This is a genomic window from Pseudomonas bananamidigenes (assembly GCF_001679645.1).
GTDB classification, from domain to species: domain Bacteria; phylum Pseudomonadota; class Gammaproteobacteria; order Pseudomonadales; family Pseudomonadaceae; genus Aquipseudomonas; species Aquipseudomonas bananamidigenes.
The window spans coordinates 113,297-228,639 of the sequence record NZ_LRUN01000001.1; the positions used below are offsets into that span (position 1 = coordinate 113,297).

Consider the following 115,343-nt stretch of genomic DNA (forward strand, 5'->3'; position numbering starts at 1 on the left):
TCCTCAGCGGACGAATACGCTTGCACCGGGTTCAGCGTCAATGCGCCATGCACCGCGCTGTTCACCTGCAAGCCCCGCTCGGCGACCGCAGAAAATTCGCTGCGCAGCAAAAAGTGCACATCAAACCCGGCCCGCGCCAGCATCAAGCCGTAAAACCCTCCGATTGCACCGGTGCCGATAATCCCCACCACCGGTTTATTCGCTGCTCCCATCACGGCAACTCCTCTGCAATTCGACCCAGCGCTTGAGCCACCGCTGCATTCAGATCAGTGGCATTCAGGCGCGTGTGTACTGCCCCAAAGAACTCGCCGTCGCGCACCACGAACAGCGCCGGCAAATGAAAGACCTGATAACGCTCCACCAGACCGCCGTTGTTGCCTGCGTCGATCCAGCACACACGATCGATTGCCAGATCCAGTCCGGGCAAGACTTCGCGGGCATAACGGCAACTGGCGCAACCGACACTGGTGAAGATCACCAGCGAAACGCCGCTCATCGCCAGCAGCCGTTGGTCGGCGTCGAAATCGGTCAGATCCGATTCGAGCACTATACTGGGGGAAACAATGTCAGATGGCCGACACAGGGAGTCTGTGCTCATGGGACGGTTTATTCCTCATCCGGATGATGTGCCCGTCGAATTGACGTTGCTCAAACCTGAGTGCATTTCGCGGCAACAGCTGCACACTATCAGCCTCGGCGGCATCGCTTGCAATTATCACCGTGCCTGGCGCCACGGCACTGCGCTGCAGGTACGCATGCCGACCCTCAATGCCGATATCTGTTACCCGGGGTATGTGGCCTGGTGCCTGCGGCGCAAGAAAGGGTATCTGGTGGGCATCGCCTTCACCGACGAACAGTCCCTGTTCAGTGCAAGAATGGGTGAGCAGGTATGCCAGATCGAGCGCTACTGCCGCCTCAACGACGCCCATGACGATCTTCAGGACATTCAGGCGCTGGCGCTGCAATGGGTCGAACAGCACGCCGACGAGTTCTCCCACGACACCGTCCGCAAGGCTTTTGCACAACCCGTGCTGGACTGAACAGTTACTTGCCCATTGTCGACAGGCGCCCGACGCGCTAAGGTTCGGCTCCCCGACGCGCTCAAATCTGCTGTGCTCCGCCGCGCGGGGATCGCTGGCGGCCGGCATCCGTGACCTGACGAGTAAACGATGGCTGATTTACCGATCAACGACCTAAACGTCGCCTCCAACGAGACCCTGATCACTCCCGATCAGCTCAAGCGTGATATCCCTCTGAGCGACGCTGCCCTGCGCACCGTCACCAAGGGTCGCGAAGTCATCCGCAACATTCTCGATGGCACCGACCACCGCCTGTTCGTGGTCATCGGGCCCTGCTCGATTCACGACATCAAGGCCGCTCACGAGTACGCCGACCGCCTGAAAGCACTGGCGGCGGAAGTCTCGGACACCCTGTACCTGGTCATGCGCGTGTATTTCGAAAAACCGCGCACCACGGTCGGCTGGAAAGGCCTGATCAACGACCCGTACCTGGACGACTCGTTCAAGATCCAGGACGGTCTGCACATCGGTCGCCAGTTGTTGCTGGACCTGGCCGAGAAAGGCCTGCCCACCGCCACCGAAGCCCTCGATCCGATCTCCCCGCAATATCTGCAGGACCTGATCAGCTGGTCGGCCATCGGCGCCCGCACCACCGAATCCCAGACCCACCGCGAAATGGCTTCCGGCCTGTCCTCGGCGGTCGGTTTCAAGAACGGCACCGACGGCGGCCTGACCGTAGCGATCAACGCCTTGCAGTCGGTTTCCAGCCCACACCGTTTCCTGGGTATCAACCAGGAAGGTGGCGTGTCTATCGTCACCACCAAAGGCAACGCCTACGGCCACGTGGTATTGCGCGGCGGCAACGGCAAGCCGAACTATGACTCGGTCAGCGTCGCCCTGTGCGAGCAGGCGCTGAACAAGGCGAAGATCAAGCCGAACATCATGGTCGATTGCAGCCACGCCAACTCCAACAAGGATCCTGCGTTGCAACCGCTGGTGATGGAAAACGTCGCCAACCAGATCCTCGAAGGCAATCAGTCGATCATCGGTTTGATGGTCGAGAGCCACCTGAACTGGGGCTGCCAGGCGATCCCGAAAGACCTCGCCGATCTGCAATACGGCGTTTCGATCACCGATGCCTGCATCGACTGGTCGGCCACCGAAAACACCTTGCGCAGCATGCACGCCAAGCTCAAGGATGTTCTGCCGAAACGTCAGCGCAGCTGATCACGGTTTCGCGGGCGTAAAAAAAACGCCGGGCATTGCCCGGCGTTTTTTGTGTGTTGCGAAATCAATCAGATCTTGGCGGTGCGCCGCTGATGACGCTCCATGTAGCGCTCCACATAGGAGCAGGAGGGGATGACCGTGTAGCCCATTTCATCGGCGTATTGAAGTGCCCGCTCGGTCAGGGCTGCCGCGATGCCTCGGCCACGCAGCGCATTGGGCACGAAGGTGCGGTAGATATCCAGAGTCTGTTTCCCCAGATCCATATAGGTCAGGTAGGCACGATGACCGTCCACATTGGTCTCGAACTGATGACCAGCCTGGTCATGGTGGATGGACAACGCCTCGCTCATCACTACTCCTCGCGGGTCTCGAATCTGACCCCTACCTTACCGATGTTTTCCCGGCGAAGGAACATCTACGCCACCCCGTGCCTGATGGACACCGAGAAGAACCGCACCGATCTCGCGCAACCCGAGCACGTATCAAATAGTAGGCACCAATGGCGAAAATGCTCAAGGCACACTCGTCATCAGGCTGATTGACGGGGCAGTTCCGGTGGATTCACGAGCGGTTCGGGAGAAGCTCCTCCCGCGTCGAAAGGTTGAACATCGCCGGATGTTGAGACTTAAGACGTACCGCCAGTTTTAAAGTCACCTGAACATGGACAAAGATAGGTGAACTGTCACACAAAACCGGAACGAAAGTGTAGACGAATCCATATAGACGGGCACTCGCCAAGATGGGCGAAAGAGCACCAGGCAACGGGAACTTTTTCTCAATAACTCGCTCACGTCGGACCTTACAGTTGAATATTTTTTATACAGCTGCGCCAAAAGTTGCTCGAAAAAGAATCAACGCCTACAATTTTTTTTGCTTCTTGCCTTACGTCAGTTTACTTACTACAAGTAATGGGTAGTATGTACGCCGGCTATTTCCTCAATCGGAGGAGACAGCCACTTAATTGAAAGTCCTTGAAGGGGAACACGATGAACAACGTTCTGAAATTCTCTGCTCTGGCTCTGGCCGCAGTTCTGGCTACCGGTTGCAGCAGCGCATCGAAAGAAACCGAAGCACGTCTGACCGCTACTGAAGACGCAGCTGCTCGCGCTCAAGCTCGTGCAGACGAAGCATACCGTAAAGCTGATGAAGCTCTGGCTGCTGCTCAAAAAGCACAGCAGACTGCTGACGAAGCAAACGAGCGTGCTCTGCGTATGCTGGACAAAGCCAGCCGCAAGTAATAATCCTTCGGGATTGTTATCAAGCCGACCCGTTTTTCGGGTCGGCTTTTTTTTTGCCTGAAATTTTCTTCATGCAATAAAAAACCCGCCGACGCGCAAGCATCGGCGGGTTCTGTTCCCGGGCTTACTGTTGCAGGTCGAACGGTGCGCTCGACGCGACAGGTGCGGAGGTATTCGGGCTGCCGATCTCGGTAGGCAAGCCGTCTTCCGCCGCCACCACATCACGCACCACATCCCAGTTCATGCGCAGGTTGTTGGTGATGTCATCACGCTTGAGCATCGCGTTGATCACTGCGGTGTGCTTGTCGACCACCGACGGGTTGCCCTTGTCGTCGATCGGCGTGTGCGCCTCCAGATAGACCTTGCCGCCGCTGCGACCGAACTTGTACGCATCGTTGATGATCCGCACCGAAGTCCCCACCGGCACCATGCTGGCCATCTCCAGCACGTTGTTGTTGAACATGCGGAAGCAGCCGTGGCTTGTTCGCATGCCGATGCCGAACTTCTTGTTCGAGCCGTGGATCAGGTAGCCCGGCGTGCCCAGTGTGAACTTGAACGGCCCCAGCGGATTGTCCGGACCGGCAGGCACAACGTTGGGCAACGGATCGCCATCGGCGGCGTGCTCGGCCTTGATCGAGGCTGGCGGCGTCCAGGTCGGATTCGGCGTCTTGGCGGTGATCGTGGTGTGGGCGATCGGTGAACCCCAGCCTTCACGACCGATACCCAGCGGGAAGGTGTACACCACGTTCTTGCCTTTCGGGAAGTAGTAGAGACGGTATTCGGCCAGGTTGATCACGATGCCTTCGCGCGGGCCCGGCGGCAGGATGAAACGGGTCGGCAGGATCACCTCGGTACCGGCGCCCGGCAACCACGCATCGACACCCGGGTTGGCCGCGACCATTTCCGAATAACCCAGATCATAAGTGGTGCCCAGATCGGCAAAGGTGTCTTCGTACCTGGCCTTGATCACTTGCACCTGGCCGATGATGTCCTCACCAGGCGGTGGCAGGGGAAACTCCAATGCGGCAACGGGACCGGCCACACACAGGGCGGCAAGAGACAGGCAGCGGGTGACGGCAGGAAAGCGCGGCAACATCCGGAAAATCCTTCGCAGATCGACAAGGGTATAGGAGCGCGATTGTACACCGCGCCCCGGGAATTCGGGGAGATGCGCCGATGGACAGACGGCACTCTTCATGTTCGAGTCGCTACTGACTGCGAACCTGTGAACCTAGAGCTCGAAACGCAGCTCAGGCCAGATCGGTGAGGTCCCGCGCTTCTGCGATTCGAGAATCGCCCGGCACAGCGAACACAGGCGCTGATCCTGGAACACCCGGCGGTCCACGCTCGACCAGCGCGGTTGCGCCGGCAACAGACTGCCGCACAGGGTCCGGTCAACCGAACCACCGAGTTCCAGTTGACGGGTCACCAGATGCACCCGCACTTCCTGGCAGGCGAACAGATCCAACTGCTCATCAGGCTCGATCAGTTGGTAGGCAAACAGGGACCAGGCAGGGCGCGGCATCGGGTGCTCCATTTAGGGGGGCGCAACATTAGCCGAAAGCCTGCCGCTAGAAAAGCCTCACAGCAGCGGTTTCAGTGTCGGCCAGACATTTTCCAGCAACTTGCCCTGGGCCCCGGCTGCCGGGTGCAGACCGTCGGCCTGCATCATCTCCGGGTGTCCGCCCACGCCCTCGAGGAAAAACGGCACCAGCGGGATCTTTTTTTCCTCGGCGAGTTTGCCGTAGACCTGAGCGAAGGCATCGGTGTAACGCTTGCCGTAATTGGGCGGTAACTGCATGCCGAGCAGCAACACCTTGGCACCGGTCTGGCGGGAGCTGTCGATCATCGAAGCAAGATTTTGTTGCAATTGCGCAGGAGGCATTCCGCGCAGGCCATCGTTGCCTCCCAGTTCGAGTATCACCAGCTCGGGCTTGTGCTCTGCAAGCAGCGCCGGCAGCCGCGCCTGGCCTCCGGCACTGGTGTCGCCACTGATGGAGGCGTTGATCACTTTATCGTCAAAACCTTCGGACTTGAGCCGCTGCTCGAGCAATGACACCCACCCCGAGCGGGTATCCAGTCCGAAACCGGCGCTGATACTATCGCCAACGATCAGGACTGTACCCGCCGCTGCGTTCTGGGCCATGCACATCAAGGCCAGGCCAGCACTCAAAAACCACACACGCATCGGATTCTCCATGGGCGCAAGCATTCTCACCGCGAAGAACCTTAGCAAAGTGGTTCCCAGCGCGGAAGGTGAACTGACCATCCTGCACGAACTCGGTCTGGAACTGAACAAGGGCGACAGCCTGGCCATCGTCGGCGCATCCGGCTCCGGCAAATCCACCCTGCTCGGCCTGCTTGCCGGCCTCGATCTGCCAAGCAGCGGCGAAGTCATCCTCGCCGGCCAGTCCCTGGGCAATCTCGACGAAGACCAGCGTGCGCGCATTCGCGCCGAACATGTGGGGTTCGTCTTTCAGTCATTCCAGTTGCTCGACAGTCTCAACGCCCTGGAAAACGTCATGCTGCCGCTGGAACTCGAAGGCCGCAAAGACGCCCGCAGTCGCGCCACCGAACTGTTGCAGCGCGTCGGCCTCGGCCAGCGTCTGACCCACTCGCCGCGTCAGCTCTCCGGCGGCGAACAGCAGCGGGTGGCGATTGCCCGTGCGTTTGCCGCCGAGCCGGATGTACTGTTCGCCGACGAGCCCACCGGCAACCTCGACAGCCACACTGGCGAGCGCATCAGCGACTTGCTGTTCGAGATGAACAAGGAGCGCGGCACGACACTGGTGCTGGTGACCCACGACGAACGCCTGGCCCATCGCTGCCGGCGCCTGATCCGACTTGAAGCCGGCCTGCTGGTCGCCCCTCTGGAGCCTTGATGGCACGCCTGCCGATGTTGCGCCTGCTCAGTCTTGCCCTGCGCCAACTCATGCGCGACGCCCGCGCCGGAGAGTTGCGAGTGCTGTTTTTTGCGTTGCTGGTGGCTGTGGCGGCGAGCACCGCCATCGGCTATTTCGGTGCCCGCCTCAATGGCGCGATGACGTTGCGCGCTACCGAGTTTCTCGGCGCGGATCTGGTGCTCGAAGGCAGCTCCCCCGCACGGCCGGAACAAATCAGGAGCGGCACCGAGCTACACCTCGATCATGCGCAGATTGTCGAGTTCTCCAGTGTCATCGCCACCGACAACGGCATTCAGTTGTCGAGCATCAAGGCCGTCGACCGTGCCTATCCACTGCGTGGCGAACTGAAAAGTGCCCCGGCACAGTTTGCTGCCGAAGCGGCGGGGGGCGAACCGCAACCGGGAGAAGCCTGGGTCGAATCGCGCCTGCTCACGGCGCTGGACCTGAAGATCGGCGACAGCATCGACGTCGGTATGAAAACGCTGAAGCTGACCAGGGTGCTGACGTACGAGCCGGATCGCGCCGGCAACTTTTACAGCCTGACGCCACGGGTGCTGATCAACCTCGATGACCTCGCGGCAACCGGCGTGGTCCAGCCCGGCAGCCGGGTGAGCTATCGCGATTTATGGCGTGGCGAACCCGGTGCGTTGGAAACCTATCGCCAACTGATCAAGCCGGGGCTCGCAGCCAACCAGCGGATTCAGGATGCCCGCGATGGCAACCGACAGATTGGCGGCGCCCTGGGCAAGGCCGAACGCTATCTGAACATGGCGAGTCTGGTCGCCGTGCTGTTGGCTGGCGTGGCGGTGGCGCTCTCGGCGAATCGCTTCGCCAGCCGTCGTTTCGATGCCAGCGCCCTGCTTCGCTGCCTGGGACTGTCCCGTCGGGAAACCATGGTTCTGTTCAGCCTGCAACTGGCGGTGCTTGGCCTCTTCGCCAGCCTCGGCGGCGCCTTGCTTGGCTGGCTGGCTCAATTGGGTCTGTTCGCGCTGCTGCATGACTTGCTGCCGACCGACGTACCACCGGGCGGCTTGCTCCCGGCGCTGGCGGGGATCGGCACCGGGCTGGTGGCGCTGGCCGGTTTCGCCCTACCGCCACTGGCCGCGTTGGGGCGCGTGCCGCCGCTACGGGTCTTGCGCCGGGACATGCTGCCGATCCCGTCCAGCACCTGGATGGTCTACGGCGCAGCGCTCGGAGCGCTCGGACTGATCATGTGGCGCCTGAGCCTGGATCTGTTGCTGACGTTTGCCTTGCTCGGTGGTGGCGTGGTCGCCGCCCTGATACTGGGCAGTCTGCTGCTGTTGCTGCTCAACAGCCTGCGTCGACTGCTGGCGCGTGCCTCGCTGCCATGGCGACTTGGCTTGGGTCAGTTGCTGCGCCACCCGCTGGCGGCTGCCGGACAGTCACTGGCGTTCGGCCTGATCCTGCTGTCCATGGCGCTGATCGCCTTGTTGCGCGGCGAACTGCTCGACACCTGGCAGAACCAGTTGCCGAAAAACGCCCCGAACTATTTCGCCCTGAACATCCTGCCGGCAGACAAACAGGCCTTCACCGATCACCTGATCGACGTCTCGGCCCAGGCCGCGCCGCTGTACCCGGTGGTGCCGGGGCGGCTGATCAGTATCAACGGCGAAGCGGTGCAGCAGATCGTCAGCAAGGACTCGGCCGGCGACCGGGCGATACAGCGCGATTTGAGCCTGACCTGGGCCGCTGACTTGCCAGCGGGCAACAGGATCACAGCGGGTTCGTGGTGGAGCGGACAACCCTCGGACAAGATTCCAGGGGTCTCGGTGGAAAGCAAGGTCGCCGAAAGCCTCAAGCTCAAACTGGGCGATCACCTGGTGTTTAGCGTTGGCGGAGTCAACCGCGAAGCGAAAGTCACCAGCCTGCGCGAGATCAACTGGGACAACTTTCAGCCGAACTTTTTCATGATCTTCCAGCCCGGCACCCTGAAGGATTTGCCGGCGACCTACCTCACCAGCTTCTATCTGGCCCCCGGTCACGACCAGCAGATTGTCGAGTTGTCGCGAGCGTTTCCGGCCGTGACCATCCTGCAGGTCGAAGCCCTGCTCGAACAACTGCGCAGCATCCTCGCCCAGGTCACCCTGGCCGTGGAGTACGTGTTGTTGTTTGTGTTGGCGGCCGGGATGGCCGTGCTGTTTTCCGGGTTGCAGGCGACGCTTGATGAACGTATCCGCCAAGGCGCGCTATTGCGTGCACTGGGGGCGGAACGGCAGTTGCTGGTCAAGGCCCGGCGGATCGAGTTCGGTCTGTTGGGCGCGGTCAGCGGGTTGCTGGCGGCCATCGGTTCGGAGGTGGTGAGTCTGGTGTTGTATCGCTTCGCGTTCGACCTGCCCTGGCACCCGCATCCATGGTTGCTGGTGCTGCCGCTGATCGGTGCGGCCCTGATCGGTGGTGCCGGCGTGTTCGGCACCCGTCGGGCACTGAATGCGAGCCCGCTGACAGTGCTGCGCGAGGGTTGATAGACTCCAGCCCTCACTACCACATGAAGTCGTCATGAGCCGTTATCGTCCTCCCCGCACCGCTGGCACCGCGCTGATCACCCCTGAAGGTGAAGCGCGGATGCGCGCCGAATTCCATGAGTTGTGGCATGTACGCCGCCCCCAGGTGACCCAGGCCGTCAGTGAAGCGGCAGCACAGGGTGACCGCTCGGAAAATGCCGAGTACACCTACGGCAAGAAAATGTTGCGCGAAATCGACAGTCGCGTGCGTTTTCTCACCAAGCGTCTTGAAGCACTGAAGGTCGTCAGTGAAAAACCGAGCGATCCGAACAAGGTCTACTTCGGCGCCTGGGTGACCATCGAGGACGAGGACGGCAAACAGTCACGCTATCGAATTGTCGGACCGGATGAACTTGATCTGAAACTGGGTCTGATCAGTATCGACTCGCCGCTGGCCCGCGCCCTGATCGGCAAGGCGCTGGACGCTGAAGTTCGGGTCCAGACACCAACCGGCGAGCAATTCGTTTACATCGTGGCGATCGACTATCCCTGAGGCTCAGCGTCGGGCAATCAGGCCCTGACGCGCAACGCGGGTCAGTTGACGGATCATTTGCGGGGCTTCTTCAGCGCTGGGCGATTGAATCACCGCCAGATCGAAGCTGTCATCGGCAAACCGCACCAGCGACTCACCGTCTTCTACAAACTGGATCAGGAACGCGGCAGGACCGCCGCTGCGGCGCGGCCAGCCATCGAGATAGCGCAACAGCGTCGGCTGGTGTTTGCCGCCAAGCAGGATCTTTGGGTTGCGCTGGGTGATATGTGCCGTGATCGGCGCGGGACGTGCTGGAGGGCGTAGTGCATTCATCGTGTCGTGTCTCTGCCTCAAAAGTCTGCATGGCAGGTGAGAGGCAACACCGAACCAGCGCTTTAGCGGTATTTCGAAGCCCTGTCCCGGCTTCTGGCGGCAACTGAAGAATAGTCACCTGGCGCCCCGCAAGTAGCTGTTTAAATCGGCGCATGAGCGGCATCCTAGAGAACGTGACCGGCCAGTGTCAAGAATCGGCCGCAACAAAAAAGGCCCGCACGATGCAGGCCTTTTGCTTGAGCCAGAGCGGTCAGCCGGCGATGGCGCGATCCACCGAAAGCTTGCCGGCACCTTCGATCAGCACCGCGATGCTGCCGCCGAGCAGCGCCAGGGCGAACTCGTATCCGTTATTGGCCATGAACAGGCCGTTGCTGATATGCACGGTGAAGATCGCCACCAGCGACAGGAAGGTCAGACCCAGAGCCGCCGGGCGAACCAGCAGACCGATGATCAATGCCAGACCGGCGAAAAACTCGGTACCGCCCGCCAGCGTCGCCATCAGGTAACCGGGAGTCAGGCCGACGCTTTCCATGTATTGGGCAGTGCCCGCCAGACCGTAGCCACCGAACAGACCGAAAAGTTTCTGCGAGCCGTGGGCCGCGAAGATCACACCGACGGCAATGCGCAGAAGGGTCATGCCATAGCCGGCACGGGTAAACAGAACCTTGTTGATCAGAGTGCTCATGTTTGCGTTTCCTTGTTGTCAGAAGTGCTTGTTGGTTGGCCGCCATATTAATCAGTTAAATTTATGTTAAAAGCGCAAATATTCCGCCATAACAATCAATTTATTTGATCATTTGCGTGAGACAACTTTCTGTCCCCGGGGCTCCAACGACTCCCGCTCCCGGTCGAACGCCAAGTAATACTTGTTCACACTATTAACATAGCTGACGGCGCCCATCCCCACCTGCTCCATGGCAATGCGCTCGACCTGGAAAAACCACTGATTAGGGTTCAAACCACGGCGCCGGGCCTCGGCGCGCATCCCTTGCACACGCTCCGGGCCGATGTTGTAGGCAGCCAGCGTGAACGCCATGCGCTCACGCTCATTGAGCTTGGGACTGTTGAAGAACTTGCGGCGGATCATCGCCAGGTATTTGGCCCCGGCCTGCACATTCGCATCGAGATTCTGGATGTTGTTGACACCGACCCGTTGCGCGGCGGACGGCGTGATCTGCATCAGCCCGGTCGGCCCGGCACCGCTGCGGGCTGCGGGTTGCAAAGCCGATTCCTTGAACGCCAGCGCGGCCAGGTTGAGCCAGTCCATGTTCTGCGCCTCGGCATGTTTTTGCAGGGTCGGACGCAGTTTTTCCAGACGCTGTCGGTCAGCCTTGGCCAGCGGGTAGTGGACCTGATAGAGGCGACGATAGATTCGCAGAAACGCCGCATCTTCGTTTGACGGCGTTTTGTAGCCGGTGAGAAAGCGGTCGATGCTGGCCCGCAGCATCGAAGCATCGCGACGGACGAACCAGTACTCCTCGCCCGGTTCACTGATCGCCAACTGCCGGTCAAAACGCAGCTTGGGCAGGATCTTGCCCCAGCGCTCGGCAATCGGTTGCTCGACAATGGTCAGGTGGAAAATCCCGCCCTGGACCATTTCCAGCACGTCCTCGACCGCGAGCGTAGGGTCGACCCATTCGATCTTGATCGGCGCCAGTTTGTGCAGCGCCAGTTTCTGGTTGAGCTGGCTGACCGCCTCCCCCGCTGCACTGCCGGTGGGCAGGGCCAGAGTCTTGCCGGCCAGTTGCTCGGCTTTGGTGTAGCGCTTCTCGCCCTTGATGCCCACCAGTACCAGCGGCACATTGCTGGCGATCGGTTCACTGCTGGCAACCGCGTGCCCCGGTTGCAGATCGAGCAGCTCGCCTGGCGCCACCAGATCACCTTCGCCCCGCTGTAATGCGCCGAGCAGTTGATCCTTGGCTTTGGGAATGATCTTGAGCGTGATTTCCTGGCCGTCGCGGGCGTGGCCGTTGAGGTATTGCTCGAACGCGCGCAAGCGGTGGTACTCGACGCCGATGGTCTGCCCCTGGACTTCACCGGAACTGTTGCGGCTCTGGTTGACCAATACCCGCAGCACACGGCTGCTGCGGATCTCGCTCAGGTCGCGAACCTTGGCGGACGGTACGGCTTGCAGCGGCCCGGGCAGCCGCGCGACCGCCGATACCGGCAGCAGCAGCGACCCACACAGCAAGAGCAAAACCGAGGGACGAACCATCCACTCTCCGGAAAGAATACGGGGCGTTTTTACCGCTGAACGGTCGAAAAACACCGACGAAAACAGAGCGCCAGGAGCGCTGATAAAGTGCGAGAGACTGGCACAATGATGGCGATTGCGCCAATCCGTGCTGTCTCGCGGCCTCAACAGACAGTCATAAGCCGTTGTAGTTCTTGGCTTTTCTGATAAATCTACAGCTCTGATATGCTTTCCGGCCTTCGGCCCGAGGTAGCACCATGCAACTCATCGATATCGGCGTCAACCTGACCAACTCCAGTTTCGACGACAAACATCAAGCTGTGCTTGACCGCGCCTACGCCGCCGGAGTCTGCCAATTGGTGCTGACCGGCACCGCCGTCGACAGCAGTGAGCAGGCGCTGGAGTTATGCCGGCAGCTGGATCCGGACGGTCAGCGACTGTTCGCCACCGCCGGCATCCATCCGCATTCGGCCAGTGACTGGAACGCTGACAGCGCACGGCGTCTGCGCAGTCTGCTGCAGGAGTCGAATGTGGTGGCCGTGGGTGAATGCGGGCTGGACTTCAACAGAGATTTCTCGCCGCGCCCACAGCAGGAAAGAGTCCTCGAAGAGCATCTGGCCCTGGCCGCCGAGCTGCAATTACCGGTGTTCCTGCACGAACGTGACGCCAGCCAGCGTCTGCTGGAAATCCTCCGTGACTTTCGCGATCAATTGCCTGCCGCCGTGGTGCATTGCTTCACCGGCGAGCAGAAAGCGTTGTTCAGCTACCTCGATCTGGACCTTCACATCGGCATCACCGGCTGGATCTGCGACGAGCGTCGCGGCACCCATTTGCATCCGCTGGTGAAGGAGATCAAACGCGGTCGCCTGATGCTGGAAAGCGATGCGCCCTATCTGCTGCCACGGACACTGCGGCCAAAACCGAAGAATGGACGAAACGAGCCGGCGTACCTGACCGAAGTATTGCGCGAAGTGGCGTTGCATCGGAGGGAGACAGAAGAAGATCTGGCGGCCCATACCACCGCCTGCGCCCGGGCATTCTATGGTTTGCCTGTCCTGCCCTGAATCGCTGATGCAAGAGCAGGAATGCTTCACTTGTTGATGCATATCAAAACCCGGACACCCGAGTAGCGGCACAATGCTGGCACCTTGCCAAAACTGTTTCCGCTATCAGAGAAGACCTCCATGGGTGCCTGGCTTAGCAATATCTCGCTGAAATACAAATTCTGGGCGGTCAACGCGGTCGCCTTCGTCACCACCCTGTTGTTGGTCATGTATGCCGTGCAGCTCGAACAACAGGCCCGCAGCCACGTCGCGCAAACCTCGGCCCAGGCCCAGGCGCAGTTGCTCAAGGCCTGGCCGGCCGGACAGGCGCTGCCCAAATCCGATCAGGTGCTGACGTTCAAACGCGGTGAAGCGCCGCGCCTCAATGATCAACCGCTGCTGGAAATCAGCGAAGGCAACGGCTGGATCGAGATCAATCACCTGCCGTTGTTCGGCGAAAACCCGCTGCTCGGCGCCGAGGTATTCAGCCGTGCCGATGGCCAGCAAGTTGCGGTGATTGCTTACGCACCGAGCCTGAGCCAGGTGTTCAGCGAGCGCTTTGCCAACTATGCGGTCGCCGTGTTCATCCTGATGCTGGCAATGCTCGGCGCTTCGCAGTTGCTGATCCGCTTCCTGCTCAGCCAGCTCAATACGCTCAAGGACGTGATGCTGCACGTCGAGAAAACCGGAGACCTTTCGGCCCGGGTACCACTGGCCTGCAAGGATGAAGTCGGTCAGATGGCCAACGCCTTCAACGCGATGCAGGCCGGCTACCAGCGTGTGGTCACCACCGTGGCCAACACCGCACGGCAGCTGGACATCGGCGCGGCGCGACTGGCATCGAGCATGAACGAGGTGCGCCACGGCATGCTCGGTCAGCAAAGCGAAACCGATCAGGCTGCCACGGCCATCAATGAAATGACCGCCACCGTCTACCACATCGCCCAGCACGCCGGCGCCACCCGTGACCTGTCACAGACCGCCGACGGGCTGGCCGGCAGCGGTCAGCAAGTGGTCACCCGCGTGCAGCATTCGATCGCCGGTCTGTCCAGCGGCGTGCAGCAGACTGCCGAAATGATCCAGCGCCTGGCCGAAGACAGTCAGAAGATCAATGGCGTGGTCAGCGTGATCCACAGCATCGCCGAACAAACCAATCTGCTGGCGCTCAATGCCGCCATCGAAGCCGCCCGCGCCGGGGAGATGGGTCGAGGATTCGCGGTGGTCGCCGACGAGGTGCGCAACCTTGCCAAGCGCGTGCAGACGTCTACCGATGAAATCACCACCATGGTGTCAGCGTTGCAGGCCGGTACCCGCGATGCAGTGGATTTCATGCAGGAGAGTTCGTACAAGGCCGACGACTGTGTACAGCAGGCTCAAGAGGCCGGCGAAGCACTGGCTGAAATCACCGGGGCGGTGGCGCAGATGCGCGAGAGCAATACACAGATTGCCGTGGCCGCAGAACAGCAAAGTCAGGTGGCGGAGGAAATGAACCGCGCGGTGGTGAGCATCCGCGATGTTACCGAGAACACCGTGCAGCAGACAGTGGACTCAGCGACCACCAGTAATGAACTGGCGACCCTGGCCGGTGAACTCAACAAGGCGATAGGTCAGTTGAAACTCTAGGGACACCATCAGGAATGGCCATTGTCCCTATCAGCGCAATAGCCAACCTTGATTCGCCGCCCTGTCCGCCCGAGCCTATTCTTCAACCATGAATCGAACATGGATCGAGGAGCAACAACATGGGCAAACGTCACCCCAACCTTCCCGCGTGGCAATGGCGCGCGTACCCGGACAATCACCGGCACCCGACCAATCTGGTGCTGCACCTGATCGCCGTGCCGCTGTTCATTGTCGCGTTTCTGCTGATCGTCTCGGGCGTGTTCAGCCTCAGCCTGGCGAGCGTGGCGATTGGCGTGATCGGGATCGTCGCGGCGCTGGGTCTGCAGCGTCACGGCCACAGCCTGGAGGCGCAAGCCTCCGAGCCGTTCAGTGATCGCAAGGACGCCGTGTCGCGCCTGCTGGTCGAGCAGTTTCTGACCTTCCCGCGCTTTCTGCTCAGCGGCGGCTGGTACCGCGCCTGGCGCGAGCGCCACCGCCGTCATTGAGTCAGGCGAAAATCGTCACTGTCTGCCGACTCATCGCAATCAGCTCACCTTGAGCGCTCCACAGTTTCGCGGCGACATGACCATAACCGTCGGCGGCATATTCGATGTCCGCCAGATACTGGCACCATTCCAGCGTACTCAACGCCCGTAACGGCTGAACGAATTCGATGGTCCAGGTCAGCGTGCTGCCCGGCGCCGGCTTCTTCAGATACGGCAACAACGCAGGCGGCCAGGCATCGACCAGCGCCAGCAGGTGCGCCTCGTTGACCGGCTCTTCCTTCACATCCCCACGCAGCCGAACCCAACCGCCCATCAGCCGCGATCGGTTGCCGGTGAACGGCATGCCGCCGACACTCCAGCGCATGGCCAGATGACGCATGAATTCCGGGGTGACGCCTTTGAGGTAAGGCAGCTCCGGGCACTCGTCCCAGTGTTTCATCTCGGGTGCCGGATAGGCTTCGACCGCCACTTCCGAGGGGCGCGAAGCACCGAAGCTGCCTTGCACCATGGTCACCACCTGACCGTTCTGCACGGCCCGCCCCAGCACCTGAATGACCGCTTTGCCTTCACGCAGGATTTCCACTTCAAAGCTCACCGGTACTCCGGGCTCGACGGGACCGACAAAGGTGATTGCCAGCGAGCGCACCGGTCGCTCCGTCGGCACCCGCGCGCGCATCACCTCGTATTGCAGCGCCGCCACCAGCCCGCCGAAGCTGGCACGCCCCTGCCCCCACTCAGCCGGAATGACGACCTCCGGTTGGCGATGGACAGCATCGATCAGATCGCAAAAACGCATGGAAACCTCGGACACGAAAAAGGGAATGACCGGATCTTAACCAGCGCGGCAGAGCGGCGCAGCGTCCATTCCGGTCAAAGAGACTGACAGATAAGACACCTCACCGGGGCGTGAGATGGATTCAGGACTTGAAGCAGGTTGCGCTGAGTTTTTCCAGCACCCGATCAGCCTTGATCTCGGCCTTGATCATGGTCGCCTGCCAGGTGGCGACGCAGGGCTGCAGATCGGCCTCCTGCCCGGCTTTCGCCAGCCATTGCCAGCAATCATGCCAATCGCCCAATGCGCCCTGCGCGGACTTCAAACGCGCCAGCGCCGGCTTCGGCAGACGATCGAGTTCGGGATAGGCTTCGATGCCATAACGCACACGCTTGATCAACAGACGCAGACGGTGGCGGTCGTGGGCCGGATCGTGCAATGCCACATCGAGATTTTTCCACTGTTTGCCCAGGCGCTTTTCGATGCGTTTGCCCAGTTTATCGAGCAAACCCTGACGCTGGGAGGCCCGCAGGAAACGTGGAAAGGCATCGAGGATCATCAACAGCGAGGCCACTTCGGCGCTGGCCGCCAAGCTGGGGTAAGCCTCGGCCATCTGCGCCATCCGCCGCTGTGCAGCCACTGGCTGACCATGCTCGGTCAGCCAGGCCGCCAGCACTTCACGGTCACGCCACGGCGTGGTCAGTTGCCCCACCGCAGCCGCCGCATCTTCCAGCTGTTCGACACCGGGCAAACCACGCAACGGCCGCAACAGGCTGCGCAAACGGCGCACGGTGGTGCGCAAATCATGCAGCGCTTCCGGGTCGGTGCGTGCGGCCAGACGCGCCTGACAGGCCAGCAGCCTGACTTCCAGGCTCAGGACGTGAGCCACCAACCGGTCGACCAACGCAGACATGACTTGCTCCTGACTTCAATCCGTTACATGAGTGTGCGCCGGCATGGCTGGCCTGCCATTGCGCCACGTCAGCAGCTTAGCGCCCGGCACGGGATTCGCGAATGTAGAAACGCGCTTTCTCGGCTTTTTTGCTGCAACCCTCAAAGCCCTCGAATTGTTGCTGGGTCTTGGCCGCAGTCAGCAACGACAGGGCCTTGGAGTAACTCACGGTACCGGCAAATCCCTCGGCCTTGGCCAGATCCAGTTCATGCCACGCCGCATCGAGCTGACTGCCACAGCTGTCGCGGTAGGCGGTCTTGCCGGCGCAACCGGCCAATGCCAGGGCAATCAGGGGCACACAGATCCAGGCTTTCATCATTTACACCTCAAGATAGGTCAACAGTCGTGCAGTTAAGACGTTCGGGCGCAGGAAAAGTGCCTTGTGCCCCGTGAATCCACCGCATGGCAAAAGATAACGCCAGCGGGTCACGAAGTATCGAAAAAACGACGCCAGCGCCGTCCCGGACGACTGCGGCGATTGTCGCCCGACCCTCGATGGGTGCATTGTGGAAACCTGTCGGGGGAGGAAGTCTGATGAAAAAGCGTGTCGCACTCGTACTGGGTTCCGGTGGCGCCCGGGGCTATGCCCATATCGGGGTCATCGAAGAGCTCGAACGACGGGGTTACGACATTGCCTGCATCGCCGGTTGTTCGATGGGCGCGGTGGTCGGCGGAATCTACGCCGCCGGAAAGCTCGACGAGTACCGCAGCTGGATCGAAGGCCTGGATTACCTCGACGTGTTGCGGCTGGTGGACGTGAGTTTCCGCCTCGGGGCGATCCGTGGCGAAAAGGTCTTCGGCCAGATCCGCAAGATCGTCGGAGAAATCAATATAGAAGAACTGCGCATCCCCTACACGGCGGTCGCCGCCGACCTCACCAACCAGCAGGAAATCTGGTTTCAGGAAGGCTGCCTGCATCAGGCCATGCGCGCCTCGGCGGCGATTCCCAGCCTGTTCACCCCGGTGATGCAGGGTAACCGGATGCTGGTGGACGGCGGCATTCTCAACCCGTTGCCGATCGTGCCGGTAGTGTCGAGCCACTGCGATCTGATCATCGCGGTCAACCTCAACTCGACCAACCAGCGTCATTACAAGCTGCCAGTGATCCAGCGCCCCGCCGCATTCCGTACGCGCTTCGACAGCCTGATCAACTCATTGGGATCGAAGATGCCGTTCCGTCGCAAACAGGCCGAGCAACTGTTGCTGCTGGAACAGGAAGCCTTGCGAGCAGAAGCGGCGGATATCAATCCGTGGGTGGAAGGTGCGGAACCGGAAACCCAGCAACCCGCTGCCGCCCCCGAGCGTGACGGCGCACCGAAATCCGCCACCGGATCGTTCATCGTCGACAACGTCGGGCCTGCGTCATTGCTGGATCTGATCAACCAGAGTTTCGAGGTGATGCAGACGTCCCTGGCGCAGTACAAGATCGCCGGGTATCCGCCGGACATTCTGATCAACGTGCCGAAGCGGGTGTGCCGGTTCTTCGAGTTCTACAAGGCTCCCGAACTCATCGCACTGGGTCGCGAAATTGCCCGGGACACCCTCGACCGTTACGAGAGCGAGCAGAGCTAAATGCTGCTCTCGCTCAACAACCGATAACCGACACCCGCCTCGGTCACAATGAACCGTGGCCGGGTCGGGTCATCCGCCAGTTTCTGCCGCAGATGGCCGACGACGATCCGCAGGTAGTGACTGTCCTCGGTATGGGTCGGCCCCCAGATGTCCTTGAGCAATTGCTGCTGGGTAATCACCCGGCCCGGATGCCGCGCCAGTTGCGCCAGCACCGCGTATTCCTTGCGGGTCAAGGCGACTTCGACGCCGTCAAGCAGCACCCGGCGATAGGCCAGGTCCACGGTCAGCGGGCCGAAATTCAACGCGGCCTGCTGCGCTTCGCCGGCCGGCGCCTGACGCAACAACGCTCGCACCCGGGCGAGAAACTCCTGAATGCCGAACGGCTTGGTGACGTAGTCATTGGCACCGCCATCCAGCGCCTGGACCTTCTGCCCTTCGCCGGCACGCACCGACAGCACCAGTACCGGCGCCGTGGCCCACTCGCGAAACTCGCGCAGCACTTGCTGGCCATCCATATCCGGCAGGCCGAGGTCAAGCACCAGCAAGTCAGGCTTGTTCAGCGCCGCCTGGGCCAGGCCCTCGGCACCGGTGCCGGCTTCCAGCACCTTGTAGCCTTGTGAAGCGAGGCTGATGCGCAGGAATTTGCGAATCTGCGGTTCATCGTCGATGACCAAAATGGTCGCAGTCTGGCTCATGGGTTCACATCAATACAAAAGAGTGGCAAGAGAGTAGCGCAGGCAGGATCAGGCTTCACCGTCCATCCCCGGTTGCGTCTGCAAAGGCAGGTGCAGAGTGATGCAGGTGCCGCGACCGTCGATGCCCTCGCCGACACTGATCCGCCCGCCATGGGCACCGACCATGCCCTGACAGATCGCCAGCCCCAGGCCGGTGCCCTGTCCGCCACGATCACCCCGGGCGGCGGTGTAGAACATGTCGAAAATCTTCGCCCGCTCATCGATGGGAATCCCCGGCCCTTCATCGCTGACCGAGAAAAACACCTCGCTGTCATCCGCTCCGGCACGCAATTGCAGACGGCCATGGGACGGCGAGAAGCGTGCGGCATTTTCCAGCACATTGACCAGCGCCTGCTCGATCAGTGCGGCATGGACAAACAACAAGGGCAATTCGGCCGGTACATCGGTGCTCACCTGCAGCGACGACAACACGGCGCGCAGACGATTGAGGGCACTGCCGACGATGTCCGCCGGCGACACCCAGTCCCGCGCCAGTTTCAGCGCACCATGCCCAAGACGGGTCATGTCCAGCAGGTTCTGGATGTAACGGTCGAGACGTTCGGCTTCATCGCGGGTGCCTTCCAGCAATTCACGGCGATCCTCCAGCGCGATCGCTTCGCCGAGCGCCAGCAGGCTGTCGATGCTGCCGCGCATTGACGTCAGTGGCGTGCGCAGGTCGTGGGACACCGAGGCCAGCAAGGCACTGCGCAGTTGTTCGGTTTCGCCGTGCAGACGCGCAGCTTCGAGATCGTCAGCCAGTTGCGCCCGGGCCAGGGCCTGCGCCAGCGGCTGGCTCAATGCAGTCAGCAAGCGGCGGCGTTGCCCGCTCAATGTCTGGCCCTCTTTGGCGCACACACCGAGCAGCGCCAGCGGTCCATCCTCCACCGACAGCGGCCACCACCACCAGCGCCCGAACGGCAACGTGCCGGTGCCCATGCCGGCCGGTTGATCGTGTTGCCAGGCCCAGTCAGCAGCGGCGCGTTCGGATTCGGTGAATTGCAGCGGCCCGCCGGTCTCGACTTTCCAGCTGCCCTGCCCGTCGCGATCGAGCAGGCACACTTGCAGGTCGCTCCAGCCATTGAGGTGCTGTGCGGCAGCGCTGACCACGGCCTGACGGTCGGTGGCGGCGGTGAGCTTGCGCGACAGGTCGAGCAGCTCGGTGGTCTCTTCCTGGGTATCGCGCAACGCCTGCAATTGCCGACGCTGACGCGCCGCCAGATTACCGGTGAGTGCCGCCATCAGCAGGAAGAACAGCAAGGTCAGCACGTCTTCTTCGCGCTGAATGGCAAAGGAAAAATTCGGCGGGATGAACAGAAAGTCGTAGGTCAGGAACGACAACGCTGCACAGGCCAGCGAAGGCCCCAGGCTGCTGCGCACCGCGACCAGCAGCACGGCGGCAAGGAACACCAGCGAGATGTTCGGCAGCGGCAATACGCTCGACACCGCCCACGCCAGCGCACTGGCCAGAATGGTCGCCACCAGCGCCAGCGCATAATCGAACCACACCAGCGTCGGCGCCGTCCGCAGGCGTGGCGCGTGTTGCTCGTGATCGCTGTCCAGTACGTTGATTTCCAGGCCGTGGGACTGGCGCAGCAACCGTGCCGCCAGACCACCGCCGAACAGCCGTCGACGCAGACTCGGACGCGACTGACCGACCAGTACCAGACTGGCGCGGCGCTCGGTGGCGTGCTGGATCAGGGTCTTGGCCACTTCGCCGGCCCGTAGCAGCACCACTTCGCCGCCGAGGCGTTCAGCCAGTTGCTGGGCGCCTTGCAGGCGCAGACGCGATTGCTCATCGCGCACGCTGCCGTTGTCGACGTGCACCAGGCTCCACGGCAAATGCCGGCGCTGGGCGACACGGCTGGCGTGGCGCACCAATCGTTCGGCATCGGCATTACCGTCGACCCCGACCAGCAGGCGCCCGCGCACCGCCGGGGCGGCCTGACCGAGCTTGCGGTAGCCCTGAGCCAGATCGTTGTCGACCTGCGCCGCAGCGGTCTGCATCGCCAGTTCCCGCAACGCGGTGAGATTGGTTTGAGTGAAAAACGCATCGATCGCGGCCCGGGCCTGCTCCGGTACATAGACCTTGCCTTCGCGCAGGCGCTCGAGCAGTTCCCGGGGCGGCAGGTCGATCAGCAGCAGTTCGTAGGCTTCCTGCAAGACCCAGTCCGGCAGGGTTTCACGTACCTGCACACCCGTGATGCCGCGCACCTGATCGTTGAGGCTTTCCAGGTGCTGGACGTTGACGGTGGTGTAGACGTCGATGCCGGCGGCGAGCAGTTCCTGAATATCCTGCCAGCGTTTGGCGTGACGGCTGCCGGGGGCGTTGCTGTGGGCGAGCTCGTCCACCAGCACCAGTTTGGGTTTGGCGGCGAGCAGGCCGTCAAGGTCCATTTCCTCCAGCGTCACGCCACGGTATTGCGAACGCACCAACGGCAGTTGCGGCAGGCCGCCGAGCAGCGCTTCGGTTTCGGCGCGGCCGTGGGTTTCGACCACGCCCGCAATGACTTTCACGCCCTGGCGCAGCTGGCTGTGAGCGGCCTGCAGCATGGCGTAGGTCTTGCCAACGCCCGGCGCAGCGCCGAGGAAAACCTTGAGCCGGCCGCGTCCGTCGCGGGGCAGTTCTGCTAACAGCGCGTCGGCGCGGCCGGAGTCACTCATGCTTGAAGCTCTCTTCCTGAAGGATGATCGTTCCCACGCTCTGCGTGGGAATGCAGCCCGGGACGCTCTGCGTCCCATCCACTAAAGTTTTTCCAGCGCCATGTTCAACGCCAGCACATTCACCACCGGTGGCCCCACCAGCGGCTGTTCGATGTGCGCGTCGAGCAACTGCTGCAAGGTCGCCACCGGTACGTTGCGCGCGGCGGCAACACGCGCCAGTTGATAGGCAATCGCCGCCGGTGGCAAGTGCGGATCGAGACCGCTGCCGGAGGTAGTCAGCAACGCCAGCGGCACCGGGCCCTGACCGGGTACCTGCAGCTTGTTGGCGTCATCGATCACCCGAGTGGCCAGCGCCGGATTGCTCGGCGACAGGTTGCTCGCGCTGCTGGAAACGGTGGCAAAGGCACCGGCCGAAGGACGTGGATGAAACCACGCATCGCCGACAAAATCCTGAGCGATCAGCGACGAGCCGCGCACCTTGCCTTCGGCGTCGCGCACCAGACTGCCGTTGGCCTGCTCGGGAAAGGCGACCTGGGCAACGCCAGTCACCACCAGCGGATACGCAACGCCGGTGACCAGGGTCATCAGCACCAGCAGGCTCAGGGCCGGACGTAACATTGTGGACATTTCAAAATCCTCGAATTCGTGCTTGAAGCGGTGTGCCCGGCACACCGCTGTTCAGGTTCAAACCAGATGCAACGCCGTCAACAACATGTCGATCGCCTTGATCCCCACGAACGGCACCAGAATCCCGCCCAGGCCATAGATCAGCAGATTGCGTCGCAGCAGCGCCGCCGCACTCGCAGCCTGCACCCGCACGCCACGCAAGGCCAGCGGAATCAGCACGACGATAATCAGGGCGTTGAAGACGATGGCCGACAGAATCGCGCTCTGCGGGCTGTTCAAGTGCATGATGTTCAGCACGCCCAGTTGCGGGTAGATCGCCGCGAACAGTGCCGGCAGGATCGCAAAGTACTTGGCCACGTCGTTGGCAATGGAAAAGGTCGTCAGCGCGCCACGGGTCACCAGCAGTTCCTTGCCGATCTGCACCACGTCCAGCAGCTTGGTCGGATCGCTGTCGAGGTCGACCATGTTGGCCGCTTCGCGTGCTGCCTGAGTGCCGTCGTTCATCGCCATGCCGACGTCGGCCTGAGCCAGCGCCGGAGCATCGTTGGCACCGTCGCCGCACATCGCGACCAGGCGACCGTCGTTCTGCTCGTGACGGATGCGTGCCAGTTTTTTCTCCGGAGTCGCTTCGGCCAGTACGTCGTCGACGCCTGCTTCAGCGGCAATCGCGGCAGCGGTCAGCGGGTTGTCGCCAGTGACCATCACCGTGCGAATCCCCAGCTTGCGCAACTCGGCGAAACGCTCACGGATGCCCGGCTTGACCACGTCTTTCAAATGGATGACTCCGAGCAGTCTGCCGTCGGCGCAGACCAGCAACGGCGTGCCACCGCTCTGGGCGATCTTGTCGATTTCACGGGACAGCGCCGGCGCCAGATCCTTGCGTTGTTGACCGAGGAACGCTAGCAGCGAATCCACCGCGCCCTTGCGGAACACACGGCCCTGATAGTCGACACCGGACAAGCGGGTTTCCGCGCTGAACGGAACGGCAGTCAACGCTTCAGGTGCGGGCTCCGGCTGCGGATTGGAACCGCGCAAATATTCGACGATGGACTTGCCCTCGGCGGTTTCATCGGCAAGCGAAGCGAACAGCGCACCTTCGGCCAACTCTCGGGCATTCACGCCCGGCGCGGCATACACCGCACTGCAACGACGGTTGCCGAAGGTGATGGTGCCGGTCTTGTCCAGCAGCAGTACATGCACATCACCCGCCGCTTCCACGGCACGACCGGACTTGGCAATCACGTTCAGACGCACCAGACGATCCATCCCGGCGATACCGATGGCCGACAGCAGACCGCCGATGGTGGTCGGAATCAGCGTGACCAACAGCGCCACCAGGAACACCAGCGGCAGGCTGCCATTGGCGAAGTGGGCGAAAGGTTGCAGGGTCACGACCACCAGAAGAAAGATCAGGGTCAGGCCGATCAGCAGGATGTCCAGCGCCACTTCGTTAGGGGTCTTCTGACGTTTGGCGCCTTCGACCAGTGCGATCATGCGGTCGAGGGTCGATTCCCCCGGGTTGGCGGTGATCTTCACCAGCAACCAGTCGGACACCAGCCGGGTGTTGCCGGTGACAGCGGAACGGTCGCCGCCGGATTCGCGGATCACCGGCGCCGACTCACCGGTAATCGCCGCTTCGTTGACTGCCGCGATCCCTTCAATGACTTCGCCGTCACCGGGAATCATCTCCCCGGCTTCGACGCGCACCACATCACCCTTGCGCAGACTGGCAGCCGGTACTACCTGAAAGCTGCCGTTGGCCAGTTTGCGCCGGGCGCTCAGCCCTTCGCTGCCGGCCTTGAGACTGTCGGCGCGGGCCTTGCCGCGACCTTCGGCCAGTGCTTCGGCGAAGTTGGCGAAGATCACGGTGAACCAAAGCCACAGCGCGATCTGCGCCGCAACAAAGGTCGGCACGATGGTGTCCGGAATAAAGCACAGCACGGTGGTGAAAATCGCGGTCAGTTCAACCACCAGCATCACCGGGGAGCGCACCAGTTGACGCGGGTCGAGCTTGACGAATGCTTGCACCAGCGCCGGACGCCACAAGGCGCTGATCGCGGTTTTGGGGGCTTCTGCCGACTTGGCGGCTACCGCCGGTTTTGAAGCGGGAACATGCATATTCATGATGGATTCCTTAGAAGCCCATGCTCAGGTGTTCAGCGATCGGGCCCAAAGCCAGGGTCGGCAGGAAAGTCAGGCCGCCGACCAGCAAAATGGTCACGGTCAGCAGGGTCACGAACAGCGGGCCGTGGGTCGGAAAGCTGTTCTGGCCGATCGGTGCGGTTTTCTTCATTGCCAGGCTGCCGGCCAGAGCCAGTACCGGAAGGATGTAGCCGAAGCGACCGATCAACATGCCCAGACCGAGCATCAGGTTGTGGAACGGGGTGTTCGCACTCAGACCACCGAACGCCGAACCGTTGTTGGCACTGGCCGAGGTGTAGGCGTACAGCAACTGGCTGAAACCATGGGGGCCGGGGTTGCTGATGGTGGCCGCCGGGCCAGGCAGGGCAGCGGCAATCGCGCCCAGCACCAGCACGCCGACCGGCATCACCAGCAAGGTCACGACCAGCAGTTGCACCTCACGGGCCTGGAGTTTCTTGCCGAGGTATTCCGGCGTACGGCCGATCATCAGACCTGCGAGAAACACCGCGATCAGCACGTTGAGCAACATGCCGTAGAGACCGGCACCCACGCCGCCGAAGATCACTTCGCCGACCATCATGTTGACCAGCGCCACCATGCCGCTGAGCGGGTTAAGGCTGTCATGCATGCCATTGACCGACCCGTTCGATGCAGCGGTGGTGGTCACCGACCAGAGCACGGTGGCGGTAGTGCCGAAGCGCGATTCCTTGCCTTCCAGCGGGGCGGTCTGTTCGACGGCCACGTTGTTCAGGGCCGGGTTCGGCTGATACTCGGCCCACAGCGAAGTGGCGCCGCCGATCAGGAACAGCGCGAGCATGCAGCCGATGATGGCGCGGCTCTGACGCAGATCCTTGACGTAGTGGCCGAAGGTGAACACCAGCGCCACCGGGATCAGGATGATCGAAGACACTTCGAACAGATTGCTCCACGCGGTCGGGTTTTCGAACGGATGCGCCGAGTTGACGCCAAAGAAGCCGCCGCCGTTGGTGCCCAGTTGCTTGATCGCAATCTGGCTGGCCGCAGGGCCCAGTGGAATGACCTGATCGACGCCTTGCAGCGTCACCGCGTTCACGTATTGCGCGAAGGTCTGCGGCACGCCCTGCCACACCAGATACAGCGCCAGCACCAGGCACAGCGGCAGCAGACCGTAGAGGGTGGCACGGGTCATGTCGGCCCAGAAGTTGCCCAGGGTCCTGGCGGATTTGCGACCGATGCCGCGGCACAACGCGACCAGCACGGCGAGGCCGGTGGCGGCGCTGACGAAGTTCTGCACCGTGAGGCCGACCATCTGGCTCAGGTAACTGAGGGTCGCTTCACCGCTGTAGGACTGCCAGTTGGTGTTGGTCATGAAGCTGACGGCGGTGTTGAACGCCTGGGTCCACTCCTGGCCCGGCAGGTTTTGCGGGTTCAGCGGCAAGTGATCCTGGAACAACAGGATCGCGAACAACAGCAGAAAACCCGCGAGGTTGAACGCCAGCAGCGCCAGCGTGTACTTCTGCCAGCTCTGCTCGTCCTGCGGATTGACCCCGGCAATGCGGTAACAGCCGCGCTCGACCGGGCCAAGAATCGGCGTCAGCCAGGTGCGCTGACCTTCCATCACCTTGTAGTAGAACCGCCCGAGGAACGGCGCCGGCAGCAACACCAACGCGAAAAACGCGAGGATCTGCCAATAGTCATAACTGTGCATAACCGCTCCTAGTTCCGATCCGCGCGCAACAGCGCAACCAACAGATAAATGAACAGCCCCGCTGCCAGCAGCAGGGACACCCCGTCCAGAACGCTCATGGAAGATCTCCGTGTTACGGCGTATTGCCGCGTGTGGAGGCATTGTCGAAAAGGAGGCTGTAAAGGAACGAGACCGAGGCTGCGGGCGGCGCATAAAGAAAGCGTAAAGAGTGGGTTTATGCGGGCTTTACAACAGGTTTCTGCCCCGTCAGGCCGGGCCTCTCCGCGAGCCGGCTCGCTCCCACACGTTGAAATGCATTCCCCTGTGAGAGCGAGCCTGCTCGCGAAGACGGCATAACCGTCAACATCGCACTCAACTAGCGCACAAAAAGCAGTTATTGCGCCGCGAACATCCCCGATACGACAGCTTTCAACTCATTACGACTTGTTTCACAGCAATGGCACGCCCACTGCACATGCCCCTCACCCGAAGCTTTCCAAACCGTTCAGGGAGCAAACGCATGAACACACAACTCAAACCCACGCTGGGCACTTTGCACCTGTGGGGCATCGCCGTCGGGCTGGTGATTTCCGGGGAGTATTTCGGCTGGAGCTATGGCTGGGGTGTCGCGGGAACACTGGGCTTTCTGGTGACCTCGTTCATGGTCGCGACCATGTACACCTGCTTCATTTTCAGCTTCACCGAACTGACCACGGCGATCCCGCACGCGGGCGGGCCGTTTGCCTACAGCCGTCGGGCATTCGGTGAAAAAGGTGGATTGATTGCAGGACTGGCGACGCTGATCGAATTTGTCTTCGCCCCACCCGCAATTGCCCTGGCAATCGGCGCCTATCTCAATGTGCAGTTTCCGGCCCTCGATCCGAAACACGCCGCGGTCGGCGCGTACATCGTCTTCATGGGGTTGAACATCCTTGGTGTGAAACTGGCTGCGACCTTCGAGTTGATCGTCTGCGTGCTGGCCGTCGCCGAGTTGCTGGTGTTCATGGGCGTGGTCGCACCGGCCTTCAGTTTCAGCAACTTCGCCCTTAATGGCTGGGCCGGCGCGGACGTGTTTGGCGCACCGGCGATTGCCGGCATGTTCGCAGCCATTCCATTTGCGATCTGGTTTTTCCTTGCGATTGAAGGCGCGGCCATGGCGGCCGAAGAAGCCAAGGACCCGAAACGCACGATTCCCAAGGCCTACATCAGCGGCATCCTGACTCTGGTGCTGCTGGCGATGGGCGTGATGTTCTTTGCCGGTGGCGTCGGCGACTGGCGCGCCCTGTCGAACATCAACGACCCGCTGCCACAAGCAATGAAAGCCGTGGTCGGCGACAACTCCGGCTGGCTGCACATGCTGGTGTGGATCGGCCTGTTCGGTCTGGTGGCGAGTTTTCACGGGATCATTCTCGGCTACTCCCGCCAGTTCTTCGCCCTCGCCCGCGCCGGTTACCTGCCCGCCTCGCTGGCGAAACTGTCGCGCTTCCAGACGCCGCACCGGGCGATCATTGCCGGCGGCGTGATCGGCATCGCGGCGATCTACAGCGACGGCCTGATCAACCTCGGCGGCATGACGCTCACTGCCGCAATGATCACCATGGCCGTGTTCGGCGCCATAGTGATGTACATCATGAGCATGCTCAGCCTGTTCAAACTGCGCAAAAGTGAACCGAACCTTGAGCGGACTTTCCGTGCGCCGTGCTACCCGTTGATCCCGTTCATCGCGCTGGTGCTGGCTGTGGTGTGCCTGCTAGCGATGGCCTGGTTCAACGCACTGATTGGCTTGATTTTCCTGGGTTTCATGGCCGTCGGCTTCGGCTACTTCTTGCTCACGGGGCAATTGCGTGCGAACGCGCCGGCGGACGCCATGCTGACCGGGCTTTGACCGCCCCGGGCATAACCGGCCTAGAATGGAACCACTGCGATTTCCCATCGCTCAAACGTGGTAAGCAGCATCGCCGGCAAAATCCTCGCCGGTCGAGCTGTCATTAAGGAGAGCCGCTATGCCCTGGTATGCCTGGTTGATTCTGGTCGTTGCAATCGGCTCGATCGTGGGGGGGCTGATGATGCTGCGCGACACCGCCAACAAGGTCGAACTGACCGAAGAACAACGTCAACGTGTTGCCGAGCGCAATGCCGAAGCGGACATCAAGGACGCGCAGGATCGCTGACCGAAAACCCCGCCAGAATCGGCGGGGTCTGTTTTTGACGGCGGTTATTGTTCCCATTCGGCCTTGGCAATGTGTAAACCATGCAGGCCTTTGTATGCCGCGCGTTCCGGCGAACTCCAGCCTTCGAGCAGCGAATCCTCCAACCGATAGATTTCCACCCCCAACGGGCGGCACACGCTCAACGGATCCTGTGCATCCGGCCCCCACATCGCCAGTGACAGATCCCCGCCGGGGCACGTCGACAATGCACACAGCAAGTCGATTTCCGCGAAGAACTCCAGGTAGTCGCCCTTCTGTGCCGGACAGGCCTTCATGAAATACAGGTCATCGTGATTCAGGCCCGTGCACTGGAAGATGTTCAACACGTCGTGCACGTCGAATTCGGTCAGACCGTGCGGCAGCACGGCACGGGTCAGATTGGAGTGGCAATGATGATGGAAGTCTTCGCCGGTGAGCATCTTGTTCACGTAGGGATCACAGCGTGTACCGAGTAAATCGTGCAGGCGTCCTCCGTGTTCGTCGATGCCGTAACCGGCCAGGCTGTCATCGGTGATGGTCACCAGTGGCCGCAGAAACGGCAGATTCGACCAGAGGCGATCATGAGTGCTGACATGCGCACCTTGCAGTTGGCGGGTGCGCGCCGCCCACATCCGTTCGCGGGGATCGTGGGCATTCCACACATTGAAGTCGCCCACCTGTGGCCCCACCGGTGTGGTGACACGAAACACATGCCCCGCCGGAACATGCCAGGCGCGGCCGGTGCGGATCGGCACTTCGAATTGTTCGATCAGGGTTCGCGCCTCCTTTCTGTCGCGAATCCGTTCGTAGAACGCAGTGTTGACCTGCAAGGCCGAGCCTTTACTGACCTGATAGGCGGCCGGATAGTCTTTGAACATGGTTCTCCTGCTCCTTCGGTGATGGCAACTTTGTGAGCTGCAACCACTATCCGTGCCAACCCGTTGCTGGCTGTACGAACAAGTTGGATTCTCCGGCAGGCTTTTTAGAAGTAGAAGTACAGTCACCATTCAATTTTCATTGGTTAAAATGGTGGTCCTGTTGCGGAGAGTCTAGATGCGTTACTCGCAAGATCATAAAGCCCAGACCCATCAACGCATTATCAAGGAAGCGTCAGAGCGGTTCCGCAAGGACGGCATCGGCGCGACCGGCTTGCAACCCTTGATGAAAGCGCTGGGGCTGACCCACGGCGGCTTTTATTCGCATTTCAAATCCAAGGACGACCTCGTCGAAAAGGCCCTGCAAGCGGCCGGTGAGCAGGTCGCGGGGTTGTGCGCGGAGATCTTCGCGCAGGAGAATCCGCTGGCGCTGTTCATCGATACCTATCTGTCCGAATGGCACCAGACCAGCCCTCATGAAGGCTGCCCGCTGTTGACCATTTCTTCGGAGCTGGGGTTGCGCGGACAACCGAGCCCGACCAGCGATGCCGTGCTGAAGGCGCGTCTGGATCAGATCCGGAACACCCTCGAAGGCGAGAACGCCGCCGAGCGCAGCATCGTCATCATGGCAACACTGGCGGGTGCGCTCCTGCTCTCACGCAGCGTCGCGGATGCCGGGTTCGCCGAACAGATCCTCGACGTCACCCGCGAACACCTCAAGCGCTCCGAAGACTAAGCCTGCCAGCGCTTGAACAGCACGCTGGCATTGACCCCTCCGAAACCGAAGCCGTTGGACAGCGCGTATTCGATCGGCATTGACCGCGCCTGACCGTGGACGATGTCCACGCCCACGCTGGCCGGATCGGGGTTGTCCAGATTGAGGGTCGGCGGCACGGCCTGGTCGCGGATCGCCAACAGCGTGAAGATTGCTTCCAGGCCTCCCGCCGCACCCAGCAAATGCCCGGTCGCAGATTTGGTCGAGGTCACGGCGATTGAGTTTTTCGCTCCAAACACCGACTTGATTGCAGCCAGTTCACCCAGGTCACCAACCGGCGTCGAGGTCGCATGCGCATTCAGATGCTGCACCTGATCCGGCGCGATGCCGGCCTGAGCCAGCGCCAACGTCATGGCTCGCCGGGCACCGCTGCCGTCTTCCGGCCCGGCGGTCAGATGATAGGCATCGGCGCTGGTGCCGTAGCCGACCAGCTCGGCCAATGGTTGCGCACCGCGTGCCAGTGCATGCTCCAGCGACTCGATCACCAGCAGACCGGCGCCCTCGCCCATCACGAAACCGTCACGCCCGCTGTCGAACGGCCGCGATGCGCGTTCGGGTGTATCGTTGTAGCCACTGGAGAGCGCCCGCGCCGCTGCAAATCCGGCAAGGCTGACACGGTCGATGCATGCTTCCGCCCCCCCGCACACGGCAATGTCAGCCTCGCCGGCACGAATCAGTCGAGCGGCGTCACCGATCGCCTGCACACCTGCAGCACACGCGGTGACCGGTGCACCAAGCGGCCCCTTGAGTCCGTGCTGGATCGACACATGACCCGCCGCGAGATTGACCAGAAACGATGGAATGGTGAACGGCGACAAGCGTCGCGGACCACGGCTGTCAGTTGTGCGCACGGCATCGGCAATCGCGCCGAAGCCGCCGACACCTGAACCGATGATGGTGGCCGTGCGTTCCTGAGCTTGAGATTCCGCTGGGTGCCAGCCCGCCTGTTCAAGCGCCTGCCGTGCAGCCTCCATCGCGAACAGAATGAAACGATCCATTTTCTTCTGTTCTTTGGGCGGCGTGGCGCGATCCGGATCGAAACCCGCTTCGGCGTCTTCTTCCACCGTCGGTACCACGCCGCCGACCCGGGTCGCAGATCGGCGATGACCGCTTCCGGCAGATTTCGCAATCCTGAACGCCCGGCCAGCAAGCGCTGCCAGACGACTTCAACATCACTGCCCAGGGGCGACACCAGGCCCATACCCGTGACAACTACTCGACGCTGATCCATATCGGGTTGACCTCTCACGACTCGAAAGTCTTTTACTTGTATCGGCTGGCCGCCGAGCTGTGGGACAGATTCGGCGCCATCACATGACGTGCAGCAACAAAGGCTTGCCATTCACCGGCATCGGGCAGCGAAGGAATCGTCACGAGTTCGCCCTGATCCAGACCTGACAGCGCCGCATCCACCATCTCACCCGCCTCCATGACCATCTCCGCAGGAATACCGCTGGCATCAAAACCAGAACGTTCCCAGATTTCGGTGCGGGTTACCCCCGGCAATACCGCTTGAACCTTGACACCGGTACCTTCAAGCTCGGTATTGAGCGACTGAGTGAGGCTCAACACGTAGGCCTTGCTTGCACTGTAGGTGGCATTGAAGCGCTCGGGGAACAAGGCGACCACCGACGCGATATTGATGATCGTGCCACGCCCGGCGCTGGTAAATGCCGACGCCGCGGCGGCGGCCAGGCGGGTCAGGGTTGTGACATTCAACTGAATCAGTTGCTCCAGTACCTCGGGATCGGCATTGGCCAGCAAGCCATTGACTGCCACCCCCGCGTTGTTGACCAGCAGGCTGATACTGGAATCGCTGCGCAGGCGCTGCTCAAGCTTGAGCACTTCATCCTTCTGCGTCAGATCGGCCTTGAGCACTTCGACCTGAACACCGTGTGCTTCTCGCAGTTTGCTCGCCGCGGACTCCAGACGCTTCTGATCGCGAGCCACCAGCAACAGATCAAATCCACGTGCCGCCAATCGCTCGGCATACACCGCACCAATGCCGGAAGAAGCACCCGTGACAAGCGCCGTACCTTGGGATTTCGGGGAATTCATGACGATACTCCTGGAGTGCTTGAGAAATGAGCGACCGCTGAAAGCAGATGGCTTCAGTGGTGACTGAAATTATTATAGGCATAATCTAGAAGCAATATGATAGCCGTAATTTTCCATTATCGACGGAAAGGGTGTCGTGCTTCTGCGAGGTACCAGGAACCGGGAAGCAAAAAGGGCCGGTCAATGACCGGCCCCTTGGCGTTGAACAATCAGCTTAGTTCACTTCCAGCTTGTCGCGATTACGATCCAGGATCGCCTTGCCGATCCCCTTCACTTCCAGCAATTCATCCACCGACGCAAACGGCCCATTTGTTTCACGATAAGCAACAATTGCCTTCGCCTTGGCCTCGCCCACGCCTGCCAGTTCCTTTTGCAGAGTGGCCGCGTCGGCACTGTTCAGATCAACTTTCTGATTTTCAGAAGCGGCTGAAGCGTCCATCACCACAGGCGCCTTGTTCGCTTCGGAAGACGCCAGGGGCGCAGCAACAGCGGCAATCGAGGCGCTGGTCAGCAAGGCAAAAATCAGGGAATAGAAATATCCGGTACGCATAAGTGACGCTCCATCATCAATTGGGAAAGCAGCTTTTCCGAAGCTGCTCTCCAAAATTAGGCGATGATGGGAGCCTGTCAAAAACGTGTCCGTTACAGGATGTGAAACAATCAGGGTTCAAGACGGCGCTGCTGATGAATCCAGTCGACGATCTCACCGTCGGGGGTATAACCGCTGACGGTTTCACGCAGAAGCTGACGGACCCGAGAGTAATCGTCCGCGTCGACAGCCGCGAGCAGTTCTCTCAACCGGGATTTAAGAACTTCCCACGGCAAGTGATCCTCGTTGGCGGTCATGATCATCGGATGCGGCGTCGCGGCAACGTTGTCGCCAATCAGCAGCTCCTCATAGAGCTTCTCACCGGGACGCAACCCCGTGAACTCGATAGAAATATCGCCCTGTGGATTGCGTTCGGAACGAATGCTCAAACCGGACAGATGAATCATTTTCTCGGCCAGTTCCACGATTCTCACCGGCTCACCCATATCCAGCACGAACACATCGCCGCCCTGCCCCATGGAGCCCGCCTGAATTACGAGCTGGGCGGCTTCCGGGATCGTCATGAAGTAGCGGGTGATTTTCGGATGGGTGACCGTCAGCGGACCGCCGGACTTGATCTGACTGTGAAACAGCGGGATTACGGAACCGGATGAGCCCAGTACGTTGCCGAAACGGACCATGGTGAAACGGGTCTTGTTGACGCGGGAAACATTGGCCTTGTCGCCGAACAACACCGGCGCGACTTCACGACTCAAAGCCTGAAGCGTGAGCTCCGCAAGGCGTTTGGTGCTGCCCATGACATTGGTCGGACGGACAGCCTTGTCAGTCGAGATCAGCACAAAATTCGAAACGCCCGACTGCAGCGCCGCTTGCGCCGTGTTGAGCGTGCCGATCACGTTATTCAACACGCCTTCGGCGATGTTGTGCTCGACCATCGGCACATGCTTGTAGGCCGCCGCATGATAAACGGTGTCGACCTTCCACGTTTTCATCACATCCAGCAGCTTGTCCTGATGGCGGATCGAGCCGAGAATCGGCAGCAAACGAACAGGGGTCGACTCGCGACTGCCACGTTGTTCGAGCTCAGACAGAATGCTGTAGAGATTGAACTCGCTATGATCGAACAGCAGAAGGGTCGTCGGCCGCAACGAAAATATCTGCCTGCACAGTTCTGAACCGATGGATCCTCCCGCGCCGGTGACCATCACCGTCTTGCCCTTGATGCAGCGCTCGAGCAGATCCGGCTGGGCCGGCACTGCGTCACGCCCCAGCAGGTCGGCAATATCGACCTCTTGAATGTCCTCGACTTTTACCCGACCACTGGCCAGGTCAGTAAAGTTGGGAACGCTGCGAACGTGCAGCGGGAAACCTTCCAGGAGGTTGAGAATTTCCCTACGGCGGGCACGTGTCGAGGAAGGCAGCGCAAGCAGAATTTCCTGGGCCCCGGTGACGTCGATCATCTGCTGGATATGCTTGGGCTTATAGACCTGCAGGCCGGAAATGGAACGGTCAGAGATACCCGGATCATCGTCGATGAATGCCACGGGGCGCAGTACACGGCCCATGCGAAGTGCCGCGACCAACTGATTGCCCGCCACGCCGGCACCGTATACCGCCACCTTGGTCAGCCCGTCGTCACGGCTGGTGAACGGCACGTGCTGGGCTGCGGTAAACCAGTCACCCATGAAATACTGGCGCATGCACAGGCGCAGACCGCCGATAATGACAAGGCTGAGCCACCAATAGTTGAAAATGATGGAGCGGGGAACCACGGCCTCGTGGTTGCTGTACCAATAAACCACCAGCGCCAGGATCAGCGATGAAAGACTGACGGCCTTGACGATCGCGATCAGCGCATCGTTACCGAAGTAACGCATGACTGCACGGTACATTCCGAAACGGATGAAAAGCGGGATTGCAACGATCGGGGCACTGACGAACAACCAGAAATGTACTTTAAGCGGGTTGTACATATCGTCGATGCCGAGCCGGACGATGAACGCAAGCCAAAGAGAACCCCAGACCAGAAACACATCTGTGGCAACTTGAATCAGTCGTTTTTGCCTGCGTGGCAAACCTAACAAAAAGGCGCGTAATTTATCCATAAACCTCAACCGATCAGGCACATTGGCCCACTTAATCCGCCTTCATTGTACGTAATAATTAGAGGCCAGACGGATTTTGTCTAACGATCATTGCCCCGCACAGTTTTGACTTCAGACTCACCCGCATGAAACTTTACCGCCAGAACCAGCAATGGCACATAGGCAATTATCAGGCTTGCCGCTCCATCCAGCCCCGCCACTACTACGGCGATGGCAACCGGCAGTAGCCACAGCACATTGATCAACGCCACGGCAATGGTCACCGGCAAATGCCTTCCATAAACCCGCGAGGCGTACTGGTAGGCATGGCTTCGATGAGCTTCGTAGACCTTCTCGCCTCGCAGCAAACGCCTGAGCAACGTAAACGTCGCATCGACGATAAACACGCCCGGCAGGATCAGCCATGCCCACAAGAGATCCGGGCTGAGCGATGCCGCCTGTAGTGCAAAGACCCCCAAAATAATTCCCAGAAATCCGCTTCCGGCATCACCCATAAAAATTTTTGCCGGTGGAAAATTCCAGACCAGAAACCCCAGGACCGCCATTGCCAACAGCAATGGCGCCCAGACAAAGCCCTCATGACCGGTGATCCAATAGAGAAGGCAGGCTGAGCCACAGACAGTGATTGCCTCGACGCTGGCCAAGCCGTCGATTCCGTCCATGAAATTGTAAAGGTTCAACATCCATACCAGATAAAAAAGTGCGAAGACATTGCCAACCCAGCCTGGATTCAGGGTCATACCAAACACTTCCACCGGTGCCAGTCCGCCGGTCCACCACAACACCCAGGCCGCCGCAGCAAAATGGCCGAGCAGACGCCAGCGAGCCGCAATATGGCCATGATCATCCATGAATCCAATCACAGCCACCAAGCCGCCCGCACCGGCAGCGCCCAGAAAAAAGCCGGAATCGATCAACCCTGCTGACCACATTGCCACCAGGCCAGACAAAAAGGTCACGACGATCGATACCCCTCCGCCACGCGGAGTGGGAACAGTGTGAGAGCTGCGATCATTCGGCACGTCGAGCATGCTGCGGGCCAACGCATATCGGCGAAGGCCGGCAGTCAATGCAAATGAAAGGCCGCAGATAGCAGGTATGAGCCACCAGAAAGTCATCGAGTACATCACTCCAAAAGGTAAAACGTGTCACACGTGATGCCCCACGCTCTCTTTGATGAAACAAGTGAGCAGGCAAATGAGGGGAGACGGCGGCAGGCCGCGCCCGGTGCACCAAAACGGCTTAGGATACACGACGGATTGTCCCTCGGATGGCTGCCAGCAATCGTCGTGAGTAGCGGACGGGTTGTTTTTGCAGGTTTTCGTGCAGAAGGCCACGAACGAAAAGGATGACGCGAGCTACCTTGCAGATTAAGATTACGGGCTTTTTTTCGAAATGATGGGCGACAGCCGACGGCTGACGTCTCGAGGGACTTTAAATGGTATTTTTTCCAGTATTTCTTTCGGTTGTCTTCGTAGTGCGCAACCAATCTAACCATATTGGAAGTATCCTGGCAGACGCAGTTGAACGGATGTCCACGCTCGTTAGCGACTATGAACTTATTGTTGTCGATAATGCTTCGGATGACGATAGTATATCGATACTAAAAAACCTGACTGGCGAAAACGGCCTGCCTAACTTGCAAGTCTATGCACTGACCAAAGAGGTCGATGCCGATACCGCATCGTGGGCTGGCCTGGAAAATGCCTTGGGCGATTTCGTCGCGGTGATTGATCCGCTCGTTGATGACATCGCTTTCTTGCCTGAAATGCTCGACAAGGCCGTCAGCGGTGCAGATGTGGTTTTTGCCAAGAACAAACAGAAACCCGCACAAAGTCTCGCTTATGAAGTCGCCTATTCGGTCTTCAACAAAGTCTACAAATCGTTCAACGGCATACATCTTGCCACCGAGGCGCCGCAATATCGGGTGCTCAGCAAACGCGTCATCAATTTCATCCTGCAACACCCTCAACCATCCGTAACCTATCGCCACCTCCCGGCGACAGGCGGTTTTGCCCGTGCCAATCTGAACTACAGTTCCAGCCCCCGGGTTACACAGAAAAAACGACTGCGCGAAAGTATTGATCGAGGCATGCTCCTGTTGGTGTCGACCACTCGGGCGCCGATGCGGCTGGTTACTTCCCTTTCGCTGTTTGGAGCAGTCGCGAATCTCATCTACAGCTTCTATGTGGTCGCCAGCGGCTTTCTCAAAACAGATATTGCACCGGGCTGGATCAGTCTCTCCTTACAACAATCCGGTATGTTTTTCCTGATTTCGCTGGTGCTCCTGGTACTGGGTGAATACATCCTGCACATGACCAGCCTGACCAATGAAGGGCCGCTCTATCATATTGCCCAGGAGTTCACCAGCGCGCGCATAACCCGCCGGCAAAAGCTGAATATCGAAGAAGTCGCATCGCCTGAAACGCCACAAACCTCTTCAGGCAGAGTGGCCTGATGTCGACGACCAACATGCAGGATGCGGTCGTTATCGGAGGGGGATTCTACGGCGCAGCAATCGCGGTTTACCTTGCCAGACAACGCGGCATGAAACAGGTCACGCTTATCGAGCGCGAATCTTCGCTGTTGAGCCGGGCTTCTTATAACAATCAGGCTCGCGTACACAACGGCTACCACTACCCCCGCAGTTTCACCACGGCATACCGCAGCCGGATCAACCTTCCGAAATTCGTTCATGACTGGCCTGAAGCCGTAAAACAGGACTTCACCAAACTGTATGCGATCGCGCGACGCAATTCGAAGGTTACTGCCAACCAGTTCGAACGCTTCTACAGGGAAATTGGAGCAAAAATCGAACTAGCCAGCCCTGCACTTCGATCTCTGTTTGAGCCTCGGCTGATCGAAGAGGTTTTTCTGGTTGAAGAGTACGCATTCGACTCGACCCAACTTGCCAGATGGGCGTTACGTGAACTGCACGAGAACGGTGTCAGCATTCGCCTGAATACCCAGGCCGTAGCTATTGCCAACAGCCCGAATCAGTCGCTGAACATTACACTGGCCCCCGAAGGCAAAGATCGGGAACAGATCAGCGCTCGATACGTCTTCAACTGCACCTACAGTGGCCTGAACCAGTTTGGCGGCGACTTTCCCGGCACTCGCACTGCGTTGAAACAGGAAATCACCGAAATGGCGCTCATGCGAATGCCGCCAGCACTCAGCGATCTGGGTATCACCGTAATGGATGGACCGTTCTTTTCCGTTATGCCCTTTCCAGCTCGCGGCCTGCATACGGTTTCGCATGTTCGCTACACGCCCCACCTGCACTGGGCCGACGACCCCAATACAAATCCCTATCAAAAGCTGGACGGCTATCAAAGGGATACCCGGGTCGATCGTATGATCCGCGATATTGGGCGCTACTTGCCTTCAGTACTGGGCTCCGAATACGTCGACTCACTCTTCGAGGTCAAAACCATCCTCAGCAAAAATGAAGGTGACGATGGCCGACCTATTTTGTTCGAGAAACACGATACCCTTCCGGGCTGTTATTCCATCCTGGGTGGCAAGATCGACAATATTTATGACGTGCTGGAAAAGCTCGAGACTGAAAACCTGTCCGGCGCGCAAACCACTTCTTCCGAGCAAGCACAATGAACTCGCTGATTGAAATAACTATCCCGGTCCTGAACGAACAGTCAACGCTGGCCGAACAGGTTCGTAAAACCCACGATTATATTCAAGCCAACCTGAGTGATATCGGCACCATTCGCATTGTCCTCGCGGACAATGGATCCACCGACCGAACTCAAGAGATCGCCCTGGAGCTGGAAAAAAGCCTGTCCGACGTTCGCTACCTGCGCCTTGAACAGCGCGGAGTCGGTCGCGCGCTCAAAGCGTCCTGGACACAATCGAGCGCCGATATCGTCGGCTACATGGATCTGGACCTGGCGACCGACTTGAGCCACCTGCGCCCGGCGCTCGAAGCGCTGAAAGCCAACAAGGCAGATATTGTGACTGGCTCGCGCCTGGCCAAAGGCGCCAAGGTCATCGGGCGCAAACCCCTCAGAAACGTTACCAGCTTTGGCTTTAACCTCATCGTCAAACTGATTTTCCGAACGTCATTCAGCGATGGGATGTGCGGGTTCAAATTTCTCCAACGCAGTGTTCTCGCCCCTTTGATGCAGACAGGCGCCAACAGTGACGGATGGTTTTTTGCAACCGAGTTGCTGATCACCGGCGAACACTTGAAATACCGCGTGATGGACCTGCCGGTCACCTGGACTGATGATCCGAACTCGAAAGTGAAAGTGCTCAAACTGACCATCGAGTACCTCAAAGCGATGTTTTCCCTGCGCCAACGCCTGAACAACTCAAAGCGTGAAGCATGAAGAAGTCGAATCTCTCGCCAGAGCATAAACAGTTGGTATTGGGCACCGCACTCTGGGGCTGGGGTATTGACCGCACCCAGGCCTATGAGCTGCTCGAGCAGTTTTTGCTCAGCGGCGGATCAATGGTCGACACCGCGACGAACTACCCTATCAACAAGCGTCAGGAGGACTTCGGTCTCGCTGTTCGCTGGATTGCTGACTGGGCCAGGCAAAACCCCAAATCCAACCTCGCACTGACTGTCAAAATTGGTTCGCAGGACAATATGGGTTCGCCTGACGTCAGTCTGGGCCCGGATGATATAGACCGCGCAGCCAGTACCCTGCACAGTCAATTTGGTTCGGCGCTTTCCTGCGTTTCGATCCACTGGGACAATCGCTCGGATGACGGCATGTACGGCGCAAGCATCGCAGACACCGTCGACGCCATGTCCAGGCTTGAACAGCAGGGTCTCGGTATCGGTCTTTCGGGAATCAAACATCCCGAGCTGTATTACAAGGCCAATCCGTCGCTCTCTCGCAAATGGGCCATTCAGGTCAAAGAGAACCTCAAAACCCATGCTGCTCGCGCAGCTTACGAAGCCTGGTTTCCCGATGCAAAGTATCTGGCCTACGGTATCAATCTGGGTGGCCTGAAGACCGAAGCCAGCAAGACGAATAGCTCGATGGAACTGCGCAACATCAGTATTCCTCAGGCGTTTACACAGAAACTCGTCGACTTCATCAACGAGCCGCACGCATTCGAACCAAGACCCACAACGCTCAACGAGCTGGCCCTCGCCGCTTCCTTCGTAAACCCGCAACTGTCCGGGATAGTCATTGGCCCCAGAAACACCGACCAATTAGACAACACCCTCAGCTATTGGAAATCGCTGCAAGCACAAGCAGACACAAGCACAGGGCAGAAAATCTTCACTCGACTGTTCGAAGAATTACCGTCCGACTAGGAAGACCCGCTGACAATGCAACCGCTCAAATTCATATTTGCAGGCGTCGCCAATACGGCCATCGGCTATGGCGTTTTCTTGCTACTTGTCACATTGCTGGACATGAACCCTTCCTATGCGAACACCATTGGCTATGTCATTGCCTTGATAGCCGCGTTCATCCTCAACAAGACTTTTGTGTTCAACCAATCCACCACTGATCGAAGCACGATACCGAAGTTCATTGTTGCTTTCGGCATTGCTTTTGGAAGCAACCAGCTGGTGTTGATCTCCGGCTATCGCCTGGCGGGCCTGGATCCGAAAATCGCGCAAGTATTCGCAATGATCTCTTATACGGTTGTGTTTTACATCCTGAATAAAAAATTCGTATTTAATAGAAACTGACAAGCTCAGATTAGATAGGGGCTAAAGCATGAAAAAACACCCCTCCTTGTTATCATCGGCCCCATTCAACCTATGGACAATTTCGTATGGACTGGGCCTTACCCTTTCTGTTCTCATTACAATATCGCTGTTCTTCGCCAACAACGCCACCGAATCTACGCAATTACCACCACAGACAAACAACACTTCAGTGCTGAAAGGCAATTTCGAGCAATGCAAGATCGGCTCTTTCTGGATAACCGTCAGCGGGTGGGCATATCTTGAACCAGCCGAGAGCACCATCAAAATCCATCTGTTCGCTACCGGCAACAAAGGCGTAATACAGCTACTTACCCGACGCATTTACAGAAAAGACGTCAGCAATTTTCTAAAAATAAAGAGCGCACTTAATCTCCATGGCTTTTACGCCTCGGCGATCGGCTACAAGCTCCGCAAGCGCTATGGAACATCCGTTCAGCTTTACATCGAAGACTCAAAAGGTGTAATGCACTATGGAGGCGCATATGTCTGCACTAAACAATAATCACCGAGCATACAGAGCATTATTCTTCATATTGCTTTCGGCAACACTTTACGCGGCTTTCTACTTCAGCTTGAGCATCAGACCTTTGTCCGACGATGTCACTTTCCTGAACGCAGCAACATCCGGACTTTCTACTATCGATTACCTTTCAACACGCTATTTCACATGGACTGGCCGAATAACAATTGAAGCTATCATGTTTACATCCATTGGCAGCCCCATTGCCTGGAAACTGGCCATACCGTCATGCCTGCTTCTCGCAGCCTACTCCATATGGAAGTCTTTTCTTGCAGATAAACTTGATTACAATCTCGGAATTCCATTCTGCCTGCTTTGCACATTAGCGGTCAGTCACGCCATACTCGACTCCACCGTCTTCTACATCACCGGCTTTTATAACTACCTTCTGCCCGTTTCATCCGGACTGTTTGCTTCTGCGGTTTATATAAAGCCTTCATCCTTTACGAAACTGGAAAAAATTTTTGCAATTCCTCTAGCCGTTATTGCATCCCAATCTGAACAGGTCGGTCTATCAATGACCGTTATCTTCGCAGCATGCCTGATTCTGGATCTTAAACATCTAGCACTTTATAGAGCGCTGTTGCTCTTCATCGTTACCACAGGCTTTATACTCCTCATCACCGCTCCCGGAAACTACGTCCGCTTCGCGTCAGAAATCATTTACATGCCAGAGTTCAACAACTATTCCTTATCAAGAAAAATCCTGAACGGCTTCGATGTTTTCAATACACATTACATCAACCCGGCAAACCTCTACCCAAAAGCCATTGCAATACTTATCGCACTACTGACATTAGACAAAAATTTTGAGCTAAAGAAAACCGCAACAACTGTAGCAATTATTGGAATTCTACAAGGCAGCTTATTTTCAAACATTTTTATTACTGGGGATACCGAAAATTACTCAATTCGATACTTGAGCTCAGGTCTGGGGTTGGAGTATTTTGCATCATACACACTAACGATCGCCTCGCTTGCGAGCATAATTTACATAATGAAAAGGACCTTGGAAGACACCACCAACTTCTACTTTTCATTACTCCTGCTTCTGTTGCATGTTGGCGTCACGACGCTGTTAGGACTATCACCAACAGTCTATGAGTCAGGATTCAGAGCCCTCCTCGTAGGCGACATTATTGGTCTGATGCTTATTTTAGTATTGTTCAGGAGAGTGGCTGGCTGGCCAGCAAGTCCAGTCCTTCCAAACTCTTGAACCAGCACGCCACGTCACTGAAGCGGAGCGCGGTCTTTCGACAGCACTCCGCAATCAGCCTAATCCTCAGCCACGACTGCATTCGTTCTATTCGGGCGAACCAGCAACTGACAGAGCAGCATCACAATGCCCAGCACACTCATTGTGTTTGTATAGAACAGTAACCGAGCATCTGCGGCATTACCAAACAAGGCCAAACCTGCAAAATAGAACCCCGCCGACAAGTACACCACAACAATCTCGACGCTAACTTTCTTTAAAGCAACTAGCCACCAAAACAGAACTATTGAAAGCAAGTAAAGAACCCAAGGCTTAAACAAGACGAGTTTCGACGCATCAAAAACGTACTCCACAACCTGGTCACGCACACTTGAGGTTGGCAGCGTATATCCGTACTTATTGGCGTCGACTTGTGGAGTCACAGCCAAAAATTGCTCTCCTACATTTGCCCCCACAAGAAACTTTGACAGCATCAATTTATTGTAACCAAAGCAAATGGGGTGCTCCTTGATGACCGTCAACCACAGCTCATCGAGACTCTTGTTAAAAGGTATCTTTGAAAAGAAGCCCAACGATAGATTTGAATGCCTCGGATCATAACTTGCCTGAATCCCCGACAATGTTAGATCTGGCGCTATCCTCTCAAAGAGATTCTCTCCAGTGCATATACTTGCTCCGGCAATATCCATCGCACGGGTTACCCGAATAAGTGCAGTAGCACCTTTGATCTCTCGAAACTCAGGCAGTGTATATCTGTCCAGTTGAAGCTTTACCGCGTACACAGCTCCGATCAAAACCACACCAGATAACGTGACGAAAGCCAGGGTCGGCATTCTAGAGGGAAAGCGTTTACTCATTAACCAAGCCGCGTAGAAAAGCAGCGGCACAGCGGCGGTTATGCCATTGTGCCGAGAGCAGATGCCCAGGAACACAAGAAATACTGAAAGAGCGAACAGAGCACAAAAGCTCGAACGACCTCTGGGCTCTTTCATAGCCAGCATCACCGCAAAAGCCGCAACAAAAAACGCAGCCATTAGTACGTCTTTCCATATTGCGGCAACCGTGCCAATCACGACCGGAATAATCAGGTACAACAATAGGAACAGCGTTGTGAGGCTGTGCCTTTTTAAAAAATGATACATAACATAATAAACACTCCCCAGCAACAACAGCAGCTGAGAGAAAAACATGGCCACGGGGCTACTTGAAAAAATATCGATCACGCGCCAAATATAACTCACCACCGGTGGCCATGTGGAATCGACAACGCCGTTTCTCGCGCCATCAAGAGCATGGAACGTGTCAAAGGTCATGAAACCAGGATAAAAAACCCATATCACTGACAGGGAGGCAATTGTCGGAAGCAAAAACCCGGGGAATATTATGAACAGACGTTTGACATCTCCTCTCGCCAATACAAGAAACAGCATAAAAAACACGAAAGAACAGGCCGCACCAATAAGCATCAACCTCTTGTCATTGATACTTCTGTCTGGCTTGAAAAGCACCAGTTCAAACTGCGGGTCTTCGTCAGAGGTATTTACCAACAACCTCTCCCCTACAACCTCAATCTTATTGATACCCTGAAGTGGGGTTATCCGTTTTAGCAATTCTTCCGGCGCCAATACAACCGTCGAAAACAGATACTCCAGCTGCACACTTTTTATCGACATATTGACTAGGTGATCAGAGGGATCCACCCGAATCATTTTCATTGCACCGTCAGGCAATGTTAAGCCGATTGCGAGATCCGCCTTACCGGAATATGCAACCCGCTCACTTTTTTGCGCATCATAAGTAGGATAGATCAAAGATTCCGTAAAAACCGGAAAATAGATCTGCATAAATTCAGGCGTATTGGTTTCCGCATAAAAAACGATCCGATCCTTATGAGCCGCGCTCAGACCGAAAACCAGAATCAAAGAGAACACCAATGACGCAAAATAAAAAAGTACTGCCCTTACAAGGCACCTTAGAGTCAAGAATCTCATAATCCCTCTGCCCAGCATTTGTTTTTTCCAGCCAGGCCGACGAATTCGCCCAAGTTCGAAGGAAGGCCTGATTAAAGATCGCTCAATCGGGTTTACCGCCACAGTGCCAAGCCACGGAAAGGGCTGGCACCGTGCCTGTCATTTCCTGATATTGTCGACCAACTTGACTGCCAGATTTTTAGAATATTGCCGTAACTCCGGAACAGCCGTCGCTTCCCAGTAATCTGCCTTCAGCATCGGTCCGACGTAATGCAACCACGAGGAGCAAGTACCTGAAGTATTTTTTACGGCCAGCTCCCCGTCGACACACAATCCCAGGCCGAGAGCGTCAACCTGTATCAAGCCATCGACACAGAGCTGCTGAATAAGCGGATCGTTCACTCGATACAAGTTAGTCGTGGGGCCAGTGCAATTGATAACTTGCTCGACCTCCAACTCTTCGAGTCTCTGCTCGTCGCGCGTTTGAATACCGACGCGCAAATGGTCTAGGCCGACTGTGACGCTTTTGATACGCCCTGCCAGGAATCGAATTCGTCCGCTCGCCAATGCCTCTTCGAAACGCCGGTATGCCTCCGGGGCCACGCGATGACGGTGTACATCCCAATATGGCTGGAGATGGCGCAAGAAACGCCGACGCTCGGCAAGGGGTAACCGCCCCCACAATTGCGCCGTGACAGGACGCAGGGCCGCTACCCAGTCACGCCAGTCCAGACCTGAGCGCTCGGAAGCCTTGATCGCGCCCCGCAGCAATTGAACGTATGCACGCACTGAAGGCTTCGAACGCAAGAGTCGGCCGGCAAAGTCGGTGGGGACTTCCTCAGCCGTGCGTTTCGATCGATGGGGCAAAGGACGCAGCCCGCGACGAGAAACCATATAGATAGGGCCTTGATGTCCGCTTTGCAGCAAGCCCAGCGACACATCAAGAGCCGTGAGTCCGGAGCCCACCAGTAAGACAGGGTGGTTCAGATCTGCAGACATTCTCGAAACGCCAGCCCACGGATCGGACTGGTACCGGTCGACGCCCATCGACGAGCAGAATCCCGGAGGGTCGAGCGGCGAAAAATTGCCGAATGCCAGAACCACCTGGTCAGCAATGATGGACTGGCCGTTGGCCAATTCGACAACAGCTCCAGACTGTCGGGGCTGAAGGCTTCGGACTTCCGCAACAATGCGCTCCAGCGTCACGCCCTTTGCGCAATGCTTTTCGGCATCATCCAGAACCGACGTCAGATACTCTCCATAAATCTTGCGCGGAATGAATGACGATTCCGTGCAGGCGGGATCCCTCGCCTGGCAGAAGCGTAGAAAGTGCTCAGGGTCATCGACGTCCGCACTCATATTGCCCGCAGGCACATTGAGCAGGTGTAACGGGCTGTTGGTACCGTACGCCAATCCTCGCGCCATGGTCCCGGAGCGGTTGATGAGTACGACTCGGACATCGGAGGGGCTGCGACGCAAGAATTGTGCTGCCGTTACTGCACCGCTGAAACCAGCGCCAATGATGACGAGGGTTTTCATTGATCAAACCTTTTATCCAGATATTCCAGCACTCTTGCGATGGATTCGGACAGGTCTTCGGCAACGGTGTTGATGCGAATATCCGGATTGACCGGTGCCTCATAGGCAGAGTCGATCCCGGTGAAATTCTTGATCTGGCCCGCTCTCGCCTTACTGTAGAGTCCTTTCGGATCGCGTCGCTCACACTCTTCCAGCGAGGTATCGATAAAGACTTCGACAAATGCTTCATTGCCGATGACGTCACGCGCCATGGCGCGATCACGATGAAACGGGGAAATGAACGCGGTGATCACGATCAACCCGGCGTCGATGAGTAATTTCGATACTTCTGCAACACGTCGAATATTCTCGACCCGATCAGCATCGGTAAAACCCAGGTCCTTGCACAAACCCATGCGCAAGTTGTCGCCATCCAACAGAAACGTGTGCCGGGCCTTGGCCACGAGTGCCTGCTCCAGGGCATTGGCGATCGTCGACTTGCCCGAGCCGCTCAAACCCGTCAGCCAGATAACAGCCGGTTTTTGCCCCTTTACCTGAGCTCTTGCCGACGCGCTGATGGCGGTAGCGTGAAAAACCAGATCCTTGCTCATACGATTAACCTTATTCGAATCAGACTACAAGGCCCGCCAGCAACTGGCGGGCCTTCTGCTCTAAGCGTGGGGCAACAAGCGATCACGCAAGGCCTTGATGCGCGCCTCGCAGATCCGGTAAGACTCGCTAGCCAGCAAGTCCGCACGCTGTTGCTCATCAGTCAGCGCAAGCGTATGAGTATCGCAACCGATCCGGTGAATGTAATCGCCGATAAAATCACAGGAACGCAGTGACGCCCAATCCGTACCGTCGCGCGTGAACAACTGCATGGTCAGATAGTAGTCTTCCATGTACTTCATATCATCGAAGTAGGTGACTGCTTCCAGGTCGCACTTGTTCAGATCGAGCAGAAAACTGTGCAGCGGCGCGTGGTTATGCTCGATGAAATCACGGTAGTTTTCACCGTAATCGTAAATCTTGTCACGCTTGACGATGCAACCTGTCGCCGAATCCACCATGGTGGAGTAGACACGTGCAAAGGTTGCATTCTTGCCACTGGACTTGATCTGTTCCAGTTGCGAGCTGTAAGCCCACGGAAACAGCATGTCGTCATAATCAAGAAATGCTGCGTAACCACTGCCGACAGCCTTGAGCGCATCGTTCAACATCAACGAACGCAAATCCGGCGCTTGCTCCGTCGAGAAGTAACGGCGAATCACCGGAGCACAATGCTCATTCCACGGCAGTTGAGCGAGCTGCGCTTCAAGTACTGCGATTTCCTGGTCATCCATATCTTGAATAGCCAGAACAGGCAGAACCTGGCTACCGGACTGAGCGATCAATGAAAGAAGTGCATTGATCAGCGATGCACGGTCACCACGACGGTGGTAACGCACGATGGTCGAAACCGTGTCGAGCGATGATCCGTGGATGCCGTTGTCCGGCAGCAGTCGGAAACATGAGGCCTCACAGCAGATCTTGTAGCCGATCGTCGGTGCATTCGGACGCAACTCCATGCAGGCAACCTGATCAGGCTCGATACTGAAGTTGACAGTATTTTCGCCCTGCACAAACGACGGATCGTTTCGCAGACTGGCCGACACGGAATACCCCTTGTGCCGCTTGGCCATTTTCAGCAACGACTCGATGGCCGTTGCAGGGAACAGGCAAATATCGCTGAAACGCAGCGTGAAGTCGGATTCGCCAGGCGCATGCACGGAGACATTCACACCTTTTGCCCGCAAAGCTTGCTGAAGCTCTGCATTTTCTACAGAAACCGAGCAAGCCTTGAACGCATCCGAATTGGCAAGGCATGCCAGGAACTTGCGACGCGACTCCGGTTCAGCCTCCAGGCGAGCCTCTGCTTCAGGCGTCAGCACCACATCCAGCTTCAAATCTGCTGGCAGGACACAGTCGACGGTCGCCGAAAACGACTGGCCGGACAACGCACGTCCGATGGAGTTGAGGTAGCCGTAACCAAAGCGGGTATCGGGCTCAAGGTGCGCCCCCTCAGCCCATTCGTTCCAGGCGTTTACCACTACGTAGCGGCGATCTTCCGGCAGGTTCCGCTCGGAGTAATCCACCAGAAACTCCATCCAGCTCTGGAATTTTTCCGTAGTGAAGTGGTTAAGCACGTACGCTCTGTTACCGTAACGAGCAGTGTTATCCCAAGTTGGAACCAGCGACCGGAAGAGCGTGAAATCCTTGCCCAGATCCTGCCCCATGTAGTGATCGGCAACTTCAGAGTAGTTAATGATGTTGCCTTCAAGAGGCCAGTACGGGTGCAACTGGCTGCGAGTGTCCTGTACCGCATCGGCAGTCCAGTCATGCAGTACCCGCTCGACGGCAGAGTCCATGCCATGGTCTTGCGGATTTGTCGCACCGCGCGTCAGCGTCGCCACCATATATGGCGCCTTGAGACCCTCGCGCTCGCACTCTTCGCGCCAGACAGCCAGGTATTCATCGATATGCTCGATCGAGGACGGACGATACACGTGCAACATCGGACGGCCATCTACTTTGATATAGCGCTCGTCCTTGAAGAACGGGATCAGATAGCGAATAAAGCCACGGGCGTCCTCTTTCGAATAGACCTGCCCCAGCAGAATTTCCGCCTCGTTACCATCCCAGCGGCGAGTCCAGTTCTCGTTCGCCCAACAGAAACAGAACGGCATATTGATCTGCTGATTATCCAGCAGCATCTGTGCCGGCTTCTCGAGGATCATTCTGCCGGTGAACCAGTAATGATAGAAAATCAGGCCGTGGACACCTGACTTCTGCATCATTTCGGCTTGCTGCTGCAACTTGGCCGGGCCGTCCAGATGGTAGTAACCGATGTCCTCGTGCGGGACATGTTGCTGGTAGTGTCCGTGGAACAAAGGATTGGCAGAGCGAACCTTATACCACTCGGTAAATCCGGTGCCGTGCCATTCATCATTCTCGGGTGTCGGGTGAAATTGCGGCAGGTAGTATGCCAGCACCTTGATGGTGTCGTGCTTGATGCTCGCAGAGTAATCAACCTGTGGCTCGTAATACTCACGAGGCTCATGGGAAATCTGCGGCGCCTCCAGCTGATAGTTACGCCCGTCACTGTTCGTCGTGCTCACCAGCAACAGACGCTCCAGCGAACGGCTCAGCAGATCACCCGCGACAACGTCGCCCTGACTCGTGAAACTCTCGAATTTCAATGGCAGGCGCAAGAAGTCCTGGATCGTGCCGACGCGTGCCCAGAACAATCCGGCGCGCGGGAATTGCACGCCCGGAAATGCCTTCGCATCGACCGCGCTGAATTTTTCCAGAGCCGCGGCAATCACGTTTCCGGCATCACTCCAGCCAGCCTGACGGTAGATGGCAGCTTCAGCTCGGTTATCGGCGGGATACACCACTTTGGCGTCGCCACCGAGCAACTGAAGAATTTGTCCGACGTTGGCAGGCGAACCACACAGCAGATCCACACGCTCCTTGTAGCCCGAACCTTCAATGTTATCGACACCATCGACCTCATCATGGAAGTGCGCTACGACGTCGTATTCACTCAGAAGACCACCGAACTGGACGATCAGTGCAGCAAACGCGCCAACTTGCGCGGGCACGGTTTCAACCACCAACTTGCGTATCAGAGGTACAGCACTGCGCAGCGACTTGTCGTCGAACTTCGAGCCATTACCCATGATTCGGGAAATGAACAGATCGAACTCGACAGGAATATTTTTCAGGTCGTTCAGCCAATTTCCTGATAGCTGCTCGCTGCTTAAGTGAAGATGAACGGCAACCATACCAGGCATCACTTGCGGGGCGTCTGACAGATAAGGATCCAGATAGTAAGGCACGACCTTCAGTACTTCGTATTCGGTCAAAACTGCATCGCCAAGCGGACTGGAGACTTGTTTCAACGCCAGCCGCTTCTGACTGAGCTTGAGCTTGCGAACTGCAATAGCCAGTGCATGACGCAGACCGCCACGGCGGGCCTCGCGTACAAAGCGGCTGAGCAGCTGCGGCTGTTGCGCAACCAGATTCAACAGTTGTATGGCGAGACGATGGCGACCGACCTTGCGGGATAGATGGTAGTTACGACCTTTGGTGTCGTAGATCGACCGCCCTTCATAGTACCCGTAGCGCAAGTAATGGATCAGCGGATTGATACGACGCAACCGCACGTCCGGATAGCTGTCGAGATAGGCCTTGGTGGAGAATCCTGCCGACGGGTCACGCCCCTCACGCCAGCCCTGCTCAAGATAGTGCTGCAACGGGTTGACACCCGCCGCCCGAACATCTTCATAAGTAGTAAGGTAATAGTCGGCGCTGAATAGCTCACTATCGGCCGGATGATCGCCGCGATAACGGATCCCGAACCGATCGGCAACATGAGAGATCAGGGACTTGAGCAAAAAGCGTCCAGAACCATAACGACGCAGATCAGCCTCAAGCATTTGAACCAATTGTTCCGTGTCGGAATGACTGGCCAGGGAAGCGCCATACTCGGTTTCAAGCCAACGGCGATGGCCATCAATCAGGGCGTAATTCGACTTCAATTCGTCAAAGCGAGCCTCAAGCTTGCTGTAATCGGTAGCAAGTGCACCGTGTTCAGCTTCTAGACTTTCGATGGTCTCGTCCTTCTGAGTCAGTTTCCCACTCAGTTCAGCGTTGTCCAGATCAAAACGATGCATGAGTCGATAGGCAGGCAAACGCTCGTTCATCGCCTCGCAGAGACTGTTGACAGTGCTGAGGACCGTTTGGTCATCAGCACGCTCATCACGCGAGAGCTCCAGAAGCAGGAGGCTGAGGCTCAAGACATCGACCGGTACAGCGGAATCTTTTTTTAGCTCGTCCAGCGAAAAGCTGTTGTGCTGCAGCGACTGCTGGAGAAAGTTGCTCTGATAGTCCAGGAACTCGGGGCCCTGCGGGTCAAACGGCAACCCCAGCGACTCGGACATGCGCCGCAGCTGCTTTTCGGGTTCCTGAAGCATCAACTCGTAATTTACAAAAACGCGCGATGCGCCCTGGCTGTATTTCAAGCTAAACAGCATATGCTCAAGCCAGAGAAAGTAGCCTTTCTCAACTTCAAACTCGTTCCGCTTGACCAATGAATGCGCAACATTTATCGGATTACGGAAAGCAATGACATAGCTGACCTGCAGACCCAACTCGGCAAAGATCTCCTGCCAGAATGGCAGCAGTCGAGACATTCGCGGATCTTTTACGCCGAAACACTTGATCTCACTGAGCTTCTCGCGCAGATGCTCGAGTGCACGCGCTTTGTGGTTCTGCGCGACCGGCGAGTCCAGCTCTTCCCGGCGGATAGGAAGCAAGCTGTCCCAGCTGTGTCCCAGATCAGCCAGCAACTCTTCGTTGTAAGCAGTGATGGTTGCGTCTTCAAAAAAGCCTTTTTCGTTATTGCCCGACTCGGCAGGCAACAGGTTATCGCCCAGATCCACACCAAGGACTTTCAAACCACGCGTAATGGCACTCGTACCGCTCCGGTGCATGCCCAAAACTACGACTATTTGTTTATGATCCATAAGATTAATTATGCTCAACACTTGAAATGGTAAAAGCTGGGATACATTTGAAATCGACTGTTCCGGTTGCTGTGATCGCAGTTTCTGGCAGAACGCGAAACAGGCAGGCATCGATCAAACGATGCAGATAGGTTTCCCCTTCCCCTACGGCACCGACTACCCCCGAATTGAGGAAATACGTTCCGGGGTTCAAGTTGCACTCGAACTTGAATTCAACATCGACTTCAGCGTCGGCCGCCACGTAGTCGATGGCGTCCTGAGTGCTGGCCGCGCTGGCTGCCCCACCGATCTCGATACCGGCAAGCGTTTTGATCATCATGCCAAAGCGAACCGCCACAGCCCCCGTCGAAAAAGCTACGCGATAGGTATAACGGTAGCTATCACCGCGCTTGAGGCAGTTAACCTGTTTACCGGCCGCATTGAGGATGCGTGGTTCGCTGATCAGAACACCGTGAGATTCGTAGGACATCACACTTTTGGAAACGATATGAGGATCGAAGTACTCCTCAAGTCCGTTGTCCTTCGCCTGTGACGCCTCGACTGCCACCTCGGTGCGTTTGGCCTCCCGCTGGAGTTCAAGGCGCTCGAGTACACCGGTCTTGATCGATTCGCGGATTTCCGCAACTTTGTCCGCAGGCGCATACAGCAGCTTCTGGTACTGGCCGACAATGACCTTGGGCACACCTTCGGCGAGCTTCTCTCCCTTATCCAGCAGAATCGCCCGCGTACACAGTTCGATGACGGCGCTCCCGGAATGCGACACAAACAGAATGGTCGCGCCACTGGCCTTGATCGCCTCGATCCGCGCGAAGCATTTACGCTGGAACAATTCATCGCCGACCGACAGCGCTTCATCAACAATCAGGATTTGCGGGTCAACATTGATCGCCACGGCAAAAGCCAGGCGTACCATCATGCCACTGGAGTAGGTCTTGACCGGCTGATCGATGAATTCGCCGATTTCCGCAAAGGCTTCGATCTCGGCAAAACGGGCTTCAGTCTCGTCTCGTGTTAGGCCAAGTACGGCAGCATTCATGTACACGTTTTCGCGACCACTGAATTCAGGGTTGAATCCGGAACCCAGCTCCAGCAAGGCTGCGACACGACCGTGAGTCATGATGTCGCCGTGTGTCTGATTGAGCGTGCCGCAAATCATCTGCAAAAGTGTCGATTTACCACTACCGTTTCGTCCGAGGATACCAACGGTCTCGCCTCGGTCGATGGTGAACGAAACACCCTGCAGGGCCCAGAACTCACGAAAGTATTGCTTGCGTCCGCGTGCGAACATCTGCATCAGCCGATCTCTCGGCTTGTCGTAAATATGGAAACACTTACTCAGGTTGTTGACGGCAATAGCGGTATTAGAGGACATCGGCGAACCCTTTTCGCGTTTTTTGGAACCACGCAAATCCTAGCCAAAAGACAAGAGCTGCAGCGATATAGTAGAAACCCAGGTGAATCAGACTCGGCAGTTCGCCCCTGAAGAGCAGAGCCCGGGTATCTTCAATCGCCGGGGTCAGGGGGTTCAAAAAGAGCAGATGCCGGTATTCTTCAGGCAGCGCCGTGATCGGATAAAAAATCGGTGAAAGAAACATCAGGACGGAAGTGCAGACACCGATGATTTGACTGACATCTCGCAGGTACACGCCCATTGAGGCGAGAAACCAAACCAGGCCGACAACAAAAATGATCAGAGGAGCCAGAAATACCGGGAGCAACAGAATGGTGTACTGAAGCTTTCCGAAAAAAATAAGATAAGCAATCAGCCAGACACTGAGGCTGACGAGAAAGTGAAACATAGCCGCGCCCAGCGTAACCCATGGAAGTATTTCCAGCGGGAACACCACTTTCTTCACGTAGTTGACGTTGCCAATAATCAGCCCTGGGGCTCTGTTTATACACTCGGAAAACAGATTGAAAACGATCAGCCCCGCAAACAACATGAGCGCAAACTCGGTTTTCGAGCTGCTATCGACGCTCCATCGGGCTTTGAACACGACGCTGAATACGAATGTGTAAATCACCAGCATCACAATCGGATTGAACAGTGACCACAACATGCCCATGATCGACCCGCGATAACGCCCAACGATCTCCCGCTGCACCAGCGCCCGGATGAGACCTTTGTTGCGCCAGATGCTATTGAGCATCTCCTTTGGCGAAGCAGAAAAGTTCAGCATTGTCTCAAAACCTCAATAAATCCGAGGGGGTTTAAATTCCTCAGCAAACTCTCTCGTCCTGCCATCACTTGAATTACCACAACACTCTTCCTGAAAGGGGCCAAGTCCGACTGCGTATCAGATTCCATTGAATACCGCCGCCAAAAGCAGCCCAAGGTTGCCCCATAAGGATTGGCGGTAGACACCAGATCGCCGTAACCAGATGATCCGGGCCAATCCGCGAGAACTTCGTGCCCGCTGAAAAAGATCCAGCCTCATCCGGCTTTCTTCATTCAACTGGAATCTGGTCGACTCCAGTGCCGCAATATTCTTTTGATTCCACCCACGGAAACGACCGCGGAACTGCATCCGTACTCTATTCAATTGCGCCATCAGGCCCGATGTAGAGCCGATGAGGTTTGCTTCATGCTGCCTGTAGAGAATGGTTGGACAAACGTCGTAAGTGACTCGCCCTCCAGCACCTGAAACGAGCAGATACGCCCACCAGTCATGCGAAACGATGTCCAGACTGGAACCGGCCTGCAGGAACAGCTTACGGGCAGCCTGATTGAAGACCATTGTGTTGCCCCCTCCCACGCTTTGCACTAGCGCATTGGCAAATCCGACGGGACGCTCAAACAGAGGAGACAAACCTATGGTTGCCCCCTCCTCATCGATCAATTCGGTCCTGCCACAGTAAAGAGCCGGCTCCAGTGGAGGGGTGCCCTGAAGCTCGCACAAGGCGCGCTCCAGCTTGTTTTCTTGCCAGATATCATCCTGATCGGCCCAGGCATAGAAATCGGACTCGATGGATTGGTCACAGGTCAGCGAAAGGAAGTTGGCGGCGTATCCACGTCCCGGTCCCTGGCGAATCGACAGTTTGCCTTCTCCCCAGCGCTCGGCGTATTCGCGTAATAATTCCAGGGTAGAGTCGTCAGAACTGTCATCTGACACCACGACAAACCAGTGGGGATAGCTTTGGCGCGCAATGGAGTCCAGTTGCTGTGCCAAAAAACGCTCGCCATTGAAGGTGCACAACAGAACGGCAACACGTCCGGAAGGACCACCTGGTTCCTGCTGAAGCCGGTCGACAATGCGGTGATCCGGACTGCTGTTTTGAACATCCGGGAAAAGAGGGGCTACCACCGAGCACTCCGTTGCTTAAAGGAGAAAATTTCACCTGTGCCGATTCGTTCAACACGAGCGAGCATTCGACGGGCAACGAGAGCGCCATCGGAACGGCTCATGCGCCACTTCCAGCTGCGCAAAATTTGCAATTATAACGACGAAACATTGTCATTTGATAGCCCAGTGACATTATCGCTTTGCAAACGCTGGAAGCAGGACCGTCAGCCCCGACAAGACATGGATAACGTGAATATTGCAGATGAGCGCCGCGGTGGCGGCGCGTAGGGTATCAAGCCGCCATCGTTAGAAAAAGGGTGGCAGTTTGCCAATGTCGAAGTAGCAGGCAAAGCTCATCAACGGTCAAACATCTCCACTCAAGCACGCTGCCGCGAGTGATAGTGGAACGCGGTTCGCTTCAACGCATCATCGACGCCAATGACAGGCGACCATCCCAACCTATCGATGGTTTTACTGATATCGACCTGCAATGACCCACACAATCGCTGCGCGAGATCAGCACGACCGATCAGCGATGCGCCCGTCTTCAATACCCAGGAAGGAATCGACAGCAAGCGAGGCTTTACACCCAGGGCACTCGCCATGCGCCTGAGCAATTGAGTGGTGGACAAGTCTTCTCCATCACTGACCAGAAAGGTGTTTCCCGCCGCCTCTGGATGACTGATACAGACATTGAGCAAATCCACCAGATTCTCAAGCGCAACAAGGCTGCGATGGTTATGTATCGCCCCAAGCGGTAGCGGAGTACCACGCTCAAGCCAGCGCATCATGCTCAGGAAATTGGCCCCGACACCGGGGCCGTAGACCAATGGCGGCCGGATGACGACAACCTCCATATCCGTTTCGACGCTGATTGCTCGCAAGGCGTCCTCTGCTTCGCATTTTGATAGGCCGTAAGGATCGAGCGGTGCCGGCACATCGTCCGCCTTGAAGACAACTCCCGGCAGGGTCATTTCACCATTGACCTTGATCGAACTGACGAAAATGAATCTTTTGACGCCCGCTTCAGCTGCACTGCGAGCCAGACGAACAGTCCCTTCGACATTGATTTTGCGAAACCGCTCAAGAGCCCCCTCTGCCGACTCATTCATCACATGCACTCGCGCAGCACAATGAACAACCACATCAATGCCTGCCAGAGGAGGCAGCAGGGCCCTGTCCCCCATGTCAAATGCCACAACCCGGCATAGACCACTCAACCTCGTTTCACCGCGCACAGCAGCAACAGGACTGAATACCCCGTCGCGCAGCAGTCGAAACACGAGCGCCTCTCCGACAAACCCGGTCGCGCCAGTCACCAAAACTTGAGTACCGATCATTTAGCCTTGCTTCCAACCAGCGCCGTAGCCCAACAGATGCAAAAGAAAAACAGCTTGTCTCGTGTTCTGCGCCGACAGTCTCTTGCACTGAACGAGAGCTTTATCAACTGCGGGCGCCCCAAAGGCAGCCAAGGCTCGACAAATGAATGGTGCTCAAGCCCCACCAGCCGAACGATCTGTCTGACCTGAGAAAACCACCACCCGTCATGAATGGTCTTGTAGCGCATGATCAGAGAACCGATGCCGGCATTCGCCCCTACCTGATTACTTTCATGCTGGCGATAATCCATGGAAGGACGCGCGTCGATGAACCAGCGAAATCCACGACTACGTGCGAAAGAGTAAAAATACCAATCGTGGAGACTGACATTTTGCAAGTCGCTCCAACTGCCCAGCATGGCGGTCTTGAGTGGATGCATCAGCTCACGAGTGAAGACGTATGTACATCCCGGCCCAGCGGCCTCGAACAGGAAATCCCAGGAGGTCTGGGGCTGAGCCTTGTCCAGCAGTTGCGTGCGACCATCCGGCCAGAACGCGACAACATTGCTGGAGTAGGCATCCACGCCTCGCGCCTGAATTTCGCCGATCGCCCTTTCGAGCTTATCCTGATACCAGATGTCATCCTGATCGGAGAACGCGATGTAGTCGTATTCTTCGAGGGATACATCACGGATCAATCTGAAAAAGTTGCGCGCGGCACCACCGAACGCACCGGCACCAGGGAGCACATGAACACCCTGGTGCCTGGCCGCAAAGGCCAAGCACCAGGCTTCTGTACCATCAGTCGAGGGATCCACACTGATATAGACGCTCAGGTGTACACCGGATTGCCGAAGAATCGAATCGAGTTGCTCTTCGATCCACTGCATTCCATTGAAGGCCGCCAGCAAAACCGCAACCTTGGGATGTTTTACTGGCATAGCTTTCCTGCTTGCACCGATTTTGACTTTCTCACTCGAAAACGCTTTGTTATTCGAATCAGTGAGAAGGCGAGTCCAGCAACTTCTGCAGGTATTGACCGTAGCCGGTCTTCTTCAAGGCATCAGCTTGCTCAGCCAGCTGATCGGCGGTGATCCAGTCATTGTGGTACGCAATTTCTTCCAGGCAGGCCACTTTCAAACCCTGACGTTGCTCAATGGTATGAACGAAATGACTGGCTTCAAGCAAAGAGTCGTGAGTACCTGTGTCCAGCCAGGCAAAGCCGCGACCGAGCATCTCGACATTCAGCGATTTTTGCTCCAGGTAGGCGCGGTTCACATCAGTGATTTCCAGCTCTCCGCGCTCGGAAGGCTTGATGTTCTTTGCGATCTCCACGACTTGATTGTCATAGAAATAAAGACCTGTAACCGCATAGCTGGATTTTGGTTTCAGTGGCTTCTCTTCAATACTCAACGCGCGACCGGACGCATCAAATTCCACAACACCAAAACGCTCGGGATCAGAGACGTGATAACCGAATACAGTCGCGCCGTGCTGTTGAGAGTTGGCCGAACGCAAATTGTCAGAGAAGTGCTGACCATAAAAGATGTTATCGCCCAGGATCAGACAGCAAGGATCCTCTCCGATGAACTCCTCACCAATGATGAAGGCCTGCGCCAGACCATCCGGGCTCGGCTGCTCGGCGTAAGTCAGCTTGATTCCGTAAAGGCTGCCATCGCCCAACAGTTTGCGGAAGCAAGGCAAATCTTCCGGGGTTGAAATAATCAAAATTTCACGCATGCCGGCAAGCATCAGCACTGACAGCGGATAAAAGATCATCGGCTTGTCGTAGATCGGCAGCATCTGCTTGGAAACTCCAAGGGTCAACGGGTGCAGGCGCGTACCCGAGCCACCGGCGAGAATGATGCCTTTACGATTTGTCGTGGTCATTTATTCAGAACTTCCATAAGCATTCGAGTTACACCACTTTGCCAATCCGGCAAGTGTAGAGAAAAGTTGTCGCGCAGCTTCTGCGTATTCAAACGCGAATTCAAAGGGCGGCGCGCCGGTGTTGGATAGGCAGTGGTATCAATCGGATTCACGGCCGTAACAGCGAGGTCCTCACCGTGCGCCTTGGCAAAGTCGATGACCAGACTGGCATAGCCGTGCCAGGACACTTCACCGGCAGCTGCCAGATGATAGAGGCCCGACAATGCCGGGCGATGCATCGCTTGCTGGATCGCCAACGCAGTCACGTCCGCAATAAGGTCCGCCCCCGTTGGAGCGCCTATCTGGTCGGCAATCACGCCCAGCGATTCGCGATCCTTGGCCAGACGCAGCATGGTTTTGGCAAAGTTGTTACCACGGGCACCATAGACCCAACTGGTACGAAAGATCAGATGCCTGCAGCCAGAAGCCGCAATTGCCTGCTCACCGGCCGACTTGCTGGCGCCGTAGTGGTTCACAGGTGCGACGACATCACATTCCTGCCAAGGCGTCGAACCTTCGCCGCTGAATACGTAATCGGTCGAATAGTGGATCAGCCAGGCATCCAGGGATGCGGCCTCCTGCGCCATGACTCGACTGGCCTCACCATTTACACGGTCAGCCAGTTCAGTCTCGGACTCGGCTTTATCGACAGCGGTATAGGCGGCAGCGTTGACGATAACGTCGGGCCTTACTTTACGGATAGTCGCGCGCAGAGCATCGAGATCAGACAGATCACCACTCAAACCATCGACCGGGTGCCGATCAAGGGCAACCAACTCCCCTAGCGGAGCAAGTGAGCGCTGCAGCTCCCAGCCGACCTGACCATTTTTTCCCAGCAGGAGAATCTTCATGCCTTGTCCGAACGACCGGCGTAGTTCTGGTCGATCCACTGCTGATAGCTGCCACTCTTCACATGGGCAACCCATTCAGAGTTGTTGAGATACCACTCGACAGTCTTGCGGATACCCGTCTCGAAGGTTTCCTCCGGGGTCCAGCCTAACTCGCGCTGGATCTTGCCGGCATCGATCGCGTAGCGCTGATCATGACCCGGGCGATCCTGCACATAGGTGATCAAACTTGCGTGCGGGCGGTGAGCAGAATCCGGTCGCAACTCATCGAGCAACGCACACAGGGCATGGACGACTTCGATGTTCTGCTTCTCATTATGCCCGCCGATGTTGTAAGTCTCACCAATGACACCTTCGGTCACGACTTTGTACAGTGCTCGCGCGTGATCTTCGACATACAACCAGTCACGCACCTGATTACCTTTGCCATAGACCGGCAACGGTTTTCCTTCCAGCGCATTGAGAATGATCAGCGGGATCAACTTCTCCGGGAAGTGACACGGACCGTAGTTATTAGAGCAGTTGGTGACCAGTGTCGGCAAACCATACGTGCGCGCCCACGCACGCACCAAGTGATCGGAACTGGCTTTGCTGGCCGAGTATGGCGAGCTCGGCTGATACGGCGTAGTTTCGGTGAAGAGTTCTTCCGGGCTTTCCAGATCGCCATAAACTTCGTCAGTGGAAATATGGTGAAAACGGAAGTTAGCCTTACGTGCATCATCCATTGCCGCCCAGTATTGGCGTGCAGCTTCCAGCAAGGTATAGGTGCCAATGATGTTGGTCTGGATGAACTCGGACGGACCGGAGATCGAACGATCCACGTGGGATTCCGCGGCCAGGTGCATGATTGCATCCGGTTGATGCTCACGCAGAACCCGGTCGATCCGATCACGGTCGCAGATATCAACGCATTCAAACGCGTAACGCGGATCCAGGCTGACTTCTGCCAAAGACTCGAGGTTACCGGCATAAGTCAGCTTATCAACGTTCACGACGGCGTCGTTAGTGTTGGAAATGATATGACGGATGACTGCCGAGCCGATGAACCCGGCGCCGCCGGTAACTAGAATTTTCACGCGAAAGCATACCCTTGAGCTGCGGACAGTGGCACCAACGAGCACTGTCTAGTCCATGAATGCAGAGCCATCAGATATGAGGCTTCTGTCAGAGTCAGTCTGGATCGACGCGGGAATAGACCACAATCGAACAAGGGTTGCATTTTACAGCTTAATGAACGTTTTACTAATGGATATAGACAAGTAGCGATGCAAATTCGATGGATGTCCTGCGCCTGCTCTTATACAAGTCGTTTGCGTGCAGCTCTGGACGATCGTCCCAGAAACCAGCCCAGTATCGGCCCGACAAGCATTCCAACCAGCAAAGCGAGAACCATTACCAGAGAGACTGGCAGCTGTGGCCCCACCCAACCAAGGAACATCAACGAAATCGACTGCTGGTTCTCCAGTACAAACGCCAGGATCACCAGCATCAACAAAAGAATGAAAACGCCAAGAAGCATGCGCTTGAGATTACGCATGGGCAACTCCCCGAAAAATCGTGGCCGTCAAACCCCCTCCTCCTCTTCTTCGTTCACACGATCACGCAGTTCCTTGCCCGGCTTGAAATGCGGCACAAACTTGCCATCAAGGCTGACCGACTGCCCGGTCTTCGGATTGCGACCAACCCGCGGCGCACGATAGTGCAAGGAAAAGCTGCCAAAACCACGGATCTCGATACGATCCCCCGTAGCCAGACACTGGGACATTTGCTCAAGCATGGTCTTGATGGCCAACTCCACATCTTTGGATGAGAGCAGCCCTTGATGGGTGACAATTCGTTCGATCAACTCCGACTTCGTCATGTTTTTCCCTTCTTTTTCAAGCAGCTAGATCAGCGCTTGAAAGGTTTTAGCACGCCCGGAAGATTTTGAACAGCCCAGGGCTTGACATATCTCTTCTTACATCGAAATACCCATTTTCAGGGCATCAAGCCTCACCCGCTCACCGACAGATCACCAGCATGGTACGAGTGGCGTAACCCGCAGGATTGAAGCCGAAGGGAAACACATCCTCATCCTTGGCGTCATCCGAACGCGTAACCACTTTGTAACCAGCGCCCTTGCACTCTTTCGCCGCACGCTTTTGACACTTCTCCCAACCCGACCCCAAACCCGAACAATCAACCTCGATACCACTGACGCCGCGCACCGCGTGAGTCTTGGCGCTGGTAGTACAGCCTGCCAGCATCAGCATGCCCAACAAGACTATGAACTTGTTCATTCACTTCCTTATGCCGAGCCACACGCCCGACTACTGCGATCTTCAGACTAAGCCTAGACGCGAATAGACGATTGATCCGATTAAAGAAACAGACCGCCTGACAAAGGGAATGGTTTCACCAAGAGCGCGCACAGAATGACGCTTCGCCAAATCGCAGGCACAAAAAAGGGCGACCGAAGTCGCCCTTTTCTTGCATGGTCAGACAGAACTTAGTTCTGCTTGGCCATTGCTTGCTTCAGCAGAGCTGCCATGGTGGTGTCAGCTGGAGCTTCCTGAGCCGCGTTCAGGCTCTGGATAGCTTCTTTCTCTTCAGCATCGTCCTTCGACTTGATGGAGAGGCTGATCTGACGGCTCTTACGATCAACGCTGATGATCTTGGCTTCTACTTCCTGGCCTTCTTTCAGAGCGTTGCGCGCGTCTTCAACGCGGTCACGGCTGATTTCGGAGGCTTTCAGAGTCGCTTCGATATCGTCGGCCAGAACGATGACGGCGCCTTTGGCGTCAACTTCTTTCACAGTACCTTTAACGATTGCGCCTTTGTCGTTAACCGAGACGTACTCGGAGAACGGATCGCTTTCCAGTTGCTTGATACCCAGGGAGATACGCTCGCGCTCCGGATCAACCGACAGGATAACGGTGTCCAGCTCGTCGCCCTTCTTGTAACGACGCACAGCTTCTTCGCCGGTTTCGTTCCAGGAAATGTCGGACAGGTGAACCAGACCGTCGATGCCGCCGTCCAGACCAATGAAGATACCGAAATCGGTGATCGACTTGATGGTGCCGGAGATCTTGTCGCCCTTGTTGAACTGGCCAGAGAAGTCTTCCCATGGGTTCGACTTGCACTGTTTGATGCCCAGGGAGATACGACGACGCTCTTCGTCGATGTCCAGAACCATGACTTCCACTTCGTCGCCGACTTGTACGACTTTCGAAGGGTGGATGTTCTTGTTGGTCCAGTCCATTTCCGAAACGTGTACCAGACCTTCAACACCTTCTTCCAGCTCAGCGAAGCAGCCGTAGTCGGTCAGGTTGGTTACACGAGCGGTAACGCGAGTGCTCTCTGGGTAACGGGCTTTGATAGCAACCCATGGATCTTCACCCAGTTGCTTCAGGCCCAGGGAAACACGATTGCGCTCGCGATCGTATTTCAGAACCTTGACGTCGATCTCGTCGCCAACATTGACGATTTCGGAAGGATGCTTGATACGCTTCCACGCCATGTCGGTGATGTGCAGCAGGCCGTCCACGCCGCCCAGGTCGACGAATGCGCCGTAGTCGGTGAGGTTTTTGACGATACCTTTGACTTGCTGGCCTTCCTGCAGGGATTCCAGCAGAGCTTCACGCTCGGCGGAGTTCTCGGCTTCCAGGACGCTGCGACGGGAAACGACAACGTTGTTGCGCTTCTGGTCCAGCTTGATGACCTTGAATTCCAGCTCTTTGCCTTCCAGGTGCGTGGTGTCGCGCACTGGACGGACGTCAACCAGGGAACCTGGCAGGAACGCACGGATGCCGTTAACGTCGACAGTGAAGCCGCCCTTAACCTTACCGTTGATAACGCCCTTGACCACTTCCTCGGCTGCGAAGGCTGCTTCCAGAACGATCCAGCATTCAGCGCGCTTGGCTTTTTCACGGGACAGCTTGGTTTCACCAAAACCGTCTTCAACCGAGTCCAGAGCAACGTGAACTTCGTCACCGACATTGACAGTCAGCTCGCCAGCATCGTTGTAGAACTGCTCAAGCGGGATGAGCGCTTCAGACTTCAGGCCTGCGTGAACGGTGACCCAACCATTTTTGTAGTCGACATCAACGATAACGCCGGTGATGATGGAGCCTGTCTGAAGGTTCAGAGTCTTCAGGCTTTCTTCAAAGAGTTCCGCAAAGCTTTCGCTCATTTTAATTCCTGTTGATTAGGGCGAAAAATACGCCCATCTCCACATCCCAGACGATGCGGGTCAGTTTCAATTAAAGGAAGCCACCGCAGGACTATGACTGGTCCCCTGCGGCCTTCCTGGTCACCCGGCGATATCGCGAATGGCGATCTCGCTCATGATGCGTTCCAGCACCTGATCGATGGACAACTCCGTGGAATCCAGCTGTATCGCGTCGGCCGCCGGCTTGAGCGGGGCCACTGCTCGCTGGGTATCGCGCTCATCGCGCGCACGGATCTCATCTAGCAGACTCGACAGACTAACACCCTCGACCTTGCCCTTCAACTGCAAATATCGACGGCGCGCCCGCTCCTCGGCACTCGCAGTCAGAAATATCTTCAAGGGTGCATTCGGAAAAACCACCGTCCCCATGTCACGCCCGTCAGCCACCAGCCCCGGCGCTTCCTGGAATTCGCGCTGACGCTGCAGCAGGGCTTCGCGTACCGCCGGCAATGCGGCGACCTGCGAAGCACCCGATCCGACACTTTCGGTGCGAATGACATCACTGACTTCATCACCCTCAAGGATGATGCGCTGCAACTGACCTTCTGTCGCCGCAATGAATTGCACATCCAGATTGGCAGCGAGCTTTTTCAGCAGTTCCTCATTGGTCAGGTCAACACCATGGTTGTGCGCAGCAAACGCCAACAGGCGATACAGCGCACCGGAATCCAGCAGGTTCCAGCCCAGACGCCTGGCCAGAATGCCCGCTACGGTGCCTTTGCCCGAGCCGCTTGGCCCATCGATGGTAATGACCGGAGCAATGTTGTTCACGACTGAGCCTCTTGCGCCACACGAATGCCGACCTGTGCGCACAGCGCCAGGAAGTTCGGGAACGATGTCGCGACGTTGGCGCAATCATGAATGCGGATCGGCGCAGTGGCGCGCAGCGAGGCCACGCTGAAAGCCATCGCGATACGGTGATCGCCATGACCATGCACTTCGCCGCCGCCGATCTGGCCGCCGTCGATGATGATGCCGTCAGGGGTCGGTTCGCACTTGACGCCCAGCGCCAGCAAACCGTCCGCCATGACCTGGATACGATCCGACTCCTTGACACGCAGCTCTTCGGCACCGGTCAGCACAGTGCGCCCTTCGGCACATGCGGCTGCCACGAACAGCACCGGAAACTCGTCGATGGCCAGTGGAACCAGCGCTTCCGGAATCTCGATACCCTTGAGTTTAGCTGCTCGTACGCGCAGGTCGGCAACCGGCTCGCCACCCACTTCACGCTGGTTTTCCAGAGTAATGTCAGCCCCCATCAGACGCAGGATGTCGATCACACCGGTACGGGTCGGGTTGATGCCGACGTGTTCGAGCACCAGCTCGGAACCCTCGGCGATCGACGCCGCCACCAGGAAGAACGCCGACGACGAGATGTCACCCGGGACTTCGATATGGGTTGCGGTCAGCTTGCCGCCGGACTCGACCGATGCCGTGGCACCGTTCACGCTGACCGGATAGCCAAAGCCGCGCAGCATGCGCTCGGTATGGTCACGAGTCGGAGCCGGCTCGGTCACGGTGGTCTTGCCTTCGGCATACAGGCCCGCCAGCAACAGGCAGGATTTCACCTGGGCACTGGCCATCGGCATGGTGTAAGTCAGACCCTTGAGCTTGTGACCACCACGAATGGTCATCGGTGGACGACCGTCGGCAGCGGTTTCGATCACGGCGCCCATTTCCCGCAGCGGGTTGGCCACGCGATTCATCGGGCGCTTGGACAGCGAAGCGTCACCGGTCAGGGTACTGTCGAAGTCCTGCGCGGCCAGCAGGCCGGACAGCAGGCGCATCGAAGTGCCGGAGTTGCCCAGATAGATCGGGCCCGGCGCAGGTTTCAAACCGTGCAGGCCGACGCCATGAATGGTCACGCGGCCATGATGCGGGCCTTCGATGACCACGCCCATGTCGCGGAACGCCTGCAAGGTCGCCAGGGCGTCTTCGCCCTCGAGGAAGCCTTCGACTTCGGTGACGCCTTCAGCCAGGGAGCCGAGCATGATCGAACGGTGGGAAATCGATTTGTCACCCGGTACGCGAATCCGACCGGACAGGCGGCCACCAGGTTGAGCCAGGAAGATCAGATCGTTGGAATTCATAGCGTCCACATAGGCCCTGCGGGCCAGGATTTTACTGAAATGCTCGCGGGCAACCCGGGCGCGCGTGAAGACGCCCAACAATTGATGCCCATCCCCTGCATCGACCGCGTCGCGCAAGGCGTCGAGGTCGCTGCGAAATGTATCGAGTGTGCGCAGGACAGCCTCGCGGTTGGCGAGAAAGATGTCATGCCACATGACCGGGTCGCTTCCGGCGATTCTTGTGAAATCGCGAAAACCGCCCGCAGCGTAACGGAAGATCTCCAGATTTTCATTGCGCTTGGCCAATGAATCGACCAGACCGAAGGCCAGCAAGTGCGGCAGATGACTGGTCGCGGCCAGCACCTCGTCGTGACGCGCGACCTGCATGTGCTCCACATCGGCACCCAGCTCGCGCCACAGACGATCAACCACCGCCAGGGCAGCCGGATCGGTCTGTTCCAGCGGGGTCAGAATCACCTTGTGACGACGAAACAGCTCGGCATTGGAGGCTTCCACCCCGCTCTGCTCGGAACCGGCAATCGGATGCCCCGGCACGAAACGCGCCGGCATGCCGCCAAACGCCTCGGTCGCCGCGCGCACCACATTGCCCTTGGCGCTGCCGACATCCGTCAGGATTGCCTGCCCCAGTTCCATGGCGGCCAGACGGGCCAGCACTTTTTCCATGGCCAGGATCGGCACCGCCAACTGGATCACGTCCGCGCCCCGGCAAGCCGCCGCCAGATCCTCTTCGCAGCGATCCACTACACCCAACTCGACCGCCAGCCTGCGCGATTGCGGGTCGAGATCGACCCCGACCACTTCGCGGCACAGACCGCTTTCACGCAAGCCTTTGGCAAACGAACCACCGATCAACCCCAGACCGACCACCACCAGGCGCCCGATCATAGGTGCAGCAGATTGCAGCGAAGTGACATCACCCACGAGCCAGAACCTTGCGCAGCGCTTCGAGGAAGCGGCTGTTTTCCGCCGGCAGACCGATGGTCACTCGCAGGTGGTTCGGCATGCCGTAGTTGGCCACCGGGCGCACGATCACGCCTTCGCGCAGCAAGCCCTGAAAGACTGGGGCTGCCACTTGGCCGAGATCGACGCAGATAAAGTTGCCCCTGGACGGAATCCAGCTCAGGCCCAGCTCGCGAAAACCTGCTTCCAGCTGTTGCATGCCGGACTCGTTGAGCTGACGGCTCTGCGCCAGATATTCCTCGTCCTTCAACGCCGCACAGGCAGCAGCCAGCGCGAGACTGTTGACGTTGAACGGCTGACGCACACGGTTCAGCACATCCGCCACCACGGGTGTGGACAAGCCGTAGCCAACGCGCAGCGCCGCCAGACCGTAGGCCTTGGAGAAGGTGCGCGAGACCAGCAGATTCGGGTAAGCCGCGAGGAAATCCAGGCCATCCGGCAGATCGCTGCCTTCGGCGTATTCGATGTAGGCCTCGTCCAGCACCACCAGTACGTGCGCTGGCACGTCCTGCAGGAACTCGTCCAGCGCCTCGGCACCGAACCAGGTGCCCGTCGGGTTGTTCGGGTTGGCAATGAACACGACACGTGTGTTGGCGTCGATGGCCGCCAGCATCGCCGGCAGGTCATGCCCCCATTCCTTGGCCGGAACCACCTTGGCCTGAGCGCCGACCGCCTGCGTGGCGATCGGGTAGACGGCGAACGCGTGCTCGCTGAATACCGCATTCAGGCCCGGTGCCAGATAGGCGCGCGCCACCAGCTCGAGAATGTCGTTGGAACCATTACCCAGCGTCACCTGGTTCAGCTCGACGCGACACTGTTCGGCCAGCAGGGATTTCAGTGCAAAGCCGTTGCCGTCCGGGTAGCGGGTCAGCTCGTCCAGCGCCTCGCGGATCGCGGCCAGCGCTTTCGGGCTGGCGCCCAACGGGTTTTCGTTGCTCGCCAGTTTGACGATGCTCGCCGGATCCAGATCCAGCTCGCGCGCCAGCTCGTCCACAGGCTTGCCCGGAACGTATGGCGAAAGTTGTTGCACGCCCGGCTGCGCCAGAGCGAGGAAGTTGCCACTCATTGCTACCACCCCTTAAAGAACTGCTTTCGGGTAGGAACCCAGCACCTTGAGTGCTACTGCTTCCTGACTGATCTTTTCCAGTACACCTTTGATCAGCGGATCACGGTGATGACCGACGAAGTCGATGAAGAACACGTAGGTCCATTTACCACTGCGCGACGGACGGGTTTCGATCCGGGTCAGGTCGATTCCGTTGTCATGGAACGGCACCAGCAGTTCGTGGAGCGCGCCCGGCTTGTTGCTCATGGACACGATGATCGAGGTCTTGTCGTCACCGGTCGGCGGCACTTCCTGGTTACCGATCATCAAAAAGCGCGTGGAGTTGTCCGGACGATCCTCGATCTTCTCGGCCAGGCGGGTCAGGCCATACAGCCCGGCCGCCATGTCACCGGCGATCGCCGCCGAGTTCCACTCGCCCTTGACCCGCTTGGCCGCTTCGGCGTTGCTGGACACCGCCACACGCTCGACGTTCGGGTAATGGGCATCCAGCCATTTGCGGCACTGGGCCAGCGACTGGGCATGGGAATAGATGCGACTGATGCTGTCGGTCTTGGTGTTTTCGCCCACCAGCAGATGATGGTGAATCCGCAGCTCGACTTCGCCACAGATGACCATGTCATGCTCGAGAAAACTGTCGAGCGTGTGGTTGACCGCGCCCTCGGTGGAGTTCTCCACCGGCACCACGCCGAAATTCACCGCACCGGCCGCCACTTCGCGGAACACTTCGTCGATCGCCGCCATCGGCTTGCTGATCACGGCGTGACCGAAGTGCTTCATGGCCGCAGCCTGGGTGAAGGTTCCTTCCGGGCCGAGATAAGCCACTTTCAGCGGATTTTCGAGGGCCAGGCACGAAGACATGATTTCGCGGAACAAGCGCGCCATCTCTTCGTTGCCGAGAGGGCCCTTGTTACGCTCCATCACGCGCTTGAGGACCTGCGCCTCGCGCTCCGGACGATAGAACACCGGCTGCTCGCCTTCGGCCAGACTGGCCATCTTGACCCGGGCGACTTCTTCGGCGCAGCGCGCACGGTCACTGATCAGCTCGAGGATCTTTTCATCGAGGTTGTCGATGCGCACACGCAGCGCCTTGAGCTCCTGTTCGGACATCAGGCGTGCTCCTTCTCGAATTCAGCCATGTAGGCCACCAGGGCTCCGACAGCGTCCAGACCCAGCGCGTTGTAGATCGAGGCTCGCATGCCGCCCACCGAACGATGCCCCTTGAGATTGAGCAGGCCACGGGCGTCCGCGCCAGCCAGAAACGCCTTGTCCAGACGCTCGTCAGCCAGGCGGAACGGCACGTTCATCCAGGAGCGGGCATTGGTGCTGATCGGGTTGGTGTAGAAATCGCTGCTGTCGATGAAACCGTACAGGCGATCTTTCTTCGCCTTGTTGCGCTGCTCCATCGCAGCGACGCCGCCCTGCTCCTTCAGCCATTCGAAAACCAGGCCGGAGAGGTACCAGGAATAGGTCGCCGGGGTGTTGTACATCGAACCGTTGTCGGCCGATATCTTGTAGTCGAGCATGGTCGGGCAGCTGCTGCGGGCACGACCCAGCAGATCTTCACGGACGATCACGACCACCAGACCGCTCGGACCGATGTTCTTCTGCGCGCCGGCGTAGATCAGGCCGTACTGCGACACATCGATCGGACGCGAGAGAATATCGGAGGACATGTCGACCACCAGCGGAACGTCACCGGTCTCGGGAACCCAGTCGAACTGCAGACCGCCGATGGTTTCGTTGGACGCATAGTGCAGATAGGCCGCACCCGGGGTCAGCTTCCATTCGTTCTGGCCGGGAATGGCCAGGTAATCGTAAGGCTTGGCGCTGGCGGCCACGTTGATATTGCCGAAGCGACGCGCTTCCTCGATGGCCTTCTTCGACCAGATGCCGGTCTCGACGTAGTCGGCAGTGCCGTTCTCGGGCAGCAGATTCAGCGGAATCTCGGCGAACTGCTGGCTCGCGCCGCCCTGCAGGAACAGCACTTTGTAGTTGGAGGGGATGGACAGCAAGTCACGCAGGTCCTGTTCGGCCTTCTCGGCGATGGCCACGTAGTCGTCGCTACGATGGCTCATCTCCATGACCGACAGACCCTTGCCGTGCCAGTCGAGCATCTCGGACTGGGCACGCAACAGGACAGCTTCAGGCAGCGCAGCAGGACCTGCGCAGAAGTTAAAGGCTCGTTTGCTCACATCCACTCTCGCTATGCAATCACGGTAGCGGACAGAGCAAACACTCTGCCCTGCTACGATTGGGTTAGTCTTGCGACTCTTCTTCGTCTGCGGCGTCCGCCTGCAGGTTGTCGACCGCATCGTCCGGTTCGGCGCCGATCACGCCTTCTTCCAGCTCGACACCCTCTTCACCCTCAAGCTCGTCACCTTCGACTTCCGACGGCTCCTGAACCCGCTCCAGGCCGACCAGGGTTTCATCCTTGGCCAGCTTGATCAGGGTCACACCCTGGGTGTTACGACCCAGACTCGAGACTTCGTCGACACGGGTACGCACCAGCGTGCCCTGGTCGGAAATCAGCATGATTTCCTCGCCGTCGAGCACCTGAACCGCGCCGACCAGGCGGCCGTTACGCTCGTTGCTGACCATGGCGATCACGCCCTGGCCGCCACGCTTGTACTCGGGGAACTCGGTGATCGCGGTGCGCTTGCCGTAGCCACGTTCCGAAGCAGTGAGAATCTGGCTGCCTTCTTCCGGGATCAGCATCGAAATCAGCTTCTGGCCTTCCGGCAGACGCATGCCGCGCACACCGCGGGCGGTACGGCCCATGGCGCGAACGTCGGATTCCTTGAAGCGGGTCACCTTGCCGCCATCGGAGAACAGCATCACTTCACGCTCGCCATCGGTGATGGCCGCAGAGATCAGCACGTCGCCTTCGTCCAGCTCGAGAGCGATCAGACCGACGCTGCGCTGACGACTGAAGGATTCCAGCGGCGTCTTCTTCACGGTGCCGTTGGCGGTCGCCATGAAGATGTAGTGACCTTCGGTGTATTCCTCGACCGGCAGCATGGTGGTGATGTACTCGCCATCATCCAGCGGCAGCAGGTTGACCAGCGGACGGCCACGGGCGGCGCGGGACGCTTCCGGAATCTCGTAGGTCTTGAGCCAGTACACCTTGCCCTTGCTGGAGAACAGCAGCAGCGTGGTGTGACTGTTGGCAACCAGCAGGTGAGCGATGTAGTCCTCATCCTTCACGCCGGTCGCCGACTTGCCTTTACCGCCACGACGCTGGGCCTGGTACGCTGCCAGCGGCTGGGTCTTGGCATAACCACCGTGGGAAATGGTCACGACACGCTCTTCTTCCGGGATCATGTCGCCCAGGGTCAGGTCGAGACGGGCATCGAGGATTTCGGTGCGGCGCACGTCGCCGTATTCGGCACGGATCACTTCCAGCTCTTCGCGGATCACTTCCATCAGGCGCGTGGCGCTGTTGAGGATGCGGATCAGCTCGCCGATCTGGTTGAGGATCTCTTGATACTCGGCCAGCAGTTTTTCGTGCTCCAGACCAGTCAGACGGTGCAGACGCAGTTCCAGAATGGCTTGCGCCTGCTCCGGCGACAGGAAGTATTTGCCATCGCGCAGACCGTACTGCGGATCGAGGTTTTCCGGACGGCACGAATCGGCACCGGCGCGCTCGACCATGGTCATCACCGCACTGGATTCCCACGGCGTGCCGACCAGCGCTTCCTTGGCTTCCGACGGCGTCGGCGAAGCCTTGATCAGGGCGATCACCGGGTCGATGTTCGACAGGGCAACGGCCTGACCTTCGAGGATGTGACCACGCTCGCGGGCCTTGCGCAGTTCGAACACGGTGCGACGGGTAACGACTTCGCGACGGTGACGGACGAAAGCTTCCAGCAGATCCTTGAGGTTCAGGATCCGCGGACGGCCATCGATCAGCGCAACGATGTTGATGCCGAATACCGATTGCAGCTGGGTCTGGGCGTAGAGGTTGTTGAGGATCACCTCAGGCACTTCGCCGCGACGCAGCTCGATCACGACGCGCATACCGTCCTTGTCGGACTCGTCGCGCAGTTCGGTGATGCCTTCGAGCTTCTTCTCTTTCACCAGCTCGGCGATCTTCTCGATCAGACGCGCCTTGTTCAGCTGATAAGGCAGTTCGGTGATGACGATCTGCTGACGGCCACCGACCTTGTCGATGTCCTCGATGATCGAACGGGCACGCATGTAAATGCGGCCACGACCGGTACGATAGGCTTCGATGATGCCGGCGCGACCGTTGATGATCCCCGCCGTCGGGAAGTCCGGACCGGGGATGTGCTGCATCAGCTCGTCGACGGTCAGCTCGGGGTTGTCGATCAGCGCCAGGCAACCGTCGATGACTTCACCGAGGTTGTGCGGCGGAATGTTGGTCGCCATGCCCACGGCGATACCGCTGGAACCGTTGACCAGCAGGTTCGGTACACGGGTCGGCATGACTGCCGGGATCAATTCGGTGCCGTCGTAGTTCGGCACCCAGTCCACGGTTTCCTTGTGCAGGTCGGCCAGCAGCTCGTGCGCCAGCTTGGTCATGCGCACTTCGGTGTATCGCATGGCCGCGGCATTGTCGCCGTCCACCGAACCGAAGTTGCCCTGACCGTCCACCAGCAGGTAGCGCAGCGAGAATGGCTGGGCCATGCGGACGATGGTGTCGTACACCGCGGTATCACCGTGCGGATGATACTTACCGATCACGTCACCGACGACACGGGCAGACTTCTTGTACGGCTTGTTGAAGTCGTTGCCCAGCTCGCTCATCGCGAACAGTACGCGACGGTGCACAGGCTTCAAGCCATCACGCGCATCCGGCAGTGCACGGCCGACGATCACGCTCATCGCGTAGTCGAGATAGGACTGTTTCAGCTCGTCTTCGATATTGACCGGGAGGATTTCTTTGGCCAGTTCGCCCATGAGAAGCCTGATTCCTTTTTCTGGTGAAACTTCGTCATATCCATATGGGATGAACGAAGCTCGTCGGGGCCGGCCGAGTGCCATGCCGCGACTTACGACAAATCAACAAGTTGAACCATGGATTTGCGCAGTGAAGACAACCCCGCGGGGCTGCCTCGGAAAACGCCGGATGTTATCACAAGAGCCGCCACGCACCTATCCCCCAGATGCGCATGGAGCATAGTTAGATGACCGATGACAGGCTTGAAGGGGACGAGAGAGGCTCAGAGCTTCTCCGAATGCAAATTTCGAGATGAAATTGCGGATGTTTATTGACTTTCAGGGCTTCATCGCTGGCAAGTCGAGTCGTCGCACCGCAGCTCCCACAAGATCGGCGACGTGCACAAAACCTGTGGGAGCCGGCTTGCCAGCGATAGCGTCCGAACAGACACCAGAGTCAATCAATGCAGGCGTTTGCGGCACATCAACTGGGCCATTTTCGCGGTATCCGGACGCTCGACGATGCCTTTCTCGGTAACGATCGCGTCGATCAGGTCCGCCGGCGTTACGTCGAACACCGGGTTGAACGCCTCGACATCCGCCCCGACACGTTTGCCACCGACGTCCAGCAGCTCGGTGCCATCGCGCTCTTCGATCGGAATGTCATCACCGCTGGCCAGATTCATGTCGATGGTCGAACTCGGCGCCACCACCATGAAGCGCACACCATGGTGCATGGCGTTGACCGCCAGTTGATAGGTGCCGATCTTGTTCGCCACGTCGCCATTGGCGGTAATCCGGTCCGCACCGACGATCACCCAGGTCACGCCTTTGGTTTTCATGATGTGCGCGGCGGCGGAATCGGCATTGAGGGTCACCGGAACGCCTTCGTTGGCCAGCTCCCACGCCGTCAGACGCGAGCCCTGCAGCCACGGACGGGTTTCGTCGGCATAAACGCGCTCGACCATGCCTTCGATGAATGCGGCGCGAATCACGCCGAGCGCCGTACCGAAACCGCCGGTCGCCAGGGCGCCGGTGTTGCAATGTGTGAGAATCGCCTGGGCATTGCCCTGATGCTTGCGGATCAGGTCGACGCCGAGCTGCGCCATGGTGAGATTGGCTTCACGATCGCTTTCATGAATGGCAATGGCTTCAGCTTCGAGCGCCACCAGCGGATCGGCATTGTCTTTCAGGCGATCCAGCCGGTCGTGCATGCGGTTCAATGCCCAGAACAGATTGACCGCCGTCGGACGGGAATCGGCCAGCAGCATGAAATCCTCTTCCAGCGCGGCGTACCAGTCGCCACCCTCGGCAATCCGGGCACGAGCGGCCAGCACGATGCCATACGCCGCACTGATGCCGATGGCCGGCGCACCGCGCACCACCATCGAGCGAATCGCTTCGGCCACGCCGGTGGCGCTGGTGTAGGCGATCCAGTTTTCCTCGAACGGCAAAACGCGCTGATCCAGCAGGTGGAGCGCGCCATCTCGCCAATCGATGGCCTTCACTTTCTCCGCAGCCAACAGTCGATCGCGCATCCCTCACCCCGCACTCATGAACAAAAGCCGCCGATTATAGCGATCCCCCCGCGAAGACGCTCGGGTATACTTCGCCATCCTTTACAAAAGCACTGGAACCGACCTCGATGCCGAAACCTGCCATTGCGCTCGACTTATTATTGCTGCCGACCTGGCTGGTCCCCGTCGAACCCGCAGGCGTGGTGCTCAAAGAGCATGGCCTGGGCATCCGCGACGGTCGCATCGTGTTCATCGGCCCGCGCGCCGAAGCCTTGAAGTGCAATGCCGCCGAAACCCGCGAATTGCCGGACGTATTGCTCGCACCCGGTCTGATCAACGCCCATGGCCACGCGGCCATGACCCTGTTTCGCGGCCTGGCCGACGATCTGCCGCTGATGACCTGGCTGGAAAACCACATCTGGCCGGCCGAAGGCAAATGGGTCGATGAAGCCTTCGTGCGTGACGGCACCGACCTGGCCATTGCGGAGCAGATAAAAGGCGGCATCACCTGTTTCTCGGACATGTATTTCTTCCCGAAGGTTGCCTCCGAGCGCGTACACAACAGCGGAATCCGCGCACAGATCGCCATTCCGATCCTCGATTTCCCGATCCCGGGCGCGGCCAGCGTCGATGAAGCCATTCGTCAGGGCGTAGAACTGTTCGGCGACCTGAAGCATCACGAACGCATCAAGATCACTTTCGGCCCTCATGCACCCTACACCGTGGGCGACGAGAACCTGGAAAAAATCCGCGTGATCGCCGAAGAGCTGGACGCCTCGATCCACATGCACGTCCACGAAACCGCCTTCGAAGTGCAACAGGCGCTCGAACGGCACGGCGAACGGCCACTGGCCCGTCTCGGCCGACTGGGCCTGCTCGGTCCGCGCTTCCAGGCCGTGCACATGACCCAGATCAGCGATGAGGACCTGGCGCTGCTGGTAGAAAGCAACACCAGCGTGATCCACTGCCCCGAGTCGAACCTGAAACTGGCCAGCGGCTTCTGCCCGGTGGAGCGCCTTTGGCAGGCCGGCGTCAACGTCGCGATCGGCACCGATGGCGCAGCCAGCAACAATGATCTGGATCTGCTGGGCGAAACCCGCACCGCAGCGTTGCTGGCCAAGGCGGTCGCCGGCTCGGCCACCGCACTGGACGCCCACCGGGCGCTGCGCATGGCCACGCTGAACGGCGCGCGGGCCTTGGGGATCGAAGCCGAAACCGGTTCCCTGGAGCTCGGCAAGGCCGCAGACATGGTCGCGTTCGACCTGTCCGGCCTGGCCCAGCAACCGGTCTATGACCCGGTCTCGCAACTTGTTTACGCCACTGGGCGGGACTGCGTGAAACACCTGTGGGTCGCCGGCAAGCAGTTGCTCGATGACCGCCGCCTGACGCGCCTGGACGAACAGCAGCTCGGCGAAACCGCACGGGCCTGGGGCCGGCGCATCAGCGGCCACACCGAATCGTAACAACCCCGGGACAAACGCCGGGGCTACAGCCTTTTTTCAAGTTTTTCGAGGATTGAATCATGAGCAATGTCGACCACGCCGAAATCGCCAAATTCGAAGCACTGGCCCATCGCTGGTGGGACCGTGAAAGCGAATTCAAACCGCTGCACGACATCAACCCGCTGCGGGTCAACTGGATTGACGAACGCGTCAATCTGGCCGGCAAGAAGGTCCTCGACGTCGGCTGCGGCGGCGGTATCCTCAGCGAAGCCATGGCCCAGCGCGGCGCGACCGTGACCGGTATCGACATGGGCGAAGCGCCTCTGGCGGTCGCACAACTGCATCAGCTGGAATCCGGCGTAAACGTCGAATACCGACAGATCACCGCCGAAGCCCTGGCAGAGGAAATGCCCGAGCAGTTCGACGTGGTGACCTGCCTCGAAATGCTCGAACACGTGCCGGATCCATCCTCGGTGATCCGCGCCTGCTTCCGCATGGTCAAGCCCGGCGGCCAGGTGTTCTTCTCCACCATCAACCGCAACCCGAAGGCCTACCTGTTCGCCATCGTCGGCGCCGAATACATCATGAAGCTGCTGCCGCGCGGCACCCACGACTTCAAGAAATTCATCCGCCCGTCCGAGCTGGGCGCCTGGAGCCGCATGGCCGGCCTGACCGTCAAGGACATCATCGGTCTGACCTACAACCCGCTGACCAAACACTACAAGCTGTCGGCGGACGTTGACGTCAACTACATGATCCAGACCCTGCGCGAGGAATAAGCCGATGGCCATCAGAGCAGTCCTTTTCGACATGGACGGCACTCTGCTCGACACCGCGCCGGACTTCATCGCCATTTGCCAGGCGATGCGGGCGGATCGCGGCTTGCCGCCCATGAACGACAAACACATCCGCGACGAGATCTCCGGCGGCGCCAGGGCCATGGTTGCGGTGACCTTTTCGATGGACCCGGAATCACCGGGCTTCGAGCCATTGCGCCTCGAATTCCTCGAACGCTACCTCGCCGGTTGCGCGGTTCACAGCAAGCTGTTCGACGGCATGGCCGAACTGCTGGCTGACATCGAGAAAGCCAATCTGGTCTGGGGCGTGGTCACCAACAAGCCGCTGCGCTTCGCCGAGCCGATCATGCAGCAACTGGGGCTGGCCGAGCGCTCGTCGTTGCTGATCTGCCCGGATCATGTCAAGAACAGCAAACCGAACCCCGAAATGCTGAACCTTGCCTGCAAGATGCTTGATCTGGATCCGTCGACCGTACTGTTTATCGGCGATGATCTGCGCGATATCGAGTCCGGCCGTGACGCTGGCACCCGGACTGTCGCCGTGACTTACGGTTATATCCATCCGGACGACAACCCGCGGCATTGGGGCGCGGACGTGGTGGTGGATCACCCGCTGGAGTTGCGCAAGGTACTGGATAATGCACTCTGCAGTTGCTGACCCGCACCGCAGAGCGGTCATGGCCGCATTCCCGGGCAATGTACGGGAATGACCGGACGTTAACGGATTAGAGGTTTTTTATGTTTGATTACACCGCTCGCCCCGAATTGCTCAAGGATCGGGTCATTCTGGTCACCGGCGCCGGCCGTGGCATCGGCGCCGCTGCCGCGAAAACCTACGCAGCCCACGGCGCAACCGTGCTGTTGCTGGGCAAGACCGAAGCCAACCTGACCCAGGTCTATGACGAGATCGAAGCGGCCGGACATCCTCAGCCTGCCGTGATCCCGTTCAACCTCGAAACCGCCCTGCCCCATCAATACGATGAGCTGGCAGCGATGATCGAAACCGAATTCGGCCACCTCGACGGCCTGCTGCACAATGCGTCGATCATTGGTCCACGCACGCCGATCGAGCAATTGTCCGGTGAAAACTTCATGCGCGTCATGCAGGTCAACGTCAACGCGATGTTCATGCTGACCAGCACCCTGCTGCCGCTGCTCAAACTGTCGCAGGATGCCTCGGTGGTGTTCACCTCCAGCAGCGTTGGCCGCAAGGGCCGTGCCTACTGGGGAGCCTACGGTGTGTCGAAGTTCGCCACTGAAGGCCTGATGCAAACGCTCGCCGATGAAGTCGACGGCGTGGCGCCGGTACGCTCCAACAGCATCAACCCGGGCGGCACCCGCACCAGCATGCGCGCCCAGGCGTACCCGGGGGAAAATCCGCTGAACAATCCGACTCCGGAAGAGATCATGCCGGTCTATCTGTACCTGATGGGCCCCGACAGCGCGGGCATCAATGGCCAGGCGTTCAACGCCCAGTAATGCCATACGTCGCTTTTGTGGCCGTGGCGGGTTCCCGTCACGGCATACATTTGCCGCTTTGCACAGGCCGTTTTCAGTCAAATAACCACCGCCCCTTCCAGCATCCCGATTACAACTCTTTGATTCACAAAGGTTTTGATAAAACCTGAACTGAATGGCACGACTTTCGCTCTACATTCCCTCAAAGCACGCCGGTTGAAGGCAGTCGGGCAAGGCCTGATTTCGATAGCTGACTAATTGTCATCGGGCAGACTAAACTTACCCCAAATGTCCTACGGGACTGATGGATCAGTATGACGCGCCGCCCATAGCCGCTCTCACCCAGCCTGTAAGACAGACTTACTGCTTAGGGGCTCACGCCATATGAAATCACCTTCCCAGACCACTGCAATTGACTTCGACAGTGCCAAATTGCAACGCCTGGGCTTCGGTCAGCTGCCTCCGCTGTTGCAGCGACCTGTCAGCCTGGCGCAATTGCGCCAGCAAATGAGCCTGCAACTGCAAACCAGCCTCGAACCTCAACGTATCCTCGGTCTGTTCTTCCGTGAAGTTCAGCGTCTGGTGCCACTGGATGCCATGACCTACGTGCACAATGGCAGCGATTTGCGCCTGGAGTTTGGCTCCCGCGGCCACCACTCCGTCAGCTACAGCCTCAGCCACGAAGGCGAGCATATGGGTGAACTGGTTTTTCGCCGCAATCAACGGTTCAGTGAACACGAACTGGGCAATTTCGAATCGCTCCTGTCGTCCCTGCTGTATCCGATGCGCAACGCTCTGCTCTATCGCGTCGCCACGCAAACGGCCCTGCGCGATCCGCTGACCGGCACCGGTAACCGCATTGCCATGGAGCAGACCCTGCAACGGGAGATCGAGATGTCCCGGCGTCACCTGCAGCCTCTGTCGGTGCTGATGCTGGATATCGACCACTTCAAGCAGGTCAATGACCATCATGGCCACAGCGCCGGCGATGAGGTGCTCAAAGCCGTTGCGGCATCGATCAAGGACCAGCTGCGCAACGTCGACATGGTGTTCCGTTACGGCGGGGAAGAGTTTCTGATTCTGCTGTCCAACACCAGCCGCGAAGCCGCAGCGATGGTCGGCGAGCGCCTGCGCTATGCAACGCAGGCCCAGGACTATTATGCCGACGGCCAATTGATCGAGCTGACCGTGAGCCTCGGCTGCGCAACCCTGCTGCCGGGCGAATCGGCCGACAGCCTGCTGCGTCGCGCCGACAGCGCGTTGTATGTGGCCAAGCGTGAGGGGCGCAACCGCCTGACAATGGCCGGCTAGAGAAACGGCTCGACAGACAATAAAAACGGGAGTCTTTGGGACTCGTTTTATTGGGGTTGCCGAAACTAGCTTTCGACCAGTGCCCGCCGCTCGCGACCGACCATTACCCGCTCCGCCAGCTCCAGTTGCATGCAGCGTTCGAGGAACAGGTACATGTAGTCGTAGCTCTTGCAGATGGCCTGACGCAGCTCCGTCTGCAATGCCCGGCTCGGGTTCGTCCCCGCCAGGGTGCAGATGATTTCCAGCGCCTCCCAGGGATGAGCATCATCATACTGGGCGTGCATCTTCAGCCACTTCATCGCCCGCTTTCGGTCTTCCTCCGGGAACGCAGCGGCGTACACACCGGTCGAGCAGACCAGCGCCGACCACTCCCCGGTCGCGCCTTCGATTGCATAGTTGGTGGCGGCGATGGCAACGATCAGCGAATCCGCCGAGCTGGTGTGCCAGCACCAGTGACTCAGGGCATGCAGCTCCGGCGGCACTTGCTGGGCCTGCAGGTCTTCCAGGCTTACGCCGTGGGCACGACTCCAGTTCAGCCAGTAGTCGGCATGGTTGAGTTCGACGCGGATGTTGCGCATCAGCCAGCGCCGCGCCATGTCTTCCCCGGGATGGCGGGCGAATTTGGTCTTGGTGAGATTCTGCGCCATGTACAACGCGAATTGCTCAACCACGGGCCAGCCCCCGATCAGGTACTGACGCATGGTTCTGGCGCTGAGCTTGTTATCACGCATGCGCAGGTAAAGTTCATGTTCGACAACCCGGCGTTTGCTCTCGCTGCAGTCCTGGATCAACTGTTGTGCCCAGGCAGGATAACTTGCAGCTTCCATGAGTGGTCCGGTTCGGTTGAATGTGTCGATCACTGTTCGGCTCCTTTTGATTTGTGATTGTAAGGATCGGCGAGAGATTTCAACGGAACGTGCCAGGCGCCTTGAACAACAGCGGCTGCGGTCTGGCTGGCCGACTTTGCAAACTGTCACAGGTAAACAATTGCGGGCGTTCGATGACATAACCCTGAGCGTAATCCACACCGATTTCAAGCAATGCCTGCTCGATCTGCGCTGTTTCTACAAACTCGGCAATTGTCTGCTTACCCATGACATGCCCGATGTGATTGATCACTTCGACCATGGCGCGGTTAATCGGGTCGTCCAGCATATCCTTTACGAAACTCCCGTCGATCTTCAGGAAGTCTACAGGCAAATGTTTCAGATAAGCGAATGAAGACATTCCGGCGCAAAAATCATCAAGCGAGAAATAACAACCCAACCCTTTGAGTTCATTGATAAATCGGATTGCACTACCCAAATTCGCAATGGCGCTGGTTTCTGTAATTTCAAAACAAATCATTTCAGGCGGAACGCCATAGTTATCAAACTGCTCTCGAAGAAAGTGCAAGAAAGCGTCATCTCCGATAGTAATGCCTGAAAGATTAATCGCACACATTGCCAAAGGTCGTTCGCACTTATCATTAATACATTGAGCAATAACCCTGAATACATTCTGCACCACCCAACGATCGAGCGATGACATCAAACCGTAGCGCTCGGCCGCTGGTATGAAACTGTCCGGAAGAATCATCCGCCCCGCTTCATCGTGCAGACGCAGGAGGATCTCGATGTGCCCGCCGGTACCGCCGACAGCCGGGCCCAGCGGGGCGATTTCCTGGGCATAGAGACAAAAGCGGTTTTCCTCCAGAGCCATGTGCAGACGCTGCACCCAGGCCATCTCGCCAAAGCGCAAAGACAGTTCCGAATCGTCGGCATGGTAGACCTGCACCCGGTTGCGGCCTTTTTCCTTCGCCATGTAGCAGGCCATGTCGGCCGCCCGCAGCGAGGCTTCCAATGTGGTCGGAGTCTGGGCGACATGCACCAGACCAATACTGACGGTGGTCAGGAACGGTCGCCCTTTCCAGACGAAATGCAGGTTCTGCACCGTCTGACGCAGCCCTTCGGCAATTTTCTCGGCCGCTTCCGGCGCACAGTTTTCCAGCAGGATGCCAAACTCGTCGCCTCCCAGCCGGGCCAGCGTGTCCCCCTCGCGCAGACCTGACTGCAGCAAGGCGCAGATATGACGCAGCAACTCGTCACCTGCGGCATGTCCGCAGGTATCGTTGACCAGCTTGAACTGATCCAGATCGAGGAACATCAGCGCATGTCGGCCGGGCTGGCGGGCGAGGTTGTGCAACGCCTGTTCGAGGCGATATTCAAATTCGCGGCGATTGGCCAGGCCGGTCAGCGCATCGTGGGTCGCCTGCCACGACAGATTGGCGATGTATTGCCGCTCCTGGGTCATGTCATGCAGCACCAGCACCGTACCGCTGACCTTGTCGGCATTGCGGATCGGTGCCCCCACCAGTGTCACCGATACGGTGCTGCCATCCAGACGCTGAATCAGTTTGGAATGTTCGCTGCCGCCAATGAGTCGACCGCTGAGAATATGCTCGATCAGGGTCTGCCCTTCGGTCTGCGCGTTGTCGTCCAGAAGATTGAACAGCGCCGCCAATGGCAGCCCGGCCGCCTGCTCGGCTTTCCAGTGCGTCAAGGCTTCGGCGGCAGGGTTCATGTATTCGATGGCGCCGCTGACATCGGTGGTGATCACCCCGTCGCCAATCGACTGCAAGGTGATGTGAGCCCGGTCCTTTTCCAGCTGCAGCGCCTCGGCAAAGGCATGCCGCTGCTTGAGCAGTTTGCGGGTTCGCAGCAGCGCCAGCACGATCAGGCCCAGCGCCGTGGCGAAGTTGGTGAACAGCAGCAGGCGCAGGATGACCCGTGAGCCTTCGCCCAGGGCATCGCTGAAGGCTTTTGCCGCCGGGGTCACGCCATCGTTTATCGCAAAGATCCAGTCTTTCCAGCGCCGGATATCGGTCTCGGTGGCGGCGTTGGCGATGATACGCCGATGCATCTCCTGCGCCACGTCGTCGAGTTCTACCAGATAGGCGTCCCCCAGCGTCCAGCGGTCAATGGCGGTTTCCAGATAACTGAAGTGACGGAAATTGAGGTACAGCCAGATCAGGCTGGAGACGTCGTCCGGATGGTTGCCACCCTTGAGAATGCCCTCGCGGGCCGCCTGCAGGTCGGGCGGCTGTCGGTCCAGCGCGAGACGCAACTGGTGGCCGCCCTGCGGCACGGCGATTGCGCCCTGATATTTGAGATAGATCGCCTCGTCACGACTGTCGGCATACAGATTGAGGTAATAAATGGCGTCCTTCTGGCCCTTGGACCAGAGGCTCTCCCCCGCCACATAGCCCCGAACGGCCGACAGGACATAAAGACTCACGCCACCCAGCAACGCCTGAAACAGCACCACGGCGATAAATGGCCAGACGATGCCCAGCAACCGAGGCGTTCCGAGAGTCCGCTTTTGCTTCATGGTATTCCTTGCATGAGCACTGCCTGATCGTCCATCTCTTTGCGAGCATCCCCCCAAGACTAGGAGGCCTTCCCGGTTCCGGCAAGCGGCGGATCGGCCTCTGTGCAGCACAACCGTGAAGGGTAGATATATAACGCCAGCAAAGGGTTCCGGATCGTTCTACTGCGCACTCCCGTATCCGTAACAGGAACCTGCAAAGGAATGCGACATGACACAGATGACGATCGACTCACCCATGACATCCACCGCCAGAGAACTACGTGCCCGGCAGGCACTGGGGCTGGACAGCGGCCCGGATATCGAAAACCTCATATCACCCGATGCGGGGGACAAAAAACGCTTCAAAGCCTTGCAACGCAATGCGCCCGATGCCATGTCTTCCATGACGCTGGAGATGTACAAGGCCAAGCTCGTCAACGTGCAGATCATCGACACCGTCAAAGGTTTCATGTCCGGCAGCCCCATGCTGATTCGCCGACTGGGATCCGATGTACTGTTTCCTCCTTCAGCCGAGGAAGTCCGCGCAACCCCTTCCGTGTTTCTTGAGCAGATCCTGAACTCCGCCCCCGCACAAGAGCTGGCCAATCGGTTGCTGACGAGACTCAAGTGGTATGGCGCACTTGCCGGCGAGCAGACTTCGGCCGCCGTACGCAACCAGTTGTTGTGCAAGGCCATATGCCTTTACCTGCATGCCCCGTCACTGGACGAATCCCGACTCGCCGGGTTCGATTGGCAGGATCCGGCGCATCAGGGCAAAAACTATCAGACCCTGCGCGACGATTTCGCTCGGCACCTGCTGAGCACCGGAAGAGTCGCCACCACCAATGAGTCGATAGTGCTGGCCCGTCTTTACCAGATGCGGCTGTCGAAAGATTTCCAGGTAACAGATGTTCCGCCCGATCTGCGTTACAAAAGCTCGGTAGTGTGGGTCAACTTCATGCACGGCGTGCTGTTGGCTGATGAGTTCGGCCTTGATCGAGCGCAGCCGCTTTCCTTTCAACAACTGGTCAATCTGCCGCTGGAGCGCAGCGCCAATGCTTCGACCGAAGAACTCGAGACCATTACACGACTGAGAGTCGGCCCGACTCTCGATTGGGCGGTGAGCATGGGCATCGTCAAGGCGCGAAAGGCATCCGACTACACCGAGGAGGACATCAAAAGAGCATTGACGGCGCTGGAGAACCAGAGTGAAAGCCTGAACAAGGCCGTACAGTCTCTGGAACTTCGTCCGCCCGAAAGACTGCAGATGGCCGGACAGGTCATGAGTGATTTGTTCAGAGGTTACACGTTCGGGCGAGATGGCAGCACATTACTGGATGCGACACCTGCCTACAGCGGATTCAAGTCCACACCTGACTTGAAACTCAGGGGCCACAATTTTCTCGATCTCTATGCCGACGGGCAACTGGACGGCGGAAAAAGGTGGACTGTTTCCATGCCCGACGGCATGACACGCTCCACGACTTTTCTCAGGCTTGATGACCAGAGAAACCTCTGTGCAGAGCGCGAAAAGGAATGGGGAGGCTACGAGCGAATTCAAAGAAGCTGGTCGGGCAAGTTTCTGCCGGACATCAATGCTCGATTTGAAAGCGAATTCACAAACCATCTCACCGTCCTCAGATCGGCCTATCAGACCTTGATTCTGAGCCTGTTGAATTCCCTGCCAGCGGCCGAGCGCCGAACGTTCGAGACAGGTGCCATCAACTTGCTCGGCCTGCGCCAGAAAGCCCGAAAGGATGACAGGTTCGAACCTGTCAGGGCGAGAAAAGGGTTTGTCCTGCAAGTCACCAACGGCGATGACATCGCTTACTACGAACTCATTCCCAGCGCCGGGCTCATTCGCCGCCGGACCGGCCTGCGATTTTCCTACAACAGAGGGGAACGCACGGAGTTTCCCTTGCATGCCTCGATTCCCGGGCAAACCTATGACCCGGAAAGGGATCTGGCCACCACCCTGCTGCTCGACTGGGCGGCTCATTTGCACGGCAAGCTCCCTGAAGAGCGGCAGTCTTTCACAGGGTTTCTCGATTCGAAGGGAACCCTGCCCGCAGTGGCCCCTTCCCACAACGACTCCGACCCGACCTCCTCTCGGCTTGAAACCCTGGCCGGGTTCATTGCCCACAAATACCTTTACATCGATGAAGCACATCTGCGCACCCAGGCCCGCGGCGAGACCGTTTTCGATGTCATCCGGGCAAAAACCGAGCAGCGGCTGAACACCTTCAAAGCCATCGTCAAAGGATTCGTACCGTTCTGGGGCAGCATTGAAGACCTCCTTTCGGACGACAACACCCAAAAAGCCATGGGCGCAGGCGGACTCCTGCTGGATCTCGCTTCATTTCTTTTCCCCGTCGGGAAATTCATTTCGGGAACGGTACGGCTGATCCGTGTCACGAACACAGCCTCGCGCATGGCTGTCAAAGCGAGCCTGCCTTCCTTTACGACACTGACTCGCAAGCTCCTGACGGCAACGGTAAGCAATCTGAACCCGTTGAGCGGAATTCCGACGTTGCTCAAGTCGACTGTCAGCGGTGTCGGCCGAGGGTTGATCGGTGCGAGTCGCCTGACGGTGGCTGGAGTCAAAAAGCTCTCTGGCAAGGTCGACGGTTATCGATGGGTCGGCACCTTGCCGCAGGCAATCGATCCAGGGCCATGGAAACCATTGATTGATGGTGATCGGCTGGCAACCGTCAAAGGAATCGATGACGTTCTGGTGCGAAATACCAGCCCGACCGACCCCGGACGGTTCCACCTCATCGACCCGGAGACGTCCTTGCCCTATGGCCCGCGACTGTCCAGGCATCAGATGAACTTCACGGAGGGTCGCTCAACGTTCACGACGCTTGCACAGACTGACTCACATGTCCTTGTCGAGGTGCCTGAACACGCCCACATTCGGGAAATCCTTGAAGTCGATGGCCGTACTACGATGCTGATCGATGACATCCCCTACAGGCTGGACGGCCATCAGTTGCGTCGAGCTGATCTGATCGATGAAAAATCGATGTTCAAATCCATTCCCTGCCGGATGCGGCGTGCGCCGGGCAGCGATGTATGCGCGACGAGTTATGTCACGCGAACACCTGCGCCGACTCCGCCGCTGAACAGTCAGGACACGGACAAAGGGTGGGCGCAATGGTTCGGCGATACGATTTATACGCCAGCCATTCGATCGCAGCCGTTGCTGACAAGCGCCGTCAGTACCTACAAGCAGCTCAATGCCTCTTTGGAGTTTCAAAAGGGAATCTATGCACGCATCAAGGTTCGCCTGCCCGACAACGACCCCAAGAAATTCGACACGCTCGAAGTGGGGGCGATCATTGTTCCCGCAAAGGACGACTCGAAACACTACGTGTTCACTCGACTCGGCGCCGGAGATTTCTATGTCACCGAGCGCCTGCCGGGGCAGGTTTTTGCCGACCCTCTGGTTCTGCGCAAGGCCAACCCCTCACCGGGAAACCTGGATGATGAACTGAAGACGGTCTACATCGGCTCGCTCAACGCCAACAACACGGCACGGATCCACACGGTTCCAGAGATAGAACGCGCCCTCAGAACCATGGATGAAATCGCTATTCCGCTAGGCACTCCTGCCAACCCGCCAGCCGGCATGAAATGGTTGAAAGTGGACACCAGTTCCGGTGAGGCGCTGATGTTCGACCACCGAACGCGAATGATCGTCGCCCGGAACACCGAAGGTGCCGCGACCTGGACACGGAGTACAGACGCTCCAGAGGCTTTGCGACAGCGAACGGCGGAAATTTTCGACACGCTGTTTCTATCACCGACGATCAAACCACCAGAGACCAACGCGTCGCTGCGTATCGATGACACGATGCAAAAACTGCAACACCTGCTGAGCCGATTCGAACGTACAAAGAATGCTCGCAATATTGCCTATGCCGAAGTCACCACCGCACAAGGCGTGCGAGAAGTCTATGTCAGTGTTTCCGGTGCTCATGGCACTACCAGACACCTGCCGCTGTTCCGCCACCTGGGCGCCAATCATGTAAAAATCGGTGACACGACTTACATCAACATCGACTACAGCCTTGCGGTGGACAAGACAAACCTGGAATTGACGGATGGGGGGCGCCTGGCAGCGGTACCGCTGACTATCAAGAACATCGATACCTACACACCGACATTGGCAGCCCGACCGACGTCTCTGGACAGCGAAAGCAAGTTGATACGCGTGATTCGCGAGAAATACACCGATCCACTTGAGCTGAGATCGGTGGACGTCGCCACCACGATGCCGCCTTGCGAATCGTGCTCATTGGTCATGAAAGAGTTCGGACACAGAGGCGAAGCCGACGCGCTGCAAGTAATCTGGAAATGACTACATCCGCTGCAAATGCCCATACAGCTTGGCATACAACCCACCATCGGCAATCAGTTGCTGATGGTCGCCATCCTCAGCCACCTGCCCGCCGTCGAACACCAGCACCCGGTCCGCCTGTTTCACCGCTGACAGGCGGTGGGCAATGATCAGTGTGGTGCGACCATGGAGGAACTGCGCCATGGCCTGATGCAAGTTGTATTCGGTGGCGGCGTCGAGGGCCGAGGTGGCTTCGTCGAGGATCACCACCTTCGGCTCGGCGAGGATCATCCGTGCAATCGCCAGCCTTTGCCGCTGACCACCGGACAGGCGCACCCCGGAACGACCGACGATGCTGTCCAGTCCGTCCGGCAGCGCGCGGATGGCAGGTTCAAGCTGGGCGATTTCCAGGGCCTGCCAGCAGGCCTCGTCGCTGCGGGCACGGCCCATGGTCAGGTTGGCGCGCACGGTATCGTTGAACAGTGCCGGGTGTTGCAGCACGACTGCGACGTTTTCCCGGACCGTTTCCAGTCCGATCTGCTGCTGGGTCGATCCGCCGAAACGGATGGTACCGGCCAGCGGCGTGTACAGGCCCAGCAGCAATTGCACGAGGGTGCTCTTGCCGCCGCCGCTGGCGCCGACGATCGCCACTTTCTCGCCCGGCGCGATGGACAGGTTCATCTGATCCAGCACCAGCTCATCGCCGTAACCAAAGCTCAGGCCCTGCACGTCGATGCCGACGGTCTCGCGGCCCTTGAACGGGTCGACGCCGCCCGGATATTGCGGCTCGTCGGCACGGGCCAGCAGTTCGTTGATTCGCGACAGCGCACCGCCCGCCGCGTAATAGGCGTATTGCAGGTTCAGCAGCTGTTCGACCGGACCGATCATGAACCACAGGTAGCTGAACACCGCGAGCATCTGGCCGATCGACAGGTCGGAGAACAGCACCGTAAGCATCGCCGCTGCGCGGAAGATGTCGATGCCGAACTGGAACAGCAGACCACTGGCGCGGTTCGAGGCATCGGTCTTCCACTGCGAATTGACTGCGTAATTGCGCACTTCCTGGGCCCGCAGACCGAGACGCCCGAGAAAGTAACCCTGACGATTGCCGGCCCGTACTTCCTGAATCGAGTCGAGGGTTTCGCTCAAGGCCTGGGTGAAACGCGAGGTGCTGTCGTTTTCCAGTTTTTTCAGGTGCTTGACCCGTTTGCCCAGTTGCACGGTGGCGTAGATCACCAGCGGGTTGAACAGCAGGATCAACAGCGCCAGTTTCCAGTGCATCCACATCAGGATGCTGGCGGTGCCGACCAGGGTCAGCATCGCCACCAGGAAACGACTGAGGGTTTCGCCGACAAACTTGTCGAGGGTATCGAGATCGGTCACCAGGTGCGTGGTCACCGTGCCGCTGCCCAGGCTTTCGTATTCACCGAGGGAGATCCGTTTCAGTCGCTCGATCAGGCGCACGCGAATGCGATAGACGATGTCCTTGGCCAGTCGCGCAAACAGACGGGCCTGCAACACGCCAAAACACAGGGCGCTGCAACGCAGGGTCAGGGTCACCACCAGCATCAGGCCGATGTAGCCTGCCGCCTGCTGCCACGGGGTTGGCAGCACATGGTTCATGACCTTCAGCGCCGCATCTCCACGACCGAGCAGGACTTCGTCCACCAGCAACGGCAGCAGCAACGGGATCGGCACGCTGCACAGCGTCGCCAGTACGGCCACGCCATTGGCGATCCACAGGGATTTTTTGTGATGAAGTGCCAGACGCCGGACTTCTGCCCAGCTCAGCCGGTCGACACGCTTGACGGCTGGCGTGTCATCGGCGGGGTCAGACACAGGCGGCGCGCTCCAGCCATCGACCGAGTAACGGTGACAACTCACTGAGCGGCTGGTAGCCGTTGGTCAGCAACGCAAGTTGGCCATTGCGTTCGGCGAGCAGGGTCGGGAATCCGGCAATGCCCAGATCCTGAACCCAGTTGAAGTCGGCCAATGTGGCCTCGTGCTGTTCGGCACGATCGAACAACGCAGCGAATTCGATGCGTGGCACGCCGGCCTGTTCCGCCAGCTCCACCAGCACGCTGGCGCGGGTGACATCGCGACCTTCGGCGTAAAAGGCGTGCTGGATCAGGCCCAGCAGTGTCCATGCGCAATCCGGCGCGAGGCTGCGCGCGGTGACGATGGCCCGGCAGGCAGGCTCGGTGTCGTAGACAAAACCGTCCGGCAACGCACCTTCGAACTTGAACGGCTGGCCGGTGGCCTTGGTGACCGCCTGCCAGTGTTCGAGAATGTAGCGCCGGGTCGTCGGCTCCAGCGCCGCACCACTGCCGGTGCGCAACCCGCCGACCACCAGATGCAGTTCCACGCCGGCGGCCTGCGCCTGCTCCACCAATGCCTTGGCGACCGGGGCAAATCCCCAGCACCAGGAACACATCGGATCCATTACGTAGAGCAGGCGTGCAGACATGATCAAGCCTCGGTGGATGCTTGCTTATAGTTGTAGCCGATCGGGTGCGGCATGTTGCGTGCCTTGGCCAGTTCGATCTGTTTCTGACGGTCGATGGCGCTGCGGCGGGTCCTCTCGCTCAGGGTGTTCCAGCAGTGCGGGCAGCTGATGCCGGGCACGTAATGCTCGGAGGCGCGATCCTCGACACTGACCGGGGTACGGCAGGCGTGACACTGATCGTAGTCGCCTTCGCTCAGGTCGTGGCGCACGGTCACGCGGTTGTCGAACACGAAGCAGTCGCCCTGCCACTTGGTTTCTTCCTGCGGCACCTCTTCGAGGTACTTCAGGATGCCGCCCTTGAGGTGGTAAACCTCCTCGAAGCCTTCGCCCAGCATGTAGCTCGACGCCTTCTCGCAACGAATGCCACCGGTACAGAACATCGCGACCTTCTTGTGCACCGCCGGATCGAAGTTGGCTTTGATGTAGTCGGGGAATTCGCGAAAACTGGTGGTTTTCGGATCGATGGCGCCTTCAAACGTGCCGATCGACACTTCGTAATCGTTGCGGGTGTCGATCAGCAGCACTTCAGGGTCGCTGATCAGCGCATTCCAGTCCTGCGGCTCGACGTAGGTACCGACCTGCTTGTTCGGATCGACGCCTTCGACGCCCAGGGTAACGATTTCTTTCTTGAGCTTGACCTTGGTGCGATAGAACGGCTGTTCGTCGCAGTACGATTCCTTGTGGTCGATGTCGACCAGGCGCGGATCGTTGCGCAGCCAGGCGAGCAGGCCGTCGATGCCTTCGCGACTGCCCGAAACCGTGCCGTTGATGCCTTCTTCGGCAATCAGCAGGGTGCCTTTGATGCCGTTGTCGAGCATCGCTTGCAGCAGCGGTTCGCGCAGGTTGACGTAATCTTCGAGGGTGACGAACTTGTACAGTGCCGCCACGACAATCGGTTGTGTCATGGGTGTTTCTCCAGGTGGCTACCCTCGTAAAGGGTGAACCGGATGCGAAAAAAAAACGCGCCGGGTGAGCGGCGCGTTGCGGATTCTAGCAAAAAACCTCAGTTCATTGCTGCAAGGCTCAATGCTTGCTGCCGCCGGCACAGGTCGGCGACGCCGGAGCGGCGCCCACCTCTGCCCATTCCTGCGGGGTGTAGGTGTGCAGTGCCAACGCATGGAACTCGCCCATCAGCTCGCCGAGCGTGCCGTAGACTTTCTGGTGGCGCTTGACGCGGTTCAGGCCTTCGAATTGCGCACTGACCACCACAGCCTTGAAGTGGGTCTGCAACCCGCGACTGTGCATGTGGCTTTCGTCCAGCACCTGCAGATGCTCAGGCTGAAGCAGCGCCAGCGTCGATTCGATGCGTTGTTGCATGGTCATCACGAACTCCGCTTACTTCTTCTTGGCCGCAGCAGCGCCTTTCGGTGCCAGCTCGTTGGTCATGTCGTCCAGCAATTTGTTGACGACCGGTACTGCGGGTTCCAGTTTGGCCTGGGTCATCTGGGCCGATTGCTGGGTCAGCTGCGGCATTTTTTCCAGGACTTTCTTGCCCAGTGGCGACTGGTAGAACGCGACCAGGTCTTTCAATTCCTGCTCGCTGAAGTTGCTGGTGTAGAGCTTGACCATGTCCGGCTTCAGCTTGTTCCAGCCGATGGCCTGGTCCAGGGCGGCGTTGGCCTTGGCCTGGTAGGTATCCAGTACGGCTTTCTTGGATTCCGGAGCCTTGGTCTGTTCAAAACGCTGGGCGAACATCTGCTGCACTTGCATGTACACCGGAGTGCCCAGTTTGTCAGCGTGCGCCAGGGTCAGGAAAGCTTCGGCACTGGCGTTGTGGCTGGCGGTATCGGCAAGCACCTGGCCGCTGGCGCAAACCAGTGCAACTGCGGTGCAGATGGCACGAAGACGAGTCATCGAGTTTCCTTTTCAGCTAGGCGAGGTTAAACCCCAAGGGCGACCATTCTGCGCCTGATTAACGCTGCGGCTCAACCCCCGGGCCTTGCCGTGCTTGATTGGCGGGGAATTGCCGGTCAACAATCGATTGGAGGGAACCACCCGGGCCGACACCGGCCTAAACTGCGCAAACAGACCAACAGGAGTGTGCACGATGAGCCGTATCGAAACCGACAGCCTGGGCCAGATCGAAGTCCCGGACGACGCTTACTGGGGTGCTCAGACGCAACGCTCGCTGATCAACTTTGCCATCGGTCAGGAACGCATGCCCTTGCCGGTCCTGCACGCCCTGGCCCTGATCAAGAAAGCCGCCGCCCGGGTCAATGACCGCAACGGCGACCTGCCCGCAGACATCGCCCGCCTGATCGAACAGGCCGCCGACGAAGTGCTCGACGGCCAGCACGACGACCAGTTCCCGCTGGTGGTCTGGCAGACCGGCAGCGGCACCCAAAGCAACATGAACGTCAACGAAGTGATCGCCGGCCGCGCCAACGAACTGGCCGGCAACCCGCGCGGCGGCAAGACGCCGGTGCATCCCAACGATCACGTCAACCGCTCGCAGAGCTCCAACGACTGCTTCCCCACGGCCATGAGCATCGCCACCGCACAGGCGGTGCAGACCCAACTGCTGCCGGCCATCGCCGAGCTGTCGGGCGGTCTGGCCGAACTGTCGGCGCGGCACATGAAGCTGGTGAAAACCGGTCGCACCCACATGATGGACGCCACGCCGATTACCTTCGGCCAGGAACTCTCCGGCTTCATAGCGCAGCTGGATTATGCCGAGCGGCGATCCGCGCCGCGTTGCCGGCGGTCTGCGAGCTGGCCCAGGGTGGCACCGCCGTCGGCACCGGGCTCAACTCGCCCCACGGTTTCGGCGAAGCGATTGCGGCTGAACTGGCCGCGCTGTCGGGTCTGCCGTTCGTCACCGCGCCCAACAAGTTCGCCGCCCTCGCCGGCCATGAACCGCTGACCACCCTCTCCGGCGCCCTGAAAACCCTCGCCGTGGCGCTGATGAAAATCGCCAACGACCTGCGCCTGCTGGGCTCCGGTCCCCGCGCAGGTTTTGCCGAGGTGAAGTTGCCGGCCAACGAACCGGGCAGCTCGATCATGCCCGGCAAGGTCAACCCGACCCAGTGCGAGGCGCTGTCGATGCTGGCGTGCCAGGTGTTGGGCAATGACGTCGCGATCGGCTTCGCCGCGAGCCAGGGTCACCTGCAGTTGAACGTGTTCAAACCGGTGATCATCCACAACCTGCTGCAATCGATCCGTCTGCTGGCCGATGGCTGCAGCAACTTCCAGCAGCACTGCATCGCCGGGCTTGAGCCGGATGCCGAAGTCATGGCCAAACACCTGGAACGCGGCCTGATGCTGGTGACAGCGCTGAACCCGCACATCGGCTACGACAAATCGGCGGAAATCGCCAAGAAGGCCTACAGCGAAGGCAAAACCCTGCGCGAGGCGGCGCTGGAACTGGGCTATCTGACCGATGAAGAGTTCGATGCCTGGGTGCGGCCGGAGAACATGATCGAGGCCGGCGCCAAGGGCTAGATTTTGCAGCGCCTGAAAATCCGTCTTCGCGAGCAAGCTCGCTCCCACAGTTGACCGCATTTCCCAGTCAGGAATGCGGTTGAATGTGGGAGCGAGCTTGCTCGCGAATGAGGTTGGCGCGGTTTAACTGGCGGCCATCTTCATCCGCCGGGCCTTGAGCCCGGCAATCAACGAAGGCCCCAGTGCCACCAGCGCCGACCCCAGCACCACCAGCACCGCCCCGCCATAACCCAGACCGTTGATCTGCTCGGCATGCACGTATTGCGGCCAGATCCACGCTGCCAGCGCGACGGCACCGAAGGTCACCAACGGTGTGATCGCCAGGGTCGCGCTGACCCGCGAAGCTTCCCAATGGGCCAGCGCCTCGGCAAACGCGCCATAGGCAATCAGGGTATTCATGCAACACGCCAGCAGCAGCCAGCCCTGCAACGGGCTCAACTGCAGCGTTTCCAGCGGATGCACCCACGGTGTCAACAGCAAGGCGCAGAACAGGTAGATCACCATCATCACCTGCAACGAGTTCCACACCGTCAGCAGCTGCTTCTGCCCCAGGGCATAGAACGTCCAGACCGTCGACGCCAGCAGCACCAGCAACACACCGGCGGTGTAATCAGATAAAGACGTGAGCAATTCCGCCAGACGCTGATTGAAAAACAGCGTAAAGCCGATCAACAACACCGCCAGGCCAATGCCCTGACCGATGCTGAAGCGCTCCTTGAACACGAACAGACTGGCGATCAACAACATGATCGGCCCCATCTGCACCACCAGTTGCGCGGTGCCCGGGCTGAGCAGGTTCAGGCCCATCAGGTAGAGCACGTAGTTGCCCACCAGCCCGAGCACCGCCATCAGCACCAGCCAGCCGCCCTTCGGCCCGAGCACCTTGCGACTCGGCAACCGTCGGGTCGCCGCCAGATAAATGAACAGGCAACCGCCGGATACCAGCAGGCGAAACCAGGTCACCGTGATCGGGTCCATCACCTGCAGCACTTGCTTGAGCTTGATCGGCAGGATTCCCCACAGAAACGCCGTCAACAAGGCGAGGAACAAGCCGTACACCCAGCGACCCGACGAAACGTGCATGAGAACCCCGAAAGCCAAAGACAGGAACGCACATTCTAGGCGCTGCGGCAGGCATGACACAGGGACAGTTGCGATCGGGCCGCAAATGGAACTGTACAGGTCGCAGCAGTAAATTGACGCGCTGCCGTTGATCGGCTGGCGAAGCGCCGCAAGTGGTTCAGGCATAAGCTCTTCGGATCCCATCCAGCGCAGCGCTCAAGGAGATCGACCATGTTCGGAATGCGCGCCCAGGACAGCGACCCCGCCATGCACTTTCGCAGCGATCGGGTGTGTCGGGTCAATGGCGAGCTGTTTTTCAGCACCCGGGAGAACACCCTCGAAGGACCGTTCGACAGCCCCGAGAAAGCCGAGCAGGAAATCCGCGCGTACATCGCGCGGATGCAATTGCTGGATTCTGGCAGGTAGATCCGGTCGCCCCATTCGCGAGCAAGCTCGCTCCCACATTCGATCACATTCCTTCAATAAGAATAGGGTCAACTGTGGGAGCGAGCTTGCTCGCGAAAGCTATCGAGAGAGCAAAACAAATTTCCGGACTTAACGCACCGCTTCAAATAACCCGGTCGCCCCCATCCCGCCACCCACGCACATGGTCACGATTCCGTAACGCAGATTACGTCGCTGCAACTCGCGCACCAGATGCCCGACCTGGCGCGAACCGGTCATGCCGAACGGGTGACCAATGGAAATCGAGCCGCCGTTGACGTTGTACTTTTCGTTGTCGATTTCCAGCCGGTCCCGGGCGTACAGGCACTGCGAGGCGAACGCTTCGTTCAGCTCCCACAGATCGATGTCGGCTACCTGCAAACCTTTGGCCTTGAGCAGTTTCGGCACGGAGAACACCGGGCCGATGCCCATTTCGTCCGGCTCGCAACCGGCCACGGTGAAACCGCGGAAAAACGCCTTTGGCTTGAGCCCCAGTTGCAGCGCTTTGTCCAGACTCATCACCAGCGTCATCGAGGCGCCATCGGACAACTGCGAGGAGTTGCCTGCCGTTACCGAACCATCCTCGGCGAACACCGGTTTCAGTCCGGCAAGGCTTTCATAAGTGGTGTCCGGGCGGTTGCAGTCGTCGCGATCGACGATGCCGTCGAGGATCTGCACCTCGCCGCTGTTCTTGTCCTCGACCCGGTATTTCACCGCCATCGGCACGATTTCGTCACTGAACAGCCCTGCTGCCTGCGCCCGAGCGGTGCGGATCTGACTTTGCAGCGAGTAACGATCCTGGGCCTCGCGGCTGACGCCGTAACGACGCGCCACCACTTCGGCGGTCTGGCCCATGGTGTAGTAGATGCCCGGCGTCTGCTGCTTGAGCAACGGGTTGATCAGGTGATCAGTGTTGACGCTTTTCAGGGTCAGGCTGATCGACTCGACGCCGCCGGCAACGATGATGTCGCTGCAACCGGAAGCAATCTGGTTGGCCGCAATCGCAATCGCCTGCAAGCCCGAAGAGCAGAAACGGTTGAGGGTCATGCCTGCCGTGCCGGTGCCCAGTCGTGAAAGCACCGCCACGTTGCGCCCGATGTTGTAGCCCTGGGCGCCTTCGTTGGAACCGGCACCGACAATGCAGTCCTCGACGCTGGCCGGGTCCACATCGTTGCGCGACAGCAAAGCGTTGACACAATGGGCCGCCATGTCATCCGGGCGGGTCTGGTTGAACTTGCCGCGAAAGGACTTGGCCAGGCCGGTCCGTACGCTGTCGACGATCACCACTTCACGCATGGCATACCTCATTGCTGCAGTCGGTTGAGAGTGAACCGAGCATAAGTCCACCTCATCGCCCGTCGCGACAATCATTCACCTCGCGTATGCGGGTTCATCGCTCAGTTTTTGTGCTTCTTTTCCTTCTTGCCGGATTTCTCGAAGGCTTCTTCCAGCGCTCGATTGATCGTGCGCAGCACCTTGACCCGGGCCCAGCGCTTGTCATTGGCCTCGACCAGCGTCCATGGCGAGATTTCGGTACTGGTTCGGTCGACCATGTCGCCCACGGCGGCGCGATACGCGTCCCATTTGTCGCGGTTGCGCCAGTCGTCTTCGGTAATCTTGAAGCGCTTGAACGGGATCTCTTCACGGGCCTGGAAACGCTCCATTTGCGTGTCCTTGTCGATGGCCAGCCAGAACTTGACCACGATCACCCCGGCATCGGCGAGCTGTTCTTCGAAATCGTTGATTTCGCCGTAGGCGCGCATCCAGTCGGCGGTGCTGCAAAAGCCCTCGATCCGCTCCACCAGCACCCGGCCATACCACGAACGATCGAACACGGTGAACTTGCCCCGGGCCGGGATGTGTCGCCAGAAGCGCCACAGGTAAGGCTGTGCCCGCTCCTCTTCGGTCGGCGCGGCAATCGGCACGATGTTGTACTGACGCGGATCGAGCGCCGCCGCCACCCGCCGGATCGCCCCGCCCTTGCCCGCCGCATCGTTGCCTTCGAACACCGCCACCAATGCATGGCGGCGCATGCGTTTGTCGCGCATCAGTCCGGACAGTCGCGCCTGTTCGGTGATCAACTGCTCTTCGTAGTCTTTCTTGTCCAGACTCTGGGCAAGGTCAAGGCTGTCGAGCAGATTCAACTGATCAACCGACGTACCGAGCGGTTGCGCACTGACCGCGCTCGAATGCACATCGGGGCGCTTCAATGCGTTTTGCAGGCCCTCAAGCAGAATCTTGCCGACGGTCAGGCTGCGGTAGTTGGCGTCCACCCCTTCGATGACATGCCACGGCGCATAGTCGCGGCTGGTGCGGCGCAGGACCCGCTCGCCGTATTTGACGAATTTGTCGTAGGTCTGCGACTGCTGCCAGTCCAGCGGGCTGATCCGCCAGCTGTGCAGCGGGTCGTCGGCCAGCGCCTTGAGCCGCGCCTTCATCTGCTTCTTGGACAGGTGAAACCAGAACTTGAAGATCAGCGCACCTTCGTCGCAGAGCATCTTTTCCAGACGTTCGGCCCCGGCGATGGCCTGGTCCAGTCGCGGATCCTTGAACAAGCCGTGCACCCGGCCCTGCAGCATCTGGCTGTACCAGTTGCCGAAAAAAATCCCCATCCGCCCCTTGGCCGGCAACATTCGCCAGTAACGCCAGGCCGGTGGCCGCGCCAGCTCTTCATCGGTCTGCTGGTCAAAGGTACGCACTTCGATCAGGCGCGGGTCCATCCACTCGTTGAGCAGCTTGACCGTCTCGCCCTTGCCGGCACCTTCGATGCCGTTGATCAGGATGATCACCGGAAAACGCTTTTGCTGCTGCAATTCGAACTGGGCTTCAAGCAAGGCTTCGCGCAGGGCGGGCACGGCGGCGTCGTAGGTGTCTTTGTCGATGGCGTGACCGATTTCAGCGGATTCGAACATGGGGACGGCTCCTTCCAGAATTCAGCAAGACTAGCGGATTGGGCACGGGCGCGGCACAGAAATTCCCGCTGGCGGCGGATTGTCCGCGAGTCATCCGCAGCAAGGTTTGCCATGGATCAAGCGCGACCCGCGTGATCGGCTAGAATGGCCGCCTTGTCGTTGCCGAGCCTGCCATGAAACCTGTAATGCCCCACGCCCAACTCGACTGGGATGACCAGGGACGCCCGCGTTCGCGAGTGTTCGACGATGTGTATTTTTCCGATCAGTCGGGGCTGGATGAAACCCGCTACGTATTCCTTGAACAGAATCGACTGGCCGAACGCTTTGCCGCTCTGCCGGCGGGCGGACGACTGGTGATCGGTGAAACCGGCTTCGGCACCGGGTTGAATTTTCTCTGCGCCTGGCAACTGTTCGAACAACACGCGGTGGCCGGTGCGCGGCTGCATTTCGTCAGCGTCGAAAAGTTTCCGTTGAGCCCCGTCGACCTCCAGCGTGCGCTGGCGTTGTGGCCTGACCTGAAGCACCTCAGCGATCAACTGCTCAAGCATTACGTGGCAATCCATCAGGGCTTTCAGCGCATGATGCTGGACAACGGGCGGGTCACCCTGACGCTGTTGATCGGCGATGCGCTCGAACAATTGCCGCAACTGGACGGCCAGATCGATGCCTGGTTCCTCGATGGCTTCGCCCCGGCGAAAAACCCCGAGATGTGGACCGCCGAACTGTTCGCCGAACTGGCACGGCTGGCGGCACCCGGCTCGACCATCAGCACATTCACCAGCACCGGCTGGGTCCGTCGCCTGCTCAATGCCGCCGGGTTCAAGATGAAGCGCACGCCGGGCATCGGCCACAAATGGGAAATCCTGCGTGGCGAGTTTACTGGCTGGCCGGAGGATGCTCCGTTACCGACACCAGAGAAACCATGGTTCGCCCGCCCTGCACCGCTTGCCGGGGAACGTCATGCGCTGGTCATCGGCGCAGGCCTGGCCGGTTGCGCTACAGCTTCCAGCCTCGCGGCACGGGGTTGGCAGGTCAGTCTGCTGGAGCGTCATGCAGCGGTGGCGCAGGAAGCCTCGGGCAATCCCCAGGGCGTGCTGTATCTGAAACTGTCTGCTCACGGCACGGCACTTTCTCAGTTGATCGTCAGCGGCTTCGGCTACACCCGGCGTCTGCTGGAAACCCTGCAGCGGGGCACCGACTGGGATGACTGCGGCGTGCTGCAACTGGCGTTCAATGAAAAGGAACGCGAGCGTCAGGCACAACTGGCGGCAGCGTTTCCCGAAGACCTTCTGCAATGGCTCGATCAACCCGAGGCACAAGTGCGCGCCGGGATCGGCCTGGCGCATGGAGGTTTGTATTATCCCGAAGGTGGCTGGGTACATCCGCCTGCGTTGTGTCAGGCGCAGTCTGCGCAGCCGGGCATCACGTTGCTGACTCATCAGGACGTTGTCGAGCTGCGCAAGGTCGACGGCCAGTGGCAAGCTTTCGACGGTGACCGAATGATCGCAACGGCGCCCGTCGTGGTAATGGCCGGCGCCGCCGAGATCAAACGGTTTGCGCAGAGCGCCGAACTGCCGCTCAAACGCATTCGCGGACAAATCACCCGACTGCCGCAGACTACACAAAGTCAGGCACTGGCCACCGTGGTGTGCGCCGAAGGTTATGTCGCACCGGCACGCTTGGGCGAGCATACCCTCGGCGCCAGTTTCGATTTCAACAACGACGACTTGACCCCGACCATCGCCGAACACCTGGGCAATCTGGCGATGCTCGAAGAAATTTCCAGTGACCTGGTTTCGCGTCTGCATATTGAGGAGCAGGAGCCCGAGCGTCTTGAAGGACGCGCGGCGTTCCGCTGTACCAGCCCCGATTACCTGCCGATCGTCGGCCCGCTCGCCGACCGCAAAGCCTTCGATCAAACCTATGCAGTGCTGAGCAAGGATGCCCGGCAAGTGCCAGACATCGTCTGCCCGTGGCTGGACGGCCTGTACGTCAATAGCGGCCACGGTTCACGCGGCTTGATCACCGCACCACTGTCGGGCGAGTTGCTGGCGGCCTGGCTGGACGACGAACCGCTGCCTTTGCCCAGAAGCGTGGCGCAAGCCTGCCATCCGAACCGGTTTGCCTTGCGACGACTGATACGGGGTCAATGACTTGTCGTCATGGACCTTTTTCAACTGCCGGGCAACACGCAAGCACTGCCCTCAACCAACCGCAGCACTTGGTCGGTCAATCGCTCGAGCAAGGCACTTTCGGCTTGCTCCAGCCGTGCAGCACAACCGTTCATTTCACTCAGATAGTCGACCGAGCTCAGCTCTTCGGAGCGTTCGAACAACGCCTGAGCCTCTTCATGAAAAGGCGCCCGGGCGTCGTCGAACTGCGTCCCGAAGCTGCTTTTAACGTAATCGTTCCAGAAGGGCTGGCGAACCAGAAACGTCAGCCATTCGGGAGACAGCTCGGCGGTCTGTACTCTGTCGATGGCTTCCAGCAAATCCGCCCCGGTCACTTGCGCGATCGATGCGTAAAGCATGTGCGAAGGCTGCCCTGGCAATTCGAGTGCCTCTGCCAGCCCCGATCGATAGGCAAGGGCTACCTCCAGAGGATCGGGTGCCGAGCGGGTCGCGGCATGCTCCGCGGCAATATTGTCCAGTTGTTCAAGCCGAAACAGCCCTCTCGCCAGCTTGATCAGCGACGGCGCCGAAGGTTTCCGGCCACCGGACGCACGGGTCACGCGACGGACCTGTACCGCCACCTCCAGATGACTGAAATTCAGTGCCGCATTATCCGTACAGTTGATCGGATTGGCCGCCAGATCGAAGATCTGCTGGCGCAACTCGGCATCGGCTTGCGTGGCCTCAAGCACATTCCAGACCCGTCGCGACATGTCCTTGCGCACATGCACGGATTCGGCAGAGTTGCCCAGTTCCGCCAATAACTGAAACAGACCTTCCGCCATCGGATCGTCCTTGATTGCGGTCCACGTCTGCAGATGTCGAGAGCCCACCGTCCCTCCGGTTTCAGTCAACCAGATCGAGCGTGCCAGGTTTTCGTCCAGTCGCGCGGGGTCGTTTTCCAGATACCCCATCCCCACACCCACCGACTTGCGATAGGAATCAAGATGAACTTTGCTGGTGTCGGAAATCGGGTTATTGCGCAAGTTGATCGTTTCACTGAAGCGTCGGGAGGTTTCAAAGAGCCAGTCGGGCAGATCCCGGATATCGTTGTCCCGCAGATCCACCTTTTTCAGATTGGGCAAAAACCTCAATCCCTTGGGCAGTTCTGTGGCACGCGTGTTACGCAGGTAAAGGTGATTGAGATCGAACAGGTTTCCGACATCCACCGTGGCACCCAGATGGTTCCCGCTCAGATTCAGACTTTGCAACGTGCGTAAACGGGACAATTTCACCAGCGCCTGTTCTGTCAGCTGTATCCGGTTGTTTTCCAGGCTCAGGTGTTTGAGGTTCGGCATGTGCGAAATGACCTCGGGCAGCCGGGTCAACTGATTGCTGTCCAGGCTGAGGGACTCGACATTTTTGAAGGCTTTGAGGAAGTAGGCGACATCGTTGTCCACCAGCATGTTCTGCAGGGACAAATACCTGACATGTTCGAAAGTCAAACCGGGTGGCAACATCGGCAGCTTGCCGCATCGCATGCCATCAAGATTCAGACCGTACACCGGGCGCTCGAACTCATCACGCTGGAAAACCAGCCGGCAAAAGCAATCCTCGATCTCGAAAGCCACGATCTGGCGGCACTCATGCACCTCGGTCAACGGCCCCCCCAACGCTTTCATGGCTGCCTGATCTTCCATCCAGACATCCATGACATCGCGCAGTCGCCTGAGATATTCCTGCAGCTCTCTGACCCGAAGCGCCCGAGTGAGATGGTCGCCGCCTGCCTGATCAAGAAACTCATTGGCCTGCTGGTCGGTAAACAGCGGGAAAAGTTTTTTTACCTTGCGCAGCAAGCGTCGTGAGTGAGCCGGTGTCTCGACCGGCGAGTCGGCGAGGGTGCAGGAAGACTCTTCAACCGGTAACTCGAAGGGCTCCCCTCTCAACAAACGGGCGCAGCCTTCACGCTCGTCCATGGCGACGTCCAAGAGTCTGCTGCGCAAGCGTGCACCATCCTCCGCCCTCGCGTCGGCAAAACCCAGCGCCTTGCGCGGCCCCGCCGGGAGACTCTCAAGAATGGCCTGATAAAGGCTGTCGGGGCCCGATGCGATGCGCCCCAGCGATCTGTTCTGACTGTCGAATACTTCATAGCCGTTTTTCAGCCTGACCAGTGTGCGTGCATTGGCCGATGTGAACGGATGCGGGCCAACGGATTCCAGCACCGCGCCCTTCAGTGTCAGCTCCCGCATCTGAAGTGACAGCGTCGAGTCCCAGCCGCTGAGCTGCGGCAATAAACGGATCGCCAGTTTCTGTGTATCGGCATTCGCGATGTCCGCCAGATAGAAACCGGTCAATGCCCGCTCCACACGCACGGCATCCGAGGCCTGTCGACAGCGCTGCGCCAGTCCCATCGGGATCCGTCCGGTGGTACGCAGATGCAGGCGCTCCACACTGGCCGATTGCCTGAGCATTTCCTCCAGATGACGTGCCGGTATATCGGGATAGGCATTACGAGCCTTCATCACTTTGCCGGAGTCGGTCTGATCCAGACGTCGATACATGTGCTCGAATACCGATGTCCGGTCAGCACCGACCTCCGCTCCCAGTTTTTTTGCCAGTTGGCTTCTCTCATTGGCAACGCTGACGCCGCCCCCCAGCAAAGAAGTCTTTTCCTCTGCCGACATGCCTGCCAGGACCGTTTGCAGCAGCTCCCCTTTTTCCAGCTGGTTCTGACGCACGACAAGGCTGACGGTGTCATCGTCGATAGTGTTGGCAGGATAGGTCGCCGAGATCCTGCCGTTGTCATCGATGACCTTGATGTAATGATCGGCCGGCCAGTGGGTGAGTCGGGGCAACGCGTGCAGTTGTTCCTGAACGTATCGCGTGTCGCTCGCTTCACCTCCTTTCATCGCGGCAATGAACTCGCGCAGCCTGCGCTCAAGCCGGAAGCGTTCGACAGTGTCCTGAAAGCGCGCAGGGAGCGACCGGTTGCTTTCACAGAGACGATGCAACTGCTGAGCTCCGAGACCGCTCAGCCGACGCATCATGTCCAGGTCAGCGTCCTCGAACTCGGCCAGCATCGGGTCGATACGCTTGAGCATATAGGCACTGCTCCATTGATCCGCACGCTCCGATGCATGACGCCAGCCGCCGTGCCGGCCCTGTTCAACTCCGGGTGCATAGGCTGTCGCTCGTCGCGGATGCCGGACTTGCCAACGGCCGGAAACCGGATCCTGTTGCACTGCGAACTCCTGATCCCCCATGCGGATAAACACTTCGTCGTTGACCCGGTAAAATCCTGCGGCATCAGGTTTCATGTCGATCCCTGCCGGCAAGGATTGTCGGTAATGGACCAACTCCGACTTCCAGAGACGGGACTGACCGTTGCGGTCAAGAATGGTGGTGAACGGTTCAAAGAACTCCGGATGCTTGCGCACCGTCTTGATCGCCAGTGATTTCAAGCCCTTGATTCCGGCACCGACGGCTGCCATTAGCGCGATGTTTTCCGCCACGCTGAGCATGTGTGTCAGTGCCTCCTGCCGGTCTCCGCGACTCCAGTCCTCGATCCCCTCATAGACTTCGGCGAGCAATTGACCCACGGCCACCCCCATCATCAGTTGCCCGAGCACTGGTACGACCAGGCCGGCCAGGTTCGCCACCGTCATGCCGATTTCCAGATAGTGCAGCAGTCGCTTCTCGCGCTCGTCTTCATCTACATCTGCGGTGGGAACCGCCAGCGCCCTGGCATCGAATTGCAGCTTGGCCACGTGGCTCTTGAGCAAGTAGTCGAACAGTGGACCGGCCATGGCCAGTTGCTTGACGTGTCCAAGGCTCCGGCTGCTTGCAAACGCGCTGAAGAAGTCCGCCTTGTCGGCTTCACCGAGACAATGGGTGAAATAGGCCTTGTAGCTTTCAATACCCAGTTTGAAACCCAGATACTCCACAAACGCAGTGAAACTGGCGTATTCGTACAACGGCTGATCAGGTTCGCCCGGCATGTACACCAGGCACCACTCTTCGGGGTACAACTCGACGTTCCGCTCGGAAAACACCACGACGCTCCAGATACAACAACCGTGAATCTCGATGCCCTGCATGATCAGGGGCCGCCCCTGATACCGCAGGCTCTCGGCGCTCACTGAGCCGCCTGCGTCGATCAGGCGCTGCACGGTCTGGAATCCATCTTGAGTAATGTGATCTTTGGCCAGTGCCAGATGCAGGTCGAACTGCAACAACAGTTTTTTCAGCGTGGTGATGTCGCGAATCATCGGGCTGCCAATCAAGGTCTTGCCATCGACCTCCTTCAATCCGAAGACCTGCTGGAAATGTCGCTGATAGCTCCGTCCAAGATCCAGTTCGCGACAGAAAGCGGCAAATGTTGACGGCGTCAGGCCCGGAACGCCGCCGGGTTCGTTGGCGATACGGATTACGCTCCCCTCGGGCAGGCCACCTGTCTGTGCTTCCTCTTCCGTGAAGTTCTGCATGGCCGCTTCCAGCAGCGTAACCCTGGCAGGCTCGTAGACGGGCTGACCGCCCCCGGGCGGGATCGTGGGCTCGCAGCCGCAAGCGGCTCCCGGCAGCTCCAGAAAATCCTTCTCGACGTCAATGTCCCCTGGCCATCGAGCCGCGACGGCGTTGTTCAACCTGACGAAACAAAAGTCGTTCAACGGGCTCAGCAGATTCAGATCGACTTCGACCTTCGCCTGGGCGGCATGCAGATCGCGCGCCGTCTGTTCCAGGGCTGCCAGGGTCGTGACCGAGGCGTTCAGCAGCCGGTGAGGCAGGCTTTTTTGCAAGGTCTGGGCGGTGTCCAGATCGCCGGTGGCTTCCAGCAAATAACTCAATATCTGCTTTTGGGTCGGTGGCGACGGCGAAACGACGTTATTGATACTCGGCATGGGCAATAGTCCTTTATTGCAGATTCGGACCCTCACCCTATCCGTCCCGCGCAGGGATGAAAAACATGAATAACTGCGCAGTCAGCCCCTCGAACCAGCAGCATTTCCCATGTTTCACATCAATATTTATCGCAACCGAGAACGATCTTTGCGCTATGGCACCCGCCGGTCTGGCCATTCCATTTATAACTTATCGATCTAAAACTCCCCCATCCTGACTGGGTCAGTTTCTGGGTAACGACCATTTTGGTGCGTTACGGCGACACCCTCCCCAACGGAAAAACCGGTAAGGACCTTATGTGCGGATTAGCTGGCGAGTTACGTTTTGATCAACAACCTGCAGACCTTGCAGCCATCGAGCGAATCACCCATCACCTGGCGCCTCGCGGCCCTGATGCGTGGGGTTTTCATGCCCAGGGACCGATTGCCCTGGGCCATCGGCGCCTGAAAATCATGGACCTGTCGGACGGCTCGGCGCAGCCGATGGTCGACAGTCAACTGGGCCTGTCCCTGGCCTTCAATGGCGCGATCTACAACTTCCCGGAGCTGCGCGCTGAACTCGAAGCACTCGGCTACGCGTTCTACTCCGGTGGCGACACCGAAGTGCTGCTCAAGGGCTATCACGCCTGGGGCGAAGCGCTGCTGCCGAAACTCAACGGCATGTTTGCCTTCGCCATCTGGGAACGCGATACCAAACGCCTGTTCATCGCCCGCGACCGTCTCGGTGTGAAGCCGCTGTACCTGTCGCGCACAGGCCAGCGCCTGCGTTTTGCCTCGACGCTGCCGGCTTTGCTCAAGGGCGGTGACATCAACCCGATCCTCGATCCGGTGGCGCTCAACCATTACCTGAATTTCCACGCCGTGGTGCCTGCACCGCGCACCTTGCTGGCCGGCATCGAAAAGCTGCCGCCAGCGAGCTGGATGCGTATTGAAGCGGACGGCACCACCGAGCAGAAAACCTGGTGGACGCTGCCTTATGGCCCACACGACGACGAGAAGAATCTGACCCTGGAAGACTGGCGCGACCGCGTGCTCGACAGCACCCGCGAAGCGGTGGCGATCCGTCAACGGGCGGCGGTGGATGTTGGCGTGCTGCTTTCCGGCGGTGTCGATTCGAGCATCCTCGTCGGCCTGCTGCGGGAAGTCGGCGTGGAAAACCTGTCGACCTTTTCCATCGGTTTCCAGGATGCCGGCGGCGAACGCGGCGACGAATTCCAGTATTCCGATCTGATCGCCAGGCATTACGGCACTCACCATCACCAATTGCGTATCGACGAAAAAGAAATCATCGAGCAACTGCCTGCCGCGTTCCGCGCCATGAGCGAGCCGATGGTCAGCCACGACTGCATCGCCTTCTATTTGCTGTCGCGGGAGGTGGCCAAACACTGCAAGGTGGTGCAAAGCGGCCAGGGCGCCGACGAGCTGTTCGCCGGTTACCACTGGTACCCGCAAGTCGACGGCGCGGCCGATCCGTTCGCGGCCTATCGTGAAGCGTTCTTCGACCGCAGCTACGAGGACTACGCCGCCACCGTGCAACCGAAGTGGCTGACGGCCAATGACGCTGCCGGCGACTTCGTGAAGGCACATTTCGCACAACCCGGCGCCGATGCAGCGGTCGACAAAGCCTTGCGCCTGGACAGCACGGTGATGCTGGTGGAGGACCCGGTCAAACGCGTCGACAACATGACCATGGCCTGGGGCCTGGAAGCGCGCACGCCGTTTCTCGACTATCGCCTCGTAGAGTTGTCGGCCCGCATTCCGGGCAGGTTCAAACTGCCCGACGGCGGCAAGCAGGTCCTGAAAGAGGCCGCACGACAGGTCATCCCGAGCGAGGTCATCGACCGCAAGAAAGGCTACTTTCCGGTGCCCGGCCTCAAGCACCTGGAGGGTGACACCCTGAGCTGGGTGCGCGAACTGCTGCTGGATCCGAGCCAGGATCGCGGCCTGTTCAACCCCGCCATGCTCGACAAACTGCTGACTGACCCGCAAGGCCAGTTGACCCCGCTGCGCGGCTCCAGGCTTTGGCAACTGGCGGCTCTTAACCTGTGGCTCAGCGAACAAGGAATCTGATCGATGAAACCTCATATGGCGTACAGCCAACGGCTGCTGCGCGGTCAGACGCCCTCCTACGAACGTTTGCAGGCACGTCTGGCCGAGGATGGCAATCAACCGAATGCCGAACCGATTGCCGTGCATTGCGGTTGGGGCCGGTTGCTGATCGGCCACACATTCCCCGATCCCGCCAGTCTTGCCCGGGAGTTGCTCAACGAACAACCGGGCGAGCGCGATATCGCGTTATACGTGGCTGCGCCGCAGCAGGTACTCGGTCTGGAACCGACCCAACTGTTTCTCGACCCCTCCGACACCTTGCGCCTCTGGTTCAGCGATTACCGTCAGGCCACCCGGGTGTTTCGCGGCTTCCGCATACGTCGCGCACAAAGCGAAGAGGACTGGCAGTCGATCAATCAGCTGTATCAGGCACGCGGCATGCTGCCGATCGATGCCACACTGCTCACCCCGCATCATCAGGGCGGGCCGGTGTACTGGCTGGCCGAGGACGAAGACAGCGGCGCGGTGATCGGCAGCGTCATGGGCCTCAATCATCACAAGGCCTACAACGACCCGGAGAACGGCAGCAGCCTGTGGTGCCTGGCGGTCGACCCGAAATGTTCCCGTCCCGGCGTCGGCGAAGTGCTGGTGCGCCATCTGGTCGAGCACTTCATGAGCCGCGGCTTGAGCTATCTCGACCTGTCGGTGTTGCACGACAACCGTCAGGCAAAAAACCTCTACGCCAAACTCGGCTTTCGCAATCTCTCGACCTTCGCCATCAAGCGCAAGAACGGTATCAATCAGCCGTTGTTTCTCGGTCCCGGACCGGAAGCCGATTTCAATCCCTATGCGCGGATCATTGTCGAGGAAGCCCATCGACGTGGCATCGATGTGCAGGTGGATGATGCCGACGCCGGAATGTTCACCCTCAGCCACGGCGGGCGCCGGGTGCGCTGCCGCGAATCCCTGAGCGACCTGACCAGCGCCATCAGCATGAATTTGTGCCAGGACAAAAGCCTGACCCACAAGGTGCTGAAAAACGCCGGGTTGAACGTGCCGTCACAGCAACTGGCGGCGAACGCGGACGATAATCTGGCGTTTCTCGATGAGCATCAGCGGATCGTCGTCAAACCGTTGGATGGCGAGCAGGGTCGGGGCGTGGCGGTGGATCTGCAGAGTATCGAAGAGGTGCAGAAGGCCATCGAAACCGCGAAGCAATTCGACAGCCGGGTGCTGCTCGAAAGCTTCCATGAAGGCCTTGATCTGCGGATTCTGGTGATCGGATTCGAAGTGGTCGCCGCTGCGATCCGCCGACCGGCCGAGGTGATCGGCAACGGCCATCATTCCATCGGCGCACTGATCGAGGCGCAGAGCCGACGTCGACAAGCCGCGACCGGAGGCGAAAGCAAAATTCCGCTGGATCACGAAACCCAACGCACCCTGCATGCGGCGGGTTACGACTACAGCAGCATCCTGCCGACCGGCGAGCATCTGTTCGTGCGGCGCACGGCGAACCTGCACACCGGCGGCACCCTGGAAGACGTCACGGCGATTCTGCACCCGACCCTGGTCGATGCCGCCGTGCGTGCGGCGCGAGCACTGGACATTCCGATGGTCGGGCTCGACCTGATGGTGCCCGCCGCCGATCAGCCGGAGTACGTGTTCATCGAAGCCAACGAACGGGCCGGCCTGGCCAACCATGAACCGCAGCCGACGGCCGAACGCTTTGTGGATCTGTTGTTTCCGCACAGTCAGCCGGCCGTTTGATCTTCCTTCGGCGTCATGCCCGCCCACAGTCGGGAATGACGCCCCGCAACAGGAGTTTTCATGACCATTCCCGAACCGGATCTGAACTACCTGCAGAAAGTCCTGCTGGAAATGCTCGCCATTCCCAGCCCCACCGGGTTCACCGATACCATCGTGCGTTATGTCGCCGAGCGTCTTGAAGAACTCGGCATCCCTTTCGAGATGACCCGTCGCGGCACCATCCGCGCCACCCTCAAGGGCAAGCAAAACAGCCCCGACCGCGCAGTCTCGGCACACCTGGACACCATCGGCGCCACCGTACGCGCCGTGAAAGACAACGGGCGTCTGACCCTCGCGCCGGTCGGCTGCTGGTCGAGCCGTTTTGCCGAAGGCAGCCGCGTCAGCCTGTTCACCGACAACGGCGTGATCCGCGGCAGCGTATTGCCGCTGATGGCCTCCGGGCATGCGTTCAACACTGCCGTCGACGAGATGCCGATCAGTTGGGATCACGTTGAACTGCGCCTTGATGCCTACTGCGCGACCCGTGCCGATTGCGATTCGCTGGGTATCGGCGTCGGTGATGTGGTGGCGTTCGATCCGTTGCCGGAGTTCACCGAAAGCGGCCATATCAGTGCCCGTCATCTGGATGACAAGGCTGGCGTCGCGGCACTGCTCGCCGCATTGAAAGCCATCGTCGACAGCGGTCAGGAACTGATGATCGACTGCCATCCGCTGTTCACCATCACCGAGGAAACCGGCAGCGGAGCGGCGGCGGCCCTGCCGTGGGACGTCAGCGAATTTGTCGGTATCGACATCGCCCCGGTCGCGCCCGGCCAGCACTCCAGCGAACACGCGGTGAGCGTGGCGATGCAGGATTCCGGCGGGCCTTATGACTATCACCTGTCGCGACATCTGCTGCGTCTGGCCGGTGAGCATGAGTTGCCGGTGCGCCGCGACCTGTTCCGCTACTACTTCAGCGACGCCCATTCGGCGGTGACCGCCGGCCATGACATCCGCACCGCCCTGCTCGCCTTCGGCTGCGACGCGACCCACGGCTACGAACGCACGCACATCGACAGCCTGGCGGCCCTCAGCCGACTGTTGGGCGCGTATATCCTGAGCCCGCCGGTGTTCGCCAGCGATGCGCAACCGGCCAACACATCACTGGACCGCTTCAGTCACCAGATCGAACACGAGACACAAATGGAAAGCGACACCCGTGTGCCCTCGGTGGACAGCCTGGTGGGGCAACGCCCGGACAGTTGAGTCTGGCCCTCGGCGATCATTCGCCGTAGCATCCGGACATTGATTTAGCCGAGGTGCCCATGCTGATTCCCTACGACGCGCTGGAAGTCGACACCCTTACCCGCCTGATCGAGGACTTCGTCACCCGCGACGGTACCGACAACGGTGACGAAACCCCGCTGGAAACCCGCGTACTGCGGGTTCGCCAGGCTCTGATCAAGGGGCAGGCGCTGATCGTTTTCGATCCGCAAAGCGAGCAATGCCAACTGATGCTCAAGCACGACGTGCCCAGGCATCTTTTCGATTGAGGTTCAACGGCCCTTGCCGCTGGCCTGTTTGCGCTGAATCCGCTCATAGACTTCGGCGCGATGCACATTGACCTGCTGCGGCGCCTCGACGCCGAATCGCACGCTGGAGCCATTGACCGCCAATACGCGCAAGGTGATGTTGTCGCCGATGGAAATCATTTCACCGACGACACGGCTGAGTACAAGCATGTAGAGCGTCCTTCAAGGTTTTCGAGCCTTGAAGATGCGCGGCTTTGGAGCGCCCTACAATGCGTGGCGGGCAAATCAGTCAAACCCTACGCCTTTGTGCGCAACCGGCCTTCAGACGTTTCCTGCAATCCGGTAACTCAGGCTGCACTGAACCTTGGCCCGAACAGAATCACACTGGCACCGATGACGCACAACGCGACACCTATCCAGTCCGAACCCAGCGGCCTGATCCGCTCGACCACCGCCAGCCAGCCAATCGAAGCAATGATGTAAATGCCTCCGTAGGCGGCATAGGCACGACCGGCATACGCGGCTTCGACCCTGGTCAACAACAACGCAAACAGTGTCAGGCTGATCAGCGCCGGGATCACCCAAAAGGCACTTTTGCCCTGGCGTAACCACATCCAGAAAGCGAAACAACCGGCGATTTCAAATAGCGCGGCGAGGAAAAACCACAAGTAGTTGAGCATGCACATGACTCGTCATGGGGGACTTTGGCGGTCACCCTAACGACCGGGCTCCAGCGCTGCAAGTTCAGCCGTTGTTCTGTCTGGCCTTGGCTCGCATCTTCTCTGCCATCGAGGTCATTTCCTTGTACAACAGTTGCGGGTTCTGCTGTTTGATCGCCCAGGCCATGCGTCCCTGTTCGTGGGGCAGGATCATGAATTCGCCGGCCGCTACTTGCCGGTAGATGTAGTCGGCAATATCGGCAGCGGTGATCGGAGAGCTTTCCAGCAACTTGCCGACCTGCGCTTTCATGGCCGGTGTCGGGCCACGGAAGGAATCCAGCAGATTGGTCTGGAAGAACGACGGGCAGACCACATGCACGCCAACTTCCTGTTGAGCCAGCTCGACCAGCAGACTTTCGGACAAGGCCACCACACCGGCCTTGGCCACGTTGTAGTTGCTCATCGCCGGACCTTGCATCAATGCCGCCATCGAGGCGATGTTGATGATCTTGCCCTTGCTCTGTTCCAGCAACGGCAGGAACGCCTTGCAGCCCTTGACCACGCCCATCAGGTTGATCGCGATCTGCCAGTCCCAGTCCTCCAGCGACAGCTCGCTGAAGAAGCCCCCCGAGGCCACACCAGCGTTGTTGACGATAATGTCGATGCCGCCGAGCTTCTCTTCACAAGCCTGAGCAAACGCAGTGAGCTGGCTGTAGTCACGCACGTCGCAGCGCTGGACGAAACCGTCACCGCCCGCCTCGCGAACGAGTTTCAGCGTCTCCTGCAAACCGGGCTCGCTGACATCGGACAACGCCAGCCGCCAGCCTTCACGCGCCCAGCGCAGCGCGATTTCGCGACCCAGACCGGAGCCCGCGCCAGTGATCATCATGCGATTTTGCATAGCAAACAGCCTTGTTGTTCCGGGGAAGATGCGCGCAGTGTAGCGAAGGAAACGGAGTGACCCACGCTCGATCAGATTGCTGAATGGCCGGTTCAAACTGCGACATCGAACGAAATAAGACCGCGAACCAAATGCACTGAAAAAACTTTGAATTTTCTTTCATGCGCGCCAGTCGGAATCTGTAAGCCGTCTGGATTCATTGCAACTTCCAGCCGCCCTTGAACATCAAGACTCTCAAGCCGCTATCAACAAGGAAATCGACATGGGCACAATTCTTATCATTATCCTGATCCTGTTGCTGATCGGTGGTCTGCCGGTCTTTCCACACTCCAGAAGTTGGGGTTACGGTCCATCGGGCATTATCGGTGTAGTGCTGGTTGTACTGTTGGTGTTGTTGTTACTCGGTCGGATATGACGTTTTGACCGACAAAAAAAGAGGCCCTGAAAAGGGCCTCTTTTTATTGCGCCGAATGATCAGTCCGGCTTGCCGTTGATCACACCGGCGGTGTTGTCGAGCAGACTCTTGGTCGCTGTCTGCAGGAATGCTTCAAGCTTGAGTTTCAACTCCGCAGTACGCGGCGCGTCCGGAATGATTTCCGCAGAAGGATTTGCGCCCAACTGGTACTGGTACATCTTCGGTGCCATTTCCTTCTCTTTCGGCAGCACCAGAATCTGGTCGGCAGTCACGATCGCAGTGGTCTGCTCGCTGCCCGACGGCTTGATCACACCGAAACCGGTGTCGCCTGCCGGCAGGTTCAGCAGGTCACGACCCCAGCATTGATGACGCACTTCGCCACCCAGGCGCCCCATAATGGTCGGCACGATGTCGATCTGGGTGCCCACGGTATGGTCACGGGTACCGAATTTTTCCTGGATGCCCGGCGCGATCATCAGCATCGGCACGTTGAAGCGGCCCAGGTCCATTTCGGTGATCTGGCGTTCGTTGCCAAAACCGTGGTCGCCGACGATGACGAACAGGGTTTCCTTGAAGTAAGGCTCCTTGCGGGCCTTCTCGAAGAACTGACCCAGCGCCCAGTCTGCGTAACGCATGGCGGTCAGGTGCTCGTTGAGCGTGCCACGGTCGGTCACGCGCTCTACCGGCAATGGCGTCGGCAGCGCGTAAGGCGTGTGGTTGGAAAGGGTCTGCAGTAGCGCATAGAAAGGCTTGCCGTTTTCCCGCGCCTTCAACTCCACCAGACCACGGTCGAACATGTCCTGGTCGGATACGCCCCAGGTCGGATCGGAGAATACCGGGTTGACGAAGTCATTGCGGCCGACGAAGTTGGTCATGCCCTGGTTGCTGAAGAAACCGGACTGGTTGTCCCAGGCGAAGTCACCGTTGTAGACGTAGACGTCGTCATACTTGCGCGCACTGAGCAGTTGCGGCAGGCCGGACAGCTTGTGGCTGCCTTCCGGGGTCTGCATCAGGTACTCGAAACCCGGCAGGTTCGGGAAGCAGGCCATGGTGGCGAACATGCCCTGGTGGGTATGGGTGCCGTTGGAAAAGAAGCGATCGAACAGCAGGCCTTCCTTCGACAGTTTGTCGAGGTTCGGCGTGATGTTGCCCGGTGCGCCCAGAGCCCCCACCGAGTGGCCGGCCATGCTTTCCATGAGGATCACGACAACGTTCTTGATCGGCAGGGTCTTGTCGGCCGGCGGCGTGTAGTCGCGACGCACGGCGGCGATGTCGCTGTCGACCAGCTTGTCGTCCGGCATCACCAGCATGTCGCGCACCACTTTCTGCGCCTGATCCTGCGGCAGCGTGGCTTTCCAGATGTTGTTGCGGTCTTCGCCCATGCGGTCCTTGGCCGCCGCGATCAGCGACAGGGTGCCATTGAGGCCGAGCTGGTTGGCGAAGTTCGATTCGGTGGTGTACACGTCACCCCAGCGCAACGGCGGGCCCTGACGCAGGGTGCCGCGCACGGCGACCACACAGATCAGCAGGCACACCACGAACACCGCCAGACGTGCATACCATGGCGCCACCTGGCGGGTGCCGACATTGCCACCGCTGAACGGGCCACGCGGACGGGTCAGACGGTCGGCGCCCTTGAACGCGAGGGTCAGGATCAGCGTACCCACGGCCCAGGCCAGCAGATAACGCACCACCGGGAAACCGTACCAGAGCATGCTCATCACGGTTTTCGGGTCTTCCTTCACGTACTGGAACACCAGGCCGTTGAGGCGCTGGTGGAACTCACGGTAGAAGTCCATCTCCATCAGGCCGAGGAACAGCGCGATGCTTGATGTAATGGTCAGCCACAGGCGGAAAAAACCGCGTGCGGCCATGGCCCGGGCACTGAACAGGGCCAGCACCATCGGAACGCAGAGGTAGACCACCAGGCGCAGGTCGAAACGCAGGCCGTTGGCGAAGGCTTCGAGGAAGGTCGAAGCCGGGGTGTCGAGGATCATCTCGCGGTTGTAGACCAGCAGCGCGAGGCGCAGCACGGAAAACATCACCATCATGACCAGCGCGCACAGGAGCGTGTAGGCCAGATGCGATTTGACGGTCGGTTGCAGCAGGCGACTGGAAGATCGCTGCTGATTCAGGGCGTCCGGGTTTGCCATGTCGTTTTAGGACCCATTGGAAGTTGAAGTTGCAAAAAATACAGCGGCGCCCTGCCCTCTGTTGGCCATTCCAGGCCCCGGGGCTTGCGCGGTGCGCAAATGTTGCACGATCACCGGCGGCATTGCCATTGATTACTGCCCCGCCGCCATACTCTTTCATTAAAGGCACGGCATACCCGGACAGATACAAATTGCGCGGGCGAATTGTCTTGAAGACTTTGTGAAAATTTCGTTCAACGCATATCCGGAAACACAATATCGCTACAAAACAAAACGCCCCGAGTTCTTCGGGGCGTTTGCAGAGCACGCGACGCTTACTTCTCGGCGCGTTCTTTCAGGGCTTTCAAGGTGTTGAACGGTGCATCGACCACGAACTTGTTGGCGATCATCGATGGCACGCTGCCGCCCGGCTCGGTGTGGACCTGATAGGTCACTTCAACCTGATCGCCTTTGGGCACGAACTTCCAGAAGCCTTTGACCTGAGCTACACGCACAAAGCCTTTTTCTTCCGGCAGGTATTTCGGCACGCCTTCCAGATTGCGGGTCAAGCTGCCATCGGCGCCTTCAACGGTGGTGACATGCAGGATCGAATCGCGCGGGGTCACCGGCCATGGTGTGTTGAACTGGGTGTAGGTCCAGCTCTGGTCACCTTCGTGCTTGAGCAGTTTCTGGGTCTTGCACTCGTGAATCCAGGCGCAGGCACCGGACACGTCTTCTTGCAGTGCGCGCAGTTTGGCAACGGTGGTTTTCATCAAGGTCACGCCTTGATACGACTTGTAATCCGAGCCCGGCACTTCGCTCAGGGAAACCTTGATGCCATCTTCATTCTTGGCCACTTTCCAGTCTTCCGCCTGCGCTGCCGAAGTAGCCAGCACGACAGTCAAACCACACAACACAGCGATACCATGCAGCGAACCCATAGTCTTATTCCTTATTGTTGAAGTTCCGTACGTTTGACACATCACGCCGCGGTCATCTGCTCCCACCAGCCAATCAGCCTGATCGCCTCTTCCTGGCTGCTTCCGCAGACTTCGACATCCGCCTGGAATCCGGAGCAGACTGCAGGACGTTCCGGCTGGCCGAAAATGCTGCACAGGTTTTCGACCGAGAGCTGAACGCAACGTTCACCGGCGGGTTTGCCATCGGGCATGCCCGGAATCGGCGAACTGATCGAAGGGGCAATGCAACAGGCACCACAGCCTTCACGGCATTTCATGACAACGAATTCCTCGCGACGGGCAATGTGTCAAAGGGACGCGGACAGGGTAACCGCTAAAACGGTTGTTTCAAATTCCCTGAGCCGGGGTTTTTACGCAGAAACGAAGGTGACTGACCGGTCTCCGACAAAGCGTCTGGTCTGCGGGTCACACCTGGATTGAATCTACTGCTTGAATTCGAAGTCCAGCGCGGCGCCTTCGACTTCACGACGCTCTTCGTTACGCAGCTGCAACTGCATTTCGTTGCTCAGCAGTCGACCGTTAAGCTGAAACCCGCTGCTCTTTTCACCGAACATCTGCGGAAGAATCGCATCATGCCGAGGCAACGGCACGGTGCCGGCAGGTTTCAATTGCTGGACCATTTCCCGGGGCAGGCTGAGGTCAAGTCTGGCCGGTGGCAACGGCGTCTTCGCAACTTCACTGGCCGATTTCGACTTGGAAGCGATCGGAGCACGTTTCTTTGCCGGGACGGTTTTCTTGGCCGGCTTATCTTTCGCAGGCACCGCTTTCTTGCTGGAAACCGGCTTTTTCACCGTGGATGTGGCTGTCGGTTTTTCCGAAACGGCAGCGGCCATGGCAGCGGGCGCCTGTCCTATCATCAACAGACCCAGCAAAACCCAGGCGGCAGGAAAAATCGCTTTCATGGAACCTACGACACAAGCGGCAGAGGGCCATATGCTCGCCTGTTGAACGCCTCATGACAAGCGCTCCACGCCGTCCGTTCAGAAACCGCCGGCCATTTCCTGACACAGTTGAGTCGCCAGCAGACCGAGAGTCATCAGCGCCCGCTCCGCCTCGCGATTCCACGGAGTGCCGCAGTTCAGGCGAATACAGTGGTTGAACTGCTCGGTATTACTGAAGATCAGACCCGGCGCAATACTGATGCCCTGCTGCAACGCGCGGACATGCAATTCCTGGGTGTTGACCCGTCCCGGCAGACTCACCCACAGGATGAAACCGCCCGTGGGCCGGGTCATCTGCGTGCCTTCAGGGAAGTACTGCTGCACCGCCAGCTGAAACGCGCTGAGGTTTTTTCGATATTCCTGGCGTATGTACCGTAAATGCCGGTCATAACCGCCATTTTCCAGATAAGCGGCAATCGCCATTTGCGTGACGCTGCAGGCCGAATGCGTGGTGAAGGTCTGCAGACGCTGAATTTCCTGCTGATATTTACCTGCAATCATCCAGCCGACGCGCACGCCCGGCGACAATGTCTTGGAGAAGCTCGAACAGTAAATGACCCGATCC

Annotated in this window: 98 protein-coding genes and 2 pseudogenes (2 of these 100 running past the window's edge); 34 read left to right on the forward strand and 66 right to left on the reverse strand. The window is 58.7% G+C overall.

Annotated features, from left to right (window positions below):
* Positions 1-212: the beginning of a putative 2-dehydropantoate 2-reductase gene (locus BBF94_RS00525; protein WP_065257107.1), read on the reverse strand. The gene continues 742 nt to the left of window position 1, outside the view; 212 of the gene's 954 nt are visible here — the first part of the coding sequence; the start codon lies at positions 210-212; its stop codon lies beyond the left edge, outside the window.
* Positions 212-598: a thioredoxin family protein gene (locus BBF94_RS00530; RefSeq protein ID WP_065257108.1), complete on the reverse strand. Its 387-nt coding sequence runs from the start codon at positions 596-598 to the stop codon at positions 212-214. Before BBF94_RS00530 ends, BBF94_RS00525 begins: the two co-directional genes overlap by 1 nt.
* Between BBF94_RS00530 and BBF94_RS00535 the strand changes: the two genes are divergently transcribed.
* On the forward strand, positions 597-1,040 hold the full coding sequence (locus tag BBF94_RS00535) for a PilZ domain-containing protein (RefSeq protein WP_065257109.1): 444 nt from the start codon (positions 597-599) through the stop codon (positions 1,038-1,040). The genes BBF94_RS00530 and BBF94_RS00535 overlap by 2 nt on opposite strands.
* Positions 1,041-1,169: 129 nt before the next feature.
* Entirely contained in the window at positions 1,170-2,246 is a 1,077-nt protein-coding gene (locus BBF94_RS00540; protein ID WP_065257110.1) for a 3-deoxy-7-phosphoheptulonate synthase, read from the forward strand.
* Positions 2,247-2,314: 68 nt separating this feature from the next.
* On the opposite strand, the gene BBF94_RS00545 is transcribed toward BBF94_RS00540, so the two are convergent.
* Positions 2,315-2,596 carry a GNAT family N-acetyltransferase gene (locus BBF94_RS00545; protein WP_007955658.1) on the reverse strand — a complete coding sequence of 94 codons (282 nt, stop codon included), beginning with the start codon at positions 2,594-2,596 and terminating at the stop codon, positions 2,315-2,317.
* A 636-nt stretch (positions 2,597-3,232) separates the two neighbouring features.
* Between BBF94_RS00545 and oprI the strand changes: the two genes are divergently transcribed.
* Complete coding sequence (oprI, locus tag BBF94_RS00550; RefSeq protein ID WP_025113130.1) at positions 3,233-3,484, forward strand: outer membrane lipoprotei OprI; 252 nt, start codon at positions 3,233-3,235, stop codon at positions 3,482-3,484.
* A gap of 124 nt (positions 3,485-3,608) precedes the next feature.
* Here the strand turns inward: oprI and BBF94_RS00555 are convergent, their stop codons facing one another.
* The 3 genes from BBF94_RS00555 to BBF94_RS00565 all read right to left on the reverse strand — a co-directional run bounded on the left by BBF94_RS00555 (position 3,609) and on the right by BBF94_RS00565 (position 5,672).
* Positions 3,609-4,580 (reverse strand): L,D-transpeptidase family protein, encoded by a 972-nt coding sequence (locus BBF94_RS00555; protein ID WP_065257111.1) that lies wholly within the window; start codon positions 4,578-4,580, stop codon positions 3,609-3,611.
* Positions 4,581-4,715: 135 nt separating this feature from the next.
* Positions 4,716-5,009, reverse strand: coding sequence for a hypothetical protein (locus BBF94_RS00560; RefSeq protein ID WP_065257112.1), 294 nt, complete (start codon positions 5,007-5,009; stop codon positions 4,716-4,718).
* 57 nt (positions 5,010-5,066) lie between these two features.
* A complete protein-coding gene (locus BBF94_RS00565; RefSeq protein WP_065257113.1) occupies positions 5,067-5,672 on the reverse strand; it encodes an arylesterase in 606 nt (201 codons plus the stop codon).
* A 10-nt stretch (positions 5,673-5,682) separates the two neighbouring features.
* Between BBF94_RS00565 and BBF94_RS00570 the strand changes: the two genes are divergently transcribed.
* The 3 genes from BBF94_RS00570 to greB are packed head-to-tail and all read left to right on the forward strand — an operon-like array spanning position 5,683 to position 9,402.
* Positions 5,683-6,366 carry an ABC transporter ATP-binding protein gene (locus BBF94_RS00570; RefSeq protein WP_065257114.1) on the forward strand — a complete coding sequence of 228 codons (684 nt, stop codon included), beginning with the start codon at positions 5,683-5,685 and terminating at the stop codon, positions 6,364-6,366.
* Entirely contained in the window at positions 6,366-8,870 is a 2,505-nt protein-coding gene (locus tag BBF94_RS00575) for an ABC transporter permease (RefSeq protein ID WP_065257115.1), read from the forward strand. The genes BBF94_RS00570 and BBF94_RS00575 overlap by 1 nt, the downstream gene beginning before the upstream one ends.
* 34 nt (positions 8,871-8,904) lie before the next feature.
* The gene (gene greB / locus BBF94_RS00580) at positions 8,905-9,402 is read left to right on the forward strand and encodes a transcription elongation factor GreB (RefSeq protein ID WP_007964774.1); all 498 of its coding nucleotides are present in this window, start codon (positions 8,905-8,907) and stop codon (positions 9,400-9,402) included.
* Between the two features lie 3 nt (positions 9,403-9,405).
* Here the strand turns inward: greB and BBF94_RS00585 are convergent, their stop codons facing one another.
* The 3 genes from BBF94_RS00585 to BBF94_RS00595 all read right to left on the reverse strand — a co-directional run bounded on the left by BBF94_RS00585 (position 9,406) and on the right by BBF94_RS00595 (position 11,929).
* Positions 9,406-9,714, reverse strand: coding sequence for a hypothetical protein (locus tag BBF94_RS00585; protein WP_065257116.1), 309 nt, complete (start codon positions 9,712-9,714; stop codon positions 9,406-9,408).
* Positions 9,715-9,964: 250 nt separating this feature from the next.
* Complete coding sequence (locus tag BBF94_RS00590; RefSeq protein ID WP_065257117.1) at positions 9,965-10,399, reverse strand: DoxX family protein; 435 nt, start codon at positions 10,397-10,399, stop codon at positions 9,965-9,967.
* Between the two features lie 108 nt (positions 10,400-10,507).
* Complete coding sequence (locus tag BBF94_RS00595; RefSeq protein WP_065257118.1) at positions 10,508-11,929, reverse strand: MltF family protein; 1,422 nt, start codon at positions 11,927-11,929, stop codon at positions 10,508-10,510.
* Positions 11,930-12,165: 236 nt separating this feature from the next.
* Between BBF94_RS00595 and BBF94_RS00600 the strand changes: the two genes are divergently transcribed.
* From BBF94_RS00600 to BBF94_RS00610, 3 genes are all read left to right on the forward strand, one after another.
* The gene (locus BBF94_RS00600) at positions 12,166-12,972 is read left to right on the forward strand and encodes a TatD family hydrolase (RefSeq protein WP_065257119.1); all 807 of its coding nucleotides are present in this window, start codon (positions 12,166-12,168) and stop codon (positions 12,970-12,972) included.
* 120 nt (positions 12,973-13,092) lie between these two features.
* Positions 13,093-14,574, forward strand: a complete 1,482-nt coding sequence (locus tag BBF94_RS00605; protein ID WP_065257120.1) for a methyl-accepting chemotaxis protein — start codon at positions 13,093-13,095, stop codon at positions 14,572-14,574.
* 119 nt (positions 14,575-14,693) lie between these two features.
* Entirely contained in the window at positions 14,694-15,059 is a 366-nt protein-coding gene (locus BBF94_RS00610) for a DUF962 domain-containing protein (RefSeq protein ID WP_065257121.1), read from the forward strand.
* A gap of 1 nt (position 15,060) precedes the next feature.
* Here the strand turns inward: BBF94_RS00610 and BBF94_RS00615 are convergent, their stop codons facing one another.
* From BBF94_RS00615 to BBF94_RS00625, 3 genes are all read right to left on the reverse strand, one after another.
* Positions 15,061-15,855, reverse strand: coding sequence for an acyl-CoA thioesterase (locus BBF94_RS00615; RefSeq protein WP_065257122.1), 795 nt, complete (start codon positions 15,853-15,855; stop codon positions 15,061-15,063).
* Positions 15,856-15,976: 121 nt separating this feature from the next.
* Positions 15,977-16,744 carry a CHAD domain-containing protein gene (locus BBF94_RS00620; RefSeq protein WP_065257123.1) on the reverse strand — a complete coding sequence of 256 codons (768 nt, stop codon included), beginning with the start codon at positions 16,742-16,744 and terminating at the stop codon, positions 15,977-15,979.
* A gap of 76 nt (positions 16,745-16,820) precedes the next feature.
* Positions 16,821-17,099 carry a hypothetical protein gene (locus BBF94_RS00625; protein ID WP_041069470.1) on the reverse strand — a complete coding sequence of 93 codons (279 nt, stop codon included), beginning with the start codon at positions 17,097-17,099 and terminating at the stop codon, positions 16,821-16,823.
* A 218-nt stretch (positions 17,100-17,317) separates the two neighbouring features.
* Between BBF94_RS00625 and BBF94_RS00630 the strand changes: the two genes are divergently transcribed.
* Entirely contained in the window at positions 17,318-18,355 is a 1,038-nt protein-coding gene (locus tag BBF94_RS00630) for a patatin-like phospholipase family protein (protein WP_065257124.1), read from the forward strand.
* Here the strand turns inward: BBF94_RS00630 and BBF94_RS00635 are convergent.
* The 6 genes from BBF94_RS00635 to kdpF all read right to left on the reverse strand — a co-directional run bounded on the left by BBF94_RS00635 (position 18,352) and on the right by kdpF (position 26,304).
* The gene (locus BBF94_RS00635) at positions 18,352-19,050 is read right to left on the reverse strand and encodes a response regulator (protein WP_065257125.1); all 699 of its coding nucleotides are present in this window, start codon (positions 19,048-19,050) and stop codon (positions 18,352-18,354) included. The genes BBF94_RS00630 and BBF94_RS00635 overlap by 4 nt on opposite strands.
* A gap of 48 nt (positions 19,051-19,098) precedes the next feature.
* Positions 19,099-21,750 (reverse strand): sensor histidine kinase, encoded by a 2,652-nt coding sequence (locus BBF94_RS00640; protein WP_065257126.1) that lies wholly within the window; start codon positions 21,748-21,750, stop codon positions 19,099-19,101.
* An 81-nt stretch (positions 21,751-21,831) separates the two neighbouring features.
* The gene (kdpC, locus tag BBF94_RS00645) at positions 21,832-22,377 is read right to left on the reverse strand and encodes a potassium-transporting ATPase subunit KdpC (protein WP_064598370.1); all 546 of its coding nucleotides are present in this window, start codon (positions 22,375-22,377) and stop codon (positions 21,832-21,834) included.
* A gap of 57 nt (positions 22,378-22,434) precedes the next feature.
* Positions 22,435-24,501 (reverse strand): potassium-transporting ATPase subunit KdpB, encoded by a 2,067-nt coding sequence (kdpB, locus tag BBF94_RS00650; RefSeq protein ID WP_065257127.1) that lies wholly within the window; start codon positions 24,499-24,501, stop codon positions 22,435-22,437.
* A gap of 10 nt (positions 24,502-24,511) precedes the next feature.
* Complete coding sequence (gene kdpA, locus BBF94_RS00655; RefSeq protein ID WP_065257128.1) at positions 24,512-26,206, reverse strand: potassium-transporting ATPase subunit KdpA; 1,695 nt, start codon at positions 26,204-26,206, stop codon at positions 24,512-24,514.
* 8 nt (positions 26,207-26,214) lie between these two features.
* Positions 26,215-26,304 (reverse strand): K(+)-transporting ATPase subunit F, encoded by a 90-nt coding sequence (gene kdpF, locus BBF94_RS00660; protein WP_007963673.1) that lies wholly within the window; start codon positions 26,302-26,304, stop codon positions 26,215-26,217.
* A gap of 401 nt (positions 26,305-26,705) precedes the next feature.
* On the opposite strand from kdpF, the gene eat reads away from it, so the two are divergent.
* Both eat and BBF94_RS00670 read left to right on the forward strand, forming a co-directional pair.
* Positions 26,706-28,070 carry an ethanolamine permease gene (eat, locus tag BBF94_RS00665; protein ID WP_065257129.1) on the forward strand — a complete coding sequence of 455 codons (1,365 nt, stop codon included), beginning with the start codon at positions 26,706-26,708 and terminating at the stop codon, positions 28,068-28,070.
* Positions 28,071-28,188: 118 nt separating this feature from the next.
* Positions 28,189-28,356: a DUF2897 family protein gene (locus tag BBF94_RS00670; RefSeq protein WP_065257130.1), complete on the forward strand. Its 168-nt coding sequence runs from the start codon at positions 28,189-28,191 to the stop codon at positions 28,354-28,356.
* A gap of 44 nt (positions 28,357-28,400) precedes the next feature.
* Here BBF94_RS00670 and BBF94_RS00675 read toward each other — a convergent pair whose 3' ends face one another.
* Positions 28,401-29,252 carry an urea carboxylase-associated family protein gene (locus BBF94_RS00675; RefSeq protein ID WP_065257131.1) on the reverse strand — a complete coding sequence of 284 codons (852 nt, stop codon included), beginning with the start codon at positions 29,250-29,252 and terminating at the stop codon, positions 28,401-28,403.
* 175 nt (positions 29,253-29,427) lie between these two features.
* Here BBF94_RS00675 and BBF94_RS00680 point away from each other — a divergent pair, with 175 nt between their 5' ends.
* The gene (locus tag BBF94_RS00680) at positions 29,428-29,985 is read left to right on the forward strand and encodes a TetR/AcrR family transcriptional regulator (protein ID WP_065257132.1); all 558 of its coding nucleotides are present in this window, start codon (positions 29,428-29,430) and stop codon (positions 29,983-29,985) included.
* On the opposite strand, the pseudogene fabF reads toward BBF94_RS00680, so the two are convergent.
* The 5 genes and pseudogenes from fabF to BBF94_RS00705 all read right to left on the reverse strand — a co-directional run bounded on the left by fabF (position 29,982) and on the right by BBF94_RS00705 (position 35,855).
* Positions 29,982-31,255 (reverse strand): annotated as a pseudogene (gene fabF / locus BBF94_RS00685) (beta-ketoacyl-ACP synthase II). The gene BBF94_RS00680 and the pseudogene fabF overlap by 4 nt on opposite strands.
* A 32-nt stretch (positions 31,256-31,287) precedes the next feature.
* On the reverse strand, positions 31,288-32,082 hold the full coding sequence (locus BBF94_RS00690; protein WP_065257133.1) for an SDR family NAD(P)-dependent oxidoreductase: 795 nt from the start codon (positions 32,080-32,082) through the stop codon (positions 31,288-31,290).
* A gap of 214 nt (positions 32,083-32,296) precedes the next feature.
* Positions 32,297-32,632 (reverse strand): ComEA family DNA-binding protein, encoded by a 336-nt coding sequence (locus BBF94_RS00695; protein ID WP_065257134.1) that lies wholly within the window; start codon positions 32,630-32,632, stop codon positions 32,297-32,299.
* 110 nt (positions 32,633-32,742) lie between these two features.
* Positions 32,743-34,737, reverse strand: coding sequence for a polysaccharide biosynthesis protein (locus tag BBF94_RS00700; protein WP_065257135.1), 1,995 nt, complete (start codon positions 34,735-34,737; stop codon positions 32,743-32,745).
* Positions 34,738-34,817: 80 nt separating this feature from the next.
* Entirely contained in the window at positions 34,818-35,855 is a 1,038-nt protein-coding gene (locus BBF94_RS00705) for an MraY family glycosyltransferase (RefSeq protein WP_065257136.1), read from the reverse strand.
* Between the two features lie 320 nt (positions 35,856-36,175).
* On the opposite strand from BBF94_RS00705, the gene BBF94_RS00710 reads away from it, so the two are divergent.
* The 7 genes from BBF94_RS00710 to BBF94_RS00740 are packed head-to-tail and all read left to right on the forward strand — an operon-like array spanning position 36,176 to position 42,171.
* Positions 36,176-37,195: a glycosyltransferase gene (locus BBF94_RS00710; RefSeq protein WP_065257137.1), complete on the forward strand. Its 1,020-nt coding sequence runs from the start codon at positions 36,176-36,178 to the stop codon at positions 37,193-37,195.
* Positions 37,195-38,352: an NAD(P)/FAD-dependent oxidoreductase gene (locus BBF94_RS00715; protein WP_065257138.1), complete on the forward strand. Its 1,158-nt coding sequence runs from the start codon at positions 37,195-37,197 to the stop codon at positions 38,350-38,352. The genes BBF94_RS00710 and BBF94_RS00715 overlap by 1 nt, the downstream gene beginning before the upstream one ends.
* A complete protein-coding gene (locus tag BBF94_RS00720) occupies positions 38,349-39,086 on the forward strand; it encodes a glycosyltransferase (RefSeq protein ID WP_065257139.1) in 738 nt (245 codons plus the stop codon). The genes BBF94_RS00715 and BBF94_RS00720 overlap by 4 nt, the downstream gene beginning before the upstream one ends.
* Complete coding sequence (locus BBF94_RS00725; RefSeq protein WP_065257140.1) at positions 39,083-40,030, forward strand: aldo/keto reductase; 948 nt, start codon at positions 39,083-39,085, stop codon at positions 40,028-40,030. The genes BBF94_RS00720 and BBF94_RS00725 overlap by 4 nt, the downstream gene beginning before the upstream one ends.
* Positions 40,031-40,045: 15 nt before the next feature.
* A complete protein-coding gene (locus BBF94_RS00730) occupies positions 40,046-40,414 on the forward strand; it encodes a GtrA family protein (protein WP_065257141.1) in 369 nt (122 codons plus the stop codon).
* Positions 40,415-40,442: 28 nt separating this feature from the next.
* Positions 40,443-40,937: a hypothetical protein gene (locus tag BBF94_RS00735; RefSeq protein ID WP_065257142.1), complete on the forward strand. Its 495-nt coding sequence runs from the start codon at positions 40,443-40,445 to the stop codon at positions 40,935-40,937.
* Positions 40,918-42,171, forward strand: a complete 1,254-nt coding sequence (locus tag BBF94_RS00740) for a DUF6056 family protein (RefSeq protein ID WP_141676539.1) — start codon at positions 40,918-40,920, stop codon at positions 42,169-42,171. Before BBF94_RS00735 ends, BBF94_RS00740 begins: the two co-directional genes overlap by 20 nt.
* Before the next feature lie 59 nt (positions 42,172-42,230).
* On the opposite strand, the gene BBF94_RS00745 is transcribed toward BBF94_RS00740, so the two are convergent.
* The 23 genes from BBF94_RS00745 to mtnA form a co-directional block, all read right to left on the reverse strand.
* Positions 42,231-44,093: a hypothetical protein gene (locus BBF94_RS00745; protein ID WP_141676540.1), complete on the reverse strand. Its 1,863-nt coding sequence runs from the start codon at positions 44,091-44,093 to the stop codon at positions 42,231-42,233.
* Positions 44,094-44,300: 207 nt separating this feature from the next.
* A complete protein-coding gene (locus BBF94_RS00750) occupies positions 44,301-45,680 on the reverse strand; it encodes an FAD/NAD(P)-binding protein (protein ID WP_065257145.1) in 1,380 nt (459 codons plus the stop codon).
* Positions 45,677-46,270 (reverse strand): adenylyl-sulfate kinase, encoded by a 594-nt coding sequence (gene cysC, locus BBF94_RS00755; protein ID WP_065257146.1) that lies wholly within the window; start codon positions 46,268-46,270, stop codon positions 45,677-45,679. The genes BBF94_RS00750 and cysC overlap by 4 nt, the downstream gene beginning before the upstream one ends.
* Before the next feature lie 60 nt (positions 46,271-46,330).
* Complete coding sequence (locus tag BBF94_RS00760) at positions 46,331-51,145, reverse strand: glycoside hydrolase family 99-like domain-containing protein (protein ID WP_176704390.1); 4,815 nt, start codon at positions 51,143-51,145, stop codon at positions 46,331-46,333.
* Positions 51,146-51,233: 88 nt separating this feature from the next.
* Positions 51,234-52,601 (reverse strand): ABC transporter ATP-binding protein, encoded by a 1,368-nt coding sequence (locus BBF94_RS00765; RefSeq protein WP_065257148.1) that lies wholly within the window; start codon positions 52,599-52,601, stop codon positions 51,234-51,236.
* Positions 52,591-53,409 (reverse strand): ABC transporter permease, encoded by an 819-nt coding sequence (locus BBF94_RS00770; protein WP_065257149.1) that lies wholly within the window; start codon positions 53,407-53,409, stop codon positions 52,591-52,593. Before BBF94_RS00770 ends, BBF94_RS00765 begins: the two co-directional genes overlap by 11 nt.
* A 117-nt stretch (positions 53,410-53,526) precedes the next feature.
* Positions 53,527-54,534: a glycosyltransferase family 2 protein gene (locus BBF94_RS00775; RefSeq protein WP_082302345.1), complete on the reverse strand. Its 1,008-nt coding sequence runs from the start codon at positions 54,532-54,534 to the stop codon at positions 53,527-53,529.
* A 356-nt stretch (positions 54,535-54,890) separates the two neighbouring features.
* The gene (locus BBF94_RS00780) at positions 54,891-55,853 is read right to left on the reverse strand and encodes a UDP-glucose 4-epimerase family protein (RefSeq protein ID WP_065257150.1); all 963 of its coding nucleotides are present in this window, start codon (positions 55,851-55,853) and stop codon (positions 54,891-54,893) included.
* Positions 55,850-56,773, reverse strand: coding sequence for a glycosyltransferase (locus BBF94_RS00785; RefSeq protein ID WP_065257151.1), 924 nt, complete (start codon positions 56,771-56,773; stop codon positions 55,850-55,852). Before BBF94_RS00785 ends, BBF94_RS00780 begins: the two co-directional genes overlap by 4 nt.
* Positions 56,774-56,831: 58 nt before the next feature.
* Positions 56,832-57,722, reverse strand: coding sequence for a glucose-1-phosphate thymidylyltransferase RfbA (gene rfbA, locus BBF94_RS00790; RefSeq protein ID WP_065257152.1), 891 nt, complete (start codon positions 57,720-57,722; stop codon positions 56,832-56,834).
* Positions 57,719-58,612, reverse strand: coding sequence for a dTDP-4-dehydrorhamnose reductase (gene rfbD / locus BBF94_RS00795; protein WP_065257153.1), 894 nt, complete (start codon positions 58,610-58,612; stop codon positions 57,719-57,721). The genes rfbA and rfbD overlap by 4 nt, the downstream gene beginning before the upstream one ends.
* Positions 58,609-59,685, reverse strand: coding sequence for a dTDP-glucose 4,6-dehydratase (rfbB, locus tag BBF94_RS00800; protein WP_176704391.1), 1,077 nt, complete (start codon positions 59,683-59,685; stop codon positions 58,609-58,611). Before rfbB ends, rfbD begins: the two co-directional genes overlap by 4 nt.
* Positions 59,686-59,906: 221 nt before the next feature.
* Complete coding sequence (locus tag BBF94_RS00805) at positions 59,907-60,146, reverse strand: lipopolysaccharide assembly protein LapA domain-containing protein (RefSeq protein WP_065257155.1); 240 nt, start codon at positions 60,144-60,146, stop codon at positions 59,907-59,909.
* A gap of 27 nt (positions 60,147-60,173) precedes the next feature.
* Positions 60,174-60,470, reverse strand: coding sequence for an integration host factor subunit beta (gene ihfB / locus BBF94_RS00810; protein ID WP_003189779.1), 297 nt, complete (start codon positions 60,468-60,470; stop codon positions 60,174-60,176).
* 139 nt (positions 60,471-60,609) lie between these two features.
* The gene (locus BBF94_RS00815; RefSeq protein ID WP_065257156.1) at positions 60,610-60,888 is read right to left on the reverse strand and encodes a hypothetical protein; all 279 of its coding nucleotides are present in this window, start codon (positions 60,886-60,888) and stop codon (positions 60,610-60,612) included.
* A 209-nt stretch (positions 60,889-61,097) separates the two neighbouring features.
* On the reverse strand, positions 61,098-62,780 hold the full coding sequence (gene rpsA / locus BBF94_RS00820; RefSeq protein WP_065257157.1) for a 30S ribosomal protein S1: 1,683 nt from the start codon (positions 62,778-62,780) through the stop codon (positions 61,098-61,100).
* Between the two features lie 120 nt (positions 62,781-62,900).
* On the reverse strand, positions 62,901-63,590 hold the full coding sequence (gene cmk, locus BBF94_RS00825; protein ID WP_065257158.1) for a (d)CMP kinase: 690 nt from the start codon (positions 63,588-63,590) through the stop codon (positions 62,901-62,903).
* Entirely contained in the window at positions 63,587-65,794 is a 2,208-nt protein-coding gene (locus BBF94_RS00830) for a bifunctional prephenate dehydrogenase/3-phosphoshikimate 1-carboxyvinyltransferase (RefSeq protein WP_065257268.1), read from the reverse strand. The genes cmk and BBF94_RS00830 overlap by 4 nt, the downstream gene beginning before the upstream one ends.
* 28 nt (positions 65,795-65,822) lie before the next feature.
* The gene (gene hisC / locus BBF94_RS00835; protein ID WP_065257159.1) at positions 65,823-66,935 is read right to left on the reverse strand and encodes a histidinol-phosphate transaminase; all 1,113 of its coding nucleotides are present in this window, start codon (positions 66,933-66,935) and stop codon (positions 65,823-65,825) included.
* A 12-nt stretch (positions 66,936-66,947) separates the two neighbouring features.
* Positions 66,948-68,042, reverse strand: coding sequence for a prephenate dehydratase (gene pheA, locus BBF94_RS00840; RefSeq protein ID WP_065257160.1), 1,095 nt, complete (start codon positions 68,040-68,042; stop codon positions 66,948-66,950).
* Positions 68,042-69,127, reverse strand: coding sequence for a 3-phosphoserine/phosphohydroxythreonine transaminase (gene serC / locus BBF94_RS00845; protein ID WP_065257161.1), 1,086 nt, complete (start codon positions 69,125-69,127; stop codon positions 68,042-68,044). The genes pheA and serC overlap by 1 nt, the downstream gene beginning before the upstream one ends.
* 64 nt (positions 69,128-69,191) lie before the next feature.
* The gene (gene gyrA / locus BBF94_RS00850) at positions 69,192-71,855 is read right to left on the reverse strand and encodes a DNA gyrase subunit A (RefSeq protein WP_065257162.1); all 2,664 of its coding nucleotides are present in this window, start codon (positions 71,853-71,855) and stop codon (positions 69,192-69,194) included.
* Positions 71,856-72,295: 440 nt separating this feature from the next.
* The gene (gene mtnA / locus BBF94_RS00855) at positions 72,296-73,372 is read right to left on the reverse strand and encodes an S-methyl-5-thioribose-1-phosphate isomerase (RefSeq protein ID WP_065257163.1); all 1,077 of its coding nucleotides are present in this window, start codon (positions 73,370-73,372) and stop codon (positions 72,296-72,298) included.
* A 107-nt stretch (positions 73,373-73,479) separates the two neighbouring features.
* Here mtnA and BBF94_RS00860 point away from each other — a divergent pair, with 107 nt between their 5' ends.
* The 5 genes from BBF94_RS00860 to BBF94_RS00880 all read left to right on the forward strand — a co-directional run bounded on the left by BBF94_RS00860 (position 73,480) and on the right by BBF94_RS00880 (position 78,359).
* Positions 73,480-74,814, forward strand: a complete 1,335-nt coding sequence (locus tag BBF94_RS00860) for a TRZ/ATZ family hydrolase (RefSeq protein WP_065257164.1) — start codon at positions 73,480-73,482, stop codon at positions 74,812-74,814.
* Between the two features lie 59 nt (positions 74,815-74,873).
* Entirely contained in the window at positions 74,874-75,572 is a 699-nt protein-coding gene (gene ubiG / locus BBF94_RS00865; protein ID WP_065257165.1) for a bifunctional 2-polyprenyl-6-hydroxyphenol methylase/3-demethylubiquinol 3-O-methyltransferase UbiG, read from the forward strand.
* 4 nt (positions 75,573-75,576) lie between these two features.
* Complete coding sequence (gene mupP, locus BBF94_RS00870) at positions 75,577-76,248, forward strand: N-acetylmuramic acid 6-phosphate phosphatase MupP (RefSeq protein ID WP_065257166.1); 672 nt, start codon at positions 75,577-75,579, stop codon at positions 76,246-76,248.
* 80 nt (positions 76,249-76,328) lie between these two features.
* Entirely contained in the window at positions 76,329-77,069 is a 741-nt protein-coding gene (locus BBF94_RS00875; RefSeq protein ID WP_065257167.1) for a YciK family oxidoreductase, read from the forward strand.
* Between the two features lie 363 nt (positions 77,070-77,432).
* Positions 77,433-78,359 (forward strand): GGDEF domain-containing protein, encoded by a 927-nt coding sequence (locus BBF94_RS00880; RefSeq protein ID WP_065257168.1) that lies wholly within the window; start codon positions 77,433-77,435, stop codon positions 78,357-78,359.
* A gap of 65 nt (positions 78,360-78,424) precedes the next feature.
* On the opposite strand, the gene BBF94_RS00885 is transcribed toward BBF94_RS00880, so the two are convergent.
* Positions 78,425-79,219, reverse strand: a complete 795-nt coding sequence (locus BBF94_RS00885; protein WP_065257169.1) for a TenA family transcriptional regulator — start codon at positions 79,217-79,219, stop codon at positions 78,425-78,427.
* A gap of 46 nt (positions 79,220-79,265) precedes the next feature.
* Positions 79,266-81,728 carry an EAL domain-containing protein gene (locus tag BBF94_RS00890; RefSeq protein WP_065257170.1) on the reverse strand — a complete coding sequence of 821 codons (2,463 nt, stop codon included), beginning with the start codon at positions 81,726-81,728 and terminating at the stop codon, positions 79,266-79,268.
* A 208-nt stretch (positions 81,729-81,936) separates the two neighbouring features.
* Here BBF94_RS00890 and BBF94_RS00895 point away from each other — a divergent pair, with 208 nt between their 5' ends.
* Positions 81,937-86,070 (forward strand): hypothetical protein, encoded by a 4,134-nt coding sequence (locus tag BBF94_RS00895; RefSeq protein WP_065257171.1) that lies wholly within the window; start codon positions 81,937-81,939, stop codon positions 86,068-86,070.
* Here BBF94_RS00895 and BBF94_RS00900 read toward each other — a convergent pair whose 3' ends face one another.
* The 5 genes from BBF94_RS00900 to BBF94_RS00920 all read right to left on the reverse strand — a co-directional run bounded on the left by BBF94_RS00900 (position 86,071) and on the right by BBF94_RS00920 (position 90,409).
* Positions 86,071-87,888, reverse strand: coding sequence for an ABC transporter ATP-binding protein (locus tag BBF94_RS00900; protein ID WP_065257172.1), 1,818 nt, complete (start codon positions 87,886-87,888; stop codon positions 86,071-86,073). It lies immediately after the preceding gene.
* Positions 87,881-88,483, reverse strand: coding sequence for a DsbA family protein (locus tag BBF94_RS00905; protein WP_176704398.1), 603 nt, complete (start codon positions 88,481-88,483; stop codon positions 87,881-87,883). The genes BBF94_RS00900 and BBF94_RS00905 overlap by 8 nt, the downstream gene beginning before the upstream one ends.
* Positions 88,484-88,518: 35 nt before the next feature.
* Positions 88,519-89,460: an oxygen-dependent tRNA uridine(34) hydroxylase TrhO gene (trhO, locus tag BBF94_RS00910; RefSeq protein WP_065257174.1), complete on the reverse strand. Its 942-nt coding sequence runs from the start codon at positions 89,458-89,460 to the stop codon at positions 88,519-88,521.
* Between the two features lie 118 nt (positions 89,461-89,578).
* Positions 89,579-89,878: a BolA family protein gene (locus BBF94_RS00915; protein ID WP_065257175.1), complete on the reverse strand. Its 300-nt coding sequence runs from the start codon at positions 89,876-89,878 to the stop codon at positions 89,579-89,581.
* Positions 89,879-89,890: 12 nt separating this feature from the next.
* Positions 89,891-90,409, reverse strand: coding sequence for a DUF2059 domain-containing protein (locus BBF94_RS00920; protein WP_065257176.1), 519 nt, complete (start codon positions 90,407-90,409; stop codon positions 89,891-89,893).
* Between the two features lie 193 nt (positions 90,410-90,602).
* Between BBF94_RS00920 and BBF94_RS00925 the strand changes: the two are divergent.
* A pseudogene (locus BBF94_RS00925) lies at positions 90,603-91,996 on the forward strand (class II fumarate hydratase).
* 123 nt (positions 91,997-92,119) lie between these two features.
* Here the strand turns inward: BBF94_RS00925 and BBF94_RS00930 are convergent.
* Complete coding sequence (locus BBF94_RS00930; RefSeq protein WP_065257177.1) at positions 92,120-93,079, reverse strand: DMT family transporter; 960 nt, start codon at positions 93,077-93,079, stop codon at positions 92,120-92,122.
* A gap of 210 nt (positions 93,080-93,289) precedes the next feature.
* Here BBF94_RS00930 and BBF94_RS00935 point away from each other — a divergent pair, with 210 nt between their 5' ends.
* Positions 93,290-93,484, forward strand: coding sequence for a DUF6316 family protein (locus BBF94_RS00935; protein WP_065257178.1), 195 nt, complete (start codon positions 93,290-93,292; stop codon positions 93,482-93,484).
* A gap of 129 nt (positions 93,485-93,613) precedes the next feature.
* Here BBF94_RS00935 and BBF94_RS00940 read toward each other — a convergent pair whose 3' ends face one another.
* Together BBF94_RS00940 and pap are read right to left on the reverse strand one after the other, a co-directional pair.
* Positions 93,614-94,798, reverse strand: coding sequence for a thiolase family protein (locus BBF94_RS00940; protein WP_065257179.1), 1,185 nt, complete (start codon positions 94,796-94,798; stop codon positions 93,614-93,616).
* 101 nt (positions 94,799-94,899) lie between these two features.
* The gene (gene pap, locus BBF94_RS00945) at positions 94,900-96,414 is read right to left on the reverse strand and encodes a polyphosphate:AMP phosphotransferase (RefSeq protein WP_065257180.1); all 1,515 of its coding nucleotides are present in this window, start codon (positions 96,412-96,414) and stop codon (positions 94,900-94,902) included.
* 173 nt (positions 96,415-96,587) lie between these two features.
* Here pap and mnmC point away from each other — a divergent pair, with 173 nt between their 5' ends.
* Complete coding sequence (gene mnmC, locus BBF94_RS00950; protein ID WP_065257181.1) at positions 96,588-98,567, forward strand: bifunctional tRNA (5-methylaminomethyl-2-thiouridine)(34)-methyltransferase MnmD/FAD-dependent 5-carboxymethylaminomethyl-2-thiouridine(34) oxidoreductase MnmC; 1,980 nt, start codon at positions 96,588-96,590, stop codon at positions 98,565-98,567.
* Between the two features lie 20 nt (positions 98,568-98,587).
* On the opposite strand, the gene BBF94_RS00955 is transcribed toward mnmC, so the two are convergent.
* The gene (locus BBF94_RS00955) at positions 98,588-103,423 is read right to left on the reverse strand and encodes an NEL-type E3 ubiquitin ligase domain-containing protein (RefSeq protein ID WP_065257182.1); all 4,836 of its coding nucleotides are present in this window, start codon (positions 103,421-103,423) and stop codon (positions 98,588-98,590) included.
* 297 nt (positions 103,424-103,720) lie between these two features.
* Here BBF94_RS00955 and BBF94_RS00960 point away from each other — a divergent pair, with 297 nt between their 5' ends.
* Genes BBF94_RS00960 through BBF94_RS00975 form a run of 4 tightly spaced genes read left to right on the forward strand, consistent with a single transcriptional unit; the run spans position 103,721 to position 108,771 of the window.
* A complete protein-coding gene (locus tag BBF94_RS00960; RefSeq protein WP_065257183.1) occupies positions 103,721-105,493 on the forward strand; it encodes an N-acetylglutaminylglutamine amidotransferase in 1,773 nt (590 codons plus the stop codon).
* 3 nt (positions 105,494-105,496) lie between these two features.
* On the forward strand, positions 105,497-107,239 hold the full coding sequence (gene ngg, locus BBF94_RS00965; RefSeq protein WP_065257184.1) for an N-acetylglutaminylglutamine synthetase: 1,743 nt from the start codon (positions 105,497-105,499) through the stop codon (positions 107,237-107,239).
* A gap of 60 nt (positions 107,240-107,299) precedes the next feature.
* On the forward strand, positions 107,300-108,484 hold the full coding sequence (locus BBF94_RS00970; RefSeq protein ID WP_065257185.1) for an osmoprotectant NAGGN system M42 family peptidase: 1,185 nt from the start codon (positions 107,300-107,302) through the stop codon (positions 108,482-108,484).
* 59 nt (positions 108,485-108,543) lie between these two features.
* Entirely contained in the window at positions 108,544-108,771 is a 228-nt protein-coding gene (locus BBF94_RS00975) for a YheU family protein (RefSeq protein ID WP_065257186.1), read from the forward strand.
* A 3-nt stretch (positions 108,772-108,774) separates the two neighbouring features.
* On the opposite strand, the gene csrA is transcribed toward BBF94_RS00975, so the two are convergent.
* The 3 genes from csrA to BBF94_RS00990 form a co-directional block, all read right to left on the reverse strand.
* Positions 108,775-108,960, reverse strand: coding sequence for a carbon storage regulator CsrA (csrA, locus tag BBF94_RS00980; protein WP_065257187.1), 186 nt, complete (start codon positions 108,958-108,960; stop codon positions 108,775-108,777).
* Positions 108,961-109,097: 137 nt separating this feature from the next.
* Complete coding sequence (locus tag BBF94_RS00985; RefSeq protein ID WP_065257188.1) at positions 109,098-109,430, reverse strand: YnfA family protein; 333 nt, start codon at positions 109,428-109,430, stop codon at positions 109,098-109,100.
* 64 nt (positions 109,431-109,494) lie between these two features.
* A complete protein-coding gene (locus BBF94_RS00990) occupies positions 109,495-110,310 on the reverse strand; it encodes an SDR family oxidoreductase (RefSeq protein WP_065257189.1) in 816 nt (271 codons plus the stop codon).
* 256 nt (positions 110,311-110,566) lie between these two features.
* Between BBF94_RS00990 and BBF94_RS00995 the strand changes: the two genes are divergently transcribed.
* Positions 110,567-110,725, forward strand: coding sequence for a DUF3309 family protein (locus BBF94_RS00995; RefSeq protein WP_169432680.1), 159 nt, complete (start codon positions 110,567-110,569; stop codon positions 110,723-110,725).
* A gap of 59 nt (positions 110,726-110,784) precedes the next feature.
* Here the strand turns inward: BBF94_RS00995 and BBF94_RS01000 are convergent, their stop codons facing one another.
* The 5 genes from BBF94_RS01000 to BBF94_RS01020 all read right to left on the reverse strand — a co-directional run.
* Positions 110,785-112,878, reverse strand: a complete 2,094-nt coding sequence (locus BBF94_RS01000) for an LTA synthase family protein (protein WP_065257190.1) — start codon at positions 112,876-112,878, stop codon at positions 110,785-110,787.
* 314 nt (positions 112,879-113,192) lie between these two features.
* Positions 113,193-113,798, reverse strand: coding sequence for an START domain-containing protein (locus tag BBF94_RS01005; RefSeq protein ID WP_065257191.1), 606 nt, complete (start codon positions 113,796-113,798; stop codon positions 113,193-113,195).
* Positions 113,799-113,839: 41 nt separating this feature from the next.
* Positions 113,840-114,094, reverse strand: coding sequence for a YkgJ family cysteine cluster protein (locus tag BBF94_RS01010; protein WP_065257192.1), 255 nt, complete (start codon positions 114,092-114,094; stop codon positions 113,840-113,842).
* A gap of 165 nt (positions 114,095-114,259) precedes the next feature.
* Positions 114,260-114,739 (reverse strand): translation initiation factor 2, encoded by a 480-nt coding sequence (locus tag BBF94_RS01015; protein ID WP_065257193.1) that lies wholly within the window; start codon positions 114,737-114,739, stop codon positions 114,260-114,262.
* Between the two features lie 78 nt (positions 114,740-114,817).
* A protein-coding gene (locus BBF94_RS01020; RefSeq protein WP_065257194.1) for an aminotransferase-like domain-containing protein crosses the window boundary here: on the reverse strand, positions 114,818-115,343 show its 3' portion. 914 nt of this gene lie beyond the right edge of the window; only the last 526 of its 1,440 coding nucleotides appear in the window; its start codon lies beyond the right edge, outside the window — the gene reads right to left on this strand; its stop codon occupies positions 114,818-114,820.

What these genes read in the sequence shown, in the direction of transcription:
- BBF94_RS00535 (WP_065257109.1), top strand. Translation starts at nt 597, where the DNA reads ATGGGACGGTTTATTCCTCATCCGGATGATGTGCCCGTCGAATTGACG.
- BBF94_RS00530 (WP_065257108.1), bottom strand. Translation starts at nt 598, where the DNA reads ATGAGCACAGACTCCCTGTGTCGGCCATCTGACATTGTTTCCCCCAGT.
- BBF94_RS00540 (WP_065257110.1), top strand. Translation starts at nt 1,170, where the DNA reads ATGGCTGATTTACCGATCAACGACCTAAACGTCGCCTCCAACGAGACC.
- BBF94_RS00545 (WP_007955658.1), bottom strand. Translation starts at nt 2,596, where the DNA reads ATGAGCGAGGCGTTGTCCATCCACCATGACCAGGCTGGTCATCAGTTC.
- oprI (WP_025113130.1), top strand. Translation starts at nt 3,233, where the DNA reads ATGAACAACGTTCTGAAATTCTCTGCTCTGGCTCTGGCCGCAGTTCTG.
- BBF94_RS00555 (WP_065257111.1), bottom strand. Translation starts at nt 4,580, where the DNA reads ATGTTGCCGCGCTTTCCTGCCGTCACCCGCTGCCTGTCTCTTGCCGCC.
- BBF94_RS00560 (WP_065257112.1), bottom strand. Translation starts at nt 5,009, where the DNA reads ATGCCGCGCCCTGCCTGGTCCCTGTTTGCCTACCAACTGATCGAGCCT.
- BBF94_RS00565 (WP_065257113.1), bottom strand. Translation starts at nt 5,672, where the DNA reads ATGCGTGTGTGGTTTTTGAGTGCTGGCCTGGCCTTGATGTGCATGGCC.
- BBF94_RS00570 (WP_065257114.1), top strand. Translation starts at nt 5,683, where the DNA reads ATGGGCGCAAGCATTCTCACCGCGAAGAACCTTAGCAAAGTGGTTCCC.
- BBF94_RS00575 (WP_065257115.1), top strand. Translation starts at nt 6,366, where the DNA reads ATGGCACGCCTGCCGATGTTGCGCCTGCTCAGTCTTGCCCTGCGCCAA.
- greB (WP_007964774.1), top strand. Translation starts at nt 8,905, where the DNA reads ATGAGCCGTTATCGTCCTCCCCGCACCGCTGGCACCGCGCTGATCACC.
- BBF94_RS00585 (WP_065257116.1), bottom strand. Translation starts at nt 9,714, where the DNA reads ATGAATGCACTACGCCCTCCAGCACGTCCCGCGCCGATCACGGCACAT.
- BBF94_RS00590 (WP_065257117.1), bottom strand. Translation starts at nt 10,399, where the DNA reads ATGAGCACTCTGATCAACAAGGTTCTGTTTACCCGTGCCGGCTATGGC.
- BBF94_RS00595 (WP_065257118.1), bottom strand. Translation starts at nt 11,929, where the DNA reads ATGGTTCGTCCCTCGGTTTTGCTCTTGCTGTGTGGGTCGCTGCTGCTG.
- BBF94_RS00600 (WP_065257119.1), top strand. Translation starts at nt 12,166, where the DNA reads ATGCAACTCATCGATATCGGCGTCAACCTGACCAACTCCAGTTTCGAC.
- BBF94_RS00605 (WP_065257120.1), top strand. Translation starts at nt 13,093, where the DNA reads ATGGGTGCCTGGCTTAGCAATATCTCGCTGAAATACAAATTCTGGGCG.
- BBF94_RS00610 (WP_065257121.1), top strand. Translation starts at nt 14,694, where the DNA reads ATGGGCAAACGTCACCCCAACCTTCCCGCGTGGCAATGGCGCGCGTAC.
- BBF94_RS00615 (WP_065257122.1), bottom strand. Translation starts at nt 15,855, where the DNA reads ATGCGTTTTTGCGATCTGATCGATGCTGTCCATCGCCAACCGGAGGTC.
- BBF94_RS00620 (WP_065257123.1), bottom strand. Translation starts at nt 16,744, where the DNA reads ATGTCTGCGTTGGTCGACCGGTTGGTGGCTCACGTCCTGAGCCTGGAA.
- BBF94_RS00625 (WP_041069470.1), bottom strand. Translation starts at nt 17,099, where the DNA reads ATGAAAGCCTGGATCTGTGTGCCCCTGATTGCCCTGGCATTGGCCGGT.
- BBF94_RS00630 (WP_065257124.1), top strand. Translation starts at nt 17,318, where the DNA reads ATGAAAAAGCGTGTCGCACTCGTACTGGGTTCCGGTGGCGCCCGGGGC.
- BBF94_RS00635 (WP_065257125.1), bottom strand. Translation starts at nt 19,050, where the DNA reads ATGAGCCAGACTGCGACCATTTTGGTCATCGACGATGAACCGCAGATT.
- BBF94_RS00640 (WP_065257126.1), bottom strand. Translation starts at nt 21,750, where the DNA reads ATGAGTGACTCCGGCCGCGCCGACGCGCTGTTAGCAGAACTGCCCCGC.
- kdpC (WP_064598370.1), bottom strand. Translation starts at nt 22,377, where the DNA reads ATGTCCACAATGTTACGTCCGGCCCTGAGCCTGCTGGTGCTGATGACC.
- kdpB (WP_065257127.1), bottom strand. Translation starts at nt 24,501, where the DNA reads ATGAATATGCATGTTCCCGCTTCAAAACCGGCGGTAGCCGCCAAGTCG.
- kdpA (WP_065257128.1), bottom strand. Translation starts at nt 26,206, where the DNA reads ATGCACAGTTATGACTATTGGCAGATCCTCGCGTTTTTCGCGTTGGTG.
- kdpF (WP_007963673.1), bottom strand. Translation starts at nt 26,304, where the DNA reads ATGAGCGTTCTGGACGGGGTGTCCCTGCTGCTGGCAGCGGGGCTGTTC.
- eat (WP_065257129.1), top strand. Translation starts at nt 26,706, where the DNA reads ATGAACACACAACTCAAACCCACGCTGGGCACTTTGCACCTGTGGGGC.
- BBF94_RS00670 (WP_065257130.1), top strand. Translation starts at nt 28,189, where the DNA reads ATGCCCTGGTATGCCTGGTTGATTCTGGTCGTTGCAATCGGCTCGATC.
- BBF94_RS00675 (WP_065257131.1), bottom strand. Translation starts at nt 29,252, where the DNA reads ATGTTCAAAGACTATCCGGCCGCCTATCAGGTCAGTAAAGGCTCGGCC.
- BBF94_RS00680 (WP_065257132.1), top strand. Translation starts at nt 29,428, where the DNA reads ATGCGTTACTCGCAAGATCATAAAGCCCAGACCCATCAACGCATTATC.
- BBF94_RS00690 (WP_065257133.1), bottom strand. Translation starts at nt 32,082, where the DNA reads ATGAATTCCCCGAAATCCCAAGGTACGGCGCTTGTCACGGGTGCTTCT.
- BBF94_RS00695 (WP_065257134.1), bottom strand. Translation starts at nt 32,632, where the DNA reads ATGCGTACCGGATATTTCTATTCCCTGATTTTTGCCTTGCTGACCAGC.
- BBF94_RS00700 (WP_065257135.1), bottom strand. Translation starts at nt 34,737, where the DNA reads ATGGATAAATTACGCGCCTTTTTGTTAGGTTTGCCACGCAGGCAAAAA.
- BBF94_RS00705 (WP_065257136.1), bottom strand. Translation starts at nt 35,855, where the DNA reads ATGACTTTCTGGTGGCTCATACCTGCTATCTGCGGCCTTTCATTTGCA.
- BBF94_RS00710 (WP_065257137.1), top strand. Translation starts at nt 36,176, where the DNA reads ATGGTATTTTTTCCAGTATTTCTTTCGGTTGTCTTCGTAGTGCGCAAC.
- BBF94_RS00715 (WP_065257138.1), top strand. Translation starts at nt 37,195, where the DNA reads ATGTCGACGACCAACATGCAGGATGCGGTCGTTATCGGAGGGGGATTC.
- BBF94_RS00720 (WP_065257139.1), top strand. Translation starts at nt 38,349, where the DNA reads ATGAACTCGCTGATTGAAATAACTATCCCGGTCCTGAACGAACAGTCA.
- BBF94_RS00725 (WP_065257140.1), top strand. Translation starts at nt 39,083, where the DNA reads ATGAAGAAGTCGAATCTCTCGCCAGAGCATAAACAGTTGGTATTGGGC.
- BBF94_RS00730 (WP_065257141.1), top strand. Translation starts at nt 40,046, where the DNA reads ATGCAACCGCTCAAATTCATATTTGCAGGCGTCGCCAATACGGCCATC.
- BBF94_RS00735 (WP_065257142.1), top strand. Translation starts at nt 40,443, where the DNA reads ATGAAAAAACACCCCTCCTTGTTATCATCGGCCCCATTCAACCTATGG.
- BBF94_RS00740 (WP_141676539.1), top strand. Translation starts at nt 40,918, where the DNA reads ATGTCTGCACTAAACAATAATCACCGAGCATACAGAGCATTATTCTTC.
- BBF94_RS00750 (WP_065257145.1), bottom strand. Translation starts at nt 45,680, where the DNA reads ATGAAAACCCTCGTCATCATTGGCGCTGGTTTCAGCGGTGCAGTAACG.
- cysC (WP_065257146.1), bottom strand. Translation starts at nt 46,270, where the DNA reads ATGAGCAAGGATCTGGTTTTTCACGCTACCGCCATCAGCGCGTCGGCA.
- BBF94_RS00765 (WP_065257148.1), bottom strand. Translation starts at nt 52,601, where the DNA reads ATGTCCTCTAATACCGCTATTGCCGTCAACAACCTGAGTAAGTGTTTC.
- BBF94_RS00770 (WP_065257149.1), bottom strand. Translation starts at nt 53,409, where the DNA reads ATGCTGAACTTTTCTGCTTCGCCAAAGGAGATGCTCAATAGCATCTGG.
- BBF94_RS00780 (WP_065257150.1), bottom strand. Translation starts at nt 55,853, where the DNA reads ATGATCGGTACTCAAGTTTTGGTGACTGGCGCGACCGGGTTTGTCGGA.
- BBF94_RS00785 (WP_065257151.1), bottom strand. Translation starts at nt 56,773, where the DNA reads ATGCCAGTAAAACATCCCAAGGTTGCGGTTTTGCTGGCGGCCTTCAAT.
- rfbA (WP_065257152.1), bottom strand. Translation starts at nt 57,722, where the DNA reads ATGACCACGACAAATCGTAAAGGCATCATTCTCGCCGGTGGCTCGGGT.
- rfbD (WP_065257153.1), bottom strand. Translation starts at nt 58,612, where the DNA reads ATGAAGATTCTCCTGCTGGGAAAAAATGGTCAGGTCGGCTGGGAGCTG.
- BBF94_RS00805 (WP_065257155.1), bottom strand. Translation starts at nt 60,146, where the DNA reads ATGCGTAATCTCAAGCGCATGCTTCTTGGCGTTTTCATTCTTTTGTTG.
- ihfB (WP_003189779.1), bottom strand. Translation starts at nt 60,470, where the DNA reads ATGACGAAGTCGGAGTTGATCGAACGAATTGTCACCCATCAAGGGCTG.
- BBF94_RS00815 (WP_065257156.1), bottom strand. Translation starts at nt 60,888, where the DNA reads ATGAACAAGTTCATAGTCTTGTTGGGCATGCTGATGCTGGCAGGCTGT.
- rpsA (WP_065257157.1), bottom strand. Translation starts at nt 62,780, where the DNA reads ATGAGCGAAAGCTTTGCGGAACTCTTTGAAGAAAGCCTGAAGACTCTG.
- BBF94_RS00830 (WP_065257268.1), bottom strand. Translation starts at nt 65,794, where the DNA reads ATGATCGGGCGCCTGGTGGTGGTCGGTCTGGGGTTGATCGGTGGTTCG.
- hisC (WP_065257159.1), bottom strand. Translation starts at nt 66,935, where the DNA reads ATGAGTGGCAACTTCCTCGCTCTGGCGCAGCCGGGCGTGCAACAACTT.
- pheA (WP_065257160.1), bottom strand. Translation starts at nt 68,042, where the DNA reads ATGTCCGAACAGGAGCTCAAGGCGCTGCGTGTGCGCATCGACAACCTC.
- gyrA (WP_065257162.1), bottom strand. Translation starts at nt 71,855, where the DNA reads ATGGGCGAACTGGCCAAAGAAATCCTCCCGGTCAATATCGAAGACGAG.
- mtnA (WP_065257163.1), bottom strand. Translation starts at nt 73,372, where the DNA reads ATGCGCGATCGACTGTTGGCTGCGGAGAAAGTGAAGGCCATCGATTGG.
- BBF94_RS00860 (WP_065257164.1), top strand. Translation starts at nt 73,480, where the DNA reads ATGCCGAAACCTGCCATTGCGCTCGACTTATTATTGCTGCCGACCTGG.
- ubiG (WP_065257165.1), top strand. Translation starts at nt 74,874, where the DNA reads ATGAGCAATGTCGACCACGCCGAAATCGCCAAATTCGAAGCACTGGCC.
- mupP (WP_065257166.1), top strand. Translation starts at nt 75,577, where the DNA reads ATGGCCATCAGAGCAGTCCTTTTCGACATGGACGGCACTCTGCTCGAC.
- BBF94_RS00875 (WP_065257167.1), top strand. Translation starts at nt 76,329, where the DNA reads ATGTTTGATTACACCGCTCGCCCCGAATTGCTCAAGGATCGGGTCATT.
- BBF94_RS00880 (WP_065257168.1), top strand. Translation starts at nt 77,433, where the DNA reads ATGAAATCACCTTCCCAGACCACTGCAATTGACTTCGACAGTGCCAAA.
- BBF94_RS00890 (WP_065257170.1), bottom strand. Translation starts at nt 81,728, where the DNA reads ATGAAGCAAAAGCGGACTCTCGGAACGCCTCGGTTGCTGGGCATCGTC.
- BBF94_RS00895 (WP_065257171.1), top strand. Translation starts at nt 81,937, where the DNA reads ATGACACAGATGACGATCGACTCACCCATGACATCCACCGCCAGAGAA.
- BBF94_RS00905 (WP_176704398.1), bottom strand. Translation starts at nt 88,483, where the DNA reads ATGTGTTCCTGGTGCTGGGGATTTGCCCCGGTCGCCAAGGCATTGGTG.
- trhO (WP_065257174.1), bottom strand. Translation starts at nt 89,460, where the DNA reads ATGACACAACCGATTGTCGTGGCGGCACTGTACAAGTTCGTCACCCTC.
- BBF94_RS00915 (WP_065257175.1), bottom strand. Translation starts at nt 89,878, where the DNA reads ATGACCATGCAACAACGCATCGAATCGACGCTGGCGCTGCTTCAGCCT.
- BBF94_RS00920 (WP_065257176.1), bottom strand. Translation starts at nt 90,409, where the DNA reads ATGACTCGTCTTCGTGCCATCTGCACCGCAGTTGCACTGGTTTGCGCC.
- BBF94_RS00930 (WP_065257177.1), bottom strand. Translation starts at nt 93,079, where the DNA reads ATGCACGTTTCGTCGGGTCGCTGGGTGTACGGCTTGTTCCTCGCCTTG.
- BBF94_RS00935 (WP_065257178.1), top strand. Translation starts at nt 93,290, where the DNA reads ATGTTCGGAATGCGCGCCCAGGACAGCGACCCCGCCATGCACTTTCGC.
- BBF94_RS00940 (WP_065257179.1), bottom strand. Translation starts at nt 94,798, where the DNA reads ATGCGTGAAGTGGTGATCGTCGACAGCGTACGGACCGGCCTGGCCAAG.
- pap (WP_065257180.1), bottom strand. Translation starts at nt 96,414, where the DNA reads ATGTTCGAATCCGCTGAAATCGGTCACGCCATCGACAAAGACACCTAC.
- mnmC (WP_065257181.1), top strand. Translation starts at nt 96,588, where the DNA reads ATGAAACCTGTAATGCCCCACGCCCAACTCGACTGGGATGACCAGGGA.
- BBF94_RS00955 (WP_065257182.1), bottom strand. Translation starts at nt 103,423, where the DNA reads ATGCCGAGTATCAATAACGTCGTTTCGCCGTCGCCACCGACCCAAAAG.
- BBF94_RS00960 (WP_065257183.1), top strand. Translation starts at nt 103,721, where the DNA reads ATGTGCGGATTAGCTGGCGAGTTACGTTTTGATCAACAACCTGCAGAC.
- ngg (WP_065257184.1), top strand. Translation starts at nt 105,497, where the DNA reads ATGAAACCTCATATGGCGTACAGCCAACGGCTGCTGCGCGGTCAGACG.
- BBF94_RS00970 (WP_065257185.1), top strand. Translation starts at nt 107,300, where the DNA reads ATGACCATTCCCGAACCGGATCTGAACTACCTGCAGAAAGTCCTGCTG.
- BBF94_RS00975 (WP_065257186.1), top strand. Translation starts at nt 108,544, where the DNA reads ATGCTGATTCCCTACGACGCGCTGGAAGTCGACACCCTTACCCGCCTG.
- csrA (WP_065257187.1), bottom strand. Translation starts at nt 108,960, where the DNA reads ATGCTTGTACTCAGCCGTGTCGTCGGTGAAATGATTTCCATCGGCGAC.
- BBF94_RS00985 (WP_065257188.1), bottom strand. Translation starts at nt 109,430, where the DNA reads ATGCTCAACTACTTGTGGTTTTTCCTCGCCGCGCTATTTGAAATCGCC.
- BBF94_RS00990 (WP_065257189.1), bottom strand. Translation starts at nt 110,310, where the DNA reads ATGCAAAATCGCATGATGATCACTGGCGCGGGCTCCGGTCTGGGTCGC.
- BBF94_RS01000 (WP_065257190.1), bottom strand. Translation starts at nt 112,878, where the DNA reads ATGGCAAACCCGGACGCCCTGAATCAGCAGCGATCTTCCAGTCGCCTG.
- BBF94_RS01005 (WP_065257191.1), bottom strand. Translation starts at nt 113,798, where the DNA reads ATGGGTTCGCTGCATGGTATCGCTGTGTTGTGTGGTTTGACTGTCGTG.
- BBF94_RS01010 (WP_065257192.1), bottom strand. Translation starts at nt 114,094, where the DNA reads ATGAAATGCCGTGAAGGCTGTGGTGCCTGTTGCATTGCCCCTTCGATC.
- BBF94_RS01015 (WP_065257193.1), bottom strand. Translation starts at nt 114,739, where the DNA reads ATGAAAGCGATTTTTCCTGCCGCCTGGGTTTTGCTGGGTCTGTTGATG.